Origin of the sequence: Streptomyces olivaceus (genome assembly GCF_000721235.1) — a bacterium.
In the GTDB taxonomy this organism is placed as follows: domain Bacteria; phylum Actinomycetota; class Actinomycetes; order Streptomycetales; family Streptomycetaceae; genus Streptomyces; species Streptomyces olivaceus.
In genome coordinates this window covers 1-103,745 of sequence record NZ_JOFH01000024.1, presented here as the reverse complement: position 1 = coordinate 103,745, position 103,745 = coordinate 1, and the positions used below count along the sequence as shown (strand labels likewise).

General features: G+C 73.7%; 72 protein-coding genes, 1 pseudogene and 1 riboswitch. Of the genes and pseudogenes, 24 read left to right on the top strand and 49 right to left on the bottom strand.

Annotated features, from left to right (window positions below; genetic code table 11):
* The first annotated feature begins 432 nt into the window (after window positions 1-432).
* Together IG94_RS0125795 and ptsP are read left to right on the top strand one after the other, a co-directional pair.
* Window positions 433-882 carry a PTS sugar transporter subunit IIA gene (locus IG94_RS0125795; protein ID WP_031041796.1) on the top strand — a complete coding sequence of 150 codons (450 nt, stop codon included), beginning with the start codon at window positions 433-435 and terminating at the stop codon, window positions 880-882.
* A gap of 86 nt (window positions 883-968) precedes the next feature.
* Complete coding sequence (gene ptsP / locus IG94_RS0125790; RefSeq protein ID WP_031041793.1) at window positions 969-2,639, top strand: phosphoenolpyruvate--protein phosphotransferase; 1,671 nt, start codon at window positions 969-971, stop codon at window positions 2,637-2,639.
* A gap of 78 nt (window positions 2,640-2,717) precedes the next feature.
* Here the strand turns inward: ptsP and IG94_RS0125785 are convergent, their stop codons facing one another.
* Both IG94_RS0125785 and IG94_RS0125780 read right to left on the bottom strand, forming a co-directional pair.
* Window positions 2,718-3,644 carry a hypothetical protein gene (locus tag IG94_RS0125785; RefSeq protein ID WP_031041791.1) on the bottom strand — a complete coding sequence of 309 codons (927 nt, stop codon included), beginning with the start codon at window positions 3,642-3,644 and terminating at the stop codon, window positions 2,718-2,720.
* Window positions 3,645-3,767: 123 nt separating this feature from the next.
* Window positions 3,768-5,744, bottom strand: a complete 1,977-nt coding sequence (locus IG94_RS0125780) for an acetoacetate--CoA ligase (RefSeq protein ID WP_031041788.1) — start codon at window positions 5,742-5,744, stop codon at window positions 3,768-3,770.
* A gap of 211 nt (window positions 5,745-5,955) precedes the next feature.
* On the opposite strand from IG94_RS0125780, the gene IG94_RS0125775 reads away from it, so the two are divergent.
* Complete coding sequence (locus tag IG94_RS0125775; protein WP_031041785.1) at window positions 5,956-8,331, top strand: glycoside hydrolase family 31 protein; 2,376 nt, start codon at window positions 5,956-5,958, stop codon at window positions 8,329-8,331.
* On the opposite strand, the gene IG94_RS0125770 is transcribed toward IG94_RS0125775, so the two are convergent.
* The 6 genes from IG94_RS0125770 to IG94_RS0125745 form a co-directional block, all read right to left on the bottom strand.
* A complete protein-coding gene (locus IG94_RS0125770) occupies window positions 8,322-8,858 on the bottom strand; it encodes an NUDIX domain-containing protein (protein WP_031041783.1) in 537 nt (178 codons plus the stop codon). The genes IG94_RS0125775 and IG94_RS0125770 overlap by 10 nt on opposite strands.
* A gap of 47 nt (window positions 8,859-8,905) precedes the next feature.
* Window positions 8,906-9,715 (bottom strand): M15 family metallopeptidase, encoded by an 810-nt coding sequence (locus IG94_RS0125765; protein ID WP_031041780.1) that lies wholly within the window; start codon window positions 9,713-9,715, stop codon window positions 8,906-8,908.
* A gap of 104 nt (window positions 9,716-9,819) precedes the next feature.
* Complete coding sequence (locus tag IG94_RS0125760; protein ID WP_031041777.1) at window positions 9,820-10,425, bottom strand: GTP-binding protein; 606 nt, start codon at window positions 10,423-10,425, stop codon at window positions 9,820-9,822.
* Window positions 10,426-10,489: 64 nt separating this feature from the next.
* The gene (locus tag IG94_RS0125755) at window positions 10,490-10,885 is read right to left on the bottom strand and encodes a DUF742 domain-containing protein (RefSeq protein WP_031041772.1); all 396 of its coding nucleotides are present in this window, start codon (window positions 10,883-10,885) and stop codon (window positions 10,490-10,492) included.
* Window positions 10,886-10,895: 10 nt separating this feature from the next.
* Entirely contained in the window at window positions 10,896-11,330 is a 435-nt protein-coding gene (locus IG94_RS0125750; protein ID WP_031041767.1) for a roadblock/LC7 domain-containing protein, read from the bottom strand.
* Window positions 11,327-14,239 carry a sensor histidine kinase gene (locus IG94_RS0125745; RefSeq protein ID WP_078892421.1) on the bottom strand — a complete coding sequence of 971 codons (2,913 nt, stop codon included), beginning with the start codon at window positions 14,237-14,239 and terminating at the stop codon, window positions 11,327-11,329. The genes IG94_RS0125750 and IG94_RS0125745 overlap by 4 nt, the downstream gene beginning before the upstream one ends.
* 420 nt (window positions 14,240-14,659) lie before the next feature.
* On the opposite strand from IG94_RS0125745, the gene IG94_RS0125740 reads away from it, so the two are divergent.
* Window positions 14,660-15,193, top strand: a complete 534-nt coding sequence (locus IG94_RS0125740) for a hypothetical protein (protein WP_078536067.1) — start codon at window positions 14,660-14,662, stop codon at window positions 15,191-15,193.
* 161 nt (window positions 15,194-15,354) lie between these two features.
* On the opposite strand, the gene IG94_RS0125735 is transcribed toward IG94_RS0125740, so the two are convergent.
* Both IG94_RS0125735 and IG94_RS0125730 read right to left on the bottom strand, forming a co-directional pair.
* Window positions 15,355-16,557 (bottom strand): NAD(P)/FAD-dependent oxidoreductase, encoded by a 1,203-nt coding sequence (locus tag IG94_RS0125735; RefSeq protein WP_043484541.1) that lies wholly within the window; start codon window positions 16,555-16,557, stop codon window positions 15,355-15,357.
* A complete protein-coding gene (locus IG94_RS0125730) occupies window positions 16,554-16,904 on the bottom strand; it encodes a bifunctional 3-phenylpropionate/cinnamic acid dioxygenase ferredoxin subunit (protein WP_051159888.1) in 351 nt (116 codons plus the stop codon). The genes IG94_RS0125735 and IG94_RS0125730 overlap by 4 nt, the downstream gene beginning before the upstream one ends.
* Window positions 16,905-17,103: 199 nt before the next feature.
* On the opposite strand from IG94_RS0125730, the gene IG94_RS0125725 reads away from it, so the two are divergent.
* The 5 genes from IG94_RS0125725 (at window position 17,104) to IG94_RS0125705 (ending at window position 24,020) form a co-directional block, all read left to right on the top strand.
* On the top strand, window positions 17,104-17,928 hold the full coding sequence (locus IG94_RS0125725) for an IclR family transcriptional regulator (protein ID WP_031041743.1): 825 nt from the start codon (window positions 17,104-17,106) through the stop codon (window positions 17,926-17,928).
* Between the two features lie 239 nt (window positions 17,929-18,167).
* Entirely contained in the window at window positions 18,168-19,253 is a 1,086-nt protein-coding gene (locus IG94_RS0125720; RefSeq protein ID WP_031041742.1) for an S-(hydroxymethyl)mycothiol dehydrogenase, read from the top strand.
* Window positions 19,250-21,709, top strand: a complete 2,460-nt coding sequence (locus IG94_RS0125715; RefSeq protein ID WP_031041738.1) for a GcvT family protein — start codon at window positions 19,250-19,252, stop codon at window positions 21,707-21,709. The genes IG94_RS0125720 and IG94_RS0125715 overlap by 4 nt, the downstream gene beginning before the upstream one ends.
* A 20-nt stretch (window positions 21,710-21,729) precedes the next feature.
* Entirely contained in the window at window positions 21,730-22,878 is a 1,149-nt protein-coding gene (gene solA, locus IG94_RS0125710) for an N-methyl-L-tryptophan oxidase (RefSeq protein WP_031041733.1), read from the top strand.
* Entirely contained in the window at window positions 22,875-24,020 is a 1,146-nt protein-coding gene (locus IG94_RS0125705; protein WP_031041728.1) for an aromatic ring-hydroxylating oxygenase subunit alpha, read from the top strand. Before solA ends, IG94_RS0125705 begins: the two co-directional genes overlap by 4 nt.
* Window positions 24,021-24,085: 65 nt before the next feature.
* On the opposite strand, the gene IG94_RS0125700 is transcribed toward IG94_RS0125705, so the two are convergent.
* From IG94_RS0125700 to IG94_RS0125655, 9 genes are all read right to left on the bottom strand, one after another.
* Window positions 24,086-28,753, bottom strand: coding sequence for a hypothetical protein (locus IG94_RS0125700; RefSeq protein WP_031041725.1), 4,668 nt, complete (start codon window positions 28,751-28,753; stop codon window positions 24,086-24,088).
* Between the two features lie 94 nt (window positions 28,754-28,847).
* The gene (locus IG94_RS0125695; RefSeq protein WP_031041720.1) at window positions 28,848-29,738 is read right to left on the bottom strand and encodes a hypothetical protein; all 891 of its coding nucleotides are present in this window, start codon (window positions 29,736-29,738) and stop codon (window positions 28,848-28,850) included.
* 136 nt (window positions 29,739-29,874) lie between these two features.
* Window positions 29,875-31,401: a hypothetical protein gene (locus tag IG94_RS0125685; protein ID WP_031041715.1), complete on the bottom strand. Its 1,527-nt coding sequence runs from the start codon at window positions 31,399-31,401 to the stop codon at window positions 29,875-29,877.
* 166 nt (window positions 31,402-31,567) lie between these two features.
* Complete coding sequence (locus tag IG94_RS0125680; protein WP_031041712.1) at window positions 31,568-32,263, bottom strand: GntR family transcriptional regulator; 696 nt, start codon at window positions 32,261-32,263, stop codon at window positions 31,568-31,570.
* A 289-nt stretch (window positions 32,264-32,552) separates the two neighbouring features.
* Window positions 32,553-33,401, bottom strand: coding sequence for an SGNH/GDSL hydrolase family protein (locus IG94_RS0125675; RefSeq protein ID WP_031041709.1), 849 nt, complete (start codon window positions 33,399-33,401; stop codon window positions 32,553-32,555).
* On the bottom strand, window positions 33,398-34,558 hold the full coding sequence (locus IG94_RS0125670) for a glycosyltransferase (RefSeq protein ID WP_031041706.1): 1,161 nt from the start codon (window positions 34,556-34,558) through the stop codon (window positions 33,398-33,400). The genes IG94_RS0125675 and IG94_RS0125670 overlap by 4 nt, the downstream gene beginning before the upstream one ends.
* Window positions 34,555-35,682 (bottom strand): glycosyltransferase family 4 protein, encoded by a 1,128-nt coding sequence (locus tag IG94_RS0125665; protein WP_031041703.1) that lies wholly within the window; start codon window positions 35,680-35,682, stop codon window positions 34,555-34,557. Before IG94_RS0125665 ends, IG94_RS0125670 begins: the two co-directional genes overlap by 4 nt.
* A 415-nt stretch (window positions 35,683-36,097) precedes the next feature.
* Window positions 36,098-37,516 carry a hypothetical protein gene (locus IG94_RS0125660; RefSeq protein WP_031041700.1) on the bottom strand — a complete coding sequence of 473 codons (1,419 nt, stop codon included), beginning with the start codon at window positions 37,514-37,516 and terminating at the stop codon, window positions 36,098-36,100.
* Window positions 37,517-37,848: 332 nt separating this feature from the next.
* Window positions 37,849-38,241: an ankyrin repeat domain-containing protein gene (locus tag IG94_RS0125655; protein WP_031041697.1), complete on the bottom strand. Its 393-nt coding sequence runs from the start codon at window positions 38,239-38,241 to the stop codon at window positions 37,849-37,851.
* A gap of 196 nt (window positions 38,242-38,437) precedes the next feature.
* Here IG94_RS0125655 and IG94_RS0125650 point away from each other — a divergent pair, with 196 nt between their 5' ends.
* Complete coding sequence (locus IG94_RS0125650; protein WP_003977410.1) at window positions 38,438-38,632, top strand: hypothetical protein; 195 nt, start codon at window positions 38,438-38,440, stop codon at window positions 38,630-38,632.
* Window positions 38,633-38,684: 52 nt separating this feature from the next.
* Window positions 38,685-40,211, top strand: a pseudogene (locus tag IG94_RS0125645) (hypothetical protein); the annotation flags it as partial.
* A gap of 689 nt (window positions 40,212-40,900) precedes the next feature.
* On the opposite strand, the gene IG94_RS0125635 reads toward IG94_RS0125645, so the two are convergent.
* Window positions 40,901-42,400 carry an SCO1417 family PLP biosynthesis transcription factor gene (locus tag IG94_RS0125635; protein ID WP_031041694.1) on the bottom strand — a complete coding sequence of 500 codons (1,500 nt, stop codon included), beginning with the start codon at window positions 42,398-42,400 and terminating at the stop codon, window positions 40,901-40,903.
* Between the two features lie 101 nt (window positions 42,401-42,501).
* Here IG94_RS0125635 and yczE point away from each other — a divergent pair, with 101 nt between their 5' ends.
* The 4 genes from yczE to IG94_RS0125615 all read left to right on the top strand — a co-directional run bounded on the left by yczE (window position 42,502) and on the right by IG94_RS0125615 (window position 46,001).
* Window positions 42,502-43,176 carry a membrane protein YczE gene (gene yczE, locus IG94_RS0125630; RefSeq protein WP_031041691.1) on the top strand — a complete coding sequence of 225 codons (675 nt, stop codon included), beginning with the start codon at window positions 42,502-42,504 and terminating at the stop codon, window positions 43,174-43,176.
* Complete coding sequence (locus IG94_RS0125625) at window positions 43,173-43,940, top strand: glycerophosphodiester phosphodiesterase family protein (protein WP_031041688.1); 768 nt, start codon at window positions 43,173-43,175, stop codon at window positions 43,938-43,940. Before yczE ends, IG94_RS0125625 begins: the two co-directional genes overlap by 4 nt.
* 53 nt (window positions 43,941-43,993) lie before the next feature.
* Window positions 43,994-45,349 (top strand): MFS transporter, encoded by a 1,356-nt coding sequence (locus IG94_RS0125620; protein WP_031041685.1) that lies wholly within the window; start codon window positions 43,994-43,996, stop codon window positions 45,347-45,349.
* Window positions 45,350-45,626: 277 nt separating this feature from the next.
* The gene (locus tag IG94_RS0125615; protein ID WP_003977404.1) at window positions 45,627-46,001 is read left to right on the top strand and encodes an RNA polymerase-binding protein RbpA; all 375 of its coding nucleotides are present in this window, start codon (window positions 45,627-45,629) and stop codon (window positions 45,999-46,001) included.
* 195 nt (window positions 46,002-46,196) lie between these two features.
* Here the strand turns inward: IG94_RS0125615 and fxsA are convergent, their stop codons facing one another.
* The 4 genes from fxsA to IG94_RS0125595 form a co-directional block, all read right to left on the bottom strand.
* A complete protein-coding gene (gene fxsA / locus IG94_RS0125610; protein ID WP_031041682.1) occupies window positions 46,197-46,769 on the bottom strand; it encodes an FxsA family membrane protein in 573 nt (190 codons plus the stop codon).
* Between the two features lie 46 nt (window positions 46,770-46,815).
* Entirely contained in the window at window positions 46,816-47,769 is a 954-nt protein-coding gene (locus IG94_RS0125605) for a polyprenol monophosphomannose synthase (protein WP_224326281.1), read from the bottom strand.
* A 524-nt stretch (window positions 47,770-48,293) separates the two neighbouring features.
* Complete coding sequence (locus tag IG94_RS0125600) at window positions 48,294-49,898, bottom strand: amidohydrolase (RefSeq protein WP_031041677.1); 1,605 nt, start codon at window positions 49,896-49,898, stop codon at window positions 48,294-48,296.
* Window positions 49,899-50,186: 288 nt separating this feature from the next.
* Window positions 50,187-50,627, bottom strand: coding sequence for an Lrp/AsnC family transcriptional regulator (locus tag IG94_RS0125595; protein ID WP_031041675.1), 441 nt, complete (start codon window positions 50,625-50,627; stop codon window positions 50,187-50,189).
* Between the two features lie 276 nt (window positions 50,628-50,903).
* Here IG94_RS0125595 and IG94_RS0125590 point away from each other — a divergent pair, with 276 nt between their 5' ends.
* Both IG94_RS0125590 and IG94_RS44375 read left to right on the top strand, forming a co-directional pair.
* The gene (locus IG94_RS0125590; RefSeq protein WP_031041671.1) at window positions 50,904-51,341 is read left to right on the top strand and encodes a hypothetical protein; all 438 of its coding nucleotides are present in this window, start codon (window positions 50,904-50,906) and stop codon (window positions 51,339-51,341) included.
* A 201-nt stretch (window positions 51,342-51,542) separates the two neighbouring features.
* Complete coding sequence (locus IG94_RS44375) at window positions 51,543-51,806, top strand: hypothetical protein (RefSeq protein WP_031041668.1); 264 nt, start codon at window positions 51,543-51,545, stop codon at window positions 51,804-51,806.
* Here the strand turns inward: IG94_RS44375 and IG94_RS0125580 are convergent.
* The gene (locus IG94_RS0125580; RefSeq protein WP_031041665.1) at window positions 51,769-52,944 is read right to left on the bottom strand and encodes an acyl-CoA dehydrogenase family protein; all 1,176 of its coding nucleotides are present in this window, start codon (window positions 52,942-52,944) and stop codon (window positions 51,769-51,771) included. The genes IG94_RS44375 and IG94_RS0125580 overlap by 38 nt on opposite strands.
* A 359-nt stretch (window positions 52,945-53,303) precedes the next feature.
* Between IG94_RS0125580 and IG94_RS0125575 the strand changes: the two genes are divergently transcribed.
* Window positions 53,304-54,560, top strand: a complete 1,257-nt coding sequence (locus tag IG94_RS0125575; RefSeq protein WP_031041662.1) for a glycoside hydrolase family 18 protein — start codon at window positions 53,304-53,306, stop codon at window positions 54,558-54,560.
* Between the two features lie 58 nt (window positions 54,561-54,618).
* Here the strand turns inward: IG94_RS0125575 and IG94_RS0125570 are convergent, their stop codons facing one another.
* From IG94_RS0125570 to IG94_RS0125560, 3 genes are all read right to left on the bottom strand, one after another.
* Window positions 54,619-55,275: a TetR/AcrR family transcriptional regulator gene (locus IG94_RS0125570; protein WP_031041660.1), complete on the bottom strand. Its 657-nt coding sequence runs from the start codon at window positions 55,273-55,275 to the stop codon at window positions 54,619-54,621.
* 82 nt (window positions 55,276-55,357) lie between these two features.
* The gene (locus IG94_RS41935) at window positions 55,358-55,510 is read right to left on the bottom strand and encodes an SCO1431 family membrane protein (RefSeq protein WP_107060680.1); all 153 of its coding nucleotides are present in this window, start codon (window positions 55,508-55,510) and stop codon (window positions 55,358-55,360) included.
* A gap of 160 nt (window positions 55,511-55,670) precedes the next feature.
* The gene (locus IG94_RS0125560; RefSeq protein WP_031041656.1) at window positions 55,671-57,056 is read right to left on the bottom strand and encodes a peptidase C39 family protein; all 1,386 of its coding nucleotides are present in this window, start codon (window positions 57,054-57,056) and stop codon (window positions 55,671-55,673) included.
* Window positions 57,057-57,375: 319 nt separating this feature from the next.
* On the opposite strand from IG94_RS0125560, the gene IG94_RS0125555 reads away from it, so the two are divergent.
* Together IG94_RS0125555 and IG94_RS0125550 are read left to right on the top strand one after the other, a co-directional pair.
* On the top strand, window positions 57,376-57,945 hold the full coding sequence (locus tag IG94_RS0125555; protein WP_031041654.1) for a uridine kinase family protein: 570 nt from the start codon (window positions 57,376-57,378) through the stop codon (window positions 57,943-57,945).
* 431 nt (window positions 57,946-58,376) lie between these two features.
* Entirely contained in the window at window positions 58,377-60,230 is a 1,854-nt protein-coding gene (locus tag IG94_RS0125550) for an AAA family ATPase (protein ID WP_031041652.1), read from the top strand.
* 160 nt (window positions 60,231-60,390) lie between these two features.
* On the opposite strand, the gene IG94_RS0125545 is transcribed toward IG94_RS0125550, so the two are convergent.
* The 9 genes from IG94_RS0125545 to IG94_RS0125505 all read right to left on the bottom strand — a co-directional run bounded on the left by IG94_RS0125545 (window position 60,391) and on the right by IG94_RS0125505 (window position 67,759).
* Complete coding sequence (locus tag IG94_RS0125545) at window positions 60,391-61,431, bottom strand: hemolysin family protein (protein ID WP_031041649.1); 1,041 nt, start codon at window positions 61,429-61,431, stop codon at window positions 60,391-60,393.
* A complete protein-coding gene (locus IG94_RS0125540; RefSeq protein ID WP_031041646.1) occupies window positions 61,428-62,759 on the bottom strand; it encodes a hemolysin family protein in 1,332 nt (443 codons plus the stop codon). Before IG94_RS0125540 ends, IG94_RS0125545 begins: the two co-directional genes overlap by 4 nt.
* Window positions 62,760-62,963: 204 nt before the next feature.
* Entirely contained in the window at window positions 62,964-63,434 is a 471-nt protein-coding gene (locus IG94_RS0125535) for a PH domain-containing protein (RefSeq protein WP_031041645.1), read from the bottom strand.
* 70 nt (window positions 63,435-63,504) lie between these two features.
* The gene (gene hisG, locus IG94_RS0125530) at window positions 63,505-64,362 is read right to left on the bottom strand and encodes an ATP phosphoribosyltransferase (RefSeq protein WP_031041644.1); all 858 of its coding nucleotides are present in this window, start codon (window positions 64,360-64,362) and stop codon (window positions 63,505-63,507) included.
* 47 nt (window positions 64,363-64,409) lie between these two features.
* Window positions 64,410-64,682: a phosphoribosyl-ATP diphosphatase gene (locus IG94_RS0125525; protein WP_031041643.1), complete on the bottom strand. Its 273-nt coding sequence runs from the start codon at window positions 64,680-64,682 to the stop codon at window positions 64,410-64,412.
* Window positions 64,683-64,701: 19 nt separating this feature from the next.
* The gene (gene ribH, locus IG94_RS0125520; RefSeq protein ID WP_031041642.1) at window positions 64,702-65,202 is read right to left on the bottom strand and encodes a 6,7-dimethyl-8-ribityllumazine synthase; all 501 of its coding nucleotides are present in this window, start codon (window positions 65,200-65,202) and stop codon (window positions 64,702-64,704) included.
* Between the two features lie 27 nt (window positions 65,203-65,229).
* Window positions 65,230-66,519: a bifunctional 3,4-dihydroxy-2-butanone-4-phosphate synthase/GTP cyclohydrolase II gene (locus IG94_RS0125515; RefSeq protein WP_031041640.1), complete on the bottom strand. Its 1,290-nt coding sequence runs from the start codon at window positions 66,517-66,519 to the stop codon at window positions 65,230-65,232.
* The gene (locus IG94_RS0125510) at window positions 66,516-67,160 is read right to left on the bottom strand and encodes a nicotinamide mononucleotide transporter family protein (protein ID WP_031041638.1); all 645 of its coding nucleotides are present in this window, start codon (window positions 67,158-67,160) and stop codon (window positions 66,516-66,518) included. The genes IG94_RS0125515 and IG94_RS0125510 overlap by 4 nt, the downstream gene beginning before the upstream one ends.
* Complete coding sequence (locus IG94_RS0125505; protein WP_031041635.1) at window positions 67,157-67,759, bottom strand: riboflavin synthase; 603 nt, start codon at window positions 67,757-67,759, stop codon at window positions 67,157-67,159. Before IG94_RS0125505 ends, IG94_RS0125510 begins: the two co-directional genes overlap by 4 nt.
* 150 nt (window positions 67,760-67,909) lie before the next feature.
* Window positions 67,910-68,040, bottom strand: a riboswitch (FMN riboswitch).
* A gap of 110 nt (window positions 68,041-68,150) precedes the next feature.
* On the opposite strand from IG94_RS0125505, the gene IG94_RS0125500 reads away from it, so the two are divergent.
* From IG94_RS0125500 to IG94_RS0125490, 3 genes are all read left to right on the top strand, one after another.
* Complete coding sequence (locus IG94_RS0125500) at window positions 68,151-69,047, top strand: RNA polymerase sigma-70 factor (RefSeq protein ID WP_031041632.1); 897 nt, start codon at window positions 68,151-68,153, stop codon at window positions 69,045-69,047.
* Between the two features lie 157 nt (window positions 69,048-69,204).
* Entirely contained in the window at window positions 69,205-69,969 is a 765-nt protein-coding gene (locus tag IG94_RS0125495) for an SDR family oxidoreductase (protein ID WP_031041630.1), read from the top strand.
* Window positions 69,966-70,403 (top strand): hypothetical protein, encoded by a 438-nt coding sequence (locus tag IG94_RS0125490; protein ID WP_224326283.1) that lies wholly within the window; start codon window positions 69,966-69,968, stop codon window positions 70,401-70,403. The genes IG94_RS0125495 and IG94_RS0125490 overlap by 4 nt, the downstream gene beginning before the upstream one ends.
* A gap of 182 nt (window positions 70,404-70,585) precedes the next feature.
* On the opposite strand, the gene IG94_RS0125485 is transcribed toward IG94_RS0125490, so the two are convergent.
* Window positions 70,586-71,773, bottom strand: a complete 1,188-nt coding sequence (locus IG94_RS0125485) for an ROK family transcriptional regulator (protein WP_031041625.1) — start codon at window positions 71,771-71,773, stop codon at window positions 70,586-70,588.
* Window positions 71,774-71,961: 188 nt separating this feature from the next.
* Here IG94_RS0125485 and IG94_RS0125480 point away from each other — a divergent pair, with 188 nt between their 5' ends.
* Complete coding sequence (locus tag IG94_RS0125480; protein ID WP_031041622.1) at window positions 71,962-73,173, top strand: MFS transporter; 1,212 nt, start codon at window positions 71,962-71,964, stop codon at window positions 73,171-73,173.
* A 181-nt stretch (window positions 73,174-73,354) separates the two neighbouring features.
* On the opposite strand, the gene IG94_RS0125475 is transcribed toward IG94_RS0125480, so the two are convergent.
* From IG94_RS0125475 to IG94_RS43655, 11 genes are all read right to left on the bottom strand, one after another.
* Window positions 73,355-73,633, bottom strand: coding sequence for a hypothetical protein (locus IG94_RS0125475; RefSeq protein ID WP_031041618.1), 279 nt, complete (start codon window positions 73,631-73,633; stop codon window positions 73,355-73,357).
* 248 nt (window positions 73,634-73,881) lie between these two features.
* Complete coding sequence (locus tag IG94_RS0125470; protein ID WP_031041615.1) at window positions 73,882-75,150, bottom strand: ATP-grasp domain-containing protein; 1,269 nt, start codon at window positions 75,148-75,150, stop codon at window positions 73,882-73,884.
* Window positions 75,143-76,516 (bottom strand): MFS transporter, encoded by a 1,374-nt coding sequence (locus IG94_RS0125465; RefSeq protein WP_078892418.1) that lies wholly within the window; start codon window positions 76,514-76,516, stop codon window positions 75,143-75,145. Before IG94_RS0125465 ends, IG94_RS0125470 begins: the two co-directional genes overlap by 8 nt.
* 259 nt (window positions 76,517-76,775) lie before the next feature.
* Window positions 76,776-77,573 (bottom strand): thioesterase II family protein, encoded by a 798-nt coding sequence (locus IG94_RS0125460; RefSeq protein ID WP_078536071.1) that lies wholly within the window; start codon window positions 77,571-77,573, stop codon window positions 76,776-76,778.
* Entirely contained in the window at window positions 77,570-78,640 is a 1,071-nt protein-coding gene (locus tag IG94_RS0125455; protein WP_031041605.1) for an HAD-IIIC family phosphatase, read from the bottom strand. Before IG94_RS0125455 ends, IG94_RS0125460 begins: the two co-directional genes overlap by 4 nt.
* On the bottom strand, window positions 78,637-79,797 hold the full coding sequence (locus IG94_RS0125450) for an acyl-CoA dehydrogenase family protein (RefSeq protein WP_031041602.1): 1,161 nt from the start codon (window positions 79,795-79,797) through the stop codon (window positions 78,637-78,639). The genes IG94_RS0125455 and IG94_RS0125450 overlap by 4 nt, the downstream gene beginning before the upstream one ends.
* Before the next feature lie 13 nt (window positions 79,798-79,810).
* Window positions 79,811-80,071 carry a phosphopantetheine-binding protein gene (locus IG94_RS0125445; RefSeq protein WP_031041599.1) on the bottom strand — a complete coding sequence of 87 codons (261 nt, stop codon included), beginning with the start codon at window positions 80,069-80,071 and terminating at the stop codon, window positions 79,811-79,813.
* A 32-nt stretch (window positions 80,072-80,103) separates the two neighbouring features.
* Window positions 80,104-81,012: a 3-hydroxyacyl-CoA dehydrogenase family protein gene (locus IG94_RS0125440; protein ID WP_051159889.1), complete on the bottom strand. Its 909-nt coding sequence runs from the start codon at window positions 81,010-81,012 to the stop codon at window positions 80,104-80,106.
* A gap of 66 nt (window positions 81,013-81,078) precedes the next feature.
* On the bottom strand, window positions 81,079-84,693 hold the full coding sequence (locus IG94_RS0125435; RefSeq protein WP_031041593.1) for an SDR family oxidoreductase: 3,615 nt from the start codon (window positions 84,691-84,693) through the stop codon (window positions 81,079-81,081).
* Entirely contained in the window at window positions 84,690-94,139 is a 9,450-nt protein-coding gene (locus tag IG94_RS0125430) for a type I polyketide synthase (RefSeq protein ID WP_031041591.1), read from the bottom strand. Before IG94_RS0125430 ends, IG94_RS0125435 begins: the two co-directional genes overlap by 4 nt.
* On the bottom strand, window positions 94,136-103,723 hold the full coding sequence (locus tag IG94_RS43655) for a type I polyketide synthase (RefSeq protein WP_282916621.1): 9,588 nt from the start codon (window positions 103,721-103,723) through the stop codon (window positions 94,136-94,138). Before IG94_RS43655 ends, IG94_RS0125430 begins: the two co-directional genes overlap by 4 nt.
* Window positions 103,724-103,745 lie beyond the last annotated feature (22 nt).

Genomic DNA, 103,745 nt, shown 5'->3' with positions numbered 1-103,745 from the left:
ATCTGGCGTTGACTTTTGGCACGCTGTTGAGTTCTCAAGGAACGGACGCTTCCTTTGTACTCACCCTCTCGGGCTTTCCTCCGGGCGCTTCCCTTCGGTGTTTCCAACTTTATCAGGCTTTCCCGGTCCTTCTGACCACCCTCCCGCAGGCATGCGGAAGGAGATCCAGTAACGGGATCCGACGAGTTGGGTACTGCTGCGGCAAGGACGCTTTGCTTCGCGTCGCTCACCCTCAGGCAGGAGTGGAGACTGTACACGGGGCCGTTGAGTGAGAGCAAATCCGGTTGCGGATGTGGTCTAGACCTCTATTCGGACCGCTCATGCGGAACCGGGACTTCCCATGTCATACGCTGCTGCCCAGTGCGCCGTCCGGGACAGGCAGCGACGGCCCGTACAGACCCCCCGCCAGACCCCCGCCCCGAGAGGCTTCCCATGACCACCGTCTCGTCCCCGCTCGCAGGACGCGCCATCGGCCTGGCCGCGGTGCCCGATCCCGTCTTCTCCGGGGCCATGGTCGGCCCCGGCACGGCCATCGACCCGGTGCGGCAGCCGTCGGAGGCCGTCGCGCCCGTCGACGGTGTCATCGTTTCCCTGCACCCGCACGCCTTCGTCGTGGTCGACGAGGGCGGGCACGGCGTGCTGACCCATCTCGGCATCGACACCGTCCAGCTCAACGGCGAAGGTTTCCAGCTGCTCGTGAACAAGGGCGACACCGTCGCGCGCGGACAGGCGGTGGTGCGCTGGGACCCCGCCGCCGTCGAGGCCGCGGGCAAGTCGCCGATCTGCCCGGTCGTGGCCCTGGAAGCGACGGCCGAGGCCCTCACCGACGTCCGCGAGGACGGCGACGTGACGGCCGGCGAGAGCCTCTTCCTCTGGAAGTGACGCCGGTGCCGCGCTACGGCGGCATCTGCGGCTGGTAGGACAACCACTGCGGCGGCGGGACCCGTCGCACGATCGGGACGGGTGAGATGGAGACAACGCTGCGAGGCGTCGGCGTGAGCCACGGAGTGGCGATCGGCGAGGTTCGGCACATGGGTACGGCGGTACTGGAACCGCCCGCCAAGCAGATCCCGGCCGAGGACGCCGAGCGTGAGCAGGGCCGCGCCCGCCAGGCCGTGGAAGCCGTGGCCGCCGATCTGATCGCGCGCGGCAATCTGGCCGGCGGCGAGGCACAGGCGGTACTCGAGGCCCAGGCCATGATGGCCCAGGATCCCGAGCTGCTGGCAGACGTGGAGCGGCGGATCACCGTCGGGAGCACGGCCGAGCGCGCGGTGTACGACGCCTTCGCCGCGTACCGGGCCCTGCTGGCCGGCGCCGGTGAGTACCTGGCCGGGCGGGTGGCGGACCTGGACGACGTGCGGAATCGTATCGTCGCCCGGCTGCTGGGCGTGCCGATGCCCGGGGTTCCGGACAGCGACGAACCGTATGTGCTCATCGCGCGGGACCTGGCGCCCGCGGACACCGCGCTCCTCGACCCGACGCTCGTGCTGGGCTTCGTCACCGAGGAGGGCGGGCCCACCAGCCACAGCGCGATTCTGGCGCGGGCGCTCGGTGTACCCGCCGTGGTGGCGCTGCCGGGCGCCGGGGAGATTCCCGAGGGCACGGTGGTCGCCGTGGACGGCAGCACCGGTGACATCTTCGTCAATCCCGACGAGGAGAAGAGGACACGGCTCGCGGCCGAGGCGGCCGAGCAGAAGGCCGCGCTGGCCGCCGCGACCGGCCCGGGTGCCACTTCGGACGGGCACAAGGTGCCGCTGCTGGCGAACATCGGCGGTCCGGCCGACGTGCCCGCGGCCGTCGAGGCGGAGGCCGAGGGCGTCGGTCTGTTCCGGACCGAGTTCCTCTTCCTCGACGACAGCGAGAACGCGCCGTCGGAGGAGAAGCAGATCAGCGCCTACCGGCAGGTGCTCGAAGCGTTCCCGGAGGGCCGGGTCGTCGTGCGCGTGCTGGACGCCGGGGCGGACAAGCCGCTCGACTTCCTGACCCCGGGCGACGAGCCCAACCCCGCGCTGGGCGTGCGGGGTCTGCGGACGCTGCTCGACCACCCCGACGTACTGCGTACGCAGCTGACGGCCCTGGCGAAGGCGTCGGACGGACTGCCGGTCTACCTTGAGGTCATGGCCCCGATGGTGGCGGACCGGGCGGATGCGAAGGCATTCGCGGACGCGTGCCGCGAGGCCGGGCTGCGGGCGAAGTTCGGTGCCATGGTGGAGATCCCGTCGGCGGCGCTGCGGGCGCGTTCGGTGCTGCAGGAGGTCGAGTTCCTGTCGCTGGGGACCAACGACCTCGCGCAGTACACCTTCGCCGCCGACCGTCAGGTGGGCGCCGTGTCCCGGCTGCAGGACCCCTGGCAGCCGGCGCTGCTCGACCTGGTCGCGCTGTCGGCCGAGGCGGCGAAGGCCGAGGGCAAGAGCTGCGGTGTCTGCGGTGAGGCCGCGTCGGATCCGCTGCTGGCGTGTGTGCTGACCGGGCTCGGTGTCACCTCCCTGTCGATGGGTGCGGCGTCGCTGCCGTATGTGCGGGCGACCCTGGCGAAGTTCACGCTGGCGCAGTGCGAGCGCGCCGCTGCCGCCGCCCGGGCCGCGGACAGTGCCGACGAGGCGCGCGGCGCCGCACAGGCGGTGCTGTCCGGCGAGTAGCGGCCGGGCGCGAGTGCCGTGGGTGTCGGGTGCGGGGCGTTCCACCTTCGGGTGGGGCGCCCCGCGGTCGTTCACCGTTCAGTGGTGGTGTCCCGGCGGCAGGTGCTGGTCTCCGAGGTCGGGCGGGGCACAGTAGTCGACGTTGGACTCCGGGGAGATGAGGTCGCCGTTCTCGACATCCGTGCAGTAGGCGTCGAAGACCTCGCCGGCGGTGAGGGGCTCGAACCCGTATCCCCGCAGGCGCCAGCCGTGGATGCGGTCGGGGCCGCTCGGCGGGCTGATCCGCATGACGAGGCCTCCGGGGCTGTGGGTGGCGAGGCCGAGGGCGAGGACGCTGGTGAATTCGAGGGCCTCGGCCTCGTCGATGTCCGGGATGCCGTCGGCGCTGTCGTCGGCGTGGAGGACGGAGAGGAGGTTCTCCGGGGAGCGGGAGACGCTGCAGACCAGGTGCCGGTTGCCGGCCGGGGCCGTGTCGAGGACGCGGGCCAGGAGGCTCGAGGCGCGGGTGAAGGCGGCTCGGCCGAGGTCTTCGCCGCAGGTGCTGCACCTGCCGAGGCGGGCGAGCAGGGTGGCCGCGTACTCCCAGGTGGCCTGCCGGACCGCTTCGTCGACGAGGGCCGGGACGAGGTCGGTGAGGGGCTGGCCCTCGTACGGCACGGAGGGGCCGTGGGCGGCTAGTTCGGCCGTGAAGCGGGTGCGGCTGGCGGGGGCGTCGGGGTCGAGGCCCGCCTTGGCGCAGTAGTCGGCGTACTCCTCGGGGTCGAACAGGGCGATCGTGGTGTGGCTGCCCTGTGTCGCGCGTTCCCTCAGGAGGGCTTCGATCTGGTGCAGGTAGGCGGCGTGGTCCTGGAAGGTGAAGCTGCGGTAGCGCCGCATGGTGCGGAAGTCGTGTTCGTCGGTGAGCAGGCCGATGGTGCCCGCGATCTCGCGACGCAGGACGCGTCGCGTGGTCCGGTCGGTCCGGCTGGTCCGGCTGGTCTTCCCGGTCTGGTCGGTGTGCGCCATGTTTCCCCCTGTGCGCGGTTGATCAATGCTCACTCACAGTAATCGGAGGCACTGACAACGGCGTGCGGCAGGGGGCGGCGCCCGGCCGCCGTGTGGGGCGGCCAGGGGGGGGCAAGGGCCTGGTCAGGTGCGCTTGCGGGCGAGTTCCTCGTAGAAGTGGAGCAGGTCGAGGTTGTCGATGGAGCCCGGGTTGACGGCCTTGTCGAGCGGGGTGCCCTGGAGGAGGCGCTTGACGGGGACCTCGATGCGTTTGCCGGTCAGGGTGTGCGGGATGCCGGGTACCTCGATGACCTCGTCGGGGACGTGGCGCGGGGAGAGCTGGGCGCGGATGGTCCGTTTGATGCGGTCGAGCAGGTCCTCGTCGAGGGCGGCTCCGGGGGCCAGGTGCACGAACAGGGGCATCCAGTAGCCGCCGTCGGGCTGTTCGACTCCGATGACCAGGGATTCCCTGATCTCGGGGAGGCGTTCGACGGCTTCGTAGATGTCGGCCGAGCCCATGCGGACGCCCTGCCGGTTGAGGGTGGAGTCGGAGCGGCCGTGGATGACGACGGAGCCGCGTGAGGTGAGGGTGATCCAGTCGCCGTGCCGCCAGACGCCGGGGTAGGTGTCGAAGTAGCTGTCGTGGTAGCGGCTGCCGTCGGGGTCGTTCCAGAAGCGGATCGGCATCGAGGGCATGGGCTTGGTGACGACCAGCTCGCCGACCTCGTCGGTGAGGGGGTTCCCGTCGGGGTCCCAGGCCTGGAGGTCGGTGCCGAGGCCCGGCGCCTGGAGTTCGCCGATGTGCACGGGCAGGGTGGGGACGGCGCCGGCGAAGCAGGAGCAGACGTCGGTGCCGCCGCTGACCGAGGCGATCCACAGGTCGGCGCCGGCCGCGGCGAACTCGTCGTGCAGCCAGCGGAAGCCGTCGGGCGGCAGCGGGGAGCCGGTGGTGGCGACGCACTGGATCCTGGTGAGGTCGTGGTCGCGGGCCGGGTGGACGTCCGCTTTGCGGCAGGCCATGACGTAGGCGGCCGAGGTGCCGAAGAGCGTGGCGCCGGTGCGTTCGGCGACGCGCCACTGGGCGTCCGTGGCCGGGAAGCCGGGGCTGCCGTCGTAGAGGATGATCGTGGTGCCGGTGAGCAGGCCGGAGACGAGGAAGTTCCACATCATCCAGCCGGTCGAGGTGTACCAGAAGAAGCGGTCCTCGGGGCCGAGGTCGCAGTGCAGGCCGAGCTGCTTGAGGTGTTCGACGAGGATGCCGCCCTGGGACTGGACGATGGCCTTGGGCAGGCCGGTGGTGCCGGAGGAGTAGAGCACCCACAGAGGGTGGTCGAAGGGCACCTGCTCGAAGACCGGCTCGGTGTCGGCGGCCGTCAGCGTGTCCCAGTGCAGCGCTCCCTCGGGTGTGTCGGTGCCGAGGAGCGGGATGTGGACGACCGCGCGGAGGGTGGGCAGTTCGCGGCGGAGTTCGGCGACGGTGTCGCGGCGGTCGTGTTCCTTGCCGCCGTAGCGGTAGCCGTCGACGGTGAAGAGGACGACGGGTTCGACCTGCTGGAAGCGGTCGAGGACGCTGCGGGCGCCGAAGTCGGGGGCGCAGGAGGTCCACACTCCGCCGACGGCTGCCGTGGCGAGGAGGGCGACGACGGCCTCGGGGACGTTGGGGAGGTAGCCGCTGACGCGGTCGCCGGGGCGCACGCCGAGGGCACGCAGTTCGGCGGCGAGGGAGCCGACCTGGCGGCGCAGTTCGGCCCAGGTGACGGGGCGGGGTTCGTGGGTCTCGTCGACGTGCAGCAGGGCCGGTTCGCCGGCCCGGGTGTCCGCCGCGCGCAGAGCGTGTTCGGCGTAGTTCAGAGTGGCGCCCGGGAACCACTGGGCGCCGGGCATGGCGGCGTCGCCGAGTACGCGCGCGTACGGGGTGGAGAAGCGTACGTCGAACCACTCCGTGACGGCCTGCCAGAACGTCTCCGGGGCGTCGACGGACCATCGGTGCAGGGTGGCGTAGCCGCCGTCGGCGGGCGCTCCGTGGTGTCGCGCGGCCCAGGTCTGGAACTCGGTGATCCGCGCCCGGGCGACGCGCTGTGCGTCGGGCTGCCAGAGCGGCTGGGGGTTCACGGTCGACATCGGCGGCTCCCGGGCTGTGCGCTTCGTGTGCGTCCCGGGCCCATGGGCTGGGGTGTGCGCGGGACGCGGCTGACAGGGACGATGCCATGTGATCGACTTCCGCACCAGGGCCCACCTCACAGGGCGGTGTCATGAAGATGTGCTCCGGTCGCGGGTGAACGGCAGTTGAACGACGCCCCGGCGCGCGGTGGTCGGTGGCAAGGTGATCACTATGGACGGTCGTGACCTGGTGCGTTCGGTGAAGTCGGTCGGTTCTGCGGGGGCGGCGCAGGGGTTGCGTTCGGTTCGGGCGGCGTGGCGCCACCGGCGTGCCGACGCCGCCGTACTGCCGCGGCGGGGTGCGGAGCGGGCCCGGGTGCCGGGGCCGGTGCGTGAGGTGGAGCCGGGTCCCGGGGGCGGTGTCGTCCGCTTCGGCCGCTCCGAGCTGCGCGTTCTCGTCGCGGTGAACGGGGCGGTCTTCTGGGGCTGGGACGGGGCCGGTCCCGAGCCGTCGTACGCGCTGGCGGGCCGCTGTCCGGAGCCGGATCCGCGGGCGGTGCTGGAACCCGACAAGGACGGCGGCTGGCGGGTGGTGGCGGAGCGGGCGACGGTGGCCGTGTCCCGGCACGGGGCGATCGAGGTCCGTACGCCCGGGGGTGTGGTGCTGCGCCGTGAGCTGCCGCCGCGCTGGTGGGAGCCGGTGGGCGGCGGGCCGGCGCGCTGGACGCAGCGCTCGGAGGTGGCGGCCGACGCCCGGTTCTTCGGTCTCGGTGGCCGGGCGGCGGGGCCGCGGCTGCGGACGGGTACGTACCGCTTGTGGAACGCCGGTCCCGGCGGGCCGTTCGCGACGGGCGCGGACCGGCCGTCCGTGACGATGCCGGTGCAGGTGGTGGTGGCCGACGCGGGGACGCATCTGGTCTTCTACGACACTTCCTGGGACGGCACGGTGGCGCTGCGGGAGGGCGAGGAGGGTGCCGGGTCCGGGCACGACCGGCCGGGGCGGAGCGTGCTGCGGATGGACGGCGGCGCGCTGCGGTGCTGGGTGACGGTGGGCACCCCCGCGCGGGTGCTGCTCGCCTGGGCGTCGCTGACCGGCGCGCCGGCGCTGCCGCCGTCGTGGGCGCTCGGTCACCATCACGGGTGGTGGGGCTCCGGTGACGAGCAGGAGGTGCGGCGGGTCGCCGCCGGCTTCCAGGAGCGCGATCTGCCGTTGGAGGCGGTCCATCTGGGCATCGGTCACGCGGACGCGCGGCGGGTGTTCACCGTCGACGAGGAGCGGTTCCCCAAGCTGTCCGTCCTCGCCGACGAGCTGCGGCGGGACGGGATCCGGCTGGTGTCGGTCGTCGAGCCCGCGGTCGCGGTCGTGCCGGGCGACGCCGTGTACGACGGCGGTGCGCGCGAGGACGTGTTCGTGCGGGGCGCCTCGGGGCGGGTGGTCCGCGGTGTGGGGCGGCCGGGGGACGTGGTGTTCCCGGACTTCACGCGCGCGGAGGTGCGCGAGTGGTGGGGCGGTCTCTACGAGGAGCGGCTCGGGCGGGGTTTCGCCGGGGTCTGGCACGACCTGGACGCGCCCACGTCGTTCGCGGCCTTCGGGGAGGCGACGCTGCCGCGGTCGGCGCGGCACGGACCTGCGGGCGGCGCCGACCACCGGGAGGCGCACAACGTGTACGCGTTGTGCATGGCGCGGGCCGGTTACGAGGGGCTGCGGGCTCTGGCGCCCGACGAGCGGCCGTTCGTGCTGTCGCGCTCGGGCTGGGCCGGCATGCAGCGCTACGGCGGCGCGTGGTCGGGCGACGTGGGTACGGGCTGGAGCGCGCTGCGGGCGTCGCTGGGGCTGGTGGTGGGGCTCGGGTTGTGCGGAGTGCCGTACTCGGGGACGGACGTGGGCGGCTGCGACGGCAGTCCGTCGCCGGAGCTCTATCTGCGGTGGCTGCAACTGGCGGCCCGGCTGCCGCTGCTGCGGACGGGTGGCGGGCGGCGGGCCGGGCGACGGGAGCCGTGGGGGTTCGGGCCCGGGGTGCTGGAGCACGCGCGCGCGGCGCTCGACGAACGGCGGCGGCTGCGGCCGTACTTCGTGACGCTGGCGCATCTGGCGCGGCGTACGGGTGCGCCCTATGTGCGTCCTCTGTGGTGGTCGGCGCCCGAGGACCGCGCGCTGCGGGACTGCGAGGACGCGTTTCTGCTGGGCGACTCGCTGCTGGTGGCGCCGGTGCTCGATCCGGGGGTGGAGCGGCGGGCGGTGCGGTTGCCGCGCGGGCGCTGGTACGACGTGGCGACGGAGCGGGCGTACGAGGGTCCCGCGCGGGTGGTGGTCGAGGCTCCGCCGGAGCGGATACCGGTGTTCGCGCGCGCGGGAGCCGTAGTGCCGGTGCGCGGAGAGGGCGGCGCGGTGGAGCTGGAGGTGTGGGCACCCGCGCGGGGGCGGATCGGCGAGGGGCTGGTCGTGCCGGACGCGGGCGACGGCTGGGCGGAACCGGAGATCGAACGGTACGTGTCGCGCTGGGAGGGGCGGCGGGTGGTCGTGGAGCGCGAGGGCGAGGACGGCTTGGGCGTGCCGTCCCGCCCGGTGCGCGTGCGGGGGCTGGCGGAGCGGCCGGCTCAGATGTAGCGGCCCTCGAAGAACGCCCGTACGGCCGCGGTGTGCAGCGGGAAGGCGAGTTCCCCTGCCCTGCGCAGGAGGTGCCACCCGTCGGTCTCGTCGGTGGCCGCGGAGGGCGGCAGGCCTTGGGCCGGCCGCTCGGGCAGCAGTCCGAAGATCAGCAGGTGGCCGTCGGAGGAGCTCATGGCGTCGGCGAGCCGTACGTCGCGGCCGGCCGCGTCGATGCCCGTCTCCTCCTTGAGTTCGCGGGCGACGGCCTGCCGCCAGTCCTCGCGGTCGTCGATGAAGCCGCCGGGCAGGGCGACTCCCCCGCGCGCGGGGGCGACGGTGCGGGTGATGACGACCAGGGCGGTGCCCTGTTCGTCGTACACGGGCTGGAGGGCCACCGCGACCGGGAGGGGGTTGCGGTAGGCCGCGGTGCCGCACGCGGGGCAGGTGCGGGGCCAGCCGGAGACGCCCTCTCCGTAGGGCGTTCCGCAGCTCGAACAGTGGCTGTTCCGCGCGGAGTTGGGAACGGAGGCTTCGGTTTCGGACACGCGGCGGACTGTATCCGATCGCGGAGGGGGCGGCTCCGGCGGGCCGGTCAGCGGCGGCCCGCGAGCGACCTCGCGGAGACCGGGAAGTCGAAGTAGGTGTCCGGGTAGGGCTCGGGCCGGTAGGTGAAGTGCCACCACTCCTCGGGGAGGTTCACCAGTCCGACGTCCTCAAGGGTGTCCTTGAGCAGGAGCCGGTTGGCGCGCTGGGGGCCCTGGATGCGGGGGTCGAGCGTGTGGGAGCGGGTGTCGAAGCAGTCGAAGCCGGTGCCCATGTCGACGGAGTTGTCGGGGAAGCGTTCGTCCTGGGGCGCGAAGCAGGGCACCAGGGGCTCGCCCGGCCGGTACGGCCGGGTGGGCTCGGCGGGGAGCCGTACGATCGTGAGGTCCATGGTGGATCCCCGGCTGTGGCCGGACTTCTCCGCGATGTAGCCGTCGGCGAACAGGCGGGTCTTGTCGACGTCCGGGTAGAACTCGGCCTTCATGTCCTGGTCGTCGAGGTCCTCGGCCCAGCGGACGAAGTGGTCCACGGCGCGCTGCGGCCGGTAGCAGTCGTAGACCTTGAGGGAGTAGCCCTGGCTCAGCAGCCGGGTCTGGGCCTGGTGGAGGGCCTCGGCCGCGGGGCGGGTGAGGATGCACAGGGGCTGCCGGTAGCCGTCCACGGGCTCGCCGACGAAGTTGTGCGGGGTGAAGTAGCGGATCTCCTCGATGACGGTCGGGTCGACGCTTCTCAGGGCGACGAAGTCCTCGGGGGCCGTCGGCTCGGTCCGGGCCTGGGCGGTGGCGGGGACGGCCGTGACCGCGAGCACGGCGGCGAAGGCGGTGACCAGGCCGCGGAACGCGGCGGAAAGTCGTGTCATGCTCCCTGCATCTATCAGGGCCGGGCGCCGCCGGGGAAGTGGGCGGGCCGCCGGCTCGCGGCGCCCACGCGCGCGGGCGCCGGTTATCCGTGCGGCCGCCCCGGTCAGGTGGTGACGGTCCGGCGGCGGTCGGCCGCCTGCGTCATGGCGTGCTCCACGACGCCGATGAGGACGTCCTTCACGGACTCCCGGTCCCGGGCGTCGCACGTCACCAGGGGCACGTCCGCGTCGAGGTCGAGGGCCTGGCGCACGGTCTCGGCCGGGTAGCGCGCGGCGCCCTCGAAGCAGTTGACGCCGACGACGAACGGGATGGAGCGCCGCTCGAAGTAGTCGACGGCGGCGAAGCAGTCCTCCAGGCGCCGGGTGTCGGCCAGGACGACGGCGCCCAGGGCGCCCTCTGACAACTCGTCCCACATGAACCAGAACCGCTCCTGGCCGGGAGTGCCGAAGAGGTACAGCACCAGGTCGTCGCGCAGGGTGATCCGCCCGAAGTCCATGGCGACCGTGGTGGTGTTCTTCCCCTCGACGCCGCTGACGTCGTCGACGGGCCGTCCGGCCTCGGTGAGCAGCTCCTCCGTACGCAGCGGCCTGATCTCACTGACGGCACCGACGAGGGTGGTCTTGCCCACTCCGAAGCCGCCGGCCACCAGGATCTTCAGCGTGACGGGCTCGACCGGCGGCTTGCCGCGCTGGGAACGCCCGAAGATCATCGATCTCTTCTCCTTAAGGTGCCGCCCGACACGAAGGTGCCGCCCGACACGCCCGGGGGCCGGCTCACAGGGCCCTCAGTCCGTTGATCACGTCGCGCAGGATGTTCTCGTCCGGCAGCTCCGCCGGGGGCACGGGCCGGTTGACGCGGACGAGTTCGACGTCCACGAGGTCCCCGACCAGGACCCTTACGACTCCGACGGGCAGATCGAGTTCCGCGGCGAGTTCGGCGACCGACTGCGGCGTGTCGCGGCAGAGTGCGACGATGTCGACGTGCTCCGGGGAGAGGGTGACATCCGCCTCCGGGTCGTCCGCGTGGGGTTCGGCGACGACCACCGCGATCAGGTCGAGGCGGTGCTGGGCCGCGCTGGTGGTGCGGCCGCGCGTCATGGCGTACGGACGGACGACGGGGCCGGCCTCGTCGTCGAACCAGTGGTTTCTTCCCTGACCGTCTGCGCTCATGTCATCCCACTTACCCACCCGAGGGCAGATCGGTGCGCGGCGCGGTGCCCAGGTGCGCGCCGACCCGCTTGACCAGGAGGGTCATTTCGTAGGCGACCTGGCCGACGTCGGAGTCGGCGTCCGACAGGACGGCCAGGCAACTCCCGTCTCCGGCGGCCGTGACGAACAGGAAGGCGTCGTCGAGTTCGACGACCGTCTGCCGGACGCTGCCCGCCTCGAAGTGCCGGCCCACGCCCTTGGCGAGGCTGTGGAACCCGGACGCCACGGCGGCCAGGTGCTCGCTGTCCTCCCGGGTCAGGTCCTTGGACACGCCCGTCGCGAGGCCGTCGCCGGACAGGACGACGGCCTTGCGGATGCTGGCGACCCGGTCCACCAGGTCGTCGAGGAGCCAGTTGAGCTCTCCGGAGTTGATGTCGCTGTGGCCGGTCGGCTTCGGTGCGGTCATCGACCGTCCCCCTTGTTCGTTCCTCGTGGTGCTGATGGTGCTGATGGTGCCGTACTGCCGGTGCTGCCCGTACCACCGGCCCTGCCGGAGTCGTCTTCTCCCCCGGCCTCCCCGGCTTCCCCTGTTCCCCCGGCACCCCTGACTCCACCGGCTCCCTCGTCGTTCTCCCTGCGGCCCCGCTGCCAGCCGCGCTGGAGGGAGGCCATGCGGCTGCGGACCTCGTCCGCGTCGCGGTCGGCGGGGTCCGAGCGGTCCCCGGCGGCCGGCTCGGGGCTCTGCCTGAGCTGGGGGGCGAGGCTGGCCTGCCGCACGCGCCGGGGCAGCGCGCCGGGTTCGGTGCGGCCGGACGCCGTGTCCCCGCGCGCGGTAGACGCGCCGCGACGACGGGCGGGGAGCGACGGCAGCCCGCCGGCCTCCGCGCGGTCGGTGTCACGGCCGCCGTCGCGGCCGTCGGGGCCTTCCGACGAGCCTCCGGCGGGGACGCCCGGTCCACCGGGACGGTCCCCGCGGCGCCGTCGGGCGGGCAGTTCGGGCAACTCGTCCTCCCGCGCGTGCGGTGCGGTCGCGGGCCCGGTCCCGTTCGCGGGAGGCTGCCCGTCCACCCCTTCCCGGTCGCTCCGTTCGGGAACCGGGCGGCCGTGTGAACTGACCAGCTTGGGGGTGCGGCGGCGGGGCAGCGCGGCGGGTCCGTCCGCCTCGTCGGCCTCCGGCGCCGGCGCGTCGTCGCGGACGGGCCCGGCGTGTCGGGGTTCGGACCGGCGTCCGCCCGGGGGGTCGTCGGCCGCGACGAGTGAGCGGCGCGGCCGGAACAGGCCGCCGCGTTCGCCGTCCTGGTCGTCGAGGGCGTCCAGGTCGACGGGCGCCTCCAGTTCGACCGGGCCGTCCAGCAGCGCGGCCGGCCGGTCCGCCAGCCGCGCGGGCACGTGCGAGAGGGCCGCGCGGCGGCTCTCCTCCCGCTCCTTGTCGCTGACGTGCTGGGGGCGGTCGAGGCGGAACCCGACGCCGTTGGTGTCCGGGGCGTCCTCCGTGAGCAGGGCGTCGGGCACGAAGACGACGGCCGTGGTGCCGCCGTACGGGGAGGGCTGGAGGGACACCCGGACGTTCTGCCGCTGGGCGAGCCTGCTGACGACGTACAGGCCGAGCCGGTCGGTGTCGGAGAGTTCGAACTCCGGTGTCTCGGCGAGCCGGAGGTTGGCGTCCAGGAGGGCGTCGGCGGCCATGCCGAGGCCGCGGTCGTGGATCTCCAGGGTGAAGCCGTTGGCGACACGCTGGCCCAGCACCTGTACGGCGGTGTGCGGGGGCGAGAAGACCGTGGCGTTCTCCAGGAGTTCGGCCACGAGGTGGGTGAGGTCGGCGACGGCCGGTCCGGTGACGGCGACGCGCGGGAGTCTGCGCACCTCGATGCGCTCGTAGTCCTCGACCTCGGCGACGGCCGCCCGCACCACGTCCATGAGCTGGACGGGCTTGCGCCACTGCCGCGACGGTGCCGCGCCGGAGAGGATGACGAGGCCTTCGGCGTGCCGCCGCATGCGCGTGGTCAGGTGGTCCAGGCGGAACAGGTCGGCGAGTTCCTCGGTGTCGTCGGTCCTGCGCTCCATGGTGTCGAGCAGGGTGAGCTGCTTGTGCAGCAGCACCTGGCTGCGGCGCGCGAGGTTGACGAAGACCTCGGAGACACCCGCGCGGAGTTCGGCCTGTCTGACGGCGGCCTCCACCGCCGCGCGCTGCAGCGTGTTGAGGGCCTGCCCGACCTCGCCGATCTCGTTCTTGTCGTACTCCAGTCGCGGCACCTCGGTCTCCACGTCGACCTCCTCGCCCGCGGACAGGCGGCGCATCACGCTGGGCAGCCGGACACCGGAGGCCTCGAGGGCCTCAAGTCGCAGCTGCTTGAGGTCGCGGATGAGGGAACGGCCGATGCGCACCGACAGGAACAGGGAGTACAGCAGGGCGATCAGCCCGAGGGCTCCGGCGACGACGGCCTTGGCGACGGTGTTGGTGGCGACCGGGTCGACCCGGTCCTGGTAGCGGTCGGACGCCTGGTCGTCGAGATCGCCGAGTTCGTCCAGGACGCCGCCCGCCGCGGTGTCCCAGGCCTTCGCGGTGACGCCGTCGGGCTTGCCCTCCTCGGAGAAGACGACCGCCTGCTCGGCGCTCCTGAGGGGGGCGGAGGAGGCGTTCTTCCAGAAACGCTCGTAGCGGCCGCGCTCGGCGGCGGGCAGCAGCGGCAGGTTGATGTCGTACATCACGGTGCGCTGCGCCACGAGGTCGTTGACGTCCCGTATCTCGCTGCGGCTGAGCCAGCCGGCGACCAGGGCGGAGCCGAGCAGGGCGTCCTCGCGGGAGACCAGCTCGCGGGCGCGGGAGATGTTGACGAGCGCGCGGTACTGCTTGTCGAGGCCGACGTTGTCGATGACTTCAAGGTTGGCGAGCAGGTCGTGGCAGGGGTCCACGAGGCGGTTGTAGAGGCTGAGGGCCTGCGCACGGCTGACGGTGCCGTCCTCGACGCCGCTGCGCAGGGAGCCGATGCCGGCGAGGGCGTCCAGCACGGCGGTGAGACGTTCCTCCTCGGCCGGGCCGAGCTCGTCCCGCACGTCGGCGTCGGCCGCGTTGCGGCGGATCTCGGCGACGGCCTCGTCGGTGGCGGTGCGGCTGTGCTGCAGGGCGGAGAGTCCGTTGGCGGCACGCGGGTCGGCCAGGTGGACGAGGGTCTGGCGGCGTTCCTGCTGGAGGACGCGGACGGTGTCCTCGACGGGGTAGCCGATCTCCTCGACCACGGTCGAGACGCTGAAGAGGCGTTCCGCCTCGCGTCCCGTGAGTACGGTGGCGAAGGCCCAGATAGCGGTCAGGGCCACCAGGGGCACGAGGAGCAGCGCCACAATCTTCCGGCGGATCGACTTCCCGCGAAAGCGCATGGCCTCCCCCAGCTCGACCCCCACCGGCAGGGGGTGCACATGTGCGTCAACAAACGGCGCGAGCCTACTACTGCCCAACGGTCAACTCGAAGACCCGTCCGGAGCTCGAACCTCCGCTCCGGTGCCGGACGATGGTCAGTTGTCCGTTCATTGCGGGAGATTGCCACCGGGATCCGACGGTGGACCGGAAACGCGTCCGCCCGCCGGGAGGGGCGGATTGGCCGAAATTCTTCGACTGCGCGGTCTTTTCGGGAATCTTGTGGCCCCTTCGTTCGTCCTTCAGTGCGGGAAAGGAGGCGGAATCGGCCGCAGGAGCCGCGTTCCGTCTCCAGGGCGGCGTAAAGCAGCGCAAGCCGGGCAGTCAGGGGGGAGCCGTGTCGTGGGACACGGACGAGCTGTCTGCCGGCGGTGGGGAGTGACATGTCGATGGGCACGGCGGAGCGGCACAGGGCGCCCGAGGGCGACGACGCGTCCGAGGTGAGCGTGCCGGTGGTTTCCGAGACCCCGGACCGGGAGGTTGTGGAGGCCGGGCGGGTCCCGCGGACGCGCGAGCCGCAGGCGGCGTACCGGCCGTTGTGGCGCGAGGAGCCGGCGCGGCGGCGCCGGTTGCCGGATCCGGTGCGTACGGCGGCCGTGCGCGCGGTGATCGTCGTCGCCGTGACGCTGATCCTGGCGATGGTGGCGTTCCTGTGCACGCTGGCCGAGTCGTGGCTGGCGTTCCCGATGGTGCTCGGCAGTGTGGCGGGCACGGTGGTGGCCACCTGGGGCGTGCTGGACGTGTGGGTGACGCGGCAGGTCTGGAACCAGCGGCACGGTGTCGTGTCGGTGCCGAGCAGCACCGCGCGGGCCATGCGCCGCGAGCGTCGCCGGGCGAGGCGGCAGGCCCGTCGCGCCGAGCGCGGTCAGGAGCGGATAGGCCGGCGCGGCGGCACGGGTCAGCTGTCGCATCCCTGACCCGGCGGGCACGGCGGCAAGCGTATGCGGTAACGGCGGGGCGGCAGCAGCGCACCTCCGGCCCTCGTTGCGGCGGCCGCGCCCGGCCGTCCGCGGGGCAGGCCGGGTGTACGCCGGGCCGGCCCGGGGCGGGAACCGGATCGGCCTCCCGCCGCACCGGACTACGCGGGCACTCCGTGGGTCTCGTGGGCCTCACGGGTCTCGCGGGTGTCGCGGGCGAGTTCGCGGCGGGCCCGCGTGAAGGAACGGGCACGGGCCACCGCGAGCACGGCGGTTGTCCGGCCGGCCCGTTCGTAGCGGGCGAGGAAACCGTCCTCGCCCGGCGCGCCGTCGGCGATCCGGCCCTCGGTGACCCGGACGCTGTCGCCCTCGCGCCGCCGGCCGGCGAACTGGAGGCGGACGCCGTACTGGTCGGACCAGAAATAGGGCACCGACCTCGCGTCGGCGACCGTGCGCCCGGCGAGCAGGTTGGTCACGGCGGCCCGGGGCTGCCGGGTGGCGGAGGTCCAGTGCTCCGCGCGTGTGCCGCCGACGCGGGCCACGTCGCCGACGGCGACCACCTGCGGCAGGGAGGTCGCACAGCCGTCGTCGCACAGGACGCCGTCGTTCAGCGCCAGGGGCGAGCCGGCCAGCCAGGCGGTGTTGGGCGCGGCGCCGATGCCGACGACCACCACGTCGGCGGGCAGGACGCGGCCGTCGGTGAGCTCCACCGCCGTGACGGCCGTCGTGCCGTGCAGCGCGGACACGGAGGCCCCGGTCACCAGCGCCGTGCCGTTGCGTCGGTGCAGCGCGGCGCAGACGGCGGCCATGTCCGGGCCCAGTTGCGGCACGAGCGGCAGCGTCGCGGCCTCGACGACGGTGACGGTGTGCCCCAGCGCGGCACAGGAGGAGGCGGTCTCCGCGCCGACGAAACCGCCGCCGACGACCACCACGCGGCGTTCGCCCCCGGTGAGTTCGGCGCGCAGGGCGCGGGCGTCGTCCAGGGTGCGCAGGGTGTGGACGCCTGCCAGGCGGTCGCCGCCCAGGGTCCGGGCCGAGGCCCCGGTGGCGACGACGACGCCGTCGGTGGAGACGGTGCGGCCGTCGCCGAGCACCACGGTCCGTCCTCGGGCGTCCAGAGACCGGGCACGGACACCGAGCAGCCACTCGGCGTCCAGTTCCGCGTGTTCCTCGGCGTCGGTGAGCGCCAGATCCTCCTCGGGGGCGCGGCCGGTGAGGTACTCCTTGGAGAGGGGCGGCCGGTCGTAGGGCGCGTGGGTCTCCTCGCCGACGATCACCAGTCGGCCGTCGAAGCCCTGGGCCCGCAGTTCCCGGGCGGCGTAGAGGCCGGAGAGCGAGGCCCCTACGACGGTGACGGTCCTCATGCGGCGCTGTCCTCCTCGAAAGCGTCCTCCGTCGCGTCCTGCTCCGCCACGAGGTGCACGTGGACGAGGCCGTCGTCGACGGTGACCCGGTGGGTGCGGACGGGCCTGCGGGCGGGCAGACAGGTGGGCCGGCCGGTCCTGAGGTCGAACGAGGCGGCGTGCAGCGGGCATTCGACGAGGCAGCCCTCCAGCCAGCCGTCGGAGAGGGAGGCGTCCTGATGGCTGCAGGTGTCGTCGATGGCGTAGAGATCGCCGTCGTCGGTGTGGAAGACGGCGATCGGCGGAGTCGTCCCGACACGGGCGGACTCGCCCTTGGGGAGGTCTTCGAGGCGGCAGACGGGAATCATGGGTCCCCTCTCGGCCCGGAACCTGTGGCGGGTGCGCCGACGCGTACCCTTCCGGGATCCGGACGCTTCGATAACATGATGTTTCACATGGCGCACTGGAGAGCGCCATGCGCAACAGAATCCGGGCGGGCGCCCGTGGCGTCAAGGGCTTCCCGCAGACGCGGCCCGAACAAGGCCGCCAGGTGGTGAGAGTTGAGCCATGACCCGCACACAGAAGCAGCCCGACCATGGTGAGGACCGCGTGGAGAACAGGCAGGGCACCAGGGGGGCGGCGAGCGCCGTGCAGTCGGTGGACCGCGCCGTGAGCGTGCTGGAGATCCTCGCCCGGCACGGCGAGGCGGGGGTCACCGAGATCGCCGACGAACTGGAGGTGCACAAGTCCACCGCGTTCCGGCTGCTCGGGGTGCTGGAGAACCGCGGCCTGGTGGCCCAGGAGAAGGAGCGCGGCAAGTACTACCTGGGTGCCGGCGTACTGCGTCTCGCGGGGGCGGCGGCAGTGCGGCTGGACATCTCGCAGGAGGGCGTGCCGGTCTGCCGGGAACTCGCGGACGAGCTGGGCGAGACGGCGAACATCGCGGTCCTGGACGACGACGCCGCGGTCAACGTCATGCAGGCCCGGGGCACCGCCTCGGTGACGGCCCAGAACTGGCTCGGCCGGCGGACCCCGCTGCACGCCACCGCCAGCGGCAAGGTGCTGCTCGCCCATCTGCCGTCGACCCTGCGGGAGGGGTTGCTGGCCCGCCCGCTGCACCGGTTCACCGAGCACACCGTCACCGGCGCGGCGGTACTGCGGGGTGTGCTGGAGACCGTGGCCGGTCAGGGCTACGCGATCACCGAGGAGGAGCTGGAGATCGGGCTGGCGGCCGTGGCGGCGCCCGTGCGGTCCCACGACGGCAAGGTGATCGCGTCGATCAGCGTCTCCGGACCGGTGTACCGGCTGACGCCGGACCGGCTGCCCGACCTCGCCACGCGCACCCTGGCGGCGGGGGTCGAGCTGTCCCGCCGGATGGGCTACGGCGACTGATCCGGCGCCGCGGGACGGCGCGGGCGGACGGCGGCGCGGCGCGGGGGCGGCGGACTCGGGGAGGGCCCGCCGCCCCCGCGCCGCGCCGTGCGCCGGTCGCGGCCGTCGGCGGATTTCAGCCTTCGCGTTCCTTTCGCCGCGGGTTGACCCGTACCTCTTGACGGCCACTTGATGGCGTTCCCACTATGTTCCTCATCGCGCAACCCATCGTGCAATGCGCAACAGCAGAGGAGCTGGTCGTGCCACACGAGGTCCGTGCCGCAGTCGCTGTGAAGAGGGGCGCACCCGTCGAGGTGCAGACGATCGTCGTCCCGGACCCGGGGCCCGGCGAGGTGCTGGTCGCGGTGCAGGCCTGCGGGGTCTGCCACACGGACCTGCACTACCGGGAGGGCGCGATCAACGACGACTTCCCGTTCCTGCTGGGCCACGAGGCGGCGGGCACGATCGAGGCCGTCGGTGCGGGTGTCTCCGGTCTGGCCCCGGGCGACTACGTGGTGCTGGCCTGGCGGGCGCCCTGCGGGGGCTGCCGGTCCTGCCGGCGCGGCCGCCCCTGGTACTGCTTCGACTCCCGGAACGCCGCGCGGCCGATGACCCTGCTGGACGGCACCCCGCTGACCGGCGCCCTCGGCATCGGCGCCTTCGCCGAGAAGACGCTGGTCGCCGCGGGCCAGGCGGTGAAGGTCGACCCCGCCGCCCGGCCCGAGGCCGCCGGGCTCGTCGGCTGCGGGGTGATGGCCGGTTACGGTGCCGCCGCCAACACCGGTGCGGTGGGCCGGGGCGACTCGGTCGCCGTCGTCGGCTGCGGCGGCGTCGGCGCCGCGGCGATCGCGGGGGCGGCCCTGAACGGCGCCATGAAGATCATCGCCATCGACGTGGACGGCCGGAAACTGGACCGGGCGGAGCGGTTCGGCGCCACGCACACCGTCGACTCCCGGGGCACCGACCCCGTGGCGGCGGTCCGCGCCCTCACCGACGGCCACGGCGTGGACCTCGCGATCGACGCCGTGGGGCTCCCGGAGACGTTCCGTCAGGCGTTCTACATGCGCGACCACGCGGGCGTACTGGTCCAGGTCGGGGTGCCGACACCGGGCACCGCGATCGAACTCCCGCTCACCGACGTGTTCTCGCGCGGCGGCGCGATCAAGTCCTCCTGGTACGGCGACTGCCTGCCCAGCCGCGACTTCCCGTTCCTGATCGACCAGTACCTCTACGGACTGCTGGACCTCGGCGCCTTCGTCTCGGAGACGACGACGCTGGACCGGGTCGAGGAGGCCTTCGCCAAGATGCACCGCGGTGAAGTACTGCGCTCGGTGGTGGTCCTGTGAGCGACCGTGCCCCCGCCCGTCCGCCCCGTGTGGTCGTCATCGGCGCCGGCATCGTGGGCTGCTCGCTGGCCGACGAGCTGACCGCCCGCGGCTGGACCGACGTGACGGTCCTCGAACAGGGCCCGCTCCCCGCCCCCGGCGGCTCCAGCTCGCACGCGCCCGGCCTCGTCTTCCGGACCAGCCCGTCCCGTACCCTCACCGCCTTCGCCCGGTACACCGTCGAGAAGTTCGCCTCGCTCACCGCGGACGGCGTGCCGTGTTTCCAGCAGGTGGGCGGCCTGGAGCTGGCGACCACCCCGGAACGCCTCGCCGACCTCCACCGCAGGGCCGGGTACGCAGCCTCCTGGGGCGTGCGCGGGGAGATCGTCGGCGCGGCCCGCTGCAGGGAACTGTGGCCGCTCCTCGACGAGTCGGTGGTCCTCGGCGGCTTCCACACCCCCGAGGACGGCCTGGCCCGCGCCCTGCACGCCTCCCGTGCCCAGCTGGACCGCGCCACCGCGCGCGGCGCCCGCGCCCTGGACCGGCACACGGTCACCGGCATCGAGCGGGAGGACGGCAGGGTCACGGCGGTCGTCACCGACCGGGGCGCCTTCCCCGCCGACCACGTCGTCTGCGCCGCCGGCTTCTGGGGGCCGGTCGTCGGGCGGATGGCCGGTGTGGACGTCCCCCTGCAACCGCTGGCCCACCAGTACGCGCGGACCGGCCCGCTGCCCGGCCTGCGCGGCGCCACCGCCGAGGCCACGAAACCGATCCTCCGCTTCCAGGACCGCGACCTGTACTTCCGTGAGCACGGCGACCGCCTGGGCATCGGCTCCTACGCCCACCGTCCGCTGCCCGTGGACCCGTTCGCCGTGCCCGGCTACGACGAGTCCCGCGCCCGGGACATGGACATGCCGTCCTCGTACCCCTTCACCCCCGAGGACTGGGCGCCGAGCTGGGAGGAGTGCCGGCGGCTGATGCCCGCCCTGCGCGAGGCCGAGATCGACTCGGGGTTCAACGGCGTCTTCTCATTCACCCCGGACGGCATGCCGGTCATCGGCGAGTCCCGCACGCTGCGGGGCTTCTGGCTGGCCGAGGCGGTGTGGGTGACCCACTCGGCCGGGGTGGCCAGGGCCGTCGCCGAGTGGATGGTGGACGGGCGGCCGTCGCTCGACGTGCACGAGTGCGACCTCACGCGGTTCGAGGAGGCGCAGCGCTCACCGGCGTACCTCCGCGAGCGCGGTGCGCAGCAGTTCGCCGAGGTGTACGACGTCATCCACCCCCTCCAGCCGATGGAACGGCCGCGTCCGCTCAGGGTCAGCCCCTTCCACGCGCGTCAGCAGCAGCTCGGCGCGTACTTCCTGGAGGGCGGCGGCTGGGAGCGCCCGCACTGGTACGGGGCGAACGCCGCCCTCGCCGCGGCGGAGGAGGCGCGGCTCCCCGCCCGCGACGCCTGGTCGGCCCGGCACTGGTCCCCGATCGCGGCGGCCGAGGCACGCGCCACCCGGGAGCGGGTCGCCCTGTACGACATGACCCCGCTGCGCCGCCTGGAGGTCACCGGCCCCGGCGCCCTCGACTTCCTCGACCGTATGACCAGCAACAACCTCCGCAAGAAGCCCGGCGCCGTCACCTACACGCTCCTGCTCGACGAGCGGGGCGGCATCCGCTCCGACCTCACCGTCGCCCGTCTCGCGCCCGAGCGCTTCCAGGTCGGCGCCAACTCCCCCGCCGACCTCGACCACCTGCTGCGCCACGCGTCGGACGGCGTGCACGTCAGGGACATCACCTCGGGCACCTGCTGCGTCGGAGTATGGGGGCCGCTCGCGCGCGACCTCGTGCAGCCGCTGACGCCGGACGACTTCTCGCACGAGGCGTTCGGCTACTTCCGCGCCAGGGAGACGTACGTCGGCCATGTCCCGGTCACCGCGCTGCGCCTGAGCTACGTCGGCGAGCTGGGCTGGGAGCTGTACACCACCGCCGACCTGGGCCTCAGGCTCTGGGACACGCTGTGGGAGGCCGGGCGCGGACTCGGCGTGGTCGCGGCCGGGCGGTCCGCCTTCAACTCGCTGCGGCTGGAGAAGGGGTACCGGGCCTGGGGCACGGACATGACCGACGAGGACAACCCCTACGAGGCGGGCGTCGGCTTCGCGGTCCGTATGGCCAAGGCGGACTTCGTCGGCAGGGCCGCCCTGGAGCGCGCGGGCGGGCCCGGCCGGCGGCTGACGCCCCTCCTGCTCGACGACCCGGCGGCCGTGGTCCTCGGCAGGGAACCGGTGTACGTGGACGGGTCGCCCGCCGGGTATGTGACCAGCGCGTCGTACGGCTACACGCTCGGCCGCTGCGTGGCGTACGCCTGGCTCCCGGCCTCCGTGTCCACCGGCAGCGGTGTGCACGTGGAGTACTTCGGCGAGAAGGTGCCCGCCACGGTCACCGAAGAGCCGCTGTTCGACCCCGAGATGACCCGCATCCGCCGTTGACCGCCCCAGGAGGCTCCGAGTTGTCCCCCACCTACGACGTGATCGTCATCGGTCTCGGCGGCATGGGCAGCGCCGCCGCCCATCACCTCTCCGCGCGCGGCGTCCGCGTGCTGGGCCTGGAGAAGTTCGGCCCGGTGCACAACCGGGGCTCCAGCCACGGCGGTTCGCGGATCACCCGGCAGTCGTACTTCGAGGACCCGGCGTACGTGCCCCTGCTGCTGCGCTCCTACGAGCTGTACGAGGACCTGGAGCGGGCCACCGGCCGCGAGATCGCCCTGCTCTGCGGCGGGGTGATGGTCGGACGCCCGGACTCCTGGACCGTCTCCGGGTCACTGCGCTCGGCGCGTGAGTGGGACCTGCCGCACGAGATGCTGGACGCCCGGGAGATCCGCCGCCGCTTCCCGACGCTCGCCCCGGCGGACGACGAGGTCGCCCTGTACGAGGCCGGGGCCGGTCTTCTGCGCCCCGAGAACACCGTCGCCGCCCACCTCCAGCTCGCCACCCGCCAGGGCGCCGACCTGCACTTCGACGAACCGATGACCCGCTGGGAGCCGTACCGGGACGGCGTGCGGGTGCACACCGCGGAGAACACCTACACGGCGTCCCATCTGGTGGTCTGCCCCGGGGCGTGGGCGCCGCGGCTGCTCGCCGACCTCGGTGTGCCGTTCACGGTGGAGCGGCAGGTCATGTACTGGTTCCAGCCGCGCGGCGGCATCGACGCCTTCCGTCCCGCGAACCAGCCGATCTACGTGTGGGAGGACCCGGCCGGCGTCCAAGTCTACGGCTTCCCCGCCATCGACGGTCCCGACGACGGCGCCAAGGTCGCCTTCTTCCGCAAGGGGAGCGACACGACGCCCGAGACCATCGACCGCACCGTGCACACGCACGAGGTCCAGGACATGGCGGATCACATGTCCGGCCGCATCCCGGACCTGCCCGGCGCCTTCCGCAAGGCCGCGACCTGCATGTACACCACCACGCCCGATGAGCACTTCGTCATCGCCCGGCACCCGGCGCACCCCGGCTCGGTGACCGTGGCGTGCGGCTTCTCCGGCCACGGGTTCAAGTTCGTGCCCGTCGTCGGAGAGATCCTCGCCGACCTGGCCCTGACCGGCACCACCGCGCACCCCATCGGCCTCTTCGATCCCGCCCGAGGAGTACGCACATGACGACGACGCCCGTGCCCCCGAGCCTCATCGCGACGCTTCCGGGCCGCTACTACACCGATCCGGAGGTCTTCCGCCAGGAACAGCGGCACGTCTTCGAGGCGATGTGGTTCTGCGCCGTACGCGCCGCGGACCTCGAACGGCCCGGCGCCTTCCGCACCGTGCAGGTCGGCCGCGAGAACGTGCTCGTCACCCGGACCCGCACCGGTGGGCTGCGCGCGTTCCTCAACATCTGCCGGCACCGCGGCGCCCGGCTCTGCCTGGAGGAGTCCGGCGAGGTGCGCCGCACCCTCCAGTGCCCGTACCACGCGTGGACGTACGACCTCGACGGCAGGCTGGTCGCCGCGCCGAACCTGACGAAGATGCCGGACGTCGACCGGTCCGAGTACGGCCTGGTCGAGGTCGCGTTGCGCGAGTGGCTCGGCTACGCCTGGGTGTGCCTGGCCGAGGAGCCGCCCTCCTTCGAGGAGACGGTGCGCGGCGCGGTCGTCGAACGGCTCGGCGACCCGGCCGCCGTCGAGGCGTACGGCACCGAGGGCCTCGCGCTCGGCCGGCGCGTCCGGTACGAGGTGCGGGCCAACTGGAAGCTGATCGTCGAGAACTTCATGGAGTGCTACCACTGCGCGACCATCCACCCCGAACTCACGGACGTCCTGCCGGAGTTCGCCGACGGCTACGCGGCGCAGTACTACGTGGGCCACGGCGCCGAGTTCGGCGAGGAGGTGCGGGGTTTCACGGTGGACGGCAGCGAGGGCTTCGGCCGGCTGCCCGAGGTGCCGGACGGCCGGGACCGCCGCTACTACGCCGTCACCGTGCGGCCGACGGTCTTCGTGAACCTCGTGCCGGACCACGTGATCCTGCACCGGATGTTCCCGCTGGCCGAGGACCGCACGGTCGTCGAGTGCGACTGGCTGTACGCGCCCGAGGTGGTGGCCTCCGGGGCCGACCTGTCGAAGTCGGTCGAGCTGTTCCACCGCGTCAACACCCAGGACTTCGCGGCCTGCGAGCGGACCCAGCCGGCCATGGCGTCCCGCGCCTACCGGGCGGGCGGGGTGCTGGTGCCGACCGAGCACCACATCGGCATGTTCCACCAGTGGCTGCTCGACCGGCTCGGCGCGGGTCCGGCCGGCGGCGGTACCGTCTAGGGGGTGTCGTTTGGATCTGGTCGGTTCCAGGCAACGGTGCCTTGGCAAGATCCAAACGACGCCCCCTAGGCCGGCGGCTGGGTGGGGCGTTTGAACATGCGGGTCGCCGTGATCTCGCTGTGCACCGCCTCGCCCTCCCCGTCGACGGCCGGGGCGGGCTGGGGCAGGCCGGGCCGCAGGTGCTCCTCCACGCTGATGTACTTCAGTCCCGCCCTCAGGTCGGCGTCGTTGCGCAAGCGGATGACCAGCGGGAACTCCGCCAGTGCGGTCGTGTCGAACAGGCCGGTGGTGTACAGGAGCTGGACGCCGAGCGCGTCGGACACGGCGCGCTGCAACTCCAGCAGGTAGGTGGCGTTGGCGCGGCCGATGGGGTTGTCGAGGAACAGAGTGCCGGCGTGGCGGTGCCGGTCGCGGCCCCGGTCGTTGCTGCGCAGGGCGGCCATCGTGCAGTACAGGGCGATGGCGGCGGTGAGCAGCTGGCCGCCGGAGAAGACGTCGCCCATCTGGCCGACGGGGACGCGTTCGGCGCGCAGTACGGCGTCGGGCTTGAGGATCTCGACGGCGACGCCCTTGGGCTGCAGGGCGGCGGCGACGCCCCGCAGCAGCAGGGACATCCCGTCGCGGCGCAGGTCGGAGTTCTTCTTCACGGCGGCGCGGGTGGCGCCGTCGACGACCTCGCCGAGGCGCTCGGTGAGGGTGGCCTGGTCGGGTTCCTCGAAGCGGATGCGCAGGAACTCCTGCCCGGACCACTCGCCGAGCCCTTCCGGCAGCCGGGAGAGCCGCTGGGCGGAGCGGAGGGTGGCGAGCGCCGACTCGACCAGGCCGCGCAGCCGGTCCACGATCGAGTCGCGGTTGCGTTCCAGCTGCGCCAGCTCGTCGGTGAGGACGCGGAGGCGGGGCGCGAAGGCGTCCGCCCACTTGGCGGCGTGCTCGGGCAGCGTGGCGGCGGGCAGTTCGCGGATCTGCTGGCGGGCTGGGGTGCGGACCTGCTCGTAGCGGGTGGAGTTGGCGTGCCGGACCAGGACGTCGCCGGCCTCGCGGACGGCTGCCTCGGCGGCGGAGAGGTCGGCGGCGCAGCCGCGCAGCGAACGGCGTGCCTCGGCGGCCGAGTGGCGGGCCTCCTCCGGACCGGCCGGGTAGGGCTCGGGTTCCTCCTGCTCTTCCTCGGGGCCGTGTTCGCGCAGCATGTCGCGGAGCATGGCGGCGGTCTCGTCGAAGCCGCCGGCGGCGTCCTCGGCGGCGCGGTGGGCGTCGAGCAGTTCGGCGTGCGCCTCGCGGGCCTGGGCGAGCGCCTCGGTGCGGGCGGCGAGTTCGGCGGTCGCGGTGCGCAGCAGGGTCTGGGCGTGTTCGGCGTCGCGCGGGAGGAGTTCCTCGGGGAGGCCGGTGTGGGCATCGCCGTCCTCAGGGGCGTGCCGCTCGGCCTCGCCGCGCAGCCGCCCGAGCTGTTCGCTCGCGCTGGACATGCGGGTCTCCAGGAGCTGTACCAGTTCCTCGGCACGGGCGGCGGCGGCCTGCCGGGAGGGCCCGTCGGAGCCGTCGGGCGACTCCAGGAGCTGCCCGGCGCGGGTGCGGACCTTGTTGCTGAGCCGGTCCAGCTCCGCGCGCGCGGCGCTCTCGTCGCTCTCCGCGCGGGCCTGCTCGGCGCGCAGGTCGGCGCCGACGCCGACCTTCTCGTACACCTGGGAGGCGGCACGGTGGGCCTCGCGGAGGTCGGGCAGGGACGCCTTCGCCTTCGGTGCCCCGTGACCGCCCCCGGACGTCTCGTCCGGTACGTCGTCGGGGGCGCCGGCGATCTCGGAGCGCTCGGCACGCAGCGCGCGGGCGGTGCGGCGGGCGTCGTCGGCGGCGCGCTGGGCGGCACGGCGGTCCTCGTCGGCGGCACGGGCCCGGTCGAGGCAGGCCTGGGCGCGGGCCTCGGCCTCGGCACCCTCGTCGGCGAGTTCGCGGACCCTGACCTGCCAGCCGGCCCGTTCACGCAGCCGGAAGGCGAGCCCGGCGAGGGCGTCGGCGGCGCGCCGGGCCTTCTGCGCGGCCTCCTGCCGCTCGTCCCGCAGGTGCACGGCCTCGGCGGCGTCCTCGTCGGCCTCCGCCCGCGCGGTGCGCGCCTCGGTCAGCTCGGCCTCGGCCTCCTCGGCGAAGGCGCTCGCCTCCTCGGCGCTCCGGGCCAGTTCCGCGAGGCGTCCGGCGGGGCAGCCGGTGCGCCAGGACGCGAGCCTCGCCGCCAGCTCCCGGTCCTTGCCGAGCCGGGCGGCGAGGGTGCGGATCTCCTCGTCCCGCGAGGTCGCCCGCGCGCGCAGCGCGTGCCGCTCCTCGTCGGCGGCGTGCTCGTCGTGCATCGCGGGGTTCGGCGGTACGAGGAAGACGTCGCCGGTGTCCGCCCCGGGAGACGGAGTGGGGGCGAGGAGAGCGGCGGCGGTGCCGACGGCGACGGCGGAGCGCGGCAGCAGGGCGGCGTCGCCGAGGGCCTCGCGGGCGCGGGTGTGGGAGTCGGGGTCGGTGATGATCACGCCGTCGACCAGCTCGGGGCGGGCCGCCAGCACGCGCGCGTGGTCGGCGGGGTCGACGGCCTGCGCGAGGTAGCGCCAGCCGGGCAGGGCGGGGATGCCGTGCTCGCCGAGGAACTCCACGGTGGCCAGCACGTCGGGGCCGGGCGGCAGGAGTCCGCCGTCGCCGAGCGCGCCGAGGATGCGGGAGTCGTCGGCGGCGGCGGTGCGCAGATCGAACAGCTGGCGCTCGGCGGAGGAGACGGTGTCGTCGAGCAGTTCGCGCAGTTCGTCGGCGAAGCGGTCGAGTTCCTCGGGGGTGAGGGCGCCGTCGGCGGTCCTGGGCGCGGCGCTCAGGTCGCGGTCGGCGTCCCGGCGGGGCTGCGGGATGCCGGGGCGGCTTTCGGCGGCCAGGCCGAGCAGTTCCGCGAGGCGGTCCTCGGCGGCCAGGGCCTCGGCCGTACGGCGTTCGGCCTCGTGTGCGTGTCCGGCCGCGGTGGCGGCGTCGGCGGCGCGGGCCGCGGTCAGTTCGGCACGGCTCTCGGCGCCGGCCGCCTCGCGCGCGTGCTCGGTGGCCCGGCGGGCGGCCTCGCGGGCGGTGTCCCAGGCCGCGACGGTCGTCTTCTCGGCGTCGCTGGCGGCGAGCGCGGCCCGCGCAGGATCGGCGTCGGGCGCGCTGTCGTCGAGCCAGCCGGCACGGACGGCCTCGGCGGTCTCCTGCTCGACCTCGGTGAGGCGCTGGCGCAGGTGTCCGGCCTCGCTGCGGGCGCGCTGGGCCTCGGTGGCGGCGGCCGTGGAGTCGCGGTGGGCGGCGTCGCTGACCTCCTGGAGCCCGGCGGAGCGCTCCTCCTCCTCGTTGGCGTGCTGCTCGGACCGGCCGGCCGCCGCGTGCAGGGCACGCACGAGTGCGACGGCCGCCTCGGTGCGGGCGGCGAGCGCGGGTGCCGCGTCCCGCTCGGCCTCCCGGATGGCGGCGGACACGCGGGCGACGCGGTCGGCGGCGGCGCGGTGGCGCAGGACGGTCTCGGCGGCCTGCCAGGCGGCGTGCAGGGTGCGGGCCTCGGCGAGTTCGCGCTTCTGGGCGGCGGCGGACTTCTCGGCGCCGGTCAGGGCCAGCGAGGCGTGCCGGTAGGCGAGTTCGGCGGCGACGAGGGCGCTGCGGTCCCGGGCCGACTCGGCGTGTGTGACGGCGTACGCGGCGGCGGTGACCCGCTGGGCGAGGTCGCCGGCCCGCAGTCGCTCCTGGGCGCCGCGCGCGGACAGCCGGCGGGCGAGGCTCCTGGTGCGGCGTTCGGCGGCGGTGTGGATGTCCCGCGCGCGGGCGCGGGCGTCGGCGGCCTCGACGATACGGCCGAGGAGGTCGACGGAGCCGGCGGTGAAGTCGCGTTCGGCGATGAGCTCGGCGCGGCGGCCGAGTTTGTTGCCGAAGCCGCTGACGAGGTCGGCGAGCCCGTCGGTGTCCCGGGTGTCGGTGACGGCACGCAGCAGCAGGTCGGTGAAGTCCGAGTCCTTCTTGACCGCGAAGAGGCCGGCGGCCTCGCCCTCGTCGGCATTCATCTCGCGCTGGTAGCGGAAGAGTTCCGGGTCGAGGCGGAGGTCGCCGAGGTGCTCGATCCAGCGGTCGTGGATCTCCTCCCAGTGCACCTCCAGGTGCGGGTAGGCCTTGCCGGCCTCGGTGAGGGCGTCCCGGAAGCCCTTCATGGTGCGCCGCCTGCCCTGCGCGCCGGAGACGCCTTCGACGGGCGGGCGTACGGCGGTGCCCTCGGCGACGGGCAGGTTGTCCAGGGTCAGTCCGGGGCCCGGCCGGAAGGAGTACCAGGCCTCGGCGAACTTGCGGGGGTCGCCCGAGACCTGCCGGCCGCGCCACTCGCTGACCTTGCCGACGACGACGCACTCGCCGGTCTGCACGTGCTGCCACTCCAGGGCCACGTGTCCGCAGTCGTCGGCGAGCAGGAACTTGCGCAGGACGCCGGAGCTGGCGCCGCCCAGGGTGTTGCGGTGGCCCGGCAGCATCACCGAGAAGATCAGCTTGAGCAGGACGGACTTGCCGCCGCCGTTCTCCAGGAACAGCACGCCCGCGGGGGCCGGCCGGCGCGGCGGGCCGACCGGCTCCTCCTCGAAGAACTCCGCCTGCGTGGGCGCGGGGTCGGGCACGGCCTCGCCCACGCCGCGCAGGTCAAGCACGGTGTCGGCGTAGCGCGCACCGGCGGGTCCGATGGAGTAGAGGCGGACCCGGGACAGCTCGTACATGGCGGACTCTCGTAAGTCTTCGGGAAGTCGGAGGAGGGCGGGAGGTGGGGGCGGGGAGATGGAGGGCGCGTGCGGGGCGCGGGGTCGGGCGGGGTCAGGAGGAGGAGGAGGAGTGGAACGGCAGTCCGGCGTCGGCCACCAGCTCCATGTCGTCGGTGTCCTCGGCGGGCAGCAGTGTCGCGGTGCCGTCGGTGACCGGGACGACGCCCAGGTCCAGCAACTCGGCCAGGGCGGCGCTGCCCGCCATGTCGCGCACCTGGAGCTGGTAGCGGGCGGTGGTGCGGTAGGTGCCGCCGTGGTCGTCGCCGGTGCGCTGGAGGAAGCCGGACTCGGTGAGGAAGGCGGCGGCCTTGCCGACGATGCCGGTGGTGGAGCCGGGGAGTCTGCGGGCGTCCTTGGTGGCACCGGTCGCGCTGCGGCGGGCCCAGATCCGCCAGGCGGTCTCCAGCCCCGGGGCGTCGGTGGCCGGGTCGGTGTTCTCGCCCTGCTCGTCGGCCCGTTCTTCCAGCCGTCGGCAGGCCTGGCGGACGAAGGCGTCCACACCGTTGACCGTGACGCGGCCGATGTAGCCGTCGTCGGCGAGGTCCTCGGGGCGCGGGTAGGCCATGGCGGCGACGGCGAGGTGGGCGAGGCCGTGCAGGAAGCGGTCGCCGGAATCGGTGGCGGCGCGACGGGCGTAGTCGCCCATGCGGACGGCGAACACGGAGTCCTCGGCGGCGGTGACGGCCATCCCCGCGCGCGGGGACACCTCCAGGACGACCAGGCCGAGGCCGGCGGCCACGGCGTCGGCGAGGCGGGCGAAGGGCGGGTCCTCGCGGTACCTGCGCAGCAGGTCGGCGTACTCCTGGTCGCGGGCGGGCAGCAGTTTGGGCTGGAGGCCGAAGGCGACGAGCCGCGCGGCGTCGGCGGCGTCGGCGGGCGTGACGGCCGCGGTGGACGGCGCGGCACCCGCCTCCGGTTCGCTCCGGTCGACGTGCTCGGTCACGGTCGGTACTCCTCGCTGTGCTGGTGCTGGTGTGGGGGTTGGTGCCGGGTGCTCGGGCCGGTGCCGTGCGGTCGCCGGTCCCCGGCCCGGTGCCGGTCCCGGTGGTCGCGGGCCCGGGTGCGGTGGTGCGGGCCCGTCATGCCGCCTCCGTCCGGTCGGCGGCCATGCCCGCCGCGTCCAGGAGCGCCGTGCCGACGACGAGGTCGGCGCCGCCGAACTCGGGGTCGTCCAGCTCGATGCCGTCGTCCACGGCGAAGAGCAGCTTCGGCTCGCCCTGGCGGTAGGCCGTGCCCACGGGCGGGCTGGCCGCGTGGACGGCCAGCAGCGCCACGAGGTACGGCAGGTCGGGGTCCTGGGCGCGGGCGTCGGCCAGCAGTCCGGACAGGCGGCGCGGGGCGTCGTGCGGCAGGTCGAGCAGCTCCATGGCGGCGGCCAGCTGCTCCTCGCTGAAGCGGCTGTCGTCCGGGGTGGCGATCAGGTCGGGTTCCGGCATTTCGGCGCCCAGGTGCTCGCGCTCCGCGGGCGGCGTCAGGAGCAGGTCGACGAGGTCGCCGACGCGGACGGAGACGGGCGTGCGCAGGCCGGTGCCGCGGGCGAAGAAGGCGTCCGTGACGCGGAGCGCGCGTTCCAGGGGCAACGGCAGGACGGGCGCGACGAGATGGCCGTACAGGTCGAGGCCGGACGTGGTCAGGGGGGTGGCGAAGGCCTGCCGGTCCTGTTCGGCACGGAAGAGCGGGCCGGCCTCCAGGAGACGGGACTGGAGCTGAGTGTGGCGTCGGATGCAGTCCTTGACAATGTCGACCAGCTCGGCGGCGCGGCGCTTGTGCTCCGGGTCCTCGGTCTCGTCCCGGGCCTTGCGGATGTTGGTGAGGATCGCGTTCTCGTGCCGGTACCGGTCGGCTACGTGGTCGAGGGCCTCGGCGATCATGTCGGGGACGGCGCTGAGCCAGTCCACCGCGCGGACGTTGCGCCGGGTGGCGTCCAGGGCGCGGCGCAGGGTCTCCGAGTACTGCACGGTCCGGTAGCGGGCCTGCTCGGCGGCGAGCTGGGCGTCGGCGAGGCGGCCCCGGCTGATCAGCACCTCCAGCTTCACCTCGGCGGCGATCTGGGCGCTGGTGACGTCGGTGTCCAGGGCTCCGACGAGGACGTTGACCGCCTCGTCGGTGGTGCGCAGGTAGACGGTGCCGCCGGGGCCGGGGACCTCTTCCAGGAGCTTGAAGTCGTAGTCGCGGCGGACGTAGGTGCCGTCCGGTCCGAAGGTGCCGTACACCGCGCGAAAGCCGCGGTCGACACTGCCGACGTTGATCAGGTTCTCCAGGACCCAGCGGGCCACCCGCTCGTGCTCGGCGGCGGGGCGGCGCGGGGCCTGGGCGGCGACGCGCGGGATCAGCCTGGCCACTATCTGGTCGTGATCGGCGCCCGTGTCGAAGTCCATGTTCAGCGTGACGAGATCGATGGCGGCGAGGGCGACCTCCGCCATGCCGTACACCGAGTACTCGCCCGCGAGGTTGGCCTTGCGGGCGTCGAGGTCGTGCAGCGGCGCCGTGCAGGCCAGCGCGCGCAGCCGGCGCGCCAGCCCCTCGTCGGCGGCCGGGCCCGGTGCGGGGCGCAGCCCCGCGCTGAGCTGGGGCGGAACGCGGTCCGTCGATGCAGGCGAAGTCACGGTGCACAGACTAGGTCCTCGGTCTGACATCGACCCAAACGACGCAGATGTGCCTCGGCCCCCGGAAGGCCCCGGTCCCTGGAAAAGGCCCCCTGAAGGCCCCGGTCCCCGGAAGAGGGAGGAGGGCGGCACGGCCTCCGTGGCCGCGGCTCGCGTCCCGGCGCCGCTACCCGTCGTCGCCGACCCGGCGCAGGTAGACCTCCACGACCCGCTTGAGCGAGTTGTCGAGGTAGACCGCGAGCATCAGTTCGGCCGCGTCGCGCTCGCCGTTCTGCAGCGTCTTCAGGAGCTCCGCGTTCCGTGCGATGTACGGCTCGTGCAGGCGCCGTGGGTCGTCCACGACGTGGAAGGCGAGGCGGAGTTCGGCGAAGACGCTGCGCATCAGCTCGTCGGTGCGTTCGCTGCCGGCGAGGGCCACCAGTTCGCGGTGGAAGTGGATGTTGGCCGTGCCCACGGCCTTCCAGTCCCCCTCGCGGGCCGAGCGACGCCCGTCCTCGACCGCTTCGGCGAGCCCGTCCAGGACGTACGGCGGCTCGCCGAGGCCGCGGACGACGGCGCACTCGACGAGGGAGCGGGTGCGGTAGATGTCCTCCACGTCCTCGACGGTCAGCACCCGGACGAAGACACCGCGGTTCAGTTCGTGCACGAGGAGGCGTTCGTGGGTGAGCAGCCGGAACGACTCGCGCAGGGTGTTGCGGGAGACGCCGAGCGCGCCGCCGATGCTGTCCTCCGACAGCCGGGTCCCGGGCGGGAAGTAGCCCTCGGCTATCCGGCTCCTGAGGATGTCCGAGACCCGCTCGGCGGTGCTGGTGCGCCCGAGGAGGGCCCGGTCGTCGGCCAGTCCCGTCAACTGCTCTGCCATGCCCGGAATCTAATCGCAGAAACCAGAACGAAACAACAAGGGTATTGAGGGATCGTTGATCGATCCGCACGGTGATCCGCAGGTCCCGCCGCCGCCGAAGACGTCCCGGCTGATCATGACGATCCTCGGCGGCGACGATGAGCGCCGCGCCGCCGGCCGGGGCGTGAGCCGACGCCTGGTGGCCGGCGACTCCGCCGCCTCCCCGTGGAAACACCTCCCCGTGGAAAGCTGCCCGCCCACCGGCCCCCGTCCCCGGCCCGCCCGTTGCGCAGTCGCGCGCCCGGCGTCCTCAGGCCGCCTCCTGCCGTTCCGTCGTCGTCAGTGCCGCGAGGGCGGTGGAGATCGCGGTGCTGGTGCGCAGGTCGAGCCGGGCGGTCGTCCCGCGCGCGCGGTGACGCAGTTCGTCGGCGGCCAGGGCGAGGAGCTGGGGCAGCAGGTCCGTGCAGCGCCGGGCGACCCAGCCGGTGCCCGAGGTGGCCAGCCACCACAGGCCGGCCGCCCGGCCGGGCGCGGGTGACGAGGCGTCGGGCGAGGGCGCGGGACCGGTGGCGGTGCCGTCCTCGGCGAGCAGTTCGTGGAAGCGCAGGGCCAGCCTGCGGTGGCCGCGCTCGCCGGGGTGCAGCCGGTCCGCGCTCCACAGGGCGCGGTCCGTGATCCAGTCGCCCTCGCACACGTGCAGGTGCACGGCCCCGTACCGGGCGGACAGGGCGTGGACCACGGCGTTGACCGCGCGCTGCCGCCGGGCCAGCGGCCGGGCGAGCGCGGCCGGCAGCCCCAGCATCGCCCCGGGGTCCGGCAGGCACGCCGTGAGCAGCAGGGCGCCCCGCCCGGCGCAGGCGGCGTACACCGTGTCGAGCCGCGTGGCGACGGCGCCGAGGTCGAAGGTGCGGCGCAGGGTGTCGTTGACGCCGACGACGACGGACACGAGGTCGGGCCGCAGCGCGAGGCAGGCGGGCAGCTGCCGCTCGGCGACGTCCCGGGTCTGCGCACCGCTGCGGGCGAGGTTGGTGAAATCGACGGGCTCCTCGGCGAGCCCGGCGGCGAGGAGCGCGGCCCAGCCGCGCCACCGGTCGCCCACCGGGTCGCCCACGCCCTCGGTCAGCGAGTCGCCGAGGGCGACGAAACGCAGGCGTCTCACGGGGCGGCCCCCGGCAGCAGCGCGGGACGGGTGGGCAGCGTCGCGTCGTGCGCGCCCAGGAAGGCCTCGACCGCCGCGTCCCAGCCGAAGCACTCGGCACGCGCGCGTGCCGCCCCGCGCCGGTCCGCCTCCCCGCGTGCGAGGACCAGCTCCACGGCGTCCGCGAACGCCTCGCCATGGTCGGCGGCGACGGCCCCGGCGGAGCCGATCACCTCGGACAGCGCCGACGACGCGCTGGCCACCACCGGCGTGCCGGACGCCATCGCCTCCAGCGCCGCGAGCCCGAAGGTCTCGGCCGGACCGGGCGCCAGGCACACGTCGGCACTGGCCTGGAGCACGCCGAGCGCTCCGGGGTCGGCGAGGTGCCCCAGGAAGGTCACCGGTAGTGCCCGCTCCCGCGCCCGCTGTTCGAGCCGCGGACGCAGCGGACCGTCCCCGGCCACCACCAGTGCCGCGCGCCCGCCGCGCCGTCGCAGCGCGTCGAGCGCGTCGAACGCCGTACCGGGCCGCTTCTCCACGGACAGCCTGGAGCACATCACCAGCAGGGTCTCGTCCGCGCGGGCGTACCGGGCGCGCAGCCGGGGGTCGTGCAGCGCCGGGTGCCGCCCGGCCAGGTCGACGCCCAGGGGCGCGCGTACGACGTTGCGCGCACCGATGCGGACGAACTCGCGCGCGGCGAACTCCGTGGTGCACACCACGCGCGCGTAGCTGTGTGCCGTACGGATGTTGAGGGCGTCGGCGGCGCGCCGGGCCGCGGGCTCGGGCAGGCCCCAGGTGCGCAGGACCCCGTCGGCGGTCTCGTGGGAGACCATCACTGCGGGGACCCTGGCCCGCCGGGCCCACCTGCCGGTCCAGCGCAGGGTCGTGCGGTCGGCCACCTCCAGGCGGTCGGGGGCCAGCTCCTCCAGCAGGGCGGCCACCTGCCGGCTGCCGGTCAGGAGGCGGTAGCCGCCGGTGCCGGGCAGCAGCGGCCCGGGGAGCGTGATCACCCTGCCCTGCTCGGTCTCCCGGTCGTCGGCGTGGGCGCCGGGGACGACGAGGACGGGGTCGTGTCCCGCCGCCCGGTATCCGCGGCCCAGCTCGCGCAGCGCGGTGCGCAGGCCCCCGGAGGCGGGAGCGACGAAGTTGGCGAGCCGGACGATGCGCAGCGCGTTCATGCCGCCAGCACCGCCTTCCGCGCGGCGAGCACGTCCGTGTAGTGACCGATCAGCCGGTCGCCGACGGCCGCCCAGGTGCGTTGCTCGACGGCGGCCCGGCCGGCCGCCCCGTACGCGGCGCGCAGGTCGGGATCCGCCGTCAGGGACCACACCGCGTCCCGTACCGCGTCCGCGTCGCGCGGCGGCACCAGCAGGCCGGTGCGTCCGTGGGCGACGAGGTCCAGCGGGCCGCCCGCGGCGGGCGCGACGACGGGCACGCCGCTGGCCATGGCCTCCTGCACCGTCTGGCAGAAGGTCTCGAAGGGGCCGGTGTGCGCGAAGACGTCCAGGGAGGCGAAGACCCGGGCGAGGTCGTCTCCGGTGCGGCGGCCGAGGAAGACCGCGCCCGGCAGCGCGGCCTCCAGTCCCGGCCGACTGGGTCCGTCCCCGACGACCACGACGCGCACGCCGTCCAGGGCGCAGGCGCCGGAGAGCAGTTCGACCTGCTTCTCGGGGGCGAGGCGGCCGACGTAGCCGACGATCAGCTCGCCGTTCGGCGCGAGTTCGCGGCGCAGCGCCTCGTCACGCCGGCCGGGCCGGAAACGGACGGTGTCCACTCCGCGGGGCCACAGCTCGACCCGGGGCACCCCGTGGGCCCGCAGGTCGCGCAGGGCGGCGCTGGAGGGGGCCAGGGTGAGTTCGGCGGCGGAGTGCACGGAGCGGATACGGCGCCAGGCGGCGGCCTCGCCGGCCCCCATGTACGTACGGGCGTATCCGGCGAGGTCGGTCTGGTAGACGGCCACGGCGGGAACGCCGAGCCGGGCGGCGGCGGCCATGCCCCGGACGCCGAGGACGAAGGGACTGGCCAGGTGGACGACGTCCGCGCGGTGCTCGGCGATGGCGGCGGCGACGCGCCGGCTGGGCAGGGCGACGCGGACCTGGGGGTAGCCGGGGAGCGGGAGGGAGGGGACCCGGACGACCGGGCACGGGGCGGACGCGTCCGCCGGGCCGCCGGCGGCGGTGGCCGGCGCGACGACAAGGCAGTCGTGGCCGCGGTCGGTGAGGTGCCGGGCGGTCTGGAGCGCGCAGTGGGCGACGCCGTTCACATCGGGGGGAAAGGACTCGGTCACGATGACGACACGCATACCGGTGTTGTCGCCGCACTGGACGTGCTCGCGTCAACGTCGATCTTTCCGGGCGGGGAACGGCCCATGAGCGTTGCACGGCCCTGCGAAAGGGTCGGTCACCGGCCACGCCCGGCTGGCCGAGGGGCCATCAGTCGTTCATGCGGAGGGGTCCGCGTGCCCGCGCGGAGCCGTGCCCGTACGACACGGCCGCCTGCCCGCCGGCCACCGTCACCAGACCCGCACCCGCCCTCCGCGCGGGAACGGATCCGTAACCGTGTGCCGCGGGGGCAGCCCTCCAGCGGTCCGCCGCGCCGCCAGTAACCGTCCACCACGCGGTACAAGCCCCTGCCGACCCACCGCCCGGTGCGGACCCGCCCACGCCCGGTCGGCGAGTCCGACGGGGCGGGTGGGTCCGGCGGGTCCGGTGAGTCTCTCAGACGGCGGGGGCGTCCGGTCCGAAGCGGCTGCGTACGGCCGTCTGGACCTCGTCCTCCTCGGCCGGATCGGCGGCGAGCCTGCGCAGCCGTTCGACGACGCGGTTGTCGCCGGTCTCGGCGTGGCGGGCGGCGACCTCTCGGGTGGTCTCCTCGCAGTCCCACAGGCACTCGATGGCGAAGCCGGCGGCGAAGGAGGGATCGGTGGCGGCGAGGGCGCGGGCAGCCCGGCCGCGCAGATGGGAGGAGGCGGTCTCGCGGTAGACGTGGCGCAGTACGGGGGCGGCGCAGGCGATGCCGAGCCGTCCGGTGCCGTCGACGAGGGTCCACAGGGTCGGCGCGTCGGGGCCTTCCCCGCGTACGGCCTCCCGCAGCGCGGCGAGGACCAGGTCGCGGTCCTGCGCGGCGCCCCGGCAGGCGAGCACCCGCCCGGCGGCGGCGCCCAGGGCGTCGGGCCGGTGCACCCAGCCGCGGGCCCGGTCGACGGCGGCGAGGCTGCGCATGCGCTCGTAGGCGGCCACGGCGGCCTCCACGACCGGGCCGGAGCCGGCGGCCACGGCGGCCTCGATCAGTGCGAGGGCGTCCGGGTCGTTGCCGTCGGCGAGGTAGTGCAGGGCGGTGCAGCGGGCGCCCTCGGTGCCGAAGCGCGCGGCTTCGAGGATCTCCGGCCGGTCTTCGGGACCGGCGACGGCGAGAAGGCAGCGGGCGGCGGGCACGTGGAGCGGGGTACCGCGCCCGATGCCCTGGTCGGCCCAGTCGAAGACGGCCCGCACGCTCCAGCCGGGACGCGGGCCGGTGGGGTTCAGCTGCCGCTGCCAGCGGTCGAAACAGCCCGTCTCCTGGGCGGCACGCACGCGCGTGGCGATCGATTCGCGGGGGTCGTCGGCCCACAGGCGCCAGGGCCGGGGCTCGAAGGCGTCCCGCACGGCGACGGCCAGTTCGGCCTCTCCCTCGGGGTCGCGCGGAAAGCGGGCCAGGACCGGCGCAGCGAGGGCGCGCAGTCCGGCGTCGTCGTCGCGCAGCGCCAGTTCGTCCAGGGCCCAGGCCCAGTTGACGCCGTGCGCGGCGTACCGGCGCAGCAGTTGGAGGGCGTCCAGCCTGCCGTACGAGGCGAGGTGGCCGAGGACGGCGAGGGCGAGGCCGGTGCGCGACTCGTCGGCGTCCAGGACGTCCTCGGGGTCGAAGAGATGGGCCTCGATCGCGTCCAGCTCGCCGTTCAGGTCGAGGTAGAGGCGGGCGTAGTAGAGGGAGCGGTTCTCGACCTGCCAGTCGTGGCGGGGGTCGTGGAGCACGCAGTGGTTCAGCGCCGCCAGCGCCTCGGGGCGCGGGGCGGTGAGCGCGTGCAGCGTGCCGTCGCCGCGACCCCGCTGGAGCAGGCCGAGCAGCGTACCGCTGGGCGCTATGACCGGATCGAACATGGGAAACAGCCTCACATCAAGCGTCGACGCAACCGGGGAGCACGCGTTACCTGGCCGTGCGCCAACACGTCGGAGCGCCCGTCGTCTCTTGCTTGCCGAAGACCATGTTCCTGCCTCTCGTCGGTGGCCCTTGCGGGCCGTGTCACGGCCCGCGCGGTGCGGCAACACCTGCCCAGCCATCACGTCCGTGAACCACGTCGTCATGATGGCCCGGCGGTCACATCTGCCGCGACCGAAATTTCGGCGGCCCTGTACCGCCTCCCCCGTTTTGAGTGTTCTACCTGGTCACAGTGGACGGGCGGGACCTGAAGAAGATCCGCGCCGGCGTCCGGTCACTGAGCGCCGAAGAGCTCCAGCAGCTCCGTCCGGGCGAACATCCGAGCCGTGTCGACGGCCGACGGAGTTCCCGCGGCGGGGTCCGCGCCGGCCTCCAGAAGCGCTCTGGTCACTTCCGTCTCGCCCTTGAAGGCGGCACCGGCGAGGGGCGTCTGCCCCCGGTCGTTGACGCGGTCGGCGTCGGCGCCGCGGCTCAGCAGCGCGCGCACCGCGTCGGCGTGGCCGTGATAGGCGGCGAGCATGACGAGGGAGTCACCGCGGTCGTTGGTGAGGTCGGCCGGAACGCCGGCGTCCACATACGCCACCAGTTCCTCGGTCCGCCCTTGCCGGGCCAGATCGAAGATCTTGGTCGCCAGCTCCACGACCTCGGGGTCGGGGGCTTCACTCATCGACTGGACCACCTCTCACTGTGCGTGCGAATCGCCAGGGTACTGGCTCGCGGGAAGCCCGACCGGACCAAGGAGTACTCCGCCACCCGGGGCAATTCCGGCGAATTTCGCCCGTTTGCACCTTTTATCGTATAGATACATCCTGTGAGCCTGGAAGTACTCATGGTGACTGTCCCCGTGAACCAGGAGAACTCACATGATCCTCTCGATCTCAGGCGTGGTCCTGCTCGGCATCGTCGTCTTCATCTTCTTCCGCAAGGACGGCCTGAAGGCCTCGCACGCGCTCGTGGCGGTGCTGTTCGGGTTCTACCTCGCCAGCACGGCCATCGCCCCGAGCATCAAGGCGGGCGGCGAGAGCCTGGCGGGCCTTCTCGGCGGAATCAAGTTCTGACGCCCCGCTCCCCTGCCCGACGCCCGCACGTACGCACTTCCAGGAGGCAGCAGTGGCCCGGCGGCCCCTCCCCCGCATTCTGAGCAACGGCGGCGCACAGCTCGCCCGGAGCCGGGAGCTGGCCCGGACGGCGGCCGACGGCGCCACCGACGTCCTCCAGCCGTTGATCACGATCGCCCGCGGTCTGCGCAGGCTGGCCGCGGCCGCTCGGCGCAGATGGACCGAGACCCCCAAGGACCGGCGCGGCGCGCTGCTGTTCCTGGTGGCCTCGGTGGTCCTGGTCGTGGCGCTCGTGCCGTACGGCCCGCTGCTCGCCGTCGTCTCGCTGATGGCGGCGGCGGCCTGGCAGGGCAGGGACCGCACCCCGGCGGCGCCCGAGGGCCCCGACACCGCCGGGGCCGGGCGCCTGCAGTCGCTCTACGAGGCACTGGTCCCGTACTTCCAGCTCGCCGAGGACCCCGACCCGCTGTACTCCCACGGCGGCGCGTGGGAGGGGGCGTTCCCGGCGTACGGCTTCGACGACGGCGGACGCGTCTCCCACCTGGTGATCCGCTACCCCGCCCACTTCAGGGACGGGGAGGCGGACACGCGGGCCCGGATCGAGCACCTGCTCACCGCGAAGTCCGGCCGGGGACGCGAGTACCACTTCGAGTGGGACGAGGAGGCCAACCACCTGACCGTCGACGTGCTCCCGGCGCTGCCCACCGACATCGCCGCCCAGCGCTTCGTGACGGCGCCCGGCGAGACCGTCCTCGGTTTCACCGACCCGACCAGGGTCCAGCGCACCCTCCCGCTCACCCACGGCGCGGAGCGGCGGGACGTACCGCCGGTCGTGTGGCGCACCGGCATCCGCTCGACCGAGCCCCACCTGCTGGTCCTGGGGCAGCCCGGCACCGGCACGTCCACCCTGCTGCGCTCGGTCGCCCTCCAGGCGCTGCACCACGGCGACCTGCTGATCGTCGACGGCGGCGGCACCGGCGAGTACGCCTGCCTCGTCGGCCGGGACGGCGTGCTGGCCGTCGAGTGCGGCCTCACCGGGGCGCTGACCAGCCTGGAGTGGGCAGCCGCCGAGACCGAGCGCCGGCTGATCTCCGTCAACCGCGCCCGTCAGGAGGGTCTGGCGGCGCCGGACGACACCCGGCGCCCGCTGTGGGTCTTCCTGGACCGTCCGACCGCTTTCACGCACCTGGCGGGCACGGACGGCCGCAGGGACCCGCAGACCCTGCTCCAGGTCCCGCTGCGGCACGGGCGGGCCGCGAACGTGACCGTGGTCGTCGCCGACCAACTGGACGCCCTGGAGGGCCTCACCGACGCCGTACGGCAGCACACGCGCGCGCGTGTCGTCCTCGGCCCGGCCACGGTGGACGAGCTGACCACGGTGCTGGGCGCTCCCCCGCACACCACGCCCGTCGACCAGGTGCCGCCCGGCCGCGGCTACGCCCGCCTGGGCCGCGGACCGGTGCACCGCCTCCAGGTCCCGGCCACTCCGGACCCCTACGACGACGCGACCAGCGACACCCACCGGCAGGCGGTGCTCGACCTGCTCCCGCCGCGCACCACGCCTGCGGACGGGGAGCAGGCCCCGGTCCCTCCGGAAGCGGCGGCGAAGGAGGGGCCGGAGCCGCTGTCCATGGAGAAGGAGCCGGTCCCCACGGGACCGACGGCGATGGATTCGGTGCAGAGGGAAGCGGGGTCGATGGAGCGGGGGCGGACGGGACCGGGACCGGGACCGATGACACCGGGATCGACGGAACCGATGACCACGGAGTCGGTGACCACGAGTCCGGCGACAGCTGATTCGGTGGCCTCGAGTCCGGTGACCATGGAGAAGGAGAAGCAGACCGCCCGGGCAGCGGCGGCCGGCAGGCGTGAGGGGGCCGCGGAGGACGCCGGAACCTCTCCGGCCACGGGGGAAGCGGCGGGGCGTGCGGATGCCGACCCGGTCGGCGGGGCCACTGCTCCCGCCGAGGAGACCGTCCCCTCAGACACCCCTCCCGCGCGGGAGACCATTCCGGCGGACACGTCCTCCACGCGGGAGACGATTACGGCAGACACCGCTCCCGCAAGGGAGACCGTCCCCGCTGAGGCGGTCGCGGCGGAGACCTCCTGACGCCGTGGCCGGGGCGGCGGCACGACCCACCGCTTCGCCCCGGCACCGCGCCGCGTTCCCGCACCGCCCGCGGTCGGGCCCGGCCGCCGGGCCTTCGCAGCCCCTCCGGTCGGGGCCCGTCCGCCGACTCATTCCGCGGAGGCGGCGACCCGGCGGGCCTACGCCACGAACGTCCCCGGCGCCTCGCCGCCCCCGACGCCGCCCTTCTCCACCAGCCGGGCCGCCGCGGCCAGACGTGCCGCCGCCTCCTCGGCCACCGCACCGCCGACCGTGAACGGCAGCCGGACATACCCCTCGAAGGCACCGTCGACGCCGAAGCGCGGCCCGGACGGGACCCGCACGCCGACCCGCTCCCCCGCCTCGGCGAGCCGGGAGCCCGAGAGGCCGCCGGTCCGCACCCACAAGGTCAGCCCGCCGCGGGGCACCTCGAACTCCCAGTCGGGCAGCTCCCGCCGTACCGCCGCCACCAGTTCGTCGCGGTTCTGCCGGGCCTGCGCGCGGCGCACCGTCACAGCCTGCTCCCAGCCGCCGGTACTGAACAGCCAGTTCACGGCGAGCTGCTCCAGCACCGGCGTGCCCATGTCGGCGTAGGCGCGCGCGGCGACCAGGCTGCGGACGACGTCGGGGGCGGCGCGGACCCAGCCGATGCGCATCCCGGCCCAGAAGGCCTTGCTCGCGGAACCGACGGTGACGACCGTGGACCCGGCCGGGTCGAAGGCGCAGACGGGGCGCGGCCTCTCCACGTCGTCGTCCAGCCGCAGCTCGCTCATCGTCTCGTCGGCGACGAGCACCGTCCCCGCCGCCCGGGCCGCGTCCACCAGCCGGCGGCGCTGGTCGTCGTCGGCGAGCGCGCCGGTGGGGTTGTGGAAGTCGGCGACCACGTAGGCGATCCGGGGAGCGGCCTCGCGCAGCACCTGGCGCCAGCGGTCCACGTCCCACCCGGCGAGTCCCTCGGCCATCGCGACGGGGACCAGCCGGGCCCCGGCCTCGCGCATCAGCTGGAGGATGTTGGCGTACGAGGGCGACTCCACCGCGATGCGTTCGCCGCGTCCGCCGAAGAGGTGGCAGATGGCGTCGATGGCACCCATCGCGCCCGTGGTCACCATGATCTGCTCGGGCATCGTCGGGATCCCGCGCGCGGTGTACCGCTCGGCGATCATCGTGCGCAGCGCGGGCAGCCCGGCCGGGTAGTCGCCGTGCGTGTGCGCGTAGGGCGGCAGTTCCTCCAGCGCGCCCTGCACGGCCCGGGTGAGCCAGGGCTCGGGGGCGGGCAGGGCGGCGCAGCCCAGGTCGATCACCGAGCCCAGCGCTTCCGGCGGCAGCGGTTCCAGGCCGCGTGCCGGCAGGGGGTTCCCGGCCGGCACGGCGGTCCAGCTGCCCGCGCCCCGCCGCGACTCCAGGAAACCCTCGGCCCGCAGCGCCTCGTAGGCGGCGGCGACGGTGGTGCGGCTGACGGTCAGGGCGAGGGCCAGTTCCCGTTCGGCGGGCAGCCGGGCGGCGACCGGGACGCGGCCCTCCAGCACCAGGAGCCGGATGCCGTCGGCGAGCGCACGATAGGCGGGTGGGCGACGGGTGCCGGGCCCGGCCGGACGGTCCTGCTGCGAGCCGAGCAGCCGGGCCAGTTGGCCCGCCCCGACCGCGGAGGTCCACTGCGCCATGGAAATCAGTCCACCCTCTCCGAATTGGCCCTGGTTGGCCTTCTCCGTCAAGCCACAGGGTGTCATGCAGCAGGCCACTACCACCACACAGGGGGCACATCTTGTCCAGGCGGTCCAGCCGATCACGGCAGCCCAGGCAGCTCGCGCGGCGTCTGATCCAGCTCTACGGCGGTCTTGTGCTGTACGGAGCCAGTTCCGCCCTGCTCGTCAGGTCCGGGCTCGGTCTGGAGCCGTGGAACGTGCTGCACCAGGGCATCGCGGAGCACACGGGTCTGTCGATGGGTGTGGTGCTGACGGTCACGGGGGCCGCGGTCCTGCTGCTGTGGATACCGCTGCGCCAGCGGCCGGGGCTCGGCACGGTCTCCAACGTGCTCGTGATCGGTGCCGCCATGGACGCCTCGCTGGGCATCGTGCCCGACGCCCACGGCTGGACGCCGCGGATCGCCATGATGGTGGCCGGCATCGTGCTCAACGGTGCCGCGACCGGGCTGTACATCGCCGCGCGGTTCGGTCCGGGTCCGCGTGACGGTCTGATGACCGGGCTGAACCGGCGCACCGGGCTCTCGGTGCGCCTGGTCCGCACGGCCGTGGAGATCACCGTCGTGGTCACGGGCTTCGCCCTCGGCGGCACGGTCGGTGCCGGAACCCTGCTCTACGCCGTCGCGATCGGTCCGCTCACCCAGGTGTTCCTGAGCGTGTTCGCCGTTCCCGCGGCACCGTCCGGCGGCACGGTCGTTGCAGCCGGTACACCGCGGCGCGCGATACTGCGTCGGTGACCACGCCGATACGCCACCCCTACCTGGACCATCCCGGCCCGCTCGCCTTCGCCCACCGGGGCGGCGCGGCGGACGGCCTGGAGAACACGCTGCGGCAGTTCCGGCGCGCGGTCGAGACGGGCTACCGGTACATCGAGACCGACGTCCACGCCACGCGCGACGGCAAGCTCGTCGCCTTCCACGACGCGACCCTGGACCGGGTGACGGACGGGGGCGGGCGGATCGCCGACCTGCGGTGGGAAGAGGTGCGCCACGCGCGCGTGGCGGGCGAGGAGCCGGTGCCGCTCTTCGAGGAACTTCTGGAGGCGCTGCCCGGGGTGCGCTGGAACATCGACGTGAAGGCGGAGGCGGCGCTGCGTCCCCTGCTGGAGCTGATCGGGCGGACGAACGCGTGGGACCGGGTCTGCGTCGGCTCGTTCTCCGAGGCCCGGGTGGTCCGCGCCCAGCGGCTGGCGGGGGCGCGCCTGGCGACCTCGTACGGCATCCGGGGCGTCCTGGGTCTGCGGCTGCGCTCCTGGGGGCTCCCGGCCGCGGCGCGCCGCTCGGCGGTGGCCGCACAGGTGCCCGAGGCGCAGTCCGGCGTCCCGGTGGTGGACCGCCGCTTCCTGCAGACCGCCCACGCGCGCGGTCTGCAGGTGCACGTCTGGACGGTGAACGACCCGGGCCGCATGCACCGGCTCCTGGACCTCGGCGTGGATGGCATCATGACCGATCACATCGACGTACTGCGCAAGGTCATGGAGGACCGCGGCGTCTGGGTCTGAGCCCCGGCCGCGTTCCGGGGGCGGCGCGCGTTCACGGGGAAGCGAGGGCACGGGTGGGCACCGACACCCTGCACAGCGACGCGGCGGGCGGCGCCGACGAAGCGGCTGAACGGCGGCGCGAGCAGCGCGGCTGGTATTTCTACGACTGGGCGTGCTCGGTCTACTCGACGAGCGTGCTCACCGTGTTCCTGGGCCCCTACCTGACGTCGGTGGCCGAGTCCGCGGCGGACGCCGACGGGTACGTCCACCCGTTGGGCATACCCGTGCGGGCCGGGTCGTTCTTCGCGTACTCGGTCTCCCTGTCGGTGATCGTGGCGGTGCTGGTCATGCCGCTGGTGGGGGCCGCCGCCGACCGCTCGGGGCGCAAGAAGCCGCTGCTGGCCGCCGCCGCGTACACGGGCGCGGCGGCCACCACCGGCATGTTCTTCCTCGACGGCGACCGCTACCTGCTGGGCGGTCTGCTCCTGATCGTCGCGAACGCCGCGCAGTCGGTGGCGATGATGCTCTACAACTCCTTCCTGCCCCAGATCGCCCCGCCCGAGGAGCGCGACGCGGTCTCCTCCCGCGGGTGGGCCTTCGGCTACGCGGCCGGTTCACTGGTCCTCGTCGTCAACCTGGTCCTCTACACCGGCCACGAGTCCTTCGGGCTGAGCGAGAGCGCGGCGGTCCGCATCTGCCTGGCGTCGGCGGGACTGTGGTGGGGCGCCTTCGCGCTGATCCCGCTCCGGCGGCTGCGCGACCGGCGCGCTCCCGCGCGGGAGGCGTCTCTGCCCGGGTTCCGGCAGCTCGCGGCGACCGTGCGGGACATGCGCCGGCGCCCGCTGACCCTGTCCTTCCTGCTGGCGTACCTCGTCTACAACGACGGCATCCAGACGGTGATCTCCCAGGCCTCGGTCTACGGCTCCGAAGAGCTGGGCCTCGGACAGTCCACGCTCATCGTGGCGGTGCTGCTGGTGCAGATCCTGGCGGTGGCGGGCGCGCTGGCACTGGGGCGGCTCGCCCGGACGTACGGGGCGAAGCGCACGATCCTGGGGTCGCTGGTCGCCTGGACGGTCACGCTCGCGGCCGGGTACTTCCTGCCGGCCGGAGCGCCGGTGTGGTTCTTCGCCCTGGCGGCCGGGATCGGGCTCGTCCTCGGCGGCAGCCAGGCGCTGTCGCGGTCGCTGTTCTCGCATCTGGTCCCGCCGGGCAAGGAGGCCGAGTACTTCTCGGCGTACGAGTTGAGCGACCGCGGGATGAGCTGGCTGGGACCGCTGCTGTTCGGGCTCACGTACCAGCTGACGGGGAGCTACCGGGACGCCATCATCTCGCTGGTGGCCTTCTTCGTGATCGGTTTCGTGCTGCTGGCGCGGGTGCCGGTGGCGCGGGCGATCGGCGACGCGGGCAACCCGGTACCCGAAAGGATTTAGCGCTCGGCGCGAAAGGGCTGTAGTGTACGCGTTTGGCCTGCCAGGCGTACCGTTACTGCGCGTCAAAGGCGCCGAAACGCTATGTCACATCTGCCAGCAGAGGTGACAAACCGGACGTCGGCGGGTACTGCACTGGTTGCAAGGCTGCGGCTGCGACGGCGACGCAGGGCCCGGATCGGGAGTCGGAACGGGAATCTTTACCGCCGCCCGGACGTTGACCGGATGACGACGACAGCGACACCTGTCCTGTGGGCGACAAGCCCGGGAGGCACGATTCATGAGTGAGCGAGCTCTTCGCGGCACGCGCCTCGTGGTGACCAGCTACGAGACGGACCGCGGCATCGACCTGGCTCCGCGCCAGGCCGTGGAGTACGCATGCGAGAAGGGGCATCGATTCGAGATGCCGTTCTCGGTAGAGGCGGAGATCCCGCCGGAGTGGGAGTGCAAGGTCTGCGGGGCCCAGGCACTCCTGGTCGACGGCGACGGCCCTGAGGAGAAGAAGGCCAAGCCCGCGCGTACGCACTGGGACATGCTGATGGAGCGACGCACCCGCGAGGAGCTCGAAGAGGTCCTTGAGGAGCGGCTGGCCGTTCTGCGCTCCGGCGCTATGAACATCGCGGTGCATCCGCGGGACAGCCGTAAGAGTGCGTAGTCCCTGCGGGGGCTGAGCCGGTCCTTCGGCACTTACAGAAGCGAAAGCGGGCGCCGTACGTGGTTTCCACGTACGGCGCCCGCTTTCGTCGTGGCCGGCGGCTGCCGCCCGGCAGCTCTCCGCCGCGGCTCGCCGGACCCCGCCGTGCCTCGTCGTGCCTCGTCGTGCGCGGAAAGCCCCGCGCTCAGCGGGACGTCAGCGGGACAGGGGCGGACGGGGGCCCTGCGGGGTGTCGTCCGGGTCCTCACGGACGACCTCGCCCGGGACGACCTTGCCGTCCGGGCGGTGCATGCGGGCCTGCCGGAAGGTGTCACCCAGGGTGCCCGGACCGGCGTCGCGGAGCTTGCGCTCCACCGTCCGCTGCGCGTAGCGGCTGACGGCCTTCTGCACCGGGGGCAGCAGCATGACCAGGCCCAGCGCGTCCGAGATCAGGCCCGGCAGGATCAGGAGCAGCCCGCCCAGCATCATCAGGCCGTTGCCCTCACTGCCCGGGCGGGCCTCGGCCGGTGTGCCCGACTGCTGCTGGTTCAGCGTCTCGGTGAGGTTGCGGAAGGCGCGGCGGCCCGCGGCCTTGATGACCACGGAACCGAGGACCACACCCGCGACCAGCAGCAGGAAGACGATGAAGCCGCTGGACGCGCCCGCGACCACGGTCAGCAGCCAGATCTCCAGCACGAGCCACGCCGCGATGCCCAGCGGCAGGCACGTACGCAGCCGGGAGCGCGGAGGCCGGGCAGGGGTCCTGGGGGTCTGGGCGCCAGTCGTCATACTCCCAGTGTGCCTGGCCGCGGCTCAGATGGGCATAAGGGGCCGGTCAGGGGGTGCCGTCCGACGCCTTTGTCGACTTGTCGCCCAGCTTGTCGCCCACCGGCTCCACCGGTTCCGGCGACTCCACCGGGTCCAGCGCCTTCACCGGTTCCGGCGGTTCCACCGGCTCTGCCCGCTCGGCGGCCGCCGCGTCGGAGCGCCCGCCCGGCTGCTGCCGGTCGCGGCCCAGGACCTTGCCGACCCGCTCCCCCACGCCCCACGTGGTGACCCGCCAGAGGGCCTCCACGAGGATGTCGCGGCTCATCTTGGAGTCGCCGAGTTCGCGCTCGACGAACGTGATCGGGACCTCCACGACGTGGTACCCGGCCTTGATCGCCCGGCGGGCGAGGTCGACCTGGAAGCAGTAGCCCTGGGAGGCGACGTCCTGCAGGCCGAGCCCCTGCAACGTCTCGCTGCGGAAGGCGCGGTAGCCGCCGGTGATGTCGCGCAGCGGCAGGTCGAGCGCGATCCGCGAGTACATGCTGCCGCCGCGGGAGATGATCTCGCGGGACTTGGGCCAGTTCACCACCCGGCCGCCGGGCACCCAGCGGGAGCCCAGCACCAGGTCGGCGCCCTTGAGGGCGGTCAGCAGGCGGGGCAGCTCCTCGGGCTGGTGGGAGCCGTCGGCGTCCATTTCGACCAGTACGCCGTAGCCGTGCTCCAGTCCCCAGCGGAAACCCGCGAGGTAGGCGGCGCCCAGGCCCTCCTTGCCCTTGCGGTGCAGGACCTGCACGTGGTCGTCCTCGGCCGCCAGTTCGTCGGCGAGCTTGCCGGTGCCGTCCGGGCTGTTGTCGTCGGCCACGAGCACGTGTGCCTCGGGAACCGCCTCGCGCACCCGCGCGACGATCGCCTTGACGTTCTCCGCCTCGTTGTAGGTCGGGATGATCACCAGGGCCGTGCCCAGGAGACCGAACCGCCTCCCCCGCTCCGCTGCCGCGGGCGTCCCGTCGCCGTCGTTCACCACTGCCCCTTCGTGTCCGTACGCAGAGCACCACCATAATCGCCACCGCCTGCGGTGACGTGACAGGACGTGCCTGCGGTGGTGTCGTTTCCCCAAGACCGGGGTAGGGATGGCCGATTCGGGCCGTTTGCACTGCGGATGGGGGCCCGGCGCCCTTCGGGCCGGCCCGGGACCCGCCGGCTGCGAGTCGTCCTGAGCCGTTGTCTACTGAGCGCCCGGGCCCCACCCGGGTCACACCTCCCGACCGGCCGGAACGTTCCCTCGTCGCGGTGCGAGCGCTGAGCCTGGCTCCCAGTGGCGGTGTGCCGTACGGCGCACCGTCCCTGACCCAGCGGCGCCGCGACGCGTGCGCGGAAGATTCCCCGGTCGGGCGTCCGGTGGTGGACTCGGCCGAACCTACCGGCCCCCCGCCGCCGCCTGTCAACAGTCGTTCGACCTGCGCCTTTTGCGCCAATGCGCAGGTCAGCGGCGAGGAGCCGCAGGTCGTGGCCGCGCGAAGATCATCGCCCCGTCGGCCGTGGAGATCACTCGCCCGGCCGTACGTGGACCGTCCGGCCGCCCACCACGGTACGCAGGCAGACCGGCAGTTCCCGGCCCGGGGTCAGGTCGGGCAGCCCCGGGGTGCCCGAGCGCGGGTCGGTCGACCAGCGCGCCACCCGGTCGTCGGGGGCCTGGACGACGAGTTCGCCGGTGCGCCACACGGCGTAGTCCGCCGGCGCGCCCGGCACCAGGACGCCCGCGTCGTCACGGCCGATCGCGCGCCACCCGCCGCGGGTGTGCGCCGTGAACGCCGCCCGCACGGAGACGCGGTGCTCCGGGGTGCGGTGGAAGGCGGCGGCCCGGACGGTGCCCCACGGGTCGAGGGGCGTGACGGGGCTGTCGGAGCCGAAGGCCAGCGGCACGCCCGCGCGCAGCAGGGCCGCGTAGGGGTTGAGGGTACGGGCCCGCTCGACGCCCAGGCGCTGGGCGTACATGCCGTCCTCGCCGCCCCAGAGCGCGTCGAAGCCGGGCTGCACGGAGGCGGTCAGACCCAGTTCGGCGAAGGCCGCGACGGTCTCCGGCGTGAGCATCTCGGCGTGCTCGACGCGGTGCCGGGCGGCGCGGACCCGGTCGAGGCCGGCCTTGTCGGCGGCGGCGCGCACGCCCTCCACGACGGCGGCCACGGCGGCGTCGCCGATGGCGTGGAAGCCCGCCTGGAGGCCTGCCTCGGTGCAGGCGACGACGTGGGCCGCGACGTCGGCGGCGTCCAGGTGGGCGGTGCCGGTGTGGCCGGCGTCGGCGTACGGCTGGTGGAGGCAGGCGGTGTGCGAGCCGAGGGAGCCGTCGACGAAGAGGTCCCCGGCGGCTCCGACCGCGCCCAGCTCCCGCGCCTTGTCGACGTCCCGCTCGGCCCAGTAGCCGACCACGCGGGGCCCGGGCTCCCCGGCCGACAGGCGCAGCAGCCCGGTGAGGTCGTCCTCGGCGGAGATCTCCGGGCCTGCGCATTCGTGAACGGTTCCGATGCCGAGGGAGGCGGCGTGGGCAAGGGCAGCGCGCTGGGCCTCCTCGCGCTGGGCCGGGGTGACGGCGCCGAGGGCTGCGGCGCGTACGGCGTGGTGCGCGTCGCCGGTGAGCGGGCCGTCGGCGCGGGCGGCACCGTCGGGGACCAGGTCGAGCAGGGCGGTGCTGACGACGGCCGAGTGGACGTCGATACGGCTGAGATAGAGGGGCCGGCCGCCGGTGGCGTCGTCCAGTTCGGCACGGGTCGGGGGCACGCCCTCGGGCCAGCGGGCGGCGTCCCAGCCGTGGCCCAGGAGGACCCGGTCGCCCGGGCGGGCGGCGGCGAAGTCCCGTACGAGGGCGAGGGCCGCCTCCCGGTCGGTGGCGCCGGAGAGGTCGAGACCGGTGAGCGCAAGTCCCGTGGCGGTGGTGTGCACATGTGCGTCGGTGAACGCCGGCGTGACGAGGGCACCGTCGAGGTCGACCACCTCGTCCACCCCGTCCGCGAAGGCGTCCGCGGCGCCCTCGGAGCCGACCCAGGCGACCTGGCCGCGTTCGACGACCATGGCCGTCGCGAAGGGGTCGGCGGGACTGTGGACCTCGCCGCGGCGGAGCAGGACGGTCGGGGGCGGGGTGGTGGACTCACTCATGGACACAGTCTCGCCCCTCACGGGGCCTGCTCGGCAGCCGGGGCGGCCACGCGGAGCCGGGGGCGGGAGCACACACGGCGCCGGGGAGTCCGCGGCGCCCGAGGGGGATGCGCAGCCGGACGGCCCCGGGACCGGCCGGCGCGGCGACACCCTCTGCGCGCCGGCCGGATCCACCGCGGCCCGACTCCCGGCCGAACGGACGCCCCCGGGACCCGCCACACCATGCCGCGCCAGGCCGGACCGGACCGGACCACGGTGCAACCGAACACCACCCGCCAGGGCGGCGCGTCAGACGCGTGGCGGGCGGGACTCGTACGGGGTCGAGAGGACCACCGTGGTCCGGGTGGACACGCCGGCGAGGGAGCGGACCCGGGCGAGCAGCTCCTCCAGTTCGTGCGGGGTGGAGACCCGCACCTTGAGGATGTAGTTCTCGTCGCCCGCCACGCTGTGGCAGGCCTCGATCTCGGGGACGCCGGCCAGGCGGTCCGCGATGTCGTCGGGTGCGCTGGGGTCGAACGGTTTCACCGAGATGAACGCGGTCATCGGCAGCCCGACGGCCTCCGGGTCGACGACCGCGGCGTAACCGCGGATGACGCCACGCTGCTCCAGCCGCCGCACCCGCTGGTGCACGGCAGACGTGGACAGGCCCGTGGCCCTGCCCAGGTCGGTGTAGCTCATCCGCCCGTCCTTGACGAGCAGCTGCACGATCTGTCGGTCCAGCTCCTCCATGACGCAAGAACCTACAGGGCGGCCGATCCCTCGGACACCTGAGCGGTCCTGGTCATGGCCGGTTCGTGAGGTGACGGGGTGTCGGCCGGTGCCGGGGCCCTGGGCAGGCCGGGGCAAAACCGCCGCAGGGGCATCCACACACGGCATGTGACGAAGACCACACCGTCCGAACAGTCTCCGTGATGTTCTCGTGATTACCCCGGAAGGGGGACGGGAAGTGCTTGCTGTGGTCGAGGCCGCAGTGCCGTCACGACCCAGCCCGAGGGGGAGAATCCCATGCAGAGTCTTAAGCGCCCTGGTCGCACCACGTCCAAGCGGCAGCAGCCGGTCGTCGAGCCCGTATCGGAGGGCGTCGAACCCGACGCCCTCGACGACGAGGAACTCGACGCCTACGACACCTTCGAGATGTACCGGGTGATCTGCCCGGACTGCGCGCAGCCCATCGCCCTGCTGGCGGACGAGGAGGTACTGCCGGAGCACGCGCTGTGCGCCTCGCCGTGGAACCCGTTCGGACTCACGGTCTGCGCCGGCACCGGCCGCCGGGCCGCCGAGGCCCGCCCCGCGGACGACTCGTCCAAACCCCACGAGCAGGACACCGCACTGCTGTTGACGCTCCCCCGGGGCCTCGACTGGCGGACCCAGCCCTTCTCCCACGTCGGCGGTCCGGGCTCGCGCCCGATGCGGGTGCCGACGATGCGGCCCGAGGCGGCCTGAGCCACCCGCTCCGCTCCCCCTCCGGCACCGAGCCCCCGGCCGGGTGACGTCCCGGGGACGTACGGAGGGGCGTCGCCCGCCCTCGTACCCCGCCGGCGCCACGGCCGGCGGCGCGCCGCGGCGCGGTTCGGTGTGCGTCCGTGGACGCATGCTCGACCGCACCCGGCGTGACCTGTCCGCACTTCGCCGCGTTGCCCTGGTATGACCCTCACGTACTCGGACACCGGGAGTCGGCGCCGCGTGTTCGTCCCGGTGCCCGCGGGACCGGTTCCGCGGGCCCCGCAGGTCCAGGACCCGCCGATCTACCGTGAGCTGATGCGCACCTGGGCCGACGGCGGCCGCACGCTGCCGGGGCGCCACGACCCGGAGTGGACCAGGCTCGCGGCACCCCCGCCCGGGCCCGGGGACCACTTCACCACCGGCGACTTCACCGTCCCTCGGGACCCACGAGGTGACGGGCGATGACCATGCGCTGGATCTGGTTGGTGCCCTCGACGATCTGCAGCACCTTCGCCTCGCGCATGTACCGCTCGGCCGGGAAGTCCGCGGTGTAGCCGTATCCGCCGAGGATCTGGACGGCGTCGGTGGTGACCCGCATCGCCGCGTCGGTGCAGTGCAGTTTGGCCATGGCGGCCTGCTTGGCGAACGGCAGTCCGGCGTCCCGCAGCCGTGCCGCACTCAGGTAGAGCGCTCGGCCGGCCTCGACCTGGGTCGCCATGTCGGCCAGCATGAAGCGCAGCCCCTGGAAGTCGGCGATCGGCTTGCCGAACTGCCGCCGCTCGCCCGCGTAGGAGACCGCCTCGTCGAGCGCCGCCTGCGCCACGCCGATCGCGCAGGCGGCGATGCCGAGCCGCCCGGAGTCGAGCGCGGCCAGGGCGATGGCGAAGCCCTGGCCCTCGTCGCCGAGGCGCCGGGAGTCGGGGACCCGCACTCCGTCGAGATGGAGTTGGGCGGTGGGCGACCCCTTGAGCCCCATCTTCCGCTCCGGCACCGCGGCCCTCAGCCCCTCGGCGTCGCCGGGCACCAGGAAGGCGGTGATGCCGCGCGGACCGTCCTCTCCGGTGCGGGCCATGACGGTGTAGAAGTCGGCGACGCCGCCGTGCGTGATCCATGCCTTGGTGCCGTCGATCACCCAGTCGCCGCCGCTCTCGCGCACGGCCTTGGTCCGCAGCGACGCGGCGTCCGAGCCGGCGGCCGGCTCGGAGAGGCCGTAGGCGCCCAGCAGGCCGCCGCCCAGCATCGCGGGCAGGTGCTCGGCCTGTTGCTCCTTGGTGCCGTAGGCGGCCAGCGCGTAGGAGGCGAGGGTGTGCACGCTGACGCCGAGGCCGACGGTGAGCCGGGCGGCGGCCAGTTCCTCCAGGACCTGGAGGTACACCTCGTACGGCTGCTCGCCGCCGCCGAGGTCGGCGTCGTAGGGCAGGCCGAGCAGGCCGGAGTCGGAGAGCAGGCGGAAGACCTCGCGGGGGAAACGCCCGGTGTCCTCCTCCTCGGCCGCGCTCGGGGCGATCTCGCGCTGCGCGATGTCGCGGACGAGCGAGAGCAGGTCCCGTGCCTCGTCCGTGGGCAGTTGCCGGTCCACCGGCTGCGGGGCGCGGTCGGGCATGGCGACGCTCTCCTCCCTGTCGGGCGCATCGGCGGGCGTGCGCCTTGGGTGGAGGCGGCTCCGCCTGGTCGTTCGGGCCTGGTCGATGCTCGCACTCCCGGGTCGCGGAAGCGGCTGACCAGCGGCTGTGCGCTGTGAGTATGCCCGATCGGAGGCATGGAGTCACCAGTTAACGACCGCTTACTTCGAGAAATGTCCGGGCCGCTCATGGAGTGGCTAATTCCGGTACCGGACGAGCACAAATGGTCCGCACCATTGACCGCACTGGTCTAGTCCTTCTACGGTGACGACCCCGAACGCGTCACCGCGTTCATGCCAATCGGCGCGCGTTTCCCTCTTCCCCCACGAGGAGACACCCGATGCACGTCCCCCACCTGCCCCGCGTCCGCCCCGTCCGGGCGCTCTTCTCCACCCTGTGTACGGTCGCCCTCGGCGCCGGGCTGCTCGCCGGGGCCGGCCCCGCCACGGCCACCGCACCGGCCCCCGCCGCCGAGTCCGGCACGCAGGCCGCGGCCGGCTCCAAGGTCGTCGGCTACTTCACGGAATGGGGCGTCTACGACCGCAACTACCACGTCAAGAACATCGAGTCGTCCGGCTCGGCCGCCGAACTGACCCATATCAACTACTCGTTCGGCAACGTGACCGGCGGCAAGTGCGCGATGGGCGACTCCTTCGCCGCGACCGAACGGACCTATACCGCGGACGAGTCCGTCGACGGGACCGCCGACGCCTGGGACCAGCCGCTGCGCGGCAACTTCAACCAGCTGCTCGAACTGAAGCAGAAGCACCCCGACCTGAAGATCCTCTGGTCCTTCGGCGGCTGGACCTGGTCCGGCGGGTTCGGGGAGGCCGCGCAGGACCCGGCGGCGTTCGCCCAGTCCTGCTACGACCTGGTCGAGAACTCCAAGTGGGCCGACGTCTTCGACGGCATCGACATCGACTGGGAGTACCCGAACGCCTGCGGCCTGAGCTGCGACACCAGCGGCCGGGACGCGTTCCCGAAGCTGATGAGCGCGCTGCGCGCCAAGTTCGGCGACGACTACCTGGTCACCGCGGCGATCACGGCCGACGCCACGTCCGGCGGCAAGATCGACGCGGCCGACTACGCGGGTGCCGCGCAGTACGTCGACTGGTACAACCCGATGACGTACGACTTCTTCGGTGCCTGGGACGCCACCGGACCGACCGCCCCGCACTCGCCGCTGACCTCGTACGACGGCATCCCGAAGGCGGACTTCGACACCTCGGCGACGATCGCGAAGCTCAAGGACCTCGGTGTCCCGTCCGAGAAGCTGCTGCTCGGCCTCGGGTTCTACGGACGCGGCTGGACCGGCGTCACCCAGGACGCGCCCGGCGGCACCGCCACCGGCCCGGCGAAGGGCACGTACGAGGACGGCATCGAGGACTACAAGGTGCTGAAGAGCAGTTGCCCGGCGACCGGCACGGTGGGCGGCACCGCGTACGCCAAGTGCGGCAGCGACTGGTGGAGTTACGACACCCCGGAGACCATCGCGACCAAGATGGCCTACAAGAACGAGCAGGGACTGGGCGGCACGTTCTTCTGGGAGCTCAGTGGCGACACCGCGAACGGTGAGCTGATCAAGGCGATCGACTGACCGTTCCCACCCACGGGGGGCGAAAGGGCGGAGGCCGGCTCGGGTCTCCGCCCTTACGTCAGTCCCGGCGGGCCGGGGTCGGGGCGGGGCAGTCCGGATTCAGCTCCTCGATGGCGCGCAGGGTGCCGCCCAGCGACTTCACCAGCAGCTCGCGCATGGTCTCGCGGGGCAGTTCGGGCCGCCCGATCCAGTCGAGGGTGGCCCCCTCGACGCTGCACACCCAGGCCAGCAGGCCCATGCGCGCCAGCGGTCCGATGTCGGTGCGGCCGTACGCGCCCTCCGCGATGGTGGCGACGATGGCCTCGCGCACCCCGTCCCGGATGTCGTGCACCTCCGTGTCGAAGCCGACGCCGCCGCTGACGATGGTGCGATAGGCGGCCTGATTGTGCTCGGCGTAGCGCAGATAGCCGTCGATGGTGCGCTGGACGCGGTCCACCTGGGGCAGTTCGGTGCCGCGCGCGGCGGTGGTGACCAGGTCGGTCACGGAGTCCTGGATGATCGCCAGGTAGTAGCCCCGCTTGGACTGGAAGTAGTAGTAGATCAGCCCTTTGGCGACATGCGCCTGGCGGGCGATGTCGTCCATCGAGAGCGCGTCGTAGGACGTGTCGGCGAACAACCTCCGCCCGATGGCGATGAGTTCGGCGCGGCGAGCCAGTGAGCGCTCGGTGCCGCGCGCCCGGGGACGGGCGTCGGCACGTTGTTGACTAATATTCAATTTCGACCCTGGTCTCCTACGGGCGGCGGGACATCCGCAGTATGGCAGGTCGGCACGTGGGACAGGTCACACGCAGGTCACGTCAGAGCAGACCCAGCTGAACCACGAGCATCGCGACCACCACGACCAGGGTCCAGCCCATGACGTGCTCGACGATCTTCGGGCCCTCGTCCCGGGGGCCGCCGGTACGGGTGCGGACGGCGGGAGCAGCGGTGGCGGCGGTGTGTGCGGTCATGGCATCTCACTGATCTCGGGCTTCGGTGGGACCCCCCGGTGATGCTGTCCACCTTGCCATCGTGAGCGGCTTCTGCGGCCGAGACCTCGGTCACAGCGCGCCCCCGGCGGTGGCACCAGCCGCCGGGGGCCGCCGAGGTGCGGTCGTTACGCGCCGCAGGTCAGCGCACACCCACCGCCGCGAGCGCCTCGCTCTGGCGCGGGCTCGGGTGGGCCGGGAAGTAGAGATAGCAGACACCGCCGGTGCCGGAGACGGCCTTGCCGTCGGCGTTGTACCGCTTGGTCCGCAGCCAGATGTTCTCCCACTCGCGCCGCCGGTAGACCCGGCGCACCGCGTCGTTGTCGTCGGAGGCCGGGTCGTTGGCGATCACGTCGCCGTCGGCGGTGAAACCGATCACGGTCATCAGGTGGCCCGCGGTGCCGTATCCGGCCCCGGTCAGCTCCTCCTCCAGGAAGGACTGGGAGGTGATGGCCGGGATGCCGGCGGCGACCAGCGTCTCCAGGTCGGTCAGGGAGCCGAGGCGGGTGACCACGCCCTGGAGGCCCTCGAAGGTGGCGGCATAGGCGGCGTTGAAGGGCCAGTTGCCGCACCCGGAGTACTGGTTGTCGTACGTGTACCGGGCCGCGTGGCAGACCTGCGGGTCGGCGTAGGAGGGGTCGACCCAGGCGAGCTGCTCCTCGGTGAGCCGGCCGCCCCAGTACTCGACGACCATCTGCGAGGAGGTGGGGCTGCACCAGGCCTCGCCGCCGTTGTCGTACTCGGGGTACTGGCCCTTGTGGATCTCCTGCGAGTAGCGCGGGACGCGCAGTTCCCGGGCGGGGCCCGGGGCGGAGGCCGGGACGGTGAAGCGGTCGGGGACGTCCGAGCCCATCGTGCCGACCCGCCACACGGTCGGTGTGGCGCGCGTGCCGGGGCGGCGGTGGAGGGTGAGGCGGACCCGGTAGGAGGCCAGCCGCAGTCCGCCCGCGGCGTCGTCGACCGAGAAGGTGTCGGTCCAGACGCTGCTTCTGCCGTCGCCCTGGCCGTCGACCGAGGTCCGGCGGATGTCCCGCTCACCGTCGCCGGCCGCCCAGCGCCCCATCACGTACCAGGGAGTGTCCGAACCGTCGGAGTAGGCGCCCTTCAGTTCGACCTGGATCCAGGTGCCGGCCGGCGTCCGCGCGTTCCACGAGGCGATGGCCTCCGTCGCGGGCACGGCGAGCCGGTGGACGGGCGAGGTCCAGGTCGCGTACTCCCAGGTGGCGGTGGTGCCGGTGTGCGGGTCGGTGTACTCCGTGGTGCCCGCCGGGTCGCCGATCACCAGGCCGGGCCGGGCGCCCGCCACGGGGCGGGTGCCCCGTGCGGTTCCGCTCCGCCAGTCGCCGAGCGTGGTCCAGGACCGGTAGTCGACCGGCCGGGCGGCCCGGCCGGGGTTCGCGGCTCCGCCCGAAGGGGACGCTCCGGACGCGCCCCGGGCGGCGGCGGGGAGCGCGCCGCCCGCGACGGCCGCCGCGGCGGCGGCTGCGGCCAGAACGATTCTGCGGGACGGCTGTTCGGCTCTGCTCATGGCGGGAGACCCCCAGGGTTCCGACGCGGGCGGGTCGGTTGCACGGCTGTGCGCCCACTATGGCCGCAGCCGACGGCTCCTGCCAGCACTTCCGCACGCGCCACGCCACGAACATTGGTGTCGACCATTGATGACGGCCTGCGGCATCCCCGGGCGCGCGCAGGCGATCGGTGGGAGGAAGCGGGGGGAAGCAGGGGGGCAACGAGAGTTAGAGTGCGGGGCGCACCCCGCTGTCCCTCTCCGCCGCACAGGACCCGCCATCCCCGACATCCCCGACCTCGCCGACCGGCTCCGCCGGCTCCCCCCGTCCTGCGGCCCCGTGCGCCTGATCGGGGTCGACGGGCACGCCGGCTCCGGGAAGTCCACGTTCGCGGGGGTGCTGGCGGCCCGTCTCGGCGGTGTGCCGGTGCTGCACCTCGACGACGTCGCCAGTCACGACCAGCTGTTCGACTGGACCGGGCGGCTGCTCGACCAGGTGATCGACCCGCTGCGGCGCGGCGACACCGCACACCACACCCCCTACGACTGGCGGGCCCGCTGCTTCGGACCGCCGCGTGCGCTGGCGCCCGCGCCGGTGATCCTCCTTGAGGGCGTGGGCGCGGGACGCGCGGCGCTGCGCCCGTACCTGGCACGGCTGTTCTGGATGGATCTGCCGCGCGAGACGTCGTGGGCGCGGGGGCGGGCGCGCGACGGAGCGGAGCAACGGGGGTTCTGGGACGGCTGGATCCCGGCCGAGCGCCGGCACTTCGCCGAAGATCCCTCGCGCCCCTTCGCACACCTTCTGGTACGGCAGAGAAATGAGGGGTACGAGGTGCTGCCGGGACCCGCGGGAACCGCATCCGAAGCCCACTTCCTCACGCTGGGTGACGGACCTTCCGCAATGTGTTGAACTCGTGAAGATCGCGGGCCGGCGACCGGTCGACCTGCCCCGACTTCGCTTGACCCAAGGCCCGTACAGGTCTTACGTTCTGATGGTGCGGCAGTTCGACGCCGCCCGCAGACACGAAGCCCCCGGTTGTTCCCCCGTGATCGGGGGCTTCGTTCTGCCCCGAGCCGGTTTTCCGGCAGCTCCACGGCGCCGGACGCTCACCCTCGGTCACCGCGCCTTCGTGCGCCCCCACTGCTCCCACCTCGTGGAACGGCCACTCCCCGCCCCTTCGGCAGGACAGACCGCCGCAGGTACGATGCCCTCGGTGCGACCTACGGGCGGTTGCCGCGCGCACCTTGCAACTCCGGTCCACGGTACCGCCGTTGACCGAGGCGGCCGACGGGCAGCGGCTCGGCGGCATACCGACGGGGGCACGGTACGTGGGGGACCTGATGGACTTCGGCACGCAGGGCCTACAGTCCCCGGCCGAACTCGCCTGGCTGCGCGGCGTGGACGCCTACACCGTGGGGGCCTACCCGCAGGCGGAGGAGGAGTTCAGGGCCGCGGTGCGGATGGACCCCGGGATGGCCGACGGCTGGCTGGGACTGCACGCGCTGCGCGTCGACACCGCCAACGCGCTGCTGAAGATGTTCCGCAACCGCGACCGCTTCGGCGAACAGCGCGCCCGCCACCGCCGCACGCTCAACTCCTGGTATTGGCTCGGCTGGTGGGTGCAACCCGTCCTGGAGAGCCCCCGCGACCTGCTGCTGGCCCACGCCTCCCACTGGCTGGACGGCCGCCACGTCCCGGAGCTGGACCGGGCCCTGGCCGGGCTGCCGCCCGTGGACACCGACCCACAGGTCCGCTTCCTGCACGCCTGCCGCGCCTACCTCGTCAAGGACTGGGAGCAGCTCGTCCGGCACACCGATCCGCTCCTCGGCGACCCGCTGCTCGGCATCGAGGCCGGCCTGTTCAGCGGCATGGCCCGGGTCCGCCTGGAGATGTACGGGCAGGCCGAGCCGCTGCTGTCGGCGGCCCTCATGCGGTGCCGGAGCGAGCAGCCGCAGCGCAAGGAGCTGCGCTACTGGCTGGCACGGGCCCACGAGGGCACGGGCCGCAGCGCCGCGGCGCTCCCGCTGTACCGGGCCGTCCACCGGGTCGACCCGGCCTTCATGGACACCTCTGCCCGGCTGGCGGCGATCGCCGAGGGCGACGGCTACGACGACGCCGTGGACCTCGCGGGGCTCGCCGGGACCGGCGCCGCGGCGGACGGCCCGGACGGACTCGACCCGCTCTTCGGCACCGAGGAGCGCGACCTCAAACTCTCCGCTCCCGAGCCCCCGTTGCCCCCGCTGCCCTCGTTCGCCGGGCCGCCGGTGCGCGAGAAGGCGGACGGATCCGACCCGTCCCTGCCCAGCGGGCCCACGGACCCGGCGTTACTGGAGGAGGCGCTCTCCGAGCTGGAGCGGATGGTGGGCCTGGAGCCGGTGAAACGCCAGGTCAAGGCGCTGTCGGCGCAGTTGAACATGGCCCGCCTGCGGGCCGGGCAGGGGCTGCCGGTCCGGCCGCCCAAACGTCACTTCGTCTTCTCCGGCCCCTCCGGCACGGGCAAGACCACCGTGGCCCGTATCCTCGGCCGCGTCTTCTACGCCCTCGGCCTGCTCGGCGGCGACCACCTGGTGGAGGCGCAGCGGGCCGACCTGGTCGGCGAGTACCTCGGCCAGACCGCCGTCAAGGCGAACGAGCTGATCGACTCCGCGCTCGGCGGCGTCCTCTTCGTCGACGAGGCCTACTCGCTGTCCAACTCCGGGTACGGCAAGGGCGACGCGTACGGCGACGAGGCGCTGCAGGTGCTGCTGAAGCGGGCCGAGGACAACCGCGACCACCTGGTGGTGATCCTGGCCGGCTATCCGGAGGGCATGGACCGGCTGCTGGGCGCCAACCCCGGCCTCTCCTCGCGCTTCACGACGCGGGTGGACTTCCCGTCGTACCGGCCGCTGGAGCTGACGTCGATCGGGGAGGTGCTCGCGGCGGAGAACGGGGACGTGTGGGACGAGGAGGCGCTGGACGAGCTGCGGTCCGTCGCCGGGCACGTGGTGGACCAGGGGTGGATCGACGAGTTGGGGAACGGGCGGTTCCTGCGGACGCTGTACGAGAAGAGCTGTGCGTACCGGGATCTGCGGTTGTCGGTGTTGCCGGGGGCGTTGACCCGGGACGACCTGGCGACGTTGCGGTTGCCGGACTTGATGCAGGCGTATGGGGAGGTGCTGTCGGGGCGGGGGCCGGGGGAAACTCCGGGGGTGTGAGGTGTGCGGGGCGGTGCTGCGGGTTGGGGGTGGGTGGCGTGCCCGGTGTTGACGGGGCGTTCGGCGTTGCGGGGGGGGGCGGGGGCCCGGCGCTGCCGGGGTGCCGCTGCGCCCACCCGTGCCGCCCCAGCGGCACGACTGCCCGCAGCGGCGGCGGGGGTCACGTCGCCAGGGTGACCTCTCTGTGGGCCGGGTCCCTGACCTCGCCCACCAGTAGTTCCAGTACGTCCTCCAGGGCGACCAGGCCGAGTACCTTGCCGGCCGGGTCCGTGACCTGGGCGAGGTGCGTGGCGGCGCGGCGCATGACCGTCAGGGCGTCGTCCAGGGGGAGTTCGGGGCGCAGGGTCGGCATCGGGCGCCACAGGTGCTGGGGGACGGCCCGGTCGGACTCCTCCACGTCGAGGACGTCCTTGACGTGCAGGTACCCCATGAAGGCGCCCTGCTCCGCCGCGACCGGGAAGCGCGAGTACCCGGTGCGGGCGGTGAGCTCGACGATCTCCCCCGGGGTGACCGCGGGACTGACGGTCACCAGCGACTCGCGCCCGAGGAGCACGTCCGTGACCGGGCGGGAGCCCAGTTCCAGGGCGTCCTCCAGGCGCTCCTGCTCCTCCGGGTCGAGCAGTCCGGCCTGGCCGGCGTCCTCCACCAGGCGGTTGAGCTGCTCGCTGGTGAAGACGGCCTCGACCTCGTCCTTGGGCTCGACGCGGAAGAGCCGCAGGATGCCCTGCGCGCAGGCGCCCAGGGCGACGGTGATCGGCCGGCACAGGCGGGCGAAGGCGACCAGGCCGGGGCTGAGCCACAGCGCGACCTTCTCGGGGGCGGCCATCGCGAGGTTCTTCGGGACCATCTCGCCGATGACGAGGTGGCAGAAGACCACGGCGGCCAGCGCGATCACGTAGCCGAGCGGGTGGATCATGCCGTGCGGCAGGTGGATCCACTCGAAGACCGGCTCCAGCAGGTGGGCGACGGTCGGCTCGGCGACCGCGCCGAGGGTGAGCGAGCAGACGGTGATGCCGAACTGGGCGGCGGCCATCATCTGCGGCAGCCGTTCCAGGCCGTGGAGCACCTGGCGGGCGCGGGCGGTGCCGAGCGGTTCGATCTGGCTGCGGCGGACGGAGACGAGGGCGAACTCGGCACCGACGAAGAAGCCGTTGGCCAGGACGAGCAGGCCGGCGAAGAGGAGTTGCAGGACGCTGCTCACCGGGCGGCCTCCAGTACCTGGACCGGCGCGGTGCGCACCAGCCGTATCCGTTCGGCGCGGTAGTGGCCGACCTGGCGGACGGAGAGCCGCCAGCCGGGCAGTTCCGCCCGGTCGCCGACGGCCGGGATGCGGCCGAGCAGGTCGGCGACGAGCCCGGCCACCGTCTCGTACGGTCCCTCGGGGGCCTGGAGGCCGACCCGGCGCAGGGCGTCGACGCGGCAGCTGCCGTCCACGTCCCAGGCGGGCCGGCCGTCCTCGGGCGGGGCGGGGGCCAGTTCGGGCGCGTCCAGGCCGTCGTGCTCGTCGCGGACCTCGCCGACGAGTTCCTCGACGATGTCCTCCAGGGTGACGACGCCGGCCGTGCCGCCGTACTCGTCGACCACGACCGCGATGGGCTGCTCGCTGCGCAGGCGGGTGAGCAGCGGCCGTACGGGCAGGGTCTCGGGGACGAGCAGCGCGGGGCGGGCGATGCGGCCGGCGGGGGTGCGCAGCCGGTCGTGCACGGGGACCGCGAGGGCGTCCTTGAGGTGGACCATGCCGACGATCTCGTCGATCTTCTCCCGGTAGACGGGGAAGCGGGACAGCCCCGTGGCGCGGGTCAGGTTGACGACGTCCTCGGCGGTGGCCGAGGAGTGCAGGGCGCTGACCTTCACGCGCGGGGTCATGACGTGCTGCGCGGTCAGGTCGCCGAGCGACAGGGTCCGTACGAAGAGGTCGGCGGTGTCCTGTTCCAGGGCGCCGGCCCGGGCGGAGTGCCGCGCCAGGGAGACCAGTTCGCCCGGGGTGCGGGCGGAGGCCAGTTCCTCGGCGGGTTCGATGCCGAGCGCGCGGACCAGGCGGTTGGCCACGGCGTTGAGCGCGGCGATCACCGGGTGGAAGAGGCGGGCGAAGGCGTGCTGCGGGCCGGCGACGAAGCGGGCGACCTGGAGCGGCTTGGACACCGCCCAGTTCTTGGGCACCAGTTCGCCGATCACCATCTGCACAGCGGAGGCCAGCAGCATGCCGACGACGACGGACACGCCGGGGACGGCTCCGTCGGGAAGGCCGGCCGCCGTGAACGGGCCGTCCAGGAGCTGGGCGAGGGCCGGTTCGGCGAGCATGCCGACGACGAGGGAGGTGATGGTGATGCCGAGCTGGGTGCCGGAGAGCTGGAAGGACAGCTCCTTGAGCGACTCGACGACGCGGTGCGCGCGCCGGTCGCCGTCGGCGGCGGCCCGCTCGGCGTCCGCCCGTTCGACGGTCACCAGGCCGAACTCGGCCGCGACGAAGAAGCCGTTGGCGAGGATCAGCAGGAGCGCGGCTGCCAGGAGCAGCAGGGGGGTGGTCATGATGCCGCCGCCTGTGGGAGGTCACAGCAGGGGGCGGCGCAGATACTGCAGGACGGTCCGTCCATCGCCGGAGGGAGTCACTCCTCGGGTAGCAGGAACCCCCGCGCACCGGGCGGAGCGACAGGGGCGGGGACGCGAGGGCCGCGTCCCTGTTCCCAGATTAATCACGAAAAGGGGGCCCGCGGCAGGGGCGGCGGCCCCGCGTCAGTCACGCGGTCCCTCGGGGAGGGCGCCGGAACGGGCCTCCACGAGGGCGCGCAGGGCACGGGCGTCGGCGATGGCGCGCTGCCTGGCGATGCCCGGCTGGATGCCGAGCGCGGGCAGGCTGGTGCCGTCGCTGAGGTCGAGGAACACCCAGGGGTCGCCGTGCCGGAGGTTGACCCGGAGGATCTCGGGCCAGGCCAGGTGCCGTTTGGCCGTCAGGTTGACGACGGTGAGGCCGTCGTCGTCGGCGGCGAGGTGGGGGCGGGCGAGCAGGAGCAGTACGCCGGCCAGCAGGAGCGCGGTCAGCACGAAGCTGAGGCGCTCCCCCGCGCCGAGGCCGCCCAGCAGCATCCCGACCGCCGCGATGGTCGCGAAGGTGAGGACGGCGAGGACGATCAGGACGGCGCGGGTGCGGCCCGGCCGGAAGGTGACGGGCAGGGCTGGCAGGTCGTCCGGCGTGGTGTCGGGCATGGCGTGGCTCCGGTGGTGCTCCTGGTACGGCCGGCGTCTTGGACGCGGCAGGCGTGGATGGCCGTGGTCGTCAGAGCCGGCAGGCGTGGATGGCCGTGGTCAGGATGGCCCGGGCGCCGATCTCGTACAGGTCGTCCATGATCCGCTGGGCCTCCTTGGCCGGGACCATCGCGCGGACGGCGACCCAGCCCTCGTTGTGCAGCGGGGAGACGGTCGGCGACTCCAGGCCGGGGGTCAGCGCGACGGCCTTCTCCAGCTGCTCCACGCGGCAGTCGTAGTCCATCATCACGTACGTCCTGGCGACCAGGACGCCCTGGAGGCGGCGCAGGAACTGCTGGACCTTGGGCTCGGTGGTCGCGTCGGGCTCCGCGCCGGAGCGGCGGACCACGACGGCCTCGGACTTCATGATGGGCTCGCCGAAGACCTCCAGGCCCGCGTTGCGCAGCGAGGTGCCGGTCTCGACGACGTCGGCGATGACCTCGGCGACGCCCAGCTCGATGGCGGTCTCGACGGCGCCGTCGAGGTGGACGACGGAGGCGTCGATGTTCTTCTCGGCCAGGTGGCTCGCGACGATGCCCTCGTAGGAGGTGGCGACGGTGCGGCCGCCCAGGTCCTCGGTGCCGTGCGCGGTGCCCGGCTTGGCGGCGAAGCGGAAGGTGGAGCGGGCGAAGCCGAGCGGGAGGATCTCCTCGGCGTCGGCGGCGGAGTCGACCAGCAGGTCGCGGCCGGTGATGCCGATGTCGAGCTTGCCGGAGGAGACGTAGATCGCGATGTCCCGGGGGCGGAGGTAGAAGAACTCCACCTCGTTGACCGGGTCGACGATCCGCAGTTCCTTGGACTCGCGGCGCTGCTGGTAGCCGGCCTCATGCAGCATGTCCGCCGCAGGGCCGGAGAGGGCTCCCTTGTTGGGGACGGCGATGCGCAGCATGAGGTCGGCTTCCTTCGCGTGACGGGGTGGGGAGGGCGGGGTCGGGTTCACAGGTGGGCGTAGACGTCGTCCAGGGAGATGCCGCGGGCGACCATCATCACCTGGACGTGGTACAGCAGCTGGGAGATCTCCTCGGCCGCCGCCTCCTTGCCCTCGTGCTCGGCGGCCATCCAGACCTCGGCGGCCTCTTCGACGACCTTCTTGCCGATGGCATGGACCCCCTTGTCCACCAGTTCGGCGGTGCGGGAGGTGGCGGGGTCGCCGTGTACGGCCTTGTGCTGGAGCTCGGTGAAGAGCTCCTCGAACGTCTTCTTGGACATGGTGGCGTCCACTTTACGCTTACTGTCCTCCCGGCTGACGCCACGGTTCGGACACCGAGCGGAGCGTGGCCGCCGTGGCGACGGCCGCGGTGACCGCTTCGTGCCCCTTGTCCTCGTTGGAGCCCTCCAGGCCGGCCCGGTCCAGGGCCTGCTCCTCGGTGTCGCAGGTGAGGACGCCGAAGCCGACGGGGACGCCGGTCTCGACGGAGACCTGCACCAGGCCCTGGGTGACGCCCTGGCACACGTAGTCGAAGTGGGGGGTGCCGCCGCGGATGACGACGCCGAGGGCGACGACCGCGTCGTAGCCGCGGCCCGCGAGGACCTTCGCGACCACCGGCAGCTCGAAGCTGCCGGGGACGCGGAGCAGGGTGGGCTCGTCGATGCCCAGGTCGTGCAGGGCGCGCAGGGCGCCGTTGACCAGTCCGTCCATCACCTTGTCGTGCCACTGCGCCGCGACGACGGCGACCCGCAGGTCCCCGACGTCGCGTACGGACAGTTCCGGTGCACCCTTGCCGCTCACGTGTACGTGTCTCCTCGCCTTGCTTGCTTACTGGTTGCCGCAGGTGGACACGGGCGTCGTGTCCAGCCAGGGCAGGTCGTGTCCCATCCGGTCCCGCTTGGTGCGCAGGTAGCGGAGGTTGTGCTCGCCGGCCTGGACGGGCATGGGCTCGCGGCCGGTGACCTCGATGCCGTGCCGTTCGAGGGCGTCGCTCTTGTCGGGGTTGTTGGTCATCAGACGCACGGTGCGTACCCCGAGGTCCTGGAGGATCTGGGCCCCGGCGCCGTAGTCCCGCGCGTCGGCGGGCAGGCCGAGTTCGAGGTTGGCGTCGAGGGTGTCGCGGCCGCGCTCCTGGAGTTCGTAGGCGCGCAGTTTGGACATCAGGCCGATGCCGCGTCCCTCGTGGCCGCGCAGGTAGACGACCACGCCCCGGCCCTCGGCCCGGACACGGTCCAGGGAGGCGTCCAACTGGGGCCCGCAGTCGCAGCGCTGGGAGCCGAAGACGTCGCCGGTGAGGCACTCGGAGTGGATGCGGACCACGACGTCCCTGCCGTCGCCGAGGTCACCGCGTACGAGGGCGACGTGCTCGACGCCGTCGACGGTGGAGCGGTAGCCGTACGCCGTGAACTCGCCGTGCCGGGTGGGCAGGTGGACCTCGGCCTCGCGGCGGACGGTGGGCTCCTCGCTGCGGCGGTAGGCGATCAGGTCCTCGATGGAGATGATCGTCAGGCCGTGCTTGCGGGCGAACGGGATCAGCTCGGGCAGCCGCAGCATGCGCCCGTCCTCGCCGGCGATCTCCACGATGGCTCCGGCCGGGCGCAGCCCCGCGAGGCGGGCGAGGTCGACGGCGGCCTCGGTGTGGCCGTCGCGGACGAGTACGCCGCCGGCGCGGGCGCGCAGCGGGAAGATGTGGCCGGGGCGGACCAGGTCGGCGGGTTCGGCGATGCCGCTCGCCAGGAGCCGGAGGGTGGCGGAGCGGTCGGCGGCGGAGATGCCGGTGCTGACGCCGTGCTCGGCGGTGGCGTCCACGGAGACGGTGAAGGCGGTCTTCATCGACTCGGTGTTGTCGTCGACCATCTGCGGGAGCCGGAGCCGGTCCAGTTCCCCGCCCTCCATGGGGGCGCAGATCAGTCCGCGGCACTCGCTCATCATGAAGGCGACGATCTCCTCGGTCGCCTTCTCGGCGGCGACGACGAGGTCGCCCTCGTTCTCGCGGCTCTCGTCGTCGACGACGACGACGGGGCGGCCGGCGGCGATGTCGGCGACGGCCTTCTCGACGGGGTCCAGGGACAGGTCCTCCGGGCCGTCGGGGCTGTACAGGACGGGTGCCGTGCTCATGCGGGCGCTCCTTCCGGGAGGGGCGGGGCGGCGTTGCGGGAGCGCAGCCACCAGTCGCGCAGGCCCCACAGGACGAGCGCGCCGTAGACGACGTAGACGAAGCCGGAGAAGGCGAAGCCGTTGGCGAAGTTCAGCGGGACGCCGACGAGGTCGACGAGGAGCCAGGCGAACCAGAACTCGACCATGCCGCGCGCCTGGGCGTACATGGCGACGACGGTGCCGACGAAGATGTACGCGTCCGGCCAGGGGTCCCAGGACAGGGTGGGGAAGGCGGAGAACAGGCCACCGACGGCGAGGGTGCCGACCGCGGCGGCGACGGCGAGGGCGGCGCGTTCGCGCCAGGTGGCGAAGCGGACGGCGATGGAGCCGTCCTGGCTCTGCTGCCGGCCGCGGTTCCACTGCCAGAAGCCCCAGGCGGCGACGGTCATGACGACGATCTGCTTGCCCGCGCTGCCGGAGAGGTGGGCGGTGGCGAAGGCCGCGAAGAGCACGAGCCCGGAGACGAACTGCACGGGCCAGGTCCAGATCGAGCGCCGCCAGCCGAGGGCGAGGCCGAGCAGCCCGATCACGTTGCCGGTCATGTCCGACCACTTGATGTGCTGGCCGAAGACCGTGAACGCCTCGGAGTTGAGCCAGTTCACCTGGTGCCCCCCTGGGCGGTGAGCAGCCGCTCGACGTACTTGGCGACGACGTCGACCTCGAGGTTGACCGGGTCGCCGGGCTGTTTGAGGCCGAGCGTGGTCAGGGCGAGGGTGGTGGGGATGAGGCTGACGGTGAAGAAGTCGGGTCCGGCGTCGACGACGGTGAGACTGATGCCGTCGACGGTGATGGAGCCCTTCTCCACGACGTAGCGGGCGAGGCCGGCGGGCAGGGAGATCTTCACGAGCTCCCAGTGCTCGGAGGGCGTGCGCTCCAGGATCTCGCCGGTGCCGTCGACGTGGCCCTGCACGATGTGTCCGCCGAGCCGGGCGCCGACGGCGGTGGGACGCTCCAGGTTGACGCGGGAGCCGGTGGTGAGGGCGCCGAGGCTGGAGCGGTTCAGCGTCTCGGCCATGACGTCGGCCGTGAACTCGTCGCCCTCGTGGTCGACGACGGTGAGGCAGACGCCGTTGACGGCGATGGAGTCGCCGTGCCGGGCTCCTTCGGTGACCACGGGGCCGCGCAGGCGGAAGCGACAGGCGTCGTCGAGGGTCTCGACAGCGGTGATCTCGCCCAGCTCTTCGACGATTCCGGTGAACACTTCCCGGGTCCTCCTGCCTCTTCGGGCACGGACTCCGGGGCTGTCGAGAGCGACAGGGACCGCGAGCGGGAACACCGGGAACGACGCCGGACGGGGCACGCCCTCGACGGGCGGGCCCAGAGGTCGGCGGCGCGCACGCATGCTCGCCCGCCGCGCACTGCCTCCCATCCGGACTTTAACCGTCGGTCCAGGAATTTCACCTGGTCAACCGGCCGCTGGAAGCGACCGGGTCGCGGACTGTAACCGCCGGTTCGGACTTTCACCGACCCCGGAGTGCGCTGCTTCTGGTACACGCCCAGTCTGCCACGCCCGCCCAGCGTCCATGCCGGCGCGGTGTGTGGGGTGGCTCACAGGAGGTTCGCGTACCGTCCCGCTCTGGCAGGGTGCCGTCATGACCGCCTCCACCGCACCGGACGCCGACGAGTTCGAACGGCACCGTCCCCGGCTCTTCGGACTGGCCTACCGCATGCTGGGCTCCGCCGACGAGGCCGAGGACGCGGTCCAGGACGCCTACCTGCGTTTCACCGGAGCCGACCGGGCGGGCATCGATCACCCGGCGGCGTGGCTGGCGAAGGTCGTCACCAACCTCTGCCTCACCCGGCTCACCTCCGCCCGCGCCCGCCGCGAGAGCTACGTCGGCACCTGGCTGCCGGAGCCCGTCCTCACCTCGGACGGCACGCTGGGCCCGCTGGAGTCGGCCGAGCAGCGCGACGCCGTCTCCACGGCACTTCTCGTACTGCTGGAGCGGCTGACACCGACCGAGCGGGCGGTCTACGTCCTGCGGGAGGCGTTCGCGTACGGGCACCGTGAGATCGCCGGCGTCCTGGGGCTGGGCGAGGCCAACTGCCGCCAGCTGTACCGGCGGGCGGTGCGCCGGCTCGGTGAGCCCGAGTCCCGGTTCGAGGCGGGACCGGAACGCCGGGAGAGGCTGATCTCCTCGTTCCTCACCGCCGCCAGGGACGGCGATCTGGCCGGTCTGGAGAAGCTGCTCGCGGAGGACGTGACCTGGTGGAGCGACGGCGGGGGCAGGGTCAGTGCGGCCCGGCGGCCCGTCGAGGGCCGGGACAAGGTCCTGCGCTTCCTGGCGGGCGGGATGCGGGGCTTCGCGGCGGACTGGGACTTCTCCGTGGCCGAGGTCAACGGCGCGCCCGCGCTGGTCGCACGGGTGGGTGACGTGCTCGTCGCCGTGGTGTCCTTCGCGTTCCGCGACGGGCTGGTCGGCGATCTGCACACCGTGGTGAACCCCGACAAACTGGTTTTCGTACGCCGTCAGCTCGCACGGCCGTGAAAACGCCGTGCGGCCGTGAAGCCCGTACGGCCGCCGGAACCGTGCGGCCGGGAGAACCGTCCCCCGCGCGGTGTCACATTTCGCGGGGCCGCGCGGTCCCAGCTGACGGCAGGGCACTCCGACCGGGAGCTCCCGCGTCCGACAGGGGCTGAACAGCATGACCACCTTCCTGGTGACCGGCGGCACCGGCACGCTCGGCCGGCTCGTCGCCGAACGGCTGCGCGAGGGCGGGCACGAGGTGCGGGTGCTCAGCCGGCGCAGCCGGCCGTACGCCGTCGACCTGCGGGAGGGCGGCGGCGCCCTGGACACGGCGCTCGACGGCGTCGACACGGTCGTGCACTGCGCGACCACGCCGCGCGGGGGCGACGAGCGGGCGGCCACGAACCTCGTCGCGGCGGCACGGCGGGCCGGGGTGGCCCACCTGGTCTACATCTCGATCGTGGGCGTCGACCGGGTGCCGCTCGGCTACTACCGGAGCAAGCTCGCCGTCGAGCGGCTGGTGGAGCACTCGGGTCTGGGCTGGACCGTACTGCGGGCGACGCAGTTCCACGATCTGGTCGTGCAGGTGCTCCGGGCGCTGACCAGGCCGCCGGTGGCGGTGCTGCCGGCGCACGCCGAGGACCAGCCGGTCGAGGTCGCGGAGGTCGCGGACCGGCTCGCCGGACTGGCGGTCGGGGCGCCCGCCGGACGGGTGGCGGACGTGGGCGGGCCCGAGGTGCGCACGTTCGAGTCGCTGGCCCGCGCCTATCTGGAGGCGACCGGACGCCGACGTCGGGTGGTGAGGGTGCCCCTGGCGGGGAAGACTTACCGGGCGTTCCGCGCGGGCGGGCATCTCGCGCCCGGGCGGGCGGTCGGCACACGGACGTTCGAGGAGTACCTGGCGGAGCGGTTCGGCGGCGGACAGGGCGGGCGGCGCGGATGAACGCACGAGTGTGGCTGCGGACGGGGCTGGGCCTGCTCGCCGGTACGCAGGTGGTACTGGGGCTGTGGATCCTGCTGCTGCCGGAGTGGTTCTGGAAGTGGCCCTGGGTGTCGCACCTGCCGCCCTACAACGAGCACCTGCTCCAGGACTTCGGCGGGGCGAGCCTCGCGCTCGCCGTGGTGCTGTGCGCGGCGGTGGCGGCGATGGAGCGGCGGCTGGTACTGACGGCGCTGGTCGCCTACCTGGTCGGCTCCGTGGTGCATTGCCTCTTCCACGCCCGGCACCTGGAGCCCCTGTCGGCGGCGAGCGCAGCGGGGTTCATGGCCCTGCTCGGAGCGGCGGTGCTGCTCCCGGCGGTACTGGTGTGGCTGGCGGCGGACGGGGCGGCGTTCCGGGAGCCGAGCCGCCCGGCCGGGCGGCGTCCTCCGCCCTGACCGGGCCCGCCGGAGCCGCGGTCGCCCCCGCGTCGAGAACGGCGCCGGCCTCGCCGTCCGGGGCCCGCGGAGCGCCCTGGTGCCCTCGCCGCGGCACCGACAGGACCGCCGGCGGGCCCGCGCGGCGCCTGCTCCGCACCGGCCGCGTCCCGCGCGTGTCCCGCCCGCCGAAGCTCCGCGGGCTACCGCTCGGGCGGGGAGAAGAGTTCGTCCTGGGCGCGGTCGCGGGCGGTCAGGAGCGCCCCGCGGAGTACCGCCCCGCCGCCCAGGGCGCTCGCGCGGACCTCGGTGGCCAGGGGGGACATGCGGGCGAGGCGGTGCTGGACGCGGCCGGCGAGGACGTCGCCGCCCGCCCGGCCGATCTCCCCGGCGAGCACCAGGCAGCCGGGGTCGAGCACGGAGACGACGGCGGCGGCGCCGAGGACGACGCGGTCGGCGAGCGCGTCGAGGAACCGTTCGGCGGCCGGGGCGCTCCCGCGTACCGCCTCCCGGACGAGCGCGGCGGCGTACGGTTCGGGGCCGTCGAGCGGCGCCGTGACTCCGTGTTCCGCGGCGAGGGCGGTCACCGCTCCCGCGCCGGCCACGGAGTGGAAGCCGCCGGCGCAGTCGGTGGCCGACGGCAGGCCCGCGGTGCCCGGCACCGGCAGGAAGCCGATCTCCCCCGCGCCGCCGGAGACGCCCCGGCGCAGGGTGCCGTCGAGGACGACGGCGGCGCCGATGCCGAGGCCGAGCCACAGCAGGACGAAGGTGTCCCGGTCCCGGGCCGCCCCGTCGCGCTGCTCGGCCAGGGCGGCGAGGTTCGTCTCGTTCTCGACGCCGACCCGGGCGTCGGGGAACGTGTCCTGGAGGGCGGTGATCAGCCGGCGGTGCCACTCGGGCAGGCCGCTGGAGTCGCGCAGCTCGCCGCCGGCCGGGTCGATCAGGCCGGGCGCGCCGATGCCGACGGTGTGCAGCCGGTCGGCGCCGGCCTCCTTCGCCGCGCGCTCGACCAGGTCCACCGCCTGTTCCACCGCGGGTCCGGTGCCGTTGTCGTCGTCGATCGGCACGGAGCCCTCGGCGAGGACCCGGCCGAGCAGGTCGGAGACCAGCACCGCGACGCCCTCGGTGCGGACGTCGAGGGCGGCGAGGTACGCGCGTTCGGCGACGATGCCGTACAGCTTGGCGTTCGGTCCGCGGCGCTGCTCGCCGGACTCCCCCGTCACCCGGATCAGCCCGGAGACGGTGAGGCGTTCGACCAGGTCGGCGACGGTGGGCCGGGAGAGGCCGGTCAGCGCCTTCAGCCGGCCGGCCGTCAACGGGCCCTCCTGCTGGAGCAGATGCAGGGCGAGCCGGTCGTTGATGGCCCGGGCTGTGCTCGGGGATGCGGGCATGCCGGGATCCTTCCAGATCGGCGGCGCGGCGGCCCGTGCCGGTCGGCCCCGGGTGGCTCGCGCCAGTAATCCACTATCTATCAGGAAGGCTCCCTGATAGTTTACGCGACGCGTCGGGACAGTCACGGAACGGCGACGGCGCGGAGCAGGGCGCCGGAGGGGTGGAGCGTGAGCACAAGGGGTGGAACATGAGCACAGTGGCCTACGGGCAGCGCGAGGTGCGGCGCGCCCGGTACGCCGTGGCGGCCGTGTTCGCCGTGCACGGCGCCGTCACCGGCTCCTTCGCGACCCGGGTGCCGTGGATCCAGGAGCACGCGGGGGTGAGCGCGGGCCAGTTGGGCCTCGCGCTCGCCTTCCCGGCACTGGGCGCGTCCGTCGCCATGCCGCTGGCCGGGCGCGTCAGCCACCGCTTCGGCGCCCGCACCGCCCTGCGCGGCCTGCTGGCCCTGTGGACGCTGGCACTGGTCCTGCCCTCCCTCGCCCCGAACCTGCTCACCCTGTGCCTCGCCCTGTTCGTCTACGGCGCCTCGGCCGGCGTCTCGGACGTGGCCATGAACGCGCTCGGCGTGGAGACGGAGAACCGTCTCGACAAGTCGATCATGTCCGGGCTGCACGGCATGTGGAGCACGGGCGCGCTGATCGGCTCGGCGGCCGGCACGCTCGCCGCCCATCTGGGCACGGACGCCCGGACGCACCACGCCCTGGCCGCGGCGGTGCTGACGGTCGTGGGCCTGGTCGCCTGCACCTGGGTCCTGGACCTGCAGCCCGCCGAGGACGAGGATCCGCCGCCGCGGTTCGCGCTGCCGCCGAAGTCGGCGGTGCTGATCGGGGCGGTCGGCTTCTGCGCAGTCTTCGCGGAGGGCGCGAGCCTGGACTGGTCGGCGGTCTATCTGCGGGACGAACTGGAGACGTCGGCCGGTCTCGCGGCGGCCTGCACGACGGGCTTCACGCTGACCATGGCGGTGGCCCGGCTCGTCGGCGACAAGGTGGTGGACCGGTTCGGCGCGGTGCGCGCGGTCCGGGTGAGCGGCGTGCTGGCCACCCTCGGCGGTCTGCTCGTCGTCGGCGGCGGCCATCCGGCGGTGGCGATGACCGGCTTCGCCCTGATCGGCCTCGGCATCGCGGTGGTCGTCCCGCTCTGCTTCGCGGCGGCCGGCCGCGCCGGCTCCAACCCGAGCCTGGCCATCGCGGGCGTCGCCACCATCACGTACACCTCGGGCCTGGTGGCGCCGAGCGCGATCGGCGGCCTGGCCCAGGCGACCAGCCTGGTGGTCTCCTTCGGCCTGGTGACGGTGCTGGCCGCCTGCCTGGTGGTGTTCGCGCGGGTACTGCGCGCCGGGGACCGCAACCGCCCGAAGATCGGTCCGCGGGCCGCGGAGGTGCCCGAGCGGCAGCGCTGAAGTTCCCGCTCCGCGACGCGGGGGCACCGTCCGCCGGGCGAAGCCGTCCTCGGACCCGGAAGCCCGGCCGCCGGGACCACGCCCGGCCCTGCCCAGACTTCGGGCGTCGCCGCCCGTACGGGCGGCCCGGACTCGGGCCGCCCCGGCACACGGGCGACGAGGCGGCGGCAGCCGGGCCCGGTCACTGGCGGTGTCCGCCGATCCCCTCGTCGTCCGCGTCGTGCCAGACCAGGTAGCCGTCCGCTATGTACACGACCTCGTCGCGTGCGAACCCCGGTGCGGCCTCCGGTTCCGGGCGGCCGGAGCCGGCCATGTCGTCCAGGTCCATCTGCAGCCGGTCGACGTCGTTGACCAGCCTGAGCAGGTGAAGTGTCGTTCCCCCGTTGGTCCGCAGCGAGTTCAGACACATGCGCATGATGTCGAGGGCGTGACGCATCTCCGTGAGCTGCGCGTTCGTCATGGCTTCCTCCGTCCAGTGCGGTGCGGTGGTGGTCCCCTGCGCGGCCAGGACTAGGGCCTGTCTGACGATTCCCGTCTGCCTCGCGACGCCATGCACGCACTCTCGCCGCACCGGGCGCCGACCACGTACAACCAGTACGCCGGCCGACGCCCGGCACGCCGAGAGCACGCACCCGACGCCGCGAGGCCGCCCTTCGGGCGACGACGGGAATGGTCAGACAGGCCCTAGGCGGCAGCCCGGAGACCGTCCTACGAAGTGCGGTACTCGGTCAGTTCGCGCCAGCCCTCCGCGCTCAGCGCGTGAGGGGGTGCTCCCGAGCCGGCCAGGCGCCGCCACAGCGGCGGGTGGACCAGCAGACAGGCACTGATCGCCCCCAGGAGCAGGGCTCCGGCCGGATCGCTGCGGAGCGGGAGCAGTTCCTCCTCGCTTCCCTCGTACCACCCCTTCCCGGCCGCGGCCCGGACCAGTTCCCCGAGGATCGCCGACCGCCCCCGGCCCACCTCCGCGTGCCGCAGCACGGCCATGAGCAGCATGTGGGTGCGGACTCCCGCGCGTGCGGGCGGGGGCGGCCCGACGGCCTCGCCCCTCGACAGGGCGAGCCAGCGGGGCACCAGGTCGACCCCGGCGAGCTGGGCGTTGACGGGTTCCACGAGCCGTGGGTTGACGTCGATGTAGTGGACCGTGCCCAGCGACTCGTCCAGGATCCCGTCCATGGACAGCGGGCCGTGCCACTCCAGGGCGGCGCCCAATTCGGCCAGGTGCCGGGTCGCCTCGGGCAGCGCCAGCGACTCCTTCGCGGAGGCGCTGCCCTGCGCCCCCTCCCGGCTGCGCACGGACACATGGGCACCGGCCAGTGCGCCCCGGTCGAACAGCGACTGGGCCATGACGAGCGGTCCGCGCAGGGCCTTCTGGACCAGGATCTCGCCGCCGCGGTCGAAGGTCTCCCGCACCTCGGGCCGGGCCGCGGCCTCGGCCAGCTCGGCAGGGCCGGTCGCGCGCCACACTCCCCGGCTCGAGGTCGACACCGGCAGCTTGACGTAGGCGGGCAGCCGGTCGGCCTGGGCGAGCAGGGCCTTCTCGTCGGCCACCAGCGCGGTGTCCGGCTGGGGCAGTCCGAGGGTGCGGAAGAGCCTGACGGTCTCGGCCTTGTCCTGAACCCGGCGCACGGAGTCGAAGGCCGGAACCGCCAGTCCGGCCCCGAGTGCGCCGAACTCCTCACGGTGCCGCGCGAGCGCCACCAACTGCTCGTGCGTGGGCAGCACGACGTCGTACTCGTACTCCGTCAGAACCCGGCGCAGGGCGGCCAGGTAGCGTTCCGGGCCGGCGGAGAAGCGCGGGCCGCGGTGGCGGCGCGCCACCCACCGGGACCGTGCGGTGAGGCTCGGACCACCGCTGTCCATGACACCGACCTCGTGCCCCTGGCGCCCGAGCACCGTCAGTATCTCGCGGGCCGAGGCGCTGGACGCCTCGGTGAGCAGGACCCGGCAGCGCGGGGTGCGGTACTCGCCGTCAGCCATGGGCTGTCTTCCTCTCCTTGAGGGAACCGCCGGCGCCGCGGCCCTTGACACCGAGCACGAGTGTGACGCCGCCCGCGACGAAGAACACCAGGATGGAGAGCCACGCCAGGCGGTAGCTCCCCGACACCTGCAGGACGATCCCGAAGGCCGATGTGCCGAGGAAGGCCAGGCACCGGTTGACCATCTCGAAGATGCCGATGAACTCGGCGGTCTGGTCCTTCGGTACGAGCCTGATGAACACCGACCGCGACAGCGCGTAGGTGCCGCCCACCACCAGTCCGGCGCCGACGCACAGCGTCAGGAAGGCGAAGAACGCCTCGTCGGGGACGAGCGCCCCCGTGACCACCGTGAGCGTCCACGCCACCAGCAGCCCCTGGAGCACCCTGCGCCCCCCGTACCGCTCGGCCAGACGTCCGGCGACGAGCGCACCCGCGAACGCGACGAACTGGACCGCGAGGATGGCGATGACCAGGCTGTCCTGGGAAATGCCGATCTCCTCCACCGCGTATGTTCCCACGAGCGAGGTCACGGCCTGCATACCGTTGTTGTAGAGCAGGAAAGCCAGCAGGAACCAGCCGGCCCCGGGCAGTTTCCATAATCGGCGGACGGCGATGAAGAGCGTGCGGTACACGCCACTCGTCGCCGCCCGCGACTCGGCGGCCGGAGGAGTTCCGTAGCCCCGCATCATCCGAATCGACACCACGGAGAGAATCAGCCACCACAATCCGGTGACGAGCAGAATGAGTCGTACGGCCTGGCTTTCCGTCAGGCCGACCGCGTCGTGGTTGGCGTACAACGCGAGATCCAGCACCAGCACGACACCGCACGCCAGGAATCCGGCCGCCGACCCCTCGGTGGACATGCGGTCCTGCCGCCCGGGCGAGGCGAGAACGGGGATGTAGGTGTTGGCGATCATGATGGAGGCGCCCAGGGCCATGATCGACACCACGTACAGCACGCCCCCGAGGAGGTAGTCCGTGGGGCCGATGGCGAACATGCCGATGCCCGCGCACGAGCCGCCCGTCGCGAAGAGCGCCAGCAGCCGGCCGCGGTCGTACCGTTCGGAGAACGCCGCGGCCGCGGGCAGCAGGAACGCCTGGAGCAGGACGGACAGCGCGGCGACGTACGGATAGAAGGATCCGGCCAGCACCGGGATGCCCAGCGGGTGGACGTACCCGGAGGCGTCGGCCGCGTTCTCGCTGACATCCGTGATGTACGGCCCGAAGAAGATCGAAGTGACCGAGGTGGCGAAGACCGAGGTCGCACAGTCGTAGCCGTACCAGCCCAGTCGACCGCGCCGTGTCGCACGCCAGCGCACCTCCTCCTGGGTCCTGGGCGCCGCCGGGGATTCCGCCCGGCCGGCCATTACGGGCACCCCGCGGTATGCGCCGCGGGCACGATATGAATAACGTACGAGGCAGGAGTCACGAAACACCTCCGCGGTGTGGGGGGACAGATCTTTTCTTACCGTAGGGCAAGATCGGATCTGCCTTCCATGGCACCCGCCCCCGATTACTGGTGGGGTTTTCCCCAGGTCCATATGCGAATTATCGGACAGCGGTCCGGGGATTTCGGGGCGAGGTGCGACGGTATGCGACCAGAAAACATCGAAGGAGTCGTCCTTTTCAGCCACGCAGGGGCATCACCATCATCTTGAGGAGTTCCTGCGACCAGTCGTTTATGAAGAAATGTCCACCGGGGAACATGCGCGTCCGGAAAGGTCCTCGCGTGAGGTCCTCCCAGGCCAGCAGCTCCGTCCGGCCGGCCCGCGGATCCCGGTGGCCGCCGAAGACGGTCAAGGGGGTGTCCAGGGGCGGCTGCGGCCCGTACCGGTACGTCTCGTTGACCGACAGGTCCGCGCGCAGCAGCGGCAGGAGCAGTTCCATGAGCTCCCGTTCCCGCAGGACCGCCTCCGGGGTACCGCCCATGCCCGCCACCTCACCGATCAGCTCTTCGGCCGGCAGGTCGCGCAGGGGCCGCAGGACGTCCGGCAGTTGGGGCGCCGCCCGGCCGGAGACGAACAGGTGGACGGGGGGCGTGGCTCCCGTCCGCCGGATCTCCCGCGCCAGTTCGAAGGCGACCAGGGCTCCCATGCTGTGTCCGTAGAGCGCGTACGTCCCGGTGAACTGCTCGCTCAGCGCGCTCGCAAGGTGTGCGACGAGCGGGCCGCAACGGTCGTACGGCGCCTCCCGGAACCGTTCGGCCCTGCCCGGCGGCTGTACCGGGCACACCGTGACGTCCTGCGGGACGAGGGTGCGCCAGGGCGCGTACGCCGCCGCGCTCGCGCCGGCACTGGGAAAGCAGAACAACCGGGGGACGGTGGTCGGCGGCTCACCGAACGGCAGGCACAGCCCGGCCGCGTTCCCGGCCGCGCTTCCGTCGGCGGTGCCGCCCGGCACGGGCTGCTTGACGCCTTCACTCATCGCGTCTCGACCGTGAGATAGTCCGGGGGTGGCTGGATCTGCCGCAGATCGGACTCGAGAACCAGCCGGTTGCCGTCGCGTTCCGCCTCCCTGAATCCGGCGAAGGCGTAGGTCACGTACATGACCCGGTTGCGGCCGGTCTCCACGAAGTCCGCCCGGAGCACGGCTCCGTCCTCCCGGGCCAGCGACATCACGTGGTTGAGCAGTACCGTTCCCACGCCCCGGGCCAGTACCCGGCACGACATCAGGAGCATCCGCAGGTGCCAGGCGGGCCGGCCGCGCTCGACCAGCGCGAGTCCGATCTTGCCGTAGGTCCCGTAGCGGTCCGTCAGCCCCGCCACCAGGAGCACGTGGTCGGGCGACTGCCGCAGGGCGTCCAGTTCCTCGTACGAGTAGGTCCGTCCGGTGGAGTTGAGCTGATTGGTCCGGACGGTGAGTTCCTCGGCGCGCTGCAGGTCCTCCCGTTCGGCGGGGGCGATGGTGAAGTGCATGCCGAGTGTGGCGAGGAACTCCTCGTTGGTGCCGGTGTAGTCCTCCTCCAGCCGGTCGCGCAGGGCCGCGCTGCGGTACATGTCGCGGCGTATCCGGGACTCGTCGGTGACGAATCTCGGCTGGAACTCCGGTGCGCTCAGCGCCTGTCCGAGTTCGGCGACGTCCACGGTGAGGACCGCGGGCAGCATGTGCTCCACCTCGGCGCGCTCGAACGGCTGGTCGTCGACGAAGGCGACGGCGTCGAGCCCGATGTTGACGGCCTTGGCGATCGCCTCGATCGAACTCGACTTCGGGTTCCAGTTGATCTGCGGATAGAGGAAGTACTCCGCGAGCCCTTCGGACTCCAGCCGCTCCATGGCCGCGTCGTGGTCGTTGCGGCTGGCGACGGAGTGCAGGACGCCGAGGTCGTCGAGCCTCTTGATCTCGGCCACGACCTCCGGCCGGACGGACACCCGGCCCTCCTCGAGCAGGACTCCGTCCCACAGGGTGTTGTCCAGGTCCCAGACCACGCATTTGATCCGGCCCTGCCGGGGTTTGGTGCCGATCGTGCTTCCGATGGTCTCGCCGGGGCTCATGCTGCCACCTCCCGGTACGCCTCTGACGCGATGGTGAGCTGCTGGAGTTCGGTACTGCCTTCGATGATCTCGGCGACCTTGGAGTCCCGGTACATCCTGGCGACGGGATACTCGGCGCTGAAGCCGTTCGCGCCGTGGATCTGCACCGCGTCGCTCGCGGCGGCGGTGGCCGCCGTGGACGCCTGGTACTTGGCCACCCAGGTGGCCATGATCGTCGCCGGGTCGTCGGCGTCCTTCAGCCGGCCCGCCTCGGCGCACAGCAGCCGGGCGGCCCGGCTGCCGACGACCATGTCCGTCACCTTGCGGCGGATCAGCTGCAGTTCGGACAGCCTGCCGTCCCGGACGGAGCGCCGCGACGTGTAGTCGACGCAGGCGTCCAGGCACGCCTGGATGATCCCGACGCAGCCGCAGGCCACGCTGTAGCGGCCCAGGTCCAGGGCTCCGGTCATCACCGTGCCGGCCGCCCAGCCCGGAGGGCCGATCAGGGCGTCCGGGCCGAGCCGGACATCACGCAGCTCGATGCCGGCGAGCATGCTCGCCCTGGTGCCCATGACCCCGGTGAGTGGAGTGATCTCCACGCCGGGGGCGTCGGCCGGCACGAGGAAGGCGCTCATCCCCTTCTCCGTGCGGCAGAACACGAGGAGCAGGCCGGCGACCTGGCCGGCGGTCATCCACTTCTTCTCGCCGTTGACGACCCAGCCGGACGCGGTGCGTTCGGCGAGCGTCCCCGAGGCCGAGGCGTCGCTGCCGCTGTCCGGCTCCGTCAGGCAGAAGGCCCCGAGCAGGTCACCCGCGGCCAGGCGGGGCAGCCAGCGCTGCCGCTGTCCGTCGGTGCCCCAGCGGTGGACCGTCCAGGCCACCATGGTGTGTACGGTCAGGAGGCTGCGGACGGACGAACACCCCCGTCCGATCTCCTCGTGGATGCGTCCCAGCGTGGCCCACGCCATGTCCGAACCGCCCGCGTCGGCGGGGAGGAAGGGGGCCCACAGCCCCTCCTCCCCCAGGCGGGTCAGGAGCTTCGGCGGCAGCCGCTCGTCGCGGTCCCACTCCTCGGCGTACGGAACGATGTCGGACGCCACGAAGCCGCGGACGGAGCCGATCACGTCGTCCGGTGTCCCCGCGGTGCCGCCGCGGGTCTCGGTGAAGGAAACGGTCATGGTGTCCCCCTGGTCATCCGGCCGACAGGCGGGCGCTGTCCGTCAGCCCGCCCACCAGGTCGGCCATGGCGTCGAGGGTGCGGAAGCTGTCGAGCCGCAGCTGCTCGTTGGGCACCCGGACGCCGAACGTCTTCTCCACGAACATGACGAGTTCCATCGCGAAGAGCGAGTTGACGAATCCCAGGGCGAAGATGTCCTCGTCGTCGGCGAGGGAGATCTGGGGGAACTTGGCGGAGATGAACTCACGTATGGGCTTGCGAATGTCGTCGGACATGGTCGGACACTCCTCGGTTGGCGGGAACGGAGTCAGTTGACGGGAACGGAGCGGACCGCGCCGCCGCCCGCGGCCGGGGCGGTCCGCTCGGTGGCCGACGGGCCGTAGGGGTAGAAGCCCTCACCCGACTTGCGGCCGTGCAGGCCGGCGTCGGTCATGTGCTTGAGCAGCGGGCAGGGGCGGTACTTGCTGTCTGCGAAGTGCTCGTGGAGCACCTCGATGCTGTACAGGATGGTGTCGACGCCGATGAGGTCGGCGGTCTCCAGAGGCCCCATCGGGTGGCCGAAGCAACTGCGGAAGACCTCGTCGACCGTCTTCGCGTCGGCCACTCCCTCGTGCACCAGGTAGGCGGCCTCGTTGACGGTCAGCATCAGCACCCGGTTGGAGACGAAGCCGCACGCGTCGTTGACGTCGATGGCCTTCTTCCCCATGGAGCCCAGGAGTTCGCGCACCGTCTCCAGCGCTTCGGGAGAGGTGTGGTGGCCGGGGATCAGCTCCACGGCGGGCTTCATCGGCACCGGGTTCATGAAGTGCACCCCCACGAACTGCCTGGGGCGGCGCGTGAGGGACGCCAGCCGGGTGATGGGGATCGCGGAGGTGTTGGCGACGAAGACCGCGTCCGGCCGGACCACGGCGTCCAGTTCCAGGTACAGGGCACGCTTGAGCTGCCAGTTCTCGGTGATGTTCTCGATCACTACTTCGGCGTCCTCCAGCAGGAGGAGATCGGTGTCGGCCCGGATCCGGCCGAGGACCTCCTCCGCGTCGATCTCGGGCCCGCCCAGCAGCCGGCTCATCCGGCAGTTGGTCTCGATGCCGCTCAGCGCCTGCTTGATCGCGTCGCTGTCACGGTCGACCAGCGCCACCGTGTGACCGGAGTGGGCCAGGTTCTGTGCCACACCGGCGCCCATGACTCCGGCACCGACGACTCCTACATGTGTCATCGAGCTGCTCCTTGTCCGTTGTCCGGTCCTCCCGCGCTGCGGCGGGTCACCGGTCGGGGTCTGTCTTCAGGTCCGTGCCGTGAGGGCGTCGCTGAAACTGCGCACCGTCGGGTTGTCGATGAGTACCTGGGCCGTGAATCCGCCGAACCGTGCCCGGATCTGCGTCATCATCCGGACAGCCGCCAGCGAGTGGCCGCCGAGTTCGAAGAAGTCGTCGTTGACGCCGATGCCGTCGACGCCGAGGAGTTCGCTCCAGATCTCGGCGATCGCCTTCTCGTCCGCCGAGGCCGGCCTCTCGTACGGCACGCTCAGTTCGGGCCTGGGGTGGCGACTGCGAGGCTGCTCGGGTGCGGTCCGGCTCAGGCGGGTCCACTGGTCGAAGCGCTGCTCCAGCGGCCCGGTGGAGACCGTCAGCTGACGTACTCGGTCGGCCGCCGACAGGCAGCGCTCCAGGACCTCGCACCCCTCGGCCGCGTCGTAGAAGTAGTCCTTCATCGTGACGCCCAAATCGCCGTGCGGGTCCTCGCCGAGGTTCCAGGTGTCCCAGTTGACCGGCAGCCACTTGTGCGTCCGCCCGGCGGCGAGGACGCGCGCGTAGGCGTCCATCGCGGCGTTGGCCGCGGCGTAGGGGCCGTAGGCGACACCGCCCAGCACCGACGCAAGCGACGACATCGTCAGGCGTACGGGGGCCTCGTCGGGGTGCAGCAGCCGGTGCAGCACCCGCAAGCCGCCCACCTTGACGCGGAAGTGGGCCTCGCACACCTCGCGGCTGACGCTCGGGGCCGTACCGAAGTAGCTCCGCCCCTGGACGCCCGCCGCGTGGATGACCGCGTCCACGGTGCCGAACCGTTCCCTGGCCGTCGTCAGCGCCCGCCGCATCTCCTGGTGACTGGCCACGTCCGCCGCGAGCACCAGGACGCCCACTCCGCGGGACCGCAGATGCCGCACGGTCCGGATGCGGGTGGCCGTCACGTCGTCCTCGGGGTGGGTGTCCAGCCATGTCCCCCACTCGTCCTCCGGCGGCAGCGCCCGCTTCGTCACGAGCACGAGGTCGCAGGAGCGCGTGACGGCGAGGTGGTCCGCGACGACGGACGCCACCGTCCCCAGGCCGCCGGTGATCAGGACGGTGGAGCCGACCGGCAGCGACCGCCGGACGTCCGCCACCGGGCCGACCCGGACGGGTGCGAAGGTCCGGACCCAGCGTTCGGCACCACGCAGCGCGGCCGGGTCCGTGGGACCGTCCGCCGCGGTCTCGGCCAGGACCGCGTCCACGAGGGCGTCCGGGCGGCCGTCGCCGTCCCGCGTCCCGGCGTCGACGTCGAGGAGCCGGCAGGTGATGTCACCGAACTCCTGGTTGATCACCGGCTGAAGCCCCGACAGGGTGGCCTGGCCGGGGCGGTGGAGGTCGCCTCCGGTCACCTCGGCGGAGTGCTCGGTGCACAGCAGCAGGTCCACGGGGCCGGGTTCGGCGCCCTGCGCCAGTGCCCCGACCAGGGCGCGCACCGAGTGGAAGCCGAGGCGCTGCTCCTCCGCGAACACCGCGCCGGCGGGCTCGTCGGGAGTGTCCGACAGGCTCAGGGCGTGCACGACGCTGCGCGGGCGGCCCAGCTCGGTGACGGTCCGTTCGAAGTCCGCCCGCGAGCAGGGACCCACGTCGAACACCGGTAGGCCGGACGGGTCGGGGGCCGGGTCGTCCGGTGCCGTCCCGGCGCGCAGCAGGACCACCTCGGCCCCGGCCTCGGCGAGGCGCCGGGCCACGGCGTGCCCCCGCTCCTCGCCCGCCACCACCCACCACGGGCCGCGCTCTCTGAGAAGTGCGGCGTCGGGGTGGGCGAGCAGCGGCCCGGAACGCCACGCCGGGCAGGAGAACCAGTCCGCCATGTCCGGTGTCCGGCCGCCGCTCGTCGGCGGACCGGCCGGCAGGAGCCCCGGAACACCGGCCGCGGGAGCGTCCGGCGGGTCCAGGAAGAACTGCCCGCGTTCGAAGGGGTACGTGGGCAGCGGCACCCTGCGCCGTGGGTTCTCGTGCAGCGCGGACCACTCGACGCCGTCGCCGCCCAGCCAGTGTCCGACGGCGGCCCGGGGGTCGGCCGGCCGGTGGCTCTTCCCCGACGGCGTCACCGGGCCCGCCGTCTCGAGCCGGTCCGGGTCGCCCAGGGCGCGCACCGCGTCCTCGGCGTCGGTGCACACCACCGCCGCCCGGTACGGGAAGGCGGTGCGGCCCGCCTGCAGGGTGAACGCCACGTCGGCCAGCTCGCCGTCGTCCGGCGCCGTCCGGCGCAGGAACGCGCGCAGCTCCCGCGCGGCCGCTTCCAGCGCGGTCCGCGAGCGCGCCGACAGCACCAGCGCCTGGGGGCCGGACGCGGGCGGCGGAGCGGGCCGCCGCGGCGCCTCCTCCAGGACGACGTGCACGTTCGTGCCGCCGGCGCCGAAGGAGTTGACTCCGGCCCGCCGCGGGTGCGGGGGACGGGGCCAGGGGCGGTCCTCGGCCAGGACGGTGAAGCGGTCGCCGGACGATTCGATCGCCTTGTTGGGCGTCCTGTATCCCCGGGTGGCGGGCAGCACCTTGTGGTGCAGGGCGAGGGACGCCTTGATCAGCCCGGCCACGCCGGAGGCCCGGTCGAGGTGCCCGATGTCCGGCTTGAGCGACGACAGCACCCGCGGAGTGTCCGGGACCCCCGGGTAGGCGCGGTCGACGGCCGCCAGCTCGATGGCGTCGCCCAGCCGGGTGCCGGTCGCGTGGCACTCGACGTAGCCGACGGTGCCGGGGTCCACGTCCGCCACCGCGAGCGCGTAGCCGATCACCGCGCTCTGGCCGTCCACCCCGGGGGCGGAGAAGCCGGCCCGTGCGGCGCCGTCGTTGTTGATCGCGCTGCCGAGGACGACCGCCCAGATGTGGTCGCCGTCGCGCCGGGCGTCGGCGAGCCGCTTCAGGGCCACCACCGCGACGCCGTTGCCCATGACGGTGCCGTCGGCGTCGGCGTCGAGGCTGCGCACCACCCCGTCGGGCGAGGTGATGGAGCCCTCCTCGAAGCGGTAGCCCACCGGCAGGGGGTCGAAGATCGCCGCTCCGCCGGCCAGGGCGACGTCGCAGTCGTACGTCAGCAGGCTCTGCGCCGCCAGGTGCACCGCCACCAGCGAGGTGGAGCAGTTGGTCTGCACGCCGACCACCGGTCCGGTCAGGCCGAGTTTGTAGGCGACCAGCGCGCACAGGGAGTCGGAGGTGGTGCCCATCCCGTACTGCTCGAGAGTGATGGTCGCCATCACCTCCGGCCGGCCGAGCACATGGCGCATGCCGTACTGGCTGGGGGCGACTCCGCCGAAGACGCCCACCTGCCCCGGCACCGCGTTCGGACCGTACCCGGCGCCCTCCAGCGCCTCCCAGCAGCACTCGAGGAACATGCGGTGCTGCGGGTCGGCGACCTCCGCCTCGCGCGGGCTGTAGCCGAAGAACGCGGCGTCGAACAGCCCGGTGTCCGCGAGCGGCGCCCCGCGGCGCACGTACCGGGGGTCGGCCTGTACGGCGGGCGCCACCCGGGCGGCCGTCAGTTCCTCCTGGGTGATCTCCCTGATGCCGCCGGTGCCCCGGGTCAGGTTCTCCCACAGCGCGCCGGTTCCGCCGGCGCCGGGGAAGCGGCCCGCCATCCCCACGATGGCCAGGCGGCCTTCGTCGTCGCTCATGCGCCCTCCGTCTCCTGGGGCCTGGCCCGCTTCAGGCCGCGCCTGCGGCGCTCGCTGCGGGCTTTGTCCTCGGCCGCCGCACCCGCCGCTCCCGGCCCGGCGGCCGGCCCGGGAGCCAGCAGCTCCGCCAGGCGCGCGACGGTCGGTGCTTCGTAGAGCACGTGCGGGGCCAGTTCGTCGATGTCGAGCCGCCGGCGGATCCGGGCCGTGACCTCCATGCCGATCAGGGAACTGCCTCCCAGGTCGAAGAAGTTGTCGTCGGCGCCGATCTCGCCGAGTCCCAGCAGGTCGGACCAGACCTCGGCGATCACCCGCTGGGTCTCGCCGGACGGCGGCACGAACGCGGTCACCAGGTCCGGCCGGGGATGGCGGGCGCTCGACTCGGGCCCGGGGCCGCGCCCGCCGACGAGGGCGACGGTGAAGTGCCGGCTGAGCCGCTCCATCTCGGAGAAGTCCTGGGTGTTGGCCACCACGTAGGGCTCCTCCTGCGCCAGCGCCCTGAGCAGCAGTCGCCATCCGGCGTCGAAGTCGATGCCGAACTTCTGCCGGTTGGTGCGGAAGAACTCCTGGACCTCCGGGTCGTATCCGGCGAGCCCGGCCGACCAGGCGTTCCACTGCCACTCGCCCCAGCCGACAGTGAGGGTGCGGCGGGTGCCGCCGTCGGCCCTCGCGGCGTCGGCGCAGGAGTCGAGGAAGGCGTTGGCGGCGCTGTAGTCCACCTGTCCCGGGCCCCCGCCGGTCGCCGACGTGATGGAGGAGAACAGCACCAGGAAGTCCAGCGGTACGCCGTCCAGCGCGCTCTCCAGCGCCAGCGTGCCGCCGATCTTGGGGGCCATCACCTTCCGCATGTCCGCGGTGGTCTTGAACTGCATCAGCCCGATGCCCGGCAGGCCCGCCGCGTGCACGACCCCGTGCAGGGCGCCGAAGCGGTCGAGTGCCGTGCGCACCGCGCGCCGGGCGTCCTCGGCGACGCTCACGTCACCGGTGACCACGGCGACCTCCGCGCCCAGTTCCTCCAGCCGCAGGACCCCGCTCAGCCGGCGCCGTACCTCGTCGCCGGCGGCCGGGTCGGCGAGCGCCGCCCGCCAGGTCTCGCGCGGCGGCAGCCCGGTGCGGCCGAGCAGCACCAGCCGGGCCCCGGGGCAGTCCCCGGCGAGCCGTTCGGCCATGGCGAGACCGATGCCGCCGAGGCCCCCGGTGATCAGGTACACGCCCCGCTCGCGCAGCACGGCCGTACGGTCGGCCGCGCCGCCGGTGGCCGTGTCCGGCAGGGTCTCGTAGTCGGGCAGCCAGCGCCTCGCGTTGCGCAGCGCCACGACGGGTTCGCGCTCGCCGTCACCGAGTTCGGCCGCGATGCGGGCGGCCAGGGCCTCGGCGTCCGCGGGAACCGGCTCCACGTCGATGAGGCGGCAGGACACCTCCGGGTACTCCAGTGGTATCCCCCGCACGGGCCCGCTGAGGGTGCTCAGTTCGGGCCGGATGCGTTCGGTGCCGGTCACCGACCTGGTGCCGCAGGTGACGACGTCCAGCGCCCACTTCTCCGCACCGACGTCGGCCGCGGCCGTGGCGACGGCCACCAGGGTGTCGCTGCCGTGGACCAGCGCCGTCTCGACCTCCTGCGCGCCGGGCAGGGGCCCCTCGCCCGCCGGCAGGCCGAGCGTCCAGAGGTGGACCACCCGTTCGGGCAGTCCGCCCTCGTCCCGGAGCCGGCGCATCAACTCACGGATCTGCCCGGTGTCGCCAGGACGGACCCGGTACTCCCCGTCCGCCCCGCCCCGTTCCCCGTCGTCGAGCGCGGGGCGGACGGTCACGACGCTGCCGCCCGCCTCGGTGAGCCTGCGCACCAGGGGTTCGCAGACGGCGTCGGCGGCGCCCTCGTCGGTGAGGACCAGCCAGCGGCCGGCGGGCAGCGCACCCGGGCGCGGAGCGGTCTGCCGCCACACCGGGGCGTGCAGCCACTTGTCCTCGGTCAGCAGCGGAAGGGGCGCCCGTTTGACGTCGTCGAGCCGCACCTCGCCGCCCGCGGCACCGACCGGTGCGGCCTGTCGTGCGGTGGCCGGGCGGCCCCGGCCCGCGGCGGGGGCGAGCCAGTACTCCTCGCGCTGGAACGGGTAGGTGGGCAGCGGAATCCGGCGCGGCGCACGGCCGTCCTGGTACGCGTCCCAGTCGATGTCCGCCCCGGCCAGCCACAGCCGGGCCACGGCCTCGGCGACCACGAGGTCGTCGGGGCGGCTCTCGGCGTCCGCGGGAAGGGTCGGTACGACCAGCGGCCAGCGGTCGCGCGAGCAGTCGGGGTGGACCCGGGCCATGGCGCCGAGGGACTGTCCCGGCCCGATCTCCAGCAGGGCCGGTTCCGGTTCGGCGAGCAGCCGGGCCAGGCCGTCGGAGAAGCGGACGGTCGAGCACATGTGCCGGGCCCAGTAGGACGGGTCGGCGACCAGGTCGTGGGTGACGGGCTCACCGGTGAGATTGGAGAGGTAGGGCCGCCGCGGTGCCGCCGGCGTGAGGTTGGCGGCGCACCACGCGGTGAGTTCACCGGCGACGGGCTCCAGCATCCGGGTGTGGAAGGCGTGGGTGGTGGCCAGCTTCCGGCCGGGCAGACCGGCGCCCTCCAGCCGGGCGGCGAAGGCGTCGACGGCCTCGCACGCGCCGCCGACCACCGTCATGTCGGGCCCGTTGATCACCGAGATGTCCAGGCCCTGGTCCTCGACGGGGCCGAAGCGTTCGGCGATGGCGGCGGGCGAGAGCGGTACGACGATCATGGCGCCGGCCGGCAGGCCCGCGATGAGCCGGGCCCGGAAGGCGACCACCTTCAGCGCGTCGGGCAGGCTCAGCACGCCCGCGAGGCAGGCCGCGACGTACTCCCCCACGCTGTAGCCGAGCATCGTGGCCGGTGTCACGCCCCAGCTCGTCATGAGCCGGGCGAGCGCGTAGTCGACGACGAACGCGGCCGGCTGGGCCATCTCGGTGCGGGCGAGGTCGGCGGCGTCCTCGTCGGCCTCGCCGGAGGTGTCCCGGCCGAGGAGGGCGGCGAGGCCGTCCTCCGCTTCCTCCGGCCGGCGGCGCGGCCCGGTCAGCAGCCGGACGAGGTCGGGGCCGAGCGGATCGCCGAGCAGGTCGGCGCACTCGTCCACCGCGGCCCGGAACACCGGCTCCCGGCGGTACAGCTCGCCCACCATGCCCGGGTACTGCTCACCGACACCGGCGAACAGGAAGTCGACCGGGCGGTCCGGTACGGGGTCGGCCCGGCGCAGCACGCCCTCGGCCGGGGTGTCGGAGGGGGCGAGCAGTCCGTCCAGCGTGTCGGTGACCAGGACCCTGCGGTGCTCGAAGCGTTCGCGTCCTGCCTGGAGGGTGAAGGCCACGTCACGCGGCCTGAGCGGCTCCGGCGCGGTCCGCAGGCGCGCGCGCAGCCGGTCGACCGCCTGGTCCGCCGCCGGCTCGCTGCGCGCCGACACCGGCAGGATCTCGTGGCGGCGGCCGGAGCCGCCGTCGTCCGCCGGAGCCGGTTCGGGCGCTTCCTCGACCACCACGTGGACGTTGGTCCCGCCCATGCCGAGCGAGTTGACGCCCGCGATGCGGCTGCGGCCCTCCTCGACCCGCCAGGGTGCGGCCTCCGCGTTGACGTGGAAGGGGCTGTCCGCGAAGTCGATCTCGGGGTTCGGTTCCCGGAAGTTGAGACTCGGGGGGATCGTCCGGTTCTTCAGCGCCAGGACGGTCTTGATCAGACCACTGGCCCCGGCCGCCGCACCGAGGTGGCCGATGTTGGTCTTGACCGAGCCGACCGGGCAGTACTGCTTGCGCTCGGTGTCGCCGAAGGCCCGGGTCAGCGCGGCGATCTCGATGGGGTCGCCGAGGGGCGTCCCCGTGCCGTGCGCCTCCACGTACCCGATGTCCTCGGCGGTGACCCCGGCCACCGCCATGGCGTCGGCCACGACGTTGGCCTGCCCCACGACGCTGGGGGCGGTGTAACCCACTTTGAGGGAACCGTCGTTGTTGACCGCCGAGCCGCGGATGACGGCGTGCACCGTGTCGCCGTCGGCGAGGGCCGCGTCGAGCCGTTTCAGCAGCAGTACGCCGGCGCCGTCTCCGAACAGGGTGCCCTGCGCGCCCGCGTCGAAGGCGCGGACCCGGCCGTCGGGCGACTCCATGCCGCCGGGAAGGTACTGGTGGCCCACCCGGTCGGGTATGTGGATGCCGACGCCGCCCGCGAGGGCCATCTCGCACTCCCCGCCGCGCAGGCTCTGGCAGGCCAGGTGCAGAGCGACCAGGGAGGTGGAGCAGAACGTCTGCACCGACATGCTGGGCCCGGTGAGGCCGAGCCGGTAGGAGACGTCGGTGGCCAGGGAGTCCTTGTCGTTGCCGATGACGGTTCCGTAGACGTCCGCCTCACCGGCGTCGGCCAGTTCGCCGGCCTGGAGCAGCAGGTAGGTGCTGAAGTTGGCGCCCGCGAAGACACCGACGCGGCCGCGCCCCCGGCTCGTGCCGTAGCCGCCGCTTTCGAGCGCCTCCCAGCAGCACTCCAGGAACAGCCGGTGCTGGGGGTCGGTCCTGGAGGCGTCGCGGGGGTTGTAGCCGAAGAAGCCCGCGTCGAAGGAGCGGATGTCGTCGAGGACCGGACGGGCGGGCACGTAGGCCGGGTCCTGGATCTGCTCGGGGGTGAGGCCGGAGGCGAGGAGTTCCTCGTCCGAGAACCAGCTGACGGACTCCACCCCGTCGCTGAGGTTGCGCCAGAAGGTGTCGATGTCGGGCGCTCCGGGGAACCGGCCCGTCAGTCCGACGACGGCGATGGGCACCGTGCCGCCGGACCCGCCCGCCCCGGCGGCCACCGGGGGCCGGGCGGGCTCGGGGTGCGGCGTCCCGGTCCGGTCGGCCGCACCGTCGATCACCCGGGCCATGGCGTGCACCGTGGGCGCCTCGAACATGGTCACCGGCGAGACGGTGACGCCGAACTGCTCCCGTATGCGCTTGACGAGCTGGAGCACCATCAGCGACGTGCCGCCGAGGTCGGTGAAGTTGTCCCGGGCGCCGACCCCTTCGACGCCGAGCAGTTCCCCCCAGAGTTCGGCGAGCGCGCGCTGGGTGTCGCCGGACGGCGGGACGTACTGCTGGGCCAGTTCGGGCCGGGGGAAGCGGTCGACGGCCGGGCCGGACGGGGCGGGGGCGGGGGCCGTGCGGCGCTCCACCCACTCCTCCAGCCGCGCCGGCAGGTCGCCGGCGCAGACGACGGTGCGGGGCAGCGGACGGGACAGGACGGTGTCGATCGCGTCCAGCGCCGTGCGCTCCGTGAGGGAGTACCGTGCCAGCGCGCCGCCGTAGGGGGCCGACTCGCTGAGCCCGGCGGCGGTGGACGGCCAGGTGTCCCAGTTGACGGCCAGCCAGCGGGTGGCGTCGTGGCGGTGCCGGTGGACGACCGCGTCCAGGAAGGAGTTGGCGGCGGCGTAGCTGCCGAAACCGATGCCGCCGAGCACCGCGGACATGGAGGAGAACAGCAGGCAGAAGCCGACGGGGACGTCCGCGAGCACGCGTTCCAGGACCAGTGCGCCGTCCGTCTTGGCACCGAAGTGGGCGTCGCGTTCCTCCGGGCCGAGCCCGGACAGGGGGCTCAGGGTCGTCGGGTCGGTGACGGCGGCCAGATGCAGGACTCCGTCGAGGCGGCCGTGGCGGGCGGTGATGTCCGTGACGACGTCGCGCAGCCGCTGTTCGTCGGTGACGTCGGCGGCCACCGTCTCCACCCGCACGCCCCGTTCCTCCAGCCTGCGCAGGCCGTCGGCACGGGCGCGCACCGCCGGGTCGGTGATCCTGTCCCAGGCGGCGCGGGGCGGCAGGGCGGCGCGTGCGGTGAGGACGAGCTTCACGCCGTACGTGGTACCGAGGTGTTCCGCGAGGAGCAGGCCGACCGGGCCGAGGCCGCCGGTGATCAGGCAGACCCCGTCCCTGCCGGGCAAGACGGGCTCCGGCGCCTCCTGCCGGTCGGCCGGCACGTGGTCGAGGACCAGCCGGGTGCCGTCCCGGAGGGCGACGATCCGGTCGTCGGCGCCGAGTTCGCCGTACAGCGCGTCGGCGTACTCCTCCTCGGCGCCGGGCCGCGGCACCAGGTCCACCGTGCGGACGCGGAGGGCGGGGTATTCCTGGGGTGCCACCAGGCACGGGCCGAAGACGGTGGCCCGCTCGGGGACGGGCCGGTCGTCGTCCAGCACAGCGCGCGCGGAGTCGGTGACGACGAGGAGGGACACGGACAGGCCGGCGTCCCCGAGGGCCGCGGTCAGCGCCCGTACGGCGTCGAAGCCGGTCTCCCGGGTGTGTGCCGGGTCGGCGAAGGCGCTGTCCAGTCCCCACAGGTGGATCACGGCGGCGGGTGCGGGGGCGGTGTCCAGCAGCCGCCGGTACTCGTCCTGGTCGCCGGTGCGGACCTGCCGGCCGGGCGAGGTGCTCCCGGCCGGCCGCAGGAGAAGGGTCTCCCGGCCGGCGGCGGCCAGGCGTGCGGCGAGCGCGTCGGCGACGCCGCGGTCGTCGGCGAGGAGCCAGACGGGGCCGTCGGCCGGTTCGGGAGCCGCGCCGAGGGGCCGTTCGGTCCACTGCGGCACGAACAGTCCGGCACCGGGCCGCTCCTCGGTCTCCGGGTCCGCGGAGCCCGCCTCCGGGGCCGGCTGCGGGGCCGGCTGCGGGGCGGCGGGGTGTTCGGCGGGGGCGGCGTCGATCCAGTACCGCTCGCGCTGGAAGGGGTACTGCGGGATCTCGGTCCTACGGGGGTTCCTGGCCTCGTGGTAGGCGTGCCAGTCGACGTCCACGCCGGCCAGCCACATGCGGGCGAGCGCGTCGGTCAGCACGGCCTGGTCGGTCTCGGGGTCGGCCTGCGCGGGCAGCGTCGGCAGCAGCAGCGGCCAGCGCTCGCGCGGGCAGTCGGGGTGGTTGCGGGCCATGGCCCCCAGGGACTGGCCGGGACCGATCTCCAGCAGGACGTCCTCGCCGTCGGCGAACAGATGGCCGAGCATGTCGGAGAACCGCACGGTGCGGCACATGTGCTCGGCCCAGTAGCCGGGGTCGAGCAACTGGCGCTCGGTCACGGGAGCGCCGGTGACGTTGGACAGGTACGGGATGCGCGGTGCCTTCGGGCGCAGTTCGGCGCGGGCCCAGGCGGTGAGCGCGGGGGCGGCCGGCCGCAGCGTCGCGGAGTGGAAGCCGTGGGTGGTGCGCAGGGCGCGGGCGGGGACGCCTTCGGCGGTGAGCCGCGCGGAGAGGTCGGCCACCGCGTCGACGGGCCCGGACAGCACGGTGAAGGCCGGGCCGTTGACGGCGGCGATGTCCACCCCGGTGTCGGCCAGCGGTCCGAAGCGCTCGTTCAGCTCGGTGACGGACAGCGGAACGGCGGTCATCGCACCGGCCGGCAGCTCGGCGATGAGCTGGGCCCGGAACGCCGTGAGGGAGGCGGCTTCGGTCAGCGTGAGGCTGCCGGCCAGACAGGCGGCGGCGAACTCTCCGACGCTGTAGCCGAGCAGGACCCTCGGGGTCACGCCCCAGGCCATCAGCAGCCGTCCGAGTGCGTAGTCGGCCGTGAACATCGCGGGCTGGACGATCTCCGTGGCGTCGCTCCCGGCAGGGCCCGCGGGCTGCTCCGCGCGGCCGAGGAGGCCGGCGAGTCCGGTCGAGCCGGTCTCGCGGTCGCCGAGGAGGACCGCCACCGGGTCGGTGCCCAGCAGGCCGCGGAAGATCTCGGCGCACTCGTCGACCGCGTACCGGAAGACGGGTTCGTCGCGGTACAGGCCGCCGATCATGCCCCGGTAGTGCTCTCCGACCCCGGCGAGCAGGAAGCCGGTCCGCCGTCGGGCCGTGTCGCGGCGGGCGAACACCCGGTGGTCGGCGTCCTCGCCCAGCGCCCGTACGGCGTCCTCGGCGGAGGAGACGACCGCCGCGCGGCGGTGCTCGAAGACCGCGCGGCCGGTCTGGAGGGAGTAGGCGACGTCGGCGAGGTGGTCCCGACCGGCCTCCTGCCCCGCGGGGGCGTCGTGCAGGTCGCGCAGGGAGGCCGTCAGCCGATCGGCCGCGTCCCGGGTCCGTGCGGACCAGACCAGCAGCTGCCGTTCGCGCGGCGCGGGTCGTACGCCGGGATCGGGCGCGGGGGCCTCCTCCAGTACGACGTGGGCGTTGGTGCCGCCCATGCCGAAGGCGCTGACGCCGGCCCGGCGCGGTACCTCGCGGCGCGGCCACGGGCGCAGGCTCGTCACGACCTCCAGCCGGCCGGCGGAGCGCGCCAGCTGGGGGTTGGGGCGCTCGAAGTGGAGGGTGGGGGGCAGTTCCTCGTGGCGCAGCGCCATGACGGTCTTGATCAGCCCGGTGACACCGGCCGCCCGGTCGAGGTGGCCCACGTTGCTCTTCACCGACCCGATGGCGCAGCGGGTGACGCCGTCGACGTCGAAGACGCGTTGCAGCGCCGCGATCTCGATGGCGTCGCCCAGGTTGGTGGCGGTGCCGTGCGCCTCGACGTAGTCGATGTCGCCCGGTGCGAGGCCCGCGCTGGCCAGTGCCTCGGCCATCACGGCGGACTGGCCGCGGACCCCGGGGGCGGTGAAGCCGACCTTGTTGGCGCCGTCGTTGGTGACGGCCCAGCCGCGGATGACGGCGTGCACGCGGTCTCCGTCGGCGAGCGCGTCCTCGAGCCGGCGGAGTGCGACGACCCCCACTCCGCTGCCGACCGGGGTGCCCTGGGCGGAGGCGTCGAAGGCGCGGCACCTCCCGTCCGGGGAGGACATGCCCGCCTCCTGGTGGAGGTAGCCGACCCGGTGGGGCACGAACACCGACACACCGCCGGCCAGCATGAGGTCGGCCTCGCCGCTGACCAGGGCGGTGCAGGCGAGGGACACCGCGACCAGCGAGGTGGAGCAGTAGCTCTGCACGGTGTAGCAGGGGCCGGTGAGGTCGAGGGCGTAGGCCGTCCGGGTCGCGAGCGAGTCCTTGTCGTTGGCGAGGCCGATCTGGGTCTCGCCGGCGCTCTGCACGAGGTCGGGCCGGGTGTTCAGGTTGTTCAGCATGTACCAGCTGATGCCGGTGCCGCCCACCACGCCGATGGTGCCGTCGAAGCGCGCCGGGTCGGTTCCGGCGTCCTCCAGGGAGTGCCAGGCGCTCTCCAGGAAGAGGCGGTGCTGCGGGTCGAGGAGCTGCGCCTCCTTGGGGGTGTAGCCGAAGAAGCCCGCGTCGAAGAGGTCGACGCCGTCGAGCACCGATCCGGCCCGGACGTAGGAGGGGTCCCTGAGGAGCGTCTCCGGGACGCCGGCGGCCCGGAGTTCCTCCTCGGTGAAGCGTGTGATGCCCTCCTTGCCCGACCGGACGGTGCGCCAGAGGGCACCGACGTCGTCGGCTCCCGGGAACCTTCCCGCCATGCCGACGACGGCGATGTCGGTCCCCGGCTCCGCGTCCTGCGGCTCGTCCTGGTTCGTCTGCCGATTCACTTGCCCGTCCTCCTGCGCTTGTTGGCCGAGGCCGCGGCCTGGGAACGGCGTCGCCGCCCGCGTGCCGTGCCGTCTTCCTCGATGTCCTCGTGCCGGGCCGAGGCCTTCTCGTCGCTCGTGCCGTCCGCGCGGGACGCGTCGAGGAGCCGGGCGAGCTGGGACACGGTGGGGTGTTCGAAGAGGCTCGCCGCGGCCAGCTCCAGGCCGAATTCGGCTCCCAGGCGGTTGACCATGGCCAGCCCGACCAGAGAGGTGCCTCCCAGTTCGAAGAACGGGTCGTGCACGCCCACCTGCCGGACGCCGAGCAGTTCCTGCCACACCTGGGCGACCCTGCGTTCGGTGTCGGTGCCCGGGGCGGTGTACGGGACCCGGAGTTCCGGCCGCGGCTGGCGCTGTTCGAGGTGTTCCCCCGAAGCTCCGGCGGGACGGAGCGCGCCGGGGTCCGTCAGGGACCGCATCGTGGCGACGAGGTCCTCCAGCGGCTGGTTCAGCGCGTAGAGGTGGGCGGGGCCGGATGCGACGGCGCGGTCGAGGGCGGCGGCGCCCTCCTCGTCCGTGAAACCGAACTCCTCCCGGCTCCGCCGCGCCCGTTCCAGCAGTTCGGGCGCGGCGGCGTACGCCTGTGCCTGCCACCGGTCGTGCTGCCAGGCGCCCCAGCCGACGGATACGACACGTTGCGCGACCCGCCCCGCCCCGTCCTCGGCGACCGCGAAGGCGTCGAGGAAGGCGTTGGCCGCCGCGTAGTCGCCCTCTCCGTGTCCGCCGACCGCCGTGACGGTGGAGGAGTACAGGACGAGCAGTTCGCAGGGGGCCTCCCGCAGCGCCTCGGCCACGGCGAGGGTGCCGGCGACCTTGGGGGCGAGGACGGCGGCCGCCTCCTCCTTCGTCTTGCTCTGCAGCAGTCCGCCGCCGGGGACGCCCGCGGCGTGGACCACGCCGTCCAGGTCGCCGAAACGTTCGCGCACGGTGCGGAAGGCCGCGGCCGCCTGGGCCGGGTCGCTGATGTCCGCGGCCACGGGCAGTACCTCGGCGCCCGCCGCCTGCAGCTGCCTGACGGCCAGCAGGACGGTGCTGATCCGGTCGTCGGACCGGTGGGTGTCCAGCCACCAGTCCCACATCCCGGGTTCGGGAAGCTCCGTCCTGCCGATCAGGGCCAGCCTGGCGCCCGTCGGGGCGAGCCTGCGCGCCAGGGCCAGGCCCAGCCCACCGGTTCCACCGGTGATGGCGTAGACCCCGCCCGGGCGCCACACCCGGTCCTCGGCCACGGCCGGCGGATGGACCGGTTCCAGACCCGGCAGCCAGCGGCGTCCGCGACGCCAGCCGCTGAGTACGGCGTTGTCGCCCGGCTCCCACGGGCCGAACTCGCGCAGCAGCTGTCCGGCGGCCCGCTCGGGTGCCTCCGCCGGCGCGAGGTCGACACAGCGGCAGTGGATCTGCGGGTACTCGACGGTCAGGGAGCGGGTCAGCCCCACGACGGGGGCGGACAGTGGGTCCACCGTTTCGCCGCCGAGGATGTCGAAGGCGCACGACAGCGCGACGACGATCTCGACGGTGCGGCCCGGCATGGTCCGGCCGATCGCCTGCACCAGCCACAGCAGGCTGTAGAGGCCCTCGTCCAGGGCGCTGTGCGGGTCCCGTCCGGTTCCGTCGGCGGACGCCCGGTCGTGCCCGAGGGTGTGGACCACCCGCAGCGGTCCGGCCGCTGCGCCGGTCGCCGCCGCGCCGGACGCCCCGCCCGGCTCGGTCCGTCGGGTCGGTTCGCCGAGTTCGGTCAGGAGACGCACGTAGTGCTCGGGCACGGCCGGATCGAGGGTGACGCCGTCGTCGCCGGACGTGTAGTCCGGGCCGGGGCCGACCCGCACGACCCTGTTCCCGTCGGACTCGGCGCGCTCGGCGAGGGCCGCTCCGAGTCCGCCCGGTGCGGCGAGCACCAGCACGGTCCCGGGGCGCGACGGGGCGGCCGGGGGCGCACTGTCGTGGCGGCGCCAGGTGGGGGCGAGGAAGCGCGTGCCGCGCTCGCCCGGGCCGGCGCCGGACACCGGTTCCGGCGCCGTCGGGGCGGGCGTCGGCCAGTACTTGGTCCGCCGGAAGCGGTACGTCGGCAGCCGCAGCAGCAGCCGCCCGTCGGCGGGGGCAGCGGACCAGTCCACCGGGCAGCCCAGCTGCCACAGGGCGCCCAGTGCGGTCAGCCACGCGGTGCGGCCGGCTCCTTCGCCCGCCGCGGAGAGCGGCCGGACCACCGGCGCCGATGCGCTCGCCGCGTCCGCGCTGTCCCCGGCCCGGACGGCGCCGGGGACGCCCGCGTCCGTCGTCACCAGGACGTCGGCGTACCCGGCCAGGACGAGGGCGTCGCCGTCCCCGGTCTCCCGCTCCGTGGCCGCCTTGACCCAGTACCCCGGGTCGGTCGCCTGCTCGGCCGTGACCGGTTCGCCGGTGGCTGCCGAGACCAGGCCGGTCCGCGGCGCCCGGAACCCGGTGGCGCCGAGGCGGTCGGGGTCGACGGCCAGGGACATCGCGTCGGCCAGGTCGCACACGTCGGCCAGGCAGGCGGCCACGTACCGTCCGGTGCCCCGTCCGAGCAGCACGGACGGACCGATCCCGTAGGCCGCCAGCAGCCGGGCCAGCGCGTAGGACACGGCGAACGCGGCCAGGACGCCCTCGGCGTCGCCCGCCATGCCGGCCGCCGCGCCGTCCGGGACGGTGCTGCCGGTCTCCCGCGCGGGCCGCTCCGCCACGCCCAGCGCGTCCAGCAGATCGACGCCGAACGCGCGGTCCGCCGTCTCGGCGCACGTGTCCAGGGCCTCGCGGAAGACCGGCTCGGTGCCGTACAGGCCGGCGACGCCGCCGGCCGGTGCCGGACCACCGTGCAGCACCAGCCCGGTACGGTGCTCCCGCTCGGGTGCCGGGGACCCCTGGAAACCCGCGTCGGCACGCAGCCGGGCCACGGCGTCAGCGGTGTCGCGGCACACCAGGGCCCGCCGGAGCGGGAAGGCGGTGCGGCCGACGCGAGTGGTGAAGGCCACGTCCGCGAGGGCCTGTTCGGGGTGCGCCTCCAGGTGGTCGGCGAGAGCGGTCGCCGCCTCGCGCAGGCTGTCGGCGTTGGTCGCGGAGAGGGTGATGAGCTCGTCCGCGGGGCCGGGCCCGGCGGCCGGGGCGCCGGGGCGCGTCTCCGGGGCCTGTTCGAGTACGAGGTGGATGTTGGTGCCGGACCAGCCGAAGGAGTTGACTCCGGCCCGGCGGAGGGCGCCGGGGGTGTCCCGGGAGGGCGGCAGGGGCTGCCGTCGCTGTGCCGGGCGCACCGGTCCGTCCAGCGTCACCTCCGGGTTGGGCTGCTCCAGGTGGAGGTTGGCGGGCAGTTCACCGGCCCGCAGCGCCAGGACCGTCTTGATCAGACCCGCCATGCCGGCCGAGGTGAGCAGGTGGCCGACGTGGGACTTGACCGCGCCCACCATGAGGGGGTGGTCCGCCGAGCGGTCGCCGAAGACGTCGCGCAGGGCGCTGAACTCGATGGCGTCGCCCAGACTGGTGCCCGAGCCGTGCGCCTCCACGAAGCCCACGTCGTCGGGGCCGAGGCCCGCGTCGGCCAGGGCGGCGCGCACCACGGACGCCTGTGCCGAACGGCTGGGCGCGGTCAGGCCGTTGCTCTGCCCGTCCTGGGACATGGCGGAGCCGCGGATCACAGCGTGGCCCGTCCTGTGCTCCCGTTCGCTGTCCCGCACCCGTTGCAGGACGACCGCTCCGGCGCCCTCCCCCGCGACGAACCCGTCCGCGCCGACGTCCCACGTCTTGCAGCGTCCGTCGGCGGACAGCATGCTCATCTTGCAGGCCTGGACGATCGCCTGGGGGTCGATGATGGCCGAGGCGCAGGTCACGACGGCGAGGTCGCACTCCCCCCGGCGCAGGCTCTGGATCGCCATGTGGGTCGCGGTGAGCGCGGAGGAGCACGCCGTGTCCACCGTCATGCAGGGGCCGCGCAGGTCCAGGTGGTAGGCGATGCGCCCGGCCGCCGCGCTGGAGGACAGTCCGAGGAAGAAGCTCGGGTCGTCGAAGCAGCCCTCGCCCTCCGCGTCGAGCTGCCTGCGCTGGTACTGGTTGGAGTCGCCGAGTCCGACGAAGACCCCGGTCCGGCTGCCGCGCAGCCGTTCGGACGACAGGCCGGCGTCCTCCAGCGCCACCCAGGCGGTCTCCATCAGCAGCCGGTGCTGGGGATCGAGCCGGCGCGCCTCCTGGGGCGTGCAGCCGAAGAACTCGGCGTCCCACTCCGCGAGGTCGGGGACGAAGGAGGCCTTGCGGGTGTAGGACTTGCCCGGCACGCCCTTGCGGGGGTTGTAGTAGGCGTCCATGTCCCAGCGGTCGGCGGGGACCTCGGACGCGGTGTCCACGCCCTCCAGCAGGTTCTGCCAGAACCGTTCCGGGGTGTCGGCACCGCCGGGGAAGCGGCAGCTCATGCCGACGACCGCGATCGGCTCGTCGGACGCCTCGACGGTGACGGCTTCCGCGGGCGTCGGTGCCGCGACCCCGTCCGCCAGCTGCCGGTGCAGGTGGCGGGCGAGAGCCAGGGGCGTGGGGTGGTCGAAGGTCAGGGTGGCCGGCAGCCGCAGGCCGGCGGCCTGGGAGAGGCGGTTGCGCAGCTCGACGGCGGTCAGCGAGTCGAACCCGAGTTCCGTGAAGGGCCTGACCACGTCCACCGTGGCCCCCTGCGCGTGCCCGAGGACTCCGGCGGCCTGATGGGCCACCAGGTCCAGCAGATACCGCTCCTGTTCGGGGGTGGTGAGGCCGGCGAGCCGTCGCCGCAGGTCCTGCGAGCCGCTCGGCTCCGCCGCGCCGCCCGCCGTGCGCCGGCCGGCTCCGGCCGGCCGGACCAGGGCGCCGAGGAGGGGCGGCACGTTTCCGGTGCGCGCCAGACTCCGGAGGTTCAGCCTGGCCGGCACCATCACCGGCAGGTGGTGCGCGAGGGCCGCGTCGAAGAGGGCGAGTCCCTCCTGCGGTGTCATCTCGGCCACGCCCGAGCGGGCGAAGCGCTCACGGTCGGTGCTGCTGAGCCCACTGGTCTGTCCGCTGCCCTGTCCCCACCAGCCCCAGGCGAGGGAGACACCCGGCAGGCCCGCGTCCCTGCGGGTCCGCACGAGGGCGTCGACCGCGGCGTTGGCGGCGGCGTAGTTGCCCTGTCCGGGGCTGCCCAGGACGCCGGCCGCCGAGGAGAACGCGACGAAGAGGGCCAGGTCGTGCTCGCGGGTGAGTTCGTCGAGGTGGTGGGCGGCGTCCACCTTGGGGGCGAAGACCCGCCGGGTCCGCTCGGCGTCCAGCGCGCCGATCACTCCGTCGTCGAGGGTGGCCGCGCAGTGCACCACTCCGGTCAGCGGGTGGTCCTGCGGTACGGCAGCCAGCACCGCCGCCAGGGCATCGCGGTCCGACACGTCGCAGGCGACCAGCTCGGCGTGTGCGCCGGCGGCCTCCAGTTCCTCTCGCGTCCCGGCCGCGCCGGGCGCGTCGGCGCCCCGCCGGCTCACGAGCAGCAGCCGCCGCACTCCGTAGTGGCTCACCAGGTGCCCGGCCACGAGGCGGCCGAGATCACCCGTGCCGCCCGTGAGGAGCACCGTGCCCCGGGGATCCAGCGGCCGGCCGACGGTGACGACGATCTTCCCGGTGTGCCGGGCCTGCGCCATGTACCGGAAGGCCTCGGGCAGTACGCGTACGTCGAAGACCGTCGTCGGCAGGGGACGCAGCACCCCCCGCTCGAAGAGGGCGAACAGCTCCGCCAGGATGTCCGCCACCCGGTTCATGCCGGCGTCGAGCGCGTCGTACGCCCGGTAGCGGACGCCGGGCCGCAGCGGGGCGATCTGCTCCTGGCTGCGGATGTCGGTCTTGCCCATCTCCAGGAAGCGCCCGCCGTCGGCGAGCAGCCCGAGCGAGGCGTCGACGTACTCCCCGGCCAGGGAGTTCAGGACGACGTCCACGCCCCTGCCGCCCGTGGCCGTGCGGAAGCGGTCCGCGAACTCCAGGGAGCGGGACGAGGCGATGTGCTCCTCGGGGACGCCCAGGTCCCGGAGGACGGGCCACTTGGGCGGGCTGGCCGTGGTCAGCACCTCGGCACCGAGGTGCCGGGCGAGCTGGAGCGCGGCCATGCCGACGCCGCCCGTGGCCGCGTGGATCAGCAGCGTCTCCCCGGGCCGGAGGCCGGCCAGGTCGCACAGCCCGTAGTAGGCGGTCAGGAAGACCACCGGGACGGTCGCCGCCTGGGCGAACGACCAGTCCTCGGGCATCCGGACCCAGCCGCGGCGGTCGCTGGTCACCTCGGAGCCGAAGGCGCCGAGGCCGATGCCGACGACGCGGTCGCCGGGCACCAGGTCGGTGACCCCGGAGCCGACGTCCAGGACGACGCCGGCGGCCTCGGTACCCAGCAGTCCGGCGTCGCCGCCGGCCATGCCCAGTCCCGCGACCACGTCACGGAAGTTGAGGCCGGCGGCCCTCACCGCCACCCGGATGTGCCCCGGGGGCGGGCCGTCCGTGACGTCCTCGCCGGCCAACCACTCCAGGTTCTCCACGGATCCGGCCGAGCGCATGCCGACACGTACCGCGGGCCGCTCCTCCCCCGCGGGGGCCAGCGCCCGCGGTGAGAGGGGGAGCACCGCCGAGCGTGCCGTACGGACGAGCCGGGGAACGTGTGCGCCGTCCGGACGCAGGGCGAGCTGGGGCTCGTCGGCGGCCAGCAGCGCCGCCGCCAGGGAGGCGGGCAGCTCCGTGCCCCCGGCCACGTCGAGCAGCGTGATCCGGCCGGGGTGCTCCGCCTGGGCCGCACGCACCAGCCCCCACACCGCGGCGGCTCCCTCGTCCACCGGCTCGCCGGGCGCCGTCGCCGCACCGTCCGTGGTCAGGACCACGAGGCGGGCGGCGGCGAGGGCTTCGTCGGCCGACCAGCGCTGGACGGCGTGCAGCGCCTCGACGGCCGCCGTCCGCGCCCCCTCCGCTCCGCTGCCGCGCGGCGCCTGCCAGAAGACGACGTCCGGGTGCCCGTGCGGCGGGGCGGTGGCCAGTGCGTGCGCGTCCTCGCCCCACACCGTCCAGGACTCGTCCGGCGCGGGCCCGGAGGCGGTGCCGAGGGGGCATGGCTGCCAGGTCTGGTGGTACAGCTGGTCGGCGTGCGCGGACGGACCGCTCAGCCCTCCGTCCGGCAAGGGCCGCAGGGTCAGTGCGTCCACCGCCAGTACGGGCTCACCGGCCGGGTCGGCGATGTCCACCCGGACGGCCGCGTCGTCGACCGCCGTGATCCTGACCCGGGCCCGGAGCGCGCCCGTGGCATGCAGCCGCAGGCCGGACCAGGCGAACGGCATCCAGGGCGCGCCGTCCTTGGTGCCGGGCAGCACGTCGCCCAGGACCAGGGCGTGCAGCGCGGCGTCCAGCAGGGCGGGATGGATACCGAACCCGTCGGCGTCCGCGCGGCCGGCCTCGGGCAGGGACACCTCCGCGTAGACCTCGCGGTCGCGGTGCCAGGCGGCGTCGAGTCCGCGGAAGACGGGCCCGTAGGCCAGGTCCCGGGCTTCCAGGTCCTCGTAGGCCCGGTCCACGGCGAGGGCCTCGGCCCCCTGGGGCGGCCAGGTCGTCGCCCAGCCGTCTGCGGAGGAGGAGGCGCCGGGCGCGGAGGCGCGGGACGCGGAACCGCCGGGCGCGGAGGTGAGCGTGCCGGTGGCGTGGCACGTCCAGGAGTCGTCGTCGCCCTGGGAGCGCGCGTGGACCGTGAGGCCGCGGGAGCCGTCCGGTGCCGCGTCACCGACGCCGACGCGCAGCTGGGTCTCGCCGCTCTCGTCCACCACCAGCGGTACGTGGATGGCGAGTTCCTCCAGGACCGGGCAGCCCGCTTCGTCACCGGCCCGCACGGCCGCCTCCGCCAGGCAGGCCCCGGCCACCACCACGTGGCCCCGCACCCGGTGGTCCGCGAGCCACGGCTGTTCCTTGAGCGACAGCCGCCCGCTGAGTACGAGGGCGCCGGTGTCGGGCACCTCCACCGCCGCGCCCAGCAGCGGGTGGCCGAGGCCCGACAGGCCGTACGCCCGGGCGTCGCGCGGCCGTTTGCCGCCGGTCAGCCAGTAGCGCTCCCGTTGGAAGCCGTAGGTCGGCAGGTCCACCGGCTCCCGTGGCCCGCCGTCGAAGACGGACGGCCAGTCGACGCGGACGCCGCGGACGTACAGGGCACCGGCCGCGAGCAGGAACTGCTGTCGTCCTCCCTCGCCGCGCCGCAGCGTACCGGTGGTGACCACGGGCCGGTCGGGCGCGTCGGCCACGGTGTCCTCGATGCTGGCGGTGATGACGGGGTGCGCGCTCACCTCCACGAACGCGTCGAAGCCCCGCTCCAGCAGCAGGCGGGTCACCTGCTCGAACCGCACCGGTTCGCGCAGGTTCCGGTACCAGTACCGGGCGTCGAACGAGGTGCCGTCGAGCACGTCGCCGGTCACCGTGGAGTAGACGGGTATGTCGCCGGGCCGCGGTGCGACGGGGGCGAGGACCTCGAGCAGTTCGTCCTCGATCGACTCCACGTGCGCGGAGTGCGACGCGTAGACCATTCCGGGAATCACCCGGGCCCGGACGCCGTCGGCCTCGCAGGACGCCACGAAGTCCTCGACCGCGTCCGTGTCACCCGAAACGATCACGGAGGCCGGGCCGTTGACCGCGGCCACGCCCATGGCTGCCTCGCGGGCCCCGACGCGCTCGCGCACGGCGTCCGCGGACAGTGCCACCGACGCGATGCTTCCCCGTCCGGCCAGTTGCCCGGTGACACTGCTGCGCAGCGCGGCGACACGCGCGGCGTCCTCCAGGGACAGCACGCCGGCGACGCACGCGGCCGCCACCTCACCCTGGGAGTGCCCGGTCACCGCGTCCGGTTCGACTCCGACGGAGCGCCACAGTGCCGCCAGCGACACCGTGATCGCGAACAGCGCGGGCTGCACGACCTGGTCGAGCGGCGGGGCCTTGGGCGCGCCGCGCAGCACGTCGATCAGGGACCAGCCGGTGTGGGGTTCCAGGGCCCGGGCGCACTCCTCCAGCCGCGCACGGAACACCGGTGAGGACTCGGCCAGTTCGATGCCCATGCCGAGCCACTGGGAACCCTGCCCCGGGAAGACGAACACCACCCGGCCGCGCTCCAGGGCGAGCAGGTCGCCGGCCGTCGTAGCCCCGGGGGCCGGCTCCGACCGCTCCACCGCTTCGAGCCCCGCCACCAGCTCGTGCCGGTCCCGGCCGGTCACCACGGCGCGGTACGGCAGGGACGCCCGGCCGGTCGCGAGCGTACGTCCGACGTCGTCGGCGCTCAGCTCCGGGCGGTCGCCGGCGAAGGACGCCAGCCGTCCGGCCTGGGCCCGCAGCGCGGCGGGCGACGCGGCCGAGACGACCCACGGCACCACGTCCCGCACCGGATCCGCGGGAGCGGTCTCGTCGGCCGCCGTCTCGGCGGGGGCCGCCTGTTCCAGCACGACGTGGGCGTTGGTGCCGCCCACTCCGAAGGAGGAGACGGCTGCGCGGCGGGGACGCCCCGTCTCCGGCCACGCCACCTCCTCCGTCACCAACCGCACCGCACCCGAAGACCAGTCCACCCGCGAGGACGGAACATCCACA

Bases quoted from the DNA above. Each gene is read 5' to 3' on its own strand.
- IG94_RS0125795 (WP_031041796.1), top strand. From the start codon at position 433: ATGACCACCGTCTCGTCCCCGCTCGCAGGACGCGCCATCGGCCTGGCC.
- ptsP (WP_031041793.1), top strand. From the start codon at position 969: ATGGAGACAACGCTGCGAGGCGTCGGCGTGAGCCACGGAGTGGCGATC.
- IG94_RS0125785 (WP_031041791.1), bottom strand. From the start codon at position 3,644: ATGGCGCACACCGACCAGACCGGGAAGACCAGCCGGACCAGCCGGACC.
- IG94_RS0125780 (WP_031041788.1), bottom strand. From the start codon at position 5,744: ATGTCGACCGTGAACCCCCAGCCGCTCTGGCAGCCCGACGCACAGCGC.
- IG94_RS0125775 (WP_031041785.1), top strand. From the start codon at position 5,956: ATGGACGGTCGTGACCTGGTGCGTTCGGTGAAGTCGGTCGGTTCTGCG.
- IG94_RS0125765 (WP_031041780.1), bottom strand. From the start codon at position 9,715: ATGACACGACTTTCCGCCGCGTTCCGCGGCCTGGTCACCGCCTTCGCC.
- IG94_RS0125760 (WP_031041777.1), bottom strand. From the start codon at position 10,425: ATGATCTTCGGGCGTTCCCAGCGCGGCAAGCCGCCGGTCGAGCCCGTC.
- IG94_RS0125755 (WP_031041772.1), bottom strand. From the start codon at position 10,885: ATGAGCGCAGACGGTCAGGGAAGAAACCACTGGTTCGACGACGAGGCC.
- IG94_RS0125750 (WP_031041767.1), bottom strand. From the start codon at position 11,330: ATGACCGCACCGAAGCCGACCGGCCACAGCGACATCAACTCCGGAGAG.
- IG94_RS0125745 (WP_078892421.1), bottom strand. From the start codon at position 14,239: ATGCGCTTTCGCGGGAAGTCGATCCGCCGGAAGATTGTGGCGCTGCTC.
- IG94_RS0125740 (WP_078536067.1), top strand. From the start codon at position 14,660: ATGTCGATGGGCACGGCGGAGCGGCACAGGGCGCCCGAGGGCGACGAC.
- IG94_RS0125735 (WP_043484541.1), bottom strand. From the start codon at position 16,557: ATGAGGACCGTCACCGTCGTAGGGGCCTCGCTCTCCGGCCTCTACGCC.
- IG94_RS0125730 (WP_051159888.1), bottom strand. From the start codon at position 16,904: ATGATTCCCGTCTGCCGCCTCGAAGACCTCCCCAAGGGCGAGTCCGCC.
- IG94_RS0125725 (WP_031041743.1), top strand. From the start codon at position 17,104: ATGACCCGCACACAGAAGCAGCCCGACCATGGTGAGGACCGCGTGGAG.
- IG94_RS0125705 (WP_031041728.1), top strand. From the start codon at position 22,875: ATGACGACGACGCCCGTGCCCCCGAGCCTCATCGCGACGCTTCCGGGC.
- IG94_RS0125700 (WP_031041725.1), bottom strand. From the start codon at position 28,753: ATGTACGAGCTGTCCCGGGTCCGCCTCTACTCCATCGGACCCGCCGGT.
- IG94_RS0125680 (WP_031041712.1), bottom strand. From the start codon at position 32,263: ATGGCAGAGCAGTTGACGGGACTGGCCGACGACCGGGCCCTCCTCGGG.
- IG94_RS0125670 (WP_031041706.1), bottom strand. From the start codon at position 34,558: ATGAACGCGCTGCGCATCGTCCGGCTCGCCAACTTCGTCGCTCCCGCC.
- IG94_RS0125665 (WP_031041703.1), bottom strand. From the start codon at position 35,682: ATGCGTGTCGTCATCGTGACCGAGTCCTTTCCCCCCGATGTGAACGGC.
- IG94_RS0125660 (WP_031041700.1), bottom strand. From the start codon at position 37,516: ATGTTCGATCCGGTCATAGCGCCCAGCGGTACGCTGCTCGGCCTGCTC.
- IG94_RS0125655 (WP_031041697.1), bottom strand. From the start codon at position 38,241: ATGAGTGAAGCCCCCGACCCCGAGGTCGTGGAGCTGGCGACCAAGATC.
- IG94_RS0125650 (WP_003977410.1), top strand. From the start codon at position 38,438: ATGATCCTCTCGATCTCAGGCGTGGTCCTGCTCGGCATCGTCGTCTTC.
- IG94_RS0125635 (WP_031041694.1), bottom strand. From the start codon at position 42,400: ATGGCGCAGTGGACCTCCGCGGTCGGGGCGGGCCAACTGGCCCGGCTG.
- IG94_RS0125615 (WP_003977404.1), top strand. From the start codon at position 45,627: ATGAGTGAGCGAGCTCTTCGCGGCACGCGCCTCGTGGTGACCAGCTAC.
- fxsA (WP_031041682.1), bottom strand. From the start codon at position 46,769: ATGACGACTGGCGCCCAGACCCCCAGGACCCCTGCCCGGCCTCCGCGC.
- IG94_RS0125600 (WP_031041677.1), bottom strand. From the start codon at position 49,898: ATGAGTGAGTCCACCACCCCGCCCCCGACCGTCCTGCTCCGCCGCGGC.
- IG94_RS0125595 (WP_031041675.1), bottom strand. From the start codon at position 50,627: ATGGAGGAGCTGGACCGACAGATCGTGCAGCTGCTCGTCAAGGACGGG.
- IG94_RS0125590 (WP_031041671.1), top strand. From the start codon at position 50,904: ATGCAGAGTCTTAAGCGCCCTGGTCGCACCACGTCCAAGCGGCAGCAG.
- IG94_RS44375 (WP_031041668.1), top strand. From the start codon at position 51,543: ATGACCCTCACGTACTCGGACACCGGGAGTCGGCGCCGCGTGTTCGTC.
- IG94_RS0125580 (WP_031041665.1), bottom strand. From the start codon at position 52,944: ATGCCCGACCGCGCCCCGCAGCCGGTGGACCGGCAACTGCCCACGGAC.
- IG94_RS0125575 (WP_031041662.1), top strand. From the start codon at position 53,304: ATGCACGTCCCCCACCTGCCCCGCGTCCGCCCCGTCCGGGCGCTCTTC.
- IG94_RS41935 (WP_107060680.1), bottom strand. From the start codon at position 55,510: ATGACCGCACACACCGCCGCCACCGCTGCTCCCGCCGTCCGCACCCGT.
- IG94_RS0125560 (WP_031041656.1), bottom strand. From the start codon at position 57,056: ATGAGCAGAGCCGAACAGCCGTCCCGCAGAATCGTTCTGGCCGCAGCC.
- IG94_RS0125550 (WP_031041652.1), top strand. From the start codon at position 58,377: ATGGACTTCGGCACGCAGGGCCTACAGTCCCCGGCCGAACTCGCCTGG.
- IG94_RS0125540 (WP_031041646.1), bottom strand. From the start codon at position 62,759: ATGACCACCCCCCTGCTGCTCCTGGCAGCCGCGCTCCTGCTGATCCTC.
- IG94_RS0125535 (WP_031041645.1), bottom strand. From the start codon at position 63,434: ATGCCCGACACCACGCCGGACGACCTGCCAGCCCTGCCCGTCACCTTC.
- hisG (WP_031041644.1), bottom strand. From the start codon at position 64,362: ATGCTGCGCATCGCCGTCCCCAACAAGGGAGCCCTCTCCGGCCCTGCG.
- IG94_RS0125525 (WP_031041643.1), bottom strand. From the start codon at position 64,682: ATGTCCAAGAAGACGTTCGAGGAGCTCTTCACCGAGCTCCAGCACAAG.
- IG94_RS0125515 (WP_031041640.1), bottom strand. From the start codon at position 66,519: ATGAGCACGGCACCCGTCCTGTACAGCCCCGACGGCCCGGAGGACCTG.
- IG94_RS0125500 (WP_031041632.1), top strand. From the start codon at position 68,151: ATGACCGCCTCCACCGCACCGGACGCCGACGAGTTCGAACGGCACCGT.
- IG94_RS0125495 (WP_031041630.1), top strand. From the start codon at position 69,205: ATGACCACCTTCCTGGTGACCGGCGGCACCGGCACGCTCGGCCGGCTC.
- IG94_RS0125490 (WP_224326283.1), top strand. From the start codon at position 69,966: ATGAACGCACGAGTGTGGCTGCGGACGGGGCTGGGCCTGCTCGCCGGT.
- IG94_RS0125485 (WP_031041625.1), bottom strand. From the start codon at position 71,773: ATGCCCGCATCCCCGAGCACAGCCCGGGCCATCAACGACCGGCTCGCC.
- IG94_RS0125480 (WP_031041622.1), top strand. From the start codon at position 71,962: ATGAGCACAGTGGCCTACGGGCAGCGCGAGGTGCGGCGCGCCCGGTAC.
- IG94_RS0125475 (WP_031041618.1), bottom strand. From the start codon at position 73,633: ATGACGAACGCGCAGCTCACGGAGATGCGTCACGCCCTCGACATCATG.
- IG94_RS0125470 (WP_031041615.1), bottom strand. From the start codon at position 75,150: ATGGCTGACGGCGAGTACCGCACCCCGCGCTGCCGGGTCCTGCTCACC.
- IG94_RS0125465 (WP_078892418.1), bottom strand. From the start codon at position 76,516: ATGGCCGGCCGGGCGGAATCCCCGGCGGCGCCCAGGACCCAGGAGGAG.
- IG94_RS0125460 (WP_078536071.1), bottom strand. From the start codon at position 77,573: ATGAGTGAAGGCGTCAAGCAGCCCGTGCCGGGCGGCACCGCCGACGGA.
- IG94_RS0125455 (WP_031041605.1), bottom strand. From the start codon at position 78,640: ATGAGCCCCGGCGAGACCATCGGAAGCACGATCGGCACCAAACCCCGG.
- IG94_RS0125450 (WP_031041602.1), bottom strand. From the start codon at position 79,797: ATGACCGTTTCCTTCACCGAGACCCGCGGCGGCACCGCGGGGACACCG.
- IG94_RS0125445 (WP_031041599.1), bottom strand. From the start codon at position 80,071: ATGTCCGACGACATTCGCAAGCCCATACGTGAGTTCATCTCCGCCAAG.
- IG94_RS0125440 (WP_051159889.1), bottom strand. From the start codon at position 81,012: ATGACACATGTAGGAGTCGTCGGTGCCGGAGTCATGGGCGCCGGTGTG.
- IG94_RS0125435 (WP_031041593.1), bottom strand. From the start codon at position 84,693: ATGAGCGACGACGAAGGCCGCCTGGCCATCGTGGGGATGGCGGGCCGC.